Raw genomic sequence first — 115343 nt, forward strand, 5'->3', positions numbered from 1 at the left:
AAATGAGTTAATTGATATTGTCCTCCCTCACATCTACAAAGGTGCGACATTTACAATGGAAGGACACATTGATATAGGTTCCGGTGACCGGAACCGGACAAGAGTGTATGTAAATGAAATGGTGGCCAGGATTGAATCCCTTGGGATGGAACCAAAAATCAAGCCCGACTCAATCGCCGCCAGCAGCTATGCGAACCGATATACCAAATAACCTCCCTAAGGTTGTTTGGAGGAGAGGAGCATTCTATGTATCAAAAGGCTGTGACATCCCTCGTACTGGGCATCATGTCCATCTTCCTCCCTCTCGCCGGATTAATAACAGGCATCATCGGCATCGTGATGGCCAATGCCTTCTTACGCAGCGAAGAGGAGGAAAAAGAAAACGGCCGGCACTTTGCGACGGCAGGAAAAATCTGTTCCATCATTGGCATCTGCATCCAGGTCAGTGTCCTGCTGATGCTGGCAGCCGGCTTCTACCTTTTCGGATTTTTCCACTCATAAAAAAACGCCCTCCACATCCATGGAGGGCATCTTTTTGGACTTATGCGTTTACTTTTTTCAGCTCTTGGAGAACTTCAGAAGGTTCTGCACGGTCTTTATAGTCAGATTTTGTATATTCGTATACAACCGTACCATCTGTATCAATAATGTAGGTAGCGGATACTGGAAGCGTCCAGGAATCGTCTCCATTATGCTTGTCTACATTCAATCCTTTATCCTTATACACATCTACAAGATAATCCGGAAGCTCATAAACAAGGTTGAACTGCTGAGCAACTTTGTTTCCAACATCACTCAAAACGTGATACTCCAGGTCGTTTTTCTCCTGAGTAGTCATGGATTGATCCGGCGTCTGCGGGCTGATAGCAATCAGCTGAGCTCCTTCATTATGAATATCATCCATGATTTCCTGATAGGCACGCAGCTCCATGTTGCAGTAAGGGCACCAGCCGCCGCGGTAGAAAGTTACGATAGCAGGACCCTGCTTCAGCTGTTCGGAAAGCTGAACCTGACCACCTTTGGCATCTGGAAGGATGAAGTCCGGGGCTTTTTCTCCTTTGGAAAGACCGTTCCCCTCTTCAGAGGCTTCCAATTCATTAATGGCGTCGTTCATTTTGTCCTGAACTTCCTGGGAGGCATTCTGTTTGAATTTCTCGATGTATTGGTCAAATTGTCTGCGCATATCTGTCGTCATTTGAAAAACTCCTTTATGATCAATTTCAATCTTCATTATACGAAGAATCTTCTTCTTCATAAAATGAAACGTCTTGTCTCGTTAGAATCAGGGCTAAACTCACAGCAAGAATACCTGCACTTAATTTGCCCACGATCACCGGAAGTATCATGTCCGGCTGGACGCCGGCCACAAATGCGAAGTGGCTTCCGAATACGAATGCTCCGCTGACTGCAAAGGCCGCATTGATGGTCTTCCCTCTATCGTCCATGTCCTTCATGACGGCAAGCATCGGCAAATGATGAGCAAGCGATGCGATGAATCCTGTCATCGATACCGCGTTCATCCCGAGACGTCTTCCCGCACGGGTGAGCACTTTTTCGCCGTGCCTGCTGATAAACGCCACCAGCGGATAAGCCCCTGCAAGTGTGACAGTGATTTTACCCACGATGAGCATCCCTTCTGATAACGGAGCCATACCGGGGAGAACCGTTATACCTGTTAACGTTTCAATAATGATGAGAGCAAGCCCTGAAATAATAATGATTTCGACCGCTTTGCCGAAATAGGAAAACAGACGAATGGTCAAGGCTGTGAAGAGCCAGAGACCGGCGGCGATGAAAAGGGATAGAATCATGGCCGGAAGCAGATTTCTAAGCATCCACCCCGGTTCATAGCCGGCTGTCCACCCGCCGATGAAACAACCGATTGGAATCGTCACCATTCCTGCAAGAATTCCCTTTGCGAAAAAAGGATGATCTTTTTTTGCTACAACGGTCAAGGCAACTGGAATGGTAAACACAAGCGTAGGGCCCATCATCGTCCCAAGCAGAGCCCACGAAAAAACAGCCGCTTCTTTGTCTGCCGCGAGCGATTCCGCCAGAGGATAAGCCCCCATATCAATGGCAAGCAGCATAGAAGCAAACATCGAAGGATCAGCTCCTGCAGCCTGGAACAATGGAGTGACGACCGGCGCGAGCCATCTGGACAGCACCGGGGCCAGAGAGATGATCCCCACCATGGACAAGGCCAGAGGACCCATCATCATAAAGGCTTCATAAAAACGCCATCCTAAGGCAAGGCGGTGATTCAATATGTAGTAATCAAGAGCTCCAAGAACCATAAAGGCGCACATGACCATAAGGATGATATCATTCAACACAGCCTCTCCCTCCTCTCTTCATCTCCTCCATTCTAGTGAACTTTCCCCCATAAAAAAAGCCCCCTCACTGAGGGGCTCTGGCTGTAGAAAAATCCTGTGTTAACCAGTTAAAGTTGTCCATTAGTCGTGGGAAGGGCCACTTTCCGCTTATCGGTAGATGCATGCCGCGGGCGTCACCACCGAACGCTCCTCGTGCCGACGTTAAAATATAGAGGAGAGAGTTTGTGCCCTACGCAGGTTCTCAGATTCAAAAGAACGGCACGGGCTGCGCTGTTGCGCACTTGCGTGGAAAGGGAAGGGGCTTTCGCTCCTGGCGGGAAGAAAGAAAAAAGCTTGTAAAGAAACAGGGGTTTCTCTACAAGCTGAGCCCCTCAGTGAGGGGCTTTTCATCAGCCGATGGAACAGGCAGCGGAGCCATGTTTTTGAATGTACTTCTGGTGATGCTCTTCTGCTTCAAAGAAAGAGGAAGCCTCTTCCACCTGTGTAGCGATTGAACGCTTGAAGATGCCTTTGGCACTCCATTCTTTGATTTTCTCTTCTGCAATGTACTTCTGGCTTGCATCTGTATAGAAGATCACTGAACGGTATTGATGTCCTACATCAATGCCCTGACGATTTACCTGTGTCGGGTCGTGAGCTTCAAAAAAGATATTGACCAGTTTGGCATACGTAATGACAGCAGGATTATATTCGATACGGACAGCTTCCGCATGACCGGTATTTCCCTGTTTCACTTCTTCATAGGAAGGGTTTTCGAGATGTCCCCCGATGTAACCGACGGTTGTTGCCGTTACCCCTTCGAATTTCTCAAAAAATGCTTCTACTCCCCAAAAACATCCTGCGCCGAAAATTGCTGTTGCCATATCTACATCTTCCCTTTCCTTTAACGCAACTTCTATCGAGAGCCATGACGGGTATGCTGATATGCAAAAAACCCCTTTTCTTATCCACATAAGAAAAGGGGTTCGTATCAATCCGTACGATCCTCTCATCTTTTAGGATGGTGTTCATCCTACAGGAATTGGCACCGTTCTCGTCAATCCGTGGATTGATTCGATGGTTGCCGGGCATCAAAGGGCCAGTCCCTCCGCCTCTCTGGATAAGAAGTTTCCGTTATTTATTTAATGTTGATTATCAATATACTACGTTTCAGTAACGAAGTAAAGGATAAATGATGATTCTTTTTGTATCATCATTGTATTCACACTTTAGCATGACTATGCCAGTCCACGCAAAAGAAAAGTCTTACTGACTGCCTGTTGTTTCAATTTCTTCATACGGCTGGACGATGACAAAACCTTCTCCTTCGAACTGCATTTGAATAGATTCCCCGCTTCCCCGTCCGATAAACGTTTTAAAGCTTACATCCGTCTTGAAATTCGGCTCCAAATGCCCGGACCAGGCTACGGTCGCATGAGGATCCGTAATAACCGGTTCTCCCGGGCGTACGAGCAATGTCAGTGGTTCGTAATGGGAGGTGACAGCCACACGTCCGCTGCCATTCAAGGTCACGTTAAACAGACCGCCGGAAACCATCCCGGCCACTTTTTTCATCAGCTTGATATCCCAGTCGATGCTCGGCTCAAAGGCGAGAAGATCGTTACCGTTGACTGTAATGGTTTCATTATCCAAGTCAAAAATCGTAATCTTTTTCCCCTGATCAGCGAGATACAAACGTCCGCGCCCTGTCGCTTTCATCAGCGAACTGCCTTCTCCCGTCAACGCCTTCTTGAACATTTTTCCTACACCGTGCTCCAGAATCCCTTCTCTCTCAAACTTGATATTCCCATTATAGGAAATCATGGCCCCGGATTTCGCCCAGACCTGATCCATCAGGTTCACCTCGAGAATACGCGGGGTTTCCAGCTCAAAATAATCATTTTCTGAATCATCCTGTTTCGTCGCCCTGATAAACTCCTCAATCGAATAGTCTGCCATGACAGATTCCTCCTTTTATGTAGGTTATAGTTCTATACCACACCCCGGGGTGGGTTAGACCATTTATGAAACCTTTGTCTATCGTTTTACGTTTACAATGGAGGAAAGGTTTCATCACCACCTGGCAGGGGAATGATGATTCTATTTGATCTATTCAAACAACCTAAGGACGAGGAGGACCTGTTTATGTATGGTCTTGATGAGAAAAGAAAACAGCTGTTGGAGTATGCTCATTCCGTCTCTGACGAAATGGCAGCACGGAAGCCCGGGGAAGGAAAATGGTCGGTCCTTGAAATTCTGGAGCACCTGTACCTGATGGAACAACTTGTCGTCTACCAGATCAAGCAGGCAGTAAAGCAGGGAGATATCCAGCAGACTTCCGAAAAACCGATCCACCGGACGACGGAAAGGGACTACAAGGTGGAAGCCCCTGAGTCCGTCCGGCCTGAAGGTACGTTCCAAACGATTGCAGAAGCCGAGGGTGGATTGAAAAAAACAAGGGAAGCTACGTTATTCCTCATTCATAACAAAGATGAAGAAACATTGAAGAACCGTGTGTTTCCCCACCCCGCTTTCGGAGACATGGACTTGGTGCAGTGGATTGAATTCATCGGCTGGCACGAACTCCGCCACCTTGATCAAATGAAAGAAACTGTGGAAGCTTTATAAACCCGTAGAAAAACACGCAGAGGTAAATCTCTGGCTTGAAATTCCCCGCTTTTTATCGGGCCTTCAGGAACTGAGACCACTCCCTTTCTGCGGAGGAACTTGGCTGGGTGGTCTTCCTATACAAGTGAACCGAGGCCGTGCCCGCGGTAAGTATCCGCCGATAAGTGGAACGTGACCAGGCACACCACCTACAGATCTACTGGATGGCAAGTCAAGTCTCTTGTCTACAGTTGAAAAGCGCAGAGACGAATCTCTGCGCTTTTTCTATCTTTGACGATCCTGTTTACTTTTCAGGCTTCACTTCTTCGCCGTTCTTCCCGGTGTAACGGAGCCCCCATCCTGTCCATGCTGCGATCAGCATAACAAGCAGAAGGAGCCATCCTTGGAACACATACGGGAATACTTCACCAGGCGAAACGACGGGGAGGAAGTCATACTTGTCTGCCGCTCCCTGAACCGTGGCCCAGGCAAGCAGGACACCACCACTCCAAGGGAAAATATACCCCAGGGAAGAGGTCACTGTATCCAGGAAGTTGGCCCGCCGGTATGGATGAATATTCAATTCCTTCCCGATTTTCCTCACAAACGGAGCCGCTGCAATTTCCGCCGCTGTGTTGATTGTGATGAAGGCATTCAAGAAAGCTACAATACCAAAGATGGCGAGTTCAGCTCTGCGGACTACACCATTGATGATGCGGAGGAAGAAGTTCTTAATCACTTCCATCGTCCCTCCTACTTCAAGCATGTAAGCCGCCGCAAGAATGAACAGGATCAAAACAGCCATATTGAAATATCCGCTGATTCCATCAATTAGGGCCCCTTCAATCACAGGGTCCCCTGCTTCATTAAAATGAATATACAGCACTTCCTTTAAGGATATGCCACTCAAATATATGAAAGCCACGGATGCAAGAATCCCCCATGATAAGGACGTCAGAAGATGCTGGCCTCTCAGCGCCAGTATAAGAACGAGTACAAATGGCACCAGCATCAACAGACCGTTGGGTGACACCTGGCTCTGCAGGTCATTGATCACCTGCTGGCTTCCTTGTTCCCCACCGCCGCCGAAAACAATGAAAAGAATCATTGCCGGAACAGCAGCCGCCATGGAGTATTTAAAACGGGAACGGACAACTCCAGGGACATCCGCTTCCTGTGTCGTTGCAGAGACGATCGTTGTGTCAGAAACAGGCGCCAGGTTATCCCCGAATACAGCTCCACTTAAAATCGCTGCAACAAGCAGCACCGGATCCGCTCCTAATATGACACCAGCTGGATACATAAGCACACCGAACGTGGCTACCGTACCGTATCCAGTTCCTACGGCTGTGGAAAATAAGCCGGCGAGCAGAAACGTAATACCGACGAAAGCTCCACCTTCCAGCCCTGTTTGGAAGCCGAACCAGATCAGACCATCCACCAGTCCTCCGGCAGACAGCATATTTGCAAACATGCCGGCCCAGAACCAGGCAATGATCGAAACGATCCCTACCGGCTGAGCCATCCCTGTAATCAGACTCTGCGCATAATCTGACCATTTCGATTTAGTAAAGAACAGACCGAGGCCGATTCCAATCACAATTCCTAAGACAAGCCCCTGCTCTGTAACAAGACCTGCCACACTTAAGACAATGGCCCAAATGATAAAGAAAACCAAAGGAATCGTTGCAGCAAATACCCCGCCATGGAACTCCAGGCGTTTGATTTCTTTTTCTCCTAAGGCTTCATCGATGACTTCTTCATTTCTTCCCTCTTGATCAGCCATCTGATTCCCTCCTCAACAATTACTTAACCTTGTATAGTTTACCACCTGATATGATGGAATATAAACAGCTGAATTGTTACCACTTTAAAGCAGATCAGGATATCATCTGGAAAGCACAGAAACCTCTGATCAGTAATAGTATCTGAACAGACCATTGGTTATAAAGGAGTTATATTATGAAATTAAGGCCGGCAAGGATGGAAGATTTTGAAACGATCAGTCAATGGATCAGGTCAAAGGACGAGCTGAAACAATGGAGCGGCTCCGGTTTTGAGCACCCCCTCTCCTTGAGCCAGTGGGAAAAATACTTGAATGAGGAGGACCGTCAATCGTTCACAGCTCTGTTGGAAGACAGCCCGGCCGGACACATTTCCATCGGCCGGATCGAACCTCTTAAGACAGGAAGAATCGGTCGTGTGATAACGAATCCCGAACACAGAGGAAAAAAGGTTGCTGCACGGATGCTGCGTGAAATCACAACCTACGCCTTCGACCGACTTCATCTGGAGAGCGTCACCTTAGGCGTTTTCGCCTTCAACACCCCGGCTCTCCGGGTATATGAAAAAGCGGGGTTCTCATTCAAAGAACAAGATAAAAATAAGGAAATGACGGAGACCCAGCCTTGGCACACACTGGAAATGTTCCTCACCAAAAATGAATGGAAAAATCAGCGGATGTTTCCATATCATTGATATCTTTGTTTTCTGCTTCAAAAAAAATTAAAATAGAAAAGAAGGTTCTTTACTCAGAGTAGAAGGTAGCGCTTACATGTCTATGGCCAGCACACTTTACGGAAGCATTCCTTCCCCCTTGCTGCTTCCATATAAAAGCACAGGGTACTGCTGAACATTTGACTATACAAATAATTCTGATAATATTATGAAGCACAATACTATCCATTTTACAGATCTGACAGGAAGGTGAAATTGTGACAACGCTTAACAGTACAAACGACCACACGACTCCCCTGAGGAGAGATATCCGTTCCCTTGGACAAATGCTTGGAAACATTCTTGTCCATCACGGCGGTGAAAAGTTATTAAATAAAGTAGAAACCATCCGCCAGCTGACCAAAGACTTACGCCAAAACCCTGAACAGCATACTTATAAACAGCTGAAACAAGAAATCCAGAGCCTCGAGCCTCCTATGCGCTCGCAGGTCATCCGCGCATTCTCCATCTATTTCCATCTTGTGAATATCGCTGAGCAGAACCACAGAATCCGCAGAAGAAGAGAATATCAACTCCGTGAAGATCATGGGGCACAGCCTTTTTCATTGGAAAGTGCCGTGGTTAATTTGAAAAACAACAACTTTTCCAAAGAGTTGATTCAAGATGTGCTCCACGACCTTTCCCTTGAATTGATCATTACCGCACACCCGACGGAAGCAACCAAGAGAACTGTGCTCGAAATCCAGAAACGGATTGCTGCAATCCTTCAAAAGCTGGATCACCCGCAGCTCACAAAAGGAGAACGCCAAAATCTTCAGGACAGCCTCCAGAACGAAGTGACAGTTCTATGGCAGACGGATGAACTCCGTGAGCGCAAACCGACCGTCATGGATGAAGTACGGAATGGATTGTACTACTTCGACCAGACGTTGTTTGATGTTCTTCCTGATATTCATCAGGAGCTTGAAAATCGTCTGGAAGATCATTTCCCAGGAGAAGACTGGGACGTACCGAATTTCCTTAAATTCGGATCCTGGATTGGTGGAGACCGTGACGGAAACCCGAACGTGACTCCGGAAATCACTTGGGAAACGCTTGAGAAGCAGCGCCGTCTTGCTTTGAAAAAATATGACCAGGTCCTTGTGGAGCTGATGAAACGATTCAGTCACTCTTCGACACAAGTGACCGTGACCGACGCTCTGAAACGATCGATCGAGGAGCAGGAACCTCTTCTTTCTGAAGAAAAGAGATGGCGGGATGACCGGGAAATCTACCGCAGGAAGTTTGCCATCATCCTTGAACGCCTGCGTCAAGTAGGCCGGTCTGAGATTGGTTATAAAGATGCAGACGAACTGCATGAAGACCTTCTCCTTATACAGGAAAGCGCCCAGACCCACCAGCCGAACCGAGGCGAACTCAAAAAATTGAGAAAGTTGATCCGACAGGTGGAAATGTTCGGCTTCCATCTCGCTACTCTGGACATCCGTAATCACAGCGGGGAGCATGAAGCTGCGGTTACCGAACTGCTCCGTAAGGTTGGAATTGAAGAGGACTATTCAGCTCTCTCTGAAGAGCGGAAGCTGGCCGTCCTTCAGGATGTATTGAAAGACCCGCGTCCGATTTCCCTGCTGAACGAGGATTATTCAGAGTCCACCCAGCAGATGCTGACCGTTTTCCAAATGATCCGTAAAGCTCACCTGGAGTTCGGTAAACGCTCCATTGAAGTTTACTTGATCAGTCATACAGAAGCCGCAAGTGATCTTCTGGAAGTTCTTGTCCTTGCTAAAGAGGCGGGTATTTACAGACTTCACGCCGATGGCACAGTGGAAAGCAACATCAATGTTGCCCCGCTGCTGGAAACCGTGGACGATCTCGTTGCCGGACCTGAGATTCTTAAAACTGTGTTTGATATGGACATATACAGCCGTCACTTGAAAAAGCGCGGCAGTTCACAGGAAATTATGCTTGGATATTCCGACGGCAGTAAAGATGGTGGAACACTCACGGCCAACTGGCGTTTGTACAAGGCTCAGCAGGAAATCCGTGAAATGGCCGAGGATTATGGTATCGGTCTCAAGTTCTTCCATGGCCGCGGAGGCTCATTAGGCCGCGGGGGCGGACCATTGAACCGCAGCCTGCTGTCACAACCTGCTGAAACCCTGGGTGAAGGAGTGAAGATCACCGAACAAGGAGAAGTGCTTTCTTCCCGTTATCTGCTACGTGACATTGCTTACCGAAGCCTGGAACAGGCAGCCTCCACCCTTGTGGAAGGCGCAGCCAATGTCTCGAAGGAATCGGAGCAGGGCCACCACCGTGAAGACACATGGGAACAGGCCATCGAAGAAATTTCCGAAGTGTCTCTTAAAAAATACCAGGACCTTGTCTTCGGCGACCCTGAATTTCTTACGTACTTCAATGAAGCCACGCCGCTTCAGGAAATCAGCGGCCTGAATATAGGGTCACGGCCAATGAAGCGTAAGGACAGCTCCAAGTTTGAAAATCTGCGCGCCATTCCATGGGTCTTTGCCTGGACACAGAACCGCCAGCTCCTCCCTGCCTGGTACGCCGCAGGAACGGGTCTCGCTTATTATGCCGATCAAGGCAGCGAGCAACTTGACCAATTGCAGCAGATGTATGAAAACTGGCCGTTCTTCCGTTCTACCATCAATAACCTGCAGATGGCCCTGACGAAAGCCGACATTCAAACGGCCCGTGAGTATACCGAGCTTGTCCAGGATGAAAAGATCGGAAAGCGGATCTTCAATGAAGTGGTTGAAGAATATGAGCGTACGAAAGAAATCCTCCTCCGGATTACAGGAGATGATGAACTGTTGAATCATCAGCCGACGATCAAGGAATCCGTCCGTCTGAGGAACCCTTACGTCGACCCATTGAACTTCCTGCAGGTGGAGTTGATTAAAGAGCTCCGCAAGGAAGAAGATCCAAACGATGAAATTCTAACAGAAGTACTGCTGACGATCAGCGGAATCGCTGCAGGACTTCGTAATACAGGTTGATCAACAAAACTGCCGGCCAAGCGCCGGCAGTTTTTTTATGTGGTTCATCAAATCCGCTGAATTGGACATAGTAAAACAGACATCAACCACATAAAGTGAGGGAATCATCATGATTAGTATCCTTTTAGGACTTGTTTTACTCATGCTTCTCGCCTACCTGGGCTGGTCCATCATCTGGATTGCTCCGCTCGTATCAGGCTTTGTCGCAATTCTAAGCGGAATGGACATCCTTCCTGCCTATACGGACACGTACATGCAGGGATTCGTAGATTTTGCAAAAGACTACTTCCCCATCTTCCTATTCGGTGCGATTTTCGGAAAGCTGATGGAGGATACAGGAGCTGCCCAGTCCGTCGCTCACAAAATCTCCAGTGTCATTGGGAAAAAACGGGCCATCCTTGGTATGCTGCTGTCGGCTGCTATTCTAACCTACGGCGGTGTCAGTCTGTTCGTCGTCGTTTTCGCTGTTTATCCTCTCGCTGTAGCGATGTTCAGAGAAGCGAATGTTTCAAGAAAACTGATCCCGTCCACCTTTGTTCTCGGCGCTTTCACATTTACGATGACCGCTGTTCCGGGTACACCACAGATTCAGAACATCATTCCGATCAATACATTCGAGACCAATACGATGGCGGCACCGATCCTGGGCATCGCCGCCGCTTTAATCATGGCTGTCGGCGGATACTTTTATTTGAAATTCCGCGAAGGCCGGCTGACTAAAAATGATGAGACCTTTACAGAGCCTGAAGGGGATAACCAGGTGAAAAGTGTCAACGAGGAAGAACTTCCAAACTGGATTTTATCCACCATCCCCCTCATTGCAGTAGTAGCGACGTTGAATATATTTGACTTGAATATCCTGACCGCCCTGCTCATCGGAATTCTGCTGATTATGGCATTTAACTGGAAAGATTATAAAGACTTTATCAAAGCCATAAACGGCGGTGCCTCCGGATCGGTTATGGCGACCATTAATACAAGTGCGGCTGTTGGTTTCGGGACAGTGGTTACCGCTTCCCCCGGATTTGATACAGTGAAAGAGCTTATTTTCAGTATTCCACTCAGCCCTTATTTTTCAGAAGCTTTCGCTGTCCAGCTGTTAGCGATGATCACCGGCTCTGCTTCTGGTGGTATGGGAATCGCTTTGGAAGCGCTCGGTCAGGAGTATTATGATATAGCAGTGAATCAAGGACTCAGTCTGGAAGCCTTCCACAGAATTACCTCTGTAGCTTCAGGTGCTTCCATCCTTCCTCATAACGGGGCACTGCTGACTTTATTCACGGTTACCGGCCTGACCCATAAGGATTCCTACAAGGACGTATTCGTAGTGGGCTTGGTCATTCCAATGATTGCAACCATAGCCATCATCCTGCTGGCTATGATGGGAATCAATTAACCCGGCTGCCTCAGACGTCTCCAAATGATCATATAGAAAAAAGGGAGGAACTTCTCATGATGAGAAGTTCCTCCCTTTTTTGTCTAAGTCATAAAAAAACCCTGCACCAAGGACAGGGTTTTCCTTTATTTATGGTTTTATTGAACGGTATACCCACCGTCAATGACTGCAGCTTGACCGGTGATGCTTTTCGCTTTATCACTGACAAGAAAAATGGCGTAGTCAGCGACCTCCTGGACCTGAAGGAGACGTTTCTGAGGGACAAGTGGATAGATGACTTCTTCCAAGGCTTTTTCTTTCTTAATGTTCCGCGTGTTCGCCAGGTCCTCCAGCTGATTCTGAACAAGCGGCGTATCCACATAGCCTGGGCAGATCGCATTAACGGTAATGCCATCATCAGCTCCCTCCAGAGCCGTCACTTTCGTCAGCCCGATAACCCCGTGCTTGGCACTGTTGTACCCTGCTTTACCGGCAAACCCAATTAAACCGTTGATGGAAGCCATATTCAAGACACGTCCATACCCCTGCTTTTTCATATGGGGAAAGGCGTGCTTGATTCCGAAAAATGGGCCTTTGAGCATAATATCAAGAATCAATGCAAACTTCTCAGATGGAAATTCCTCCACCGGAGCCACGTGCTGAATCCCGGCATTATTGACGAGAATATCGATACGGCCGAATTTACTGACTGTTTCTTCAATCGCATGCTTCACATCTTCTTCTTTCGCTACGTTGGCGACAACACCTTCGACCGTAAAGCCTTGAGATCGAAGCTCCTCGACCGATTTGTCCAATGTTTCCTGGTTGATGTCATTTAACATAACTTTGGCACCGGCTTTTGCAAATTCCGTAGCAATTTCCAAACCGATGCCTTGGCCTGATCCTGTAATTAAGGCAGATTTTCCTTCTAACACGATAATTCCTCCTTCTAGGTTCATCACTCCTTACCTTTCCCACTTTTCCGGAAAAATGCACAAAAAACTCAGCCTTTGAAAGGCTGAGTTTTTTCAGCTTGTAGAGAAACCTTTTTTCCAGTGACTCAAAGGAGCGGTCACCAATATAGGATTTTCTCAAAGCGGCAGTAACGCAGCTTGTCCTGTGCTTTTGAAACAGCGAAGAAGCGATGCTCAACGTTCTTTTTTATCATAGGATAAAGCAGTCTTCCCACAGGCATCGGCACGAGAAGCGTTCGGTGGTGACGTCTCCGGGAACAGTGCGAGCGGAAGATCCACTTGGTCCAATGGTTTTCTTGACCAAGTCAGCGGAGGACGTGCCCGCGGCAGGCATCCACCGATAAGCGGAACGTGCCCTCTCAACATGACATACGGACAACTCTAACTGGGTAGGACGAACTTTTTCTTTAGTATAGTTTTCCCTGGCGGTACATAATGTTGGACAATTTCATAACGGAGTGGATATAGCAGTTTTGACGGAGCGGGAACGGATCTCCGAAAAACTGCGGAAGAATCGTATCCATCGTATGTTTCATTTTATCGAACAGCCGTTCAAATACTTCGTCTTCGTTCATGAAACGCGCCTCTCTTCCCTGCACCCATTCATAGAAGGAAACGATCACACCACCGGCATTGGCAAGGATATCCGGAATGATCAACACACCTTTATCCGCCAGATGCTTATCTGCTTCCTCTGTAATAGGTCCGTTAGCGCCTTCAACAATAATTTCTGCCTGGATATCCTTCATGTTGCCTTCGTGAATCTGATCTTCCAGCGCTGCAAGGAACAGGACGTCGACATCCATGGTAAGCAGTTCATCCCGGTCTCTGATTTCTGCTTGGAGTTCGTGCTCTTCCAGCTGCTGATCTTCGGTGGGAAGGTCTCCATCATTCTGTTTCGTGAATTCCACAAGTGCTTCAATATCCAGCCCATCACGGTTGTACAACATGACGTTTGCATCGCTGACAGCGACCACTTTGTTGTTCAAGTAATCACATTTTCTGGATTCAAGCGCGGCTACTGATCCAAGGTTACCAAAGCCCTGAACAGCCATTTTCAATTCTTTATCGGCATGATTCAGCGCCGTTTTGGCAAATATATTATCGGTTCCTTCCAGCCAGTCTTTATTATTCTTCAAGAAGTCATGCAGCATATAGCGGAACGTAAAGTAGACACCTTTCCCTGTTGATTCGCGGCGTCCAAGTGACCCACCGTTCACAATGCTTTTGCCTGTAAAACTGTTGCGGTAGGGTTCTCCCGGATGGAGCGCCTTGTACTCACCCATCATCCAGTCCATTTCCCGTTCTCCCGTTCCTACGTCAGGAGCTGGTATGTCTTTATCAGGCCCCAGAATATCGTTAAAATACTGGACATATTTTTTGCAGATCAGATTTAGTTCCTTCACACTGTAATCTTTCGGATTGATTCCGACGCCGCCTTTTCCTCCGCCGAACGGCAGCTCATGAAGGGCATTTTTCAACGTCATCAGCTTAGCGAGGTTGGCCACTTCGTCTTCATGGACCGATTCATGGAAGCGGATCCCGCCTTTATATGGGCCTACCGTATCACTGTGTTGAATACGAAAGGCTGGAATACGAACGATCTGACCGTCCTCCATGGGAACTCTTAAGTATGATTTGTGCACGTGATTCGGTGTGGATAGAAGGGCCACCAGTGATTTATACGCCTGCTCTCTGGACTGGTACTTCAGATCCGGTAGAAAATCTTCATCTTCCATAACTGCTTTCAGTGACTCTTCGATGATTGATTGTTGTCTCTGCATACATAAAGCCTCCGATCTAATGATAAGGTCCTGTGCTGATTTTCACTCACTAAATTACCCATACCCTAATTTTTCCACGTGAAACGTTTCCTAACCATTAAAAAAGCTCCCTGAATAAGGGAGCTTTTGGCTGTAGAAAAAGTCTGTGTTAACCAGTTAGAGTTGTCCATTTGTCGTGCCAAGGGTCACATTCCGCTTTTTGGTGGATGAATGCCGCGGGCATCACCACCGAACGCTCCTCGTGTATGCAGATTCAAAAGAACGGCATGGGCTGCATTATGGCCGCTTGCGTGGAAAAGAAAAAGGGAAAGAACAGGCGCTGATCACGGCTGCCTGCCGGAATATGAACAAGACTCTCCTCCATCCAGCAAGGATGAGCTGGGTGGAGGAGAGTCATTTTCGATGTTAAAGAACTCCCAAGGAGCGGTGCCCCTTCCACTCCTGCGGAAGAACGAGTGGGCCGAGATCGCCGAGCGTGGGTTTTGCGAGGAAGCTCGGGCGCTCGTCCGCGGAAAGGGAAGGGGCTTTCGCTCCTGGCGGCAAGAAAGAAAAAAGCTTGTAAAGAAACAGAGGTTTCTCTACAAGCTGAAGCTCCCTGAATAAGGGAGCTTTTTGTTCAACCTAAAATATTATATCCAGAATCCACATACACGATTTCGCCGGTTACCCCCCGGGATAGGTGACTCATCATAGCCAGCGTCATATCGCCGACCTCTTCCTGTGTCACATTTTTTCTAAGCGGAGACGTTTCTTCGATCTTGCTGAGAATTTCATTGAAGCTTGGTACACCCTTTGCAGCGAGCGTACGGACAGCTCCCGCAGAAATCGCATTCACACGGACCTGCTGCTGTCCCATATCTTCAGCGAGGTAACGGACAGCCGCTTCAAGGGAGGCTTTTGCTACCCCCATGACGTTGTACCCTTTCACCAAGCGCTCCGCACCGAGATAGCTCATAGCCATCAATGAACCACCTTCTGTCATATACGGCCGCGCCGCTTTGGCTACCGCTATGAGGGAGTAAGCACTCGTATCATGAGCGAAGGCAAAGCCGTCCCGGGACGTTTCAATAAAGTCGCCTTTCAAGTCTTCCGCATGGGCAAAGGCAATGGAGTGACAGACCCCGTGGATCACACCTGCCTGCTCTCCGATTGTCGTAAAGGCCTCCTGGATGCTTTCGTCATTGTTTACATCACACTGAACAACAGCTCCCGCCTCGACGCCTTCTTCTTCAAGAAGCTTCTGCAGTTTCGTATAGCTGCGGTCTTTTCTATATGTAAAAATGACATTCGCTCCTGCCTTGTAGAGGGACCTCGCTACGCCCCAGGCAAGGCTCCGCTTATTGGCTACACCCATCACGACGATGTTCTTATCTTTCAACTGTAAAATGTCTTCCATAATTACCTCCAGTGAATCTTTTCTCGACTACTTATCTTACCATACTTATTTGCCGGGCTCCTCTAATTCTACATGAGCAAATCTTCCACCTAAAGAGGTAAAACGAAGTCCAGAGGTGACGGGCAGCGGGTGGATGAAACAGGGGCCATCATAGACAAAGGTATGGAATTCCCCATGTTCCCCGCACAGATCCACCCCTTCAGGAAGAGCATTCAGAAAATCCATGTTGAACGTCCTTCCTGCATACTCTTCAGGCAGCACGTCGGTATCCACGGTCGTGACGATGCTTTTAAAGCCAAGCTGGATCAACGTCTCTGCTGTTTCTTTTGCCGGCTGTTTCCACAAAGGAAATATTCCTTCCATCCCTATCCTATCCAAGAGCTGCAGGCGGTAATCTTTGATATCCTCAAGAAAAAGATCGGCGTAGACGACAGCGGAGACATCTTCCTTCCTCAGCTGCTCCGCTTGTCGTCCCAACGCCTGCTCGTACTGCTCATTGGAGGCCTCTTCCGGAAGTTCCACCTCGTATAAGGGCAGCTGCAGAGCCTCAGCCTGGCTCCTTATCCATTCCGTTTTCACTTCGTGGACCGGAAGCCTCTTCCTTTCTGCAGACACGGTTGAGATCAACCCTTTTACAGTATAGGCAGGATCATTCAGCATCAGGTATAAAGCAAAAGCAGAATCTTTCCCGCCACTCCACGATACAACCACACGTTCCGTCATTGCGCTCCCCCTATCTCCGTTTTCTTCCATTCCAGTAAGCCCCGTCTTCCATGTGGACAAAAGGCAGTTCTGTGTCCACTTCTCCATAAATCATCGTCCGTGCTTCATCCTTCCCTGCAAGCCACTGATGAAAGTCCAATTCCACCGGCTCCTGATCTCCACCTAAAGCAAACCATGCCTTTCTTTCCTTCGGGAGGTAGCCGGCTGTATGAATCGTACCAGCCCATTGGTCATAGAGATCCGAAAATACACCGCCGTCTGTATCATTCATCAGACGGAAAGCTTCGTAAGCCCCGGAAAGCTGTTCACGTCCGGCCTGAACAGCCTCCATCCGCCGTTTGGAATCCACCAGATGGTTCCGGTTTTCCTCTACCATGATTTCAAAATGGTTGGTACACACATCCGCTTCCCTTACAGCCGTTCCACGCGGAGAAGCTTCCACAACATACGTACGTCCGCTCGGATCAAATACCGTGTAGCTGAACGAATGACGATGGGGGATTTCTTTCAGCATCGCCACGGCTTCCTCTACATCCGCACAGGATTCGAGGATGATTCTTCCAATCATACAGCAGATAAACCCATCTCCCGGCCTCTTCCGATGCATAAAGTTATAGCCGAGAACGAGTCCCTTTTCATTCATCCCATCCATACGACCGGTTATTCTCTGCGTCGGTCCGATTGTGCTGTATCCCTGATCTTCCGGTTGAAACAAGGCGTAACGCCCTTCATACGTTTTCGGCATATAATCATAATTACGGATAAAATACCCGTTACCCGTCATGATGGAGCAGCCGCTTCGTTTATAGTCGACCCGGTAGCCGCCGAATTCCATCATCACCCGTTCCATCGGCCACCCCAGGGCATCCCTGAGGCCCAGCAGTTCATCCCAAATGCCCGGAGCAAAGCGGGTAATCGCCTCCTTCACTTCTGATTCTTCTACTGTAAAACGCGGGATACGTACCTTCCACTGTTTTTCCCGGTTTTTTATCGTCATCGAATTTCTCAGCTGTTTCCCCTGAAAATATCCATAATCGTAATGGGAGCCTCGAAATTGTACCACCCTGCTGTATACCTGCTTCATCATCTGACCCTCTCTTTTTCTGAATTAGCTTCATTCTACTATGTCTTCCTTCATCAGAAAAGACATCCATATTCTGCCACACCCAGGAATAAATGCGCCATTCATATAGTTTTTCGACGATTTTTTTGATACGCTAATGATTGTAACAAATGATAGAAAACGTTTACGAGAAGGGAACGCAGGGGACTTGAATTTGTGAAGGTGGTGGAACAAAAGTGAAAAAAGTTGTCATTTTAGGTGGGGGATACGGCGGCATGAACGCTCTTCACGGGCTGCTTGACGGCGTAAGGGATGATGTACACATCACCGTGATCGACCGGAACCCATACCATTCATTGAAGACAGAATTTTATACCATTGCTGCAGGCACGGAATCCGACCGTCATGCCCGTGTAGACTTTCCTGAGCATGAGCAGGTGGATTACGTTTTTGATGAAATTGAAAACATTGATGTTGAATCCGGGCACGTCCGGGTGAAAGGCGGACTTGAGCCTGTTCCTTATGATTATCTCCTTATCGGACTGGGTTGTGAGGATAACTATCACGGCATCGAAGGGGCGCAGCAATTTACAGAGAGTGTCCAGACGTTCTCCAAAGCCCGTAGTGCCGGCTATTCCATCAATAACCTCGGAGCATACGGCAAAATTACCGTTGTAGGTGCCGGGCTGAGTGGCATTGAAGTCGCTTCTGAGGTACGTGAAAGCCGGCCGGATTTGAACATCCGCCTGCTTGACCGGGGCTCTTCTGTATTGAAAGCTTTTGATTCAAAGATTCAGGAATATGTAGAAAAGTGGTTCAATGACAATGGTGTCGAGGTTATCCACCATGCCAATGTGGAGTACGTCGAGAAGGATGGGGTCTGCAACAACGGCCTTTGTTATATCAATGATGTCACAGTATGGACCGCTGGTGTACGTCCGAATTTCCTCGTACGAGAGCTTCCTTTTGAAAAAGATGATCAGGAAAAAGTCATCATTAATGATTTCTACCAGGTACCCTCTCATCAAAATGTCTATGTTGTAGGAGACTGTGCGTCTTCCGAGTACTCTCCAAGTGCACAGCTGGCCGGCCAGCAAGGCGAAAAAGTTGCAGATGTCCTTCGTGCCGTTCTCCAGGACCGCGTACCGGAACGTCCCGGCGACGTCAAACTGAAGGGATCCCTCGGCTCGCTTGGAAAAAACGACGGATTCGGCAATATGCTCCAAAAGCCTATGACCGGTGTCCTCCCTCGTCTTGCCAAGTCAGGAGTCTTGTGGCTGAGCAAACGACATTAAAAAGAGATCGATCACAAGGTGTGATCGATCTCTTTGTTTATACATACGATTTCTCAAGCAGGCCGCCAAGATAACGGGCAAGCTCAAGCATGCCGTAAATGCCGGCCGCAGCCTCGGCATCCGAGTTGTAATTCGTGTTTGTGTTAACGTCGTAAGTGAAAAGATTCCCTTCCGCATCCTGGATCGCTTCGATTCCTGCAACCTGAACGTTGTTCTCCTTTAAAAATGCCTCATAATGATCGACAATTTCCGGACGATAATTTTCCAGAATTTCAAACTTTGCTTTCGGTGCTTCCGCTTGTTGATCTGTCGGGCAGTAAAGGTCTTCGATTGTGCAGGCATCAGCCGGACATAACTCAAATCCTTCTGATGTATCCACTTTCACCCCGTAGACAAACTTCCCACCGACAAATTCATGGCGGACGATGTAAGGTTCGGGAGCCTCGATATACTGTTGAATCAGCGTTATTCCATCGACCGGTTCCTCAAAGGACGGGCCGTCGATATATTCTCTCAGAGCTTCAGTCGAATGAAACAATTGAACCCCCTGACCTTTTCCGGCACGGTTATGCTTTGTGATGAAAGAGGATTGATCAAGCTTGCGGGCCGCTTCAAGAATGTTGTATCTGCCCACGGCTGTGATGGTTTTCGGTGTTTGAATACCTGCCTGATTCAAGGCCATGTACTGATTCACTTTACTTACCTCAAGACGAAGCGCGCGGCTGCCATTGATCACCGTCCGGCCGTGGCGCTCCAGCCAAGCAAGGACAGCCTCTGTATATTCCGGTGCAAAACGGTGATTTCTCGTATGAGACGATGCGCTGATCCTGTTATAAAAAATGCCTTCCGGAGGCTCGCTTGTCAGATCAAGCGTCCCTTGATCCAGATGCCATAACTCGTAGGGAAGATCCAATTCTTCCAGCCGTTCCGTCAAGTGGCCGGTCCATTCGTCGTTTTCATGAAGTACATAGATTTTACTCATGCCAGGACTCCTTTCATTTCGATACTTTCTTTATTTTATCATAAAATCCCGATAAAGTTACTAGGATATAATCCATCCACCGCCCTTTTTATCGACCCTTCAAAAGGCACAGCACCCCTGGACGAAAAAACACCCTCCACGATGGAGGGTGTTGAGGTCAGCTTGCTTTCGTTGTAAGGACACGCTGCTGTTTCTGCACTTTGTGTTTGATCACCTGCCACACGAACCATGTGAAGACGGCTGTCCAGATGATGGCGCCTAATATCATGGATGTGGAGTAAGCAAGGCCGAATCCTTCCGGCGCATAAAAGATGTAGGTACTGACCACCGCAGTCATAAACAGCGCGGGCACACTGCAGATCCAGTGGAACTTCGCCTGCTTCATCAAATACATGGCTCCCGTCCAAAGCATGACGGTGGCCACTACCTGGTTCGACCAGCCGACATAACGCCAAAGGAAACTGTAGTCCATCTGTGTGAGCATGAAGGTTGGGATAGCGACAGGTACAGCAAGGAGAATCGTCGCCCATTTCCCATTCCATTCTTTATTCGTAAACCCTTTGAGCAGATCCACCAGCATCATTCGGGACGACCGAAGCGCTGTATCCCCTGTCGTAATGGGGAGGATGATGACACCGAGAACAGCAAGAATACCCCCGAGAGTCCCGAGCGTAGATGTACTGATTTCGTTGACCACGCCGGCCGGACCGCCTGCGTCAAGCGCCGTTTGAAGCTCTCCTGTGCCCCCGAAGAAGGCCATTCCAGCTGCGGCCCAGATCAAGGCAATGATACCCTCGGCAATCATTGCGCCATAAAATACTTTTCTTCCTTCGCTTTCTTTTTTCAACGTCCGGGCAAGGATCGGGCTTTGAGTACTATGAAACCCTGAAATGGCACCACAGGAAACGGTAACCATCAGCAGCGGCCAGATGGGAAGTTCCTGAGGATGGAGGTTCTCCACAGTCAGGTTTGGAACCGGGTGATCAAAGAAGAACAATCCAATTCCGATACTGACGGCCATAAAGATAAGAATCGCCCCGAAAACCGGGTACACTTTTCCGATAATTTTATTGATAGGAAGAACAGTCGCCACCAGAAAGTAAGCAAAAATAAGCAGGATACATGTAAAGAAACCAAGCGGTGTAACCTCTGCCATCAGCTGAGCCGGCCCTGCAGTAAATGCAGCGGCAACCAGCACCATCAAACCAATCGATAGAATATTAATGACGACACGGGCTGGGTTTCCAAGATATTTCCCTACAAGGCCGGGGAACTGCTCGCCTTTATGCCGAAGAGACATCATTCCAGAGAAGTAATCGTGGACCGCTCCTCCGAAAATTGATCCAATGACAATCCATATAAATGCAACGGGCCCGTAAAGAGCACCCATAACAGCACCAAAAATCGGTCCAAGCCCAGCGATATTGAGAAGCTGGATCAAACTCGCTTTCCACCAGCTCATAGGCATGTAGTCAAATCCGTCATTTTGTTCATAGGCCGGTGTCGTCTTTTCGTCATTGATGACAAAAATGCGTTCGACCACCTTTCCATAAACCAAATAACCGAGAATAAGTAAAACAACAGATGCGATAAATGTGACCATCGCTGAGCCTCCTTCCAAATGAGAATATAAAAAGTATTCTAGCCGCTTCTTTGTCGAATAACAACCCATTATCTGAATATTTATTTTTTTATTCTTTTTTTTCTTGAAGTAAAGCGTTTGCACCTTAAAAGTACATAAAAAAGAGCCTTCTGCTCGATGCAGAAGGCTCTTTTTTATGTATGAAACCTGCCACCCTGTAGGAATGGTTAAGTTTCCCGCAGTCGTAATGATCGCAGGGCGGCATTACTGATAATTTAACACAACACGCCGAAAGCATCAAACCATGCATCCCTTCCTCTGTAAAAAAGGTTCACTGGTTTGAGCAGTGATAGCTGTCCTCATTTCCGAAACGATTCAAAAGGTCGTCCAGATCCTGGGAAATGCGCAGCAGCTCCGGATCCTCCGGGTTCTTATTATATATGTCATACATGTGTTTTCTTAATTCCTCAATCTGCTTTTCAAGTCTTTCTTTATAAGGCATGCCCTCAACTCCTTCCTCAATCATTTTCCCCGTTTCCTGAAGCCTAAACCGAAAAAAAACGGGAGACGTTCCTTTTAAAGAACGAAGGCCGCGGGTTAACCGCCGGCGGATAACGCTATGTCCAAAGAAAAAAACGTGGTAAACTTTAGCCACATACATAAAAGGAGGCAGAACCATGTTCCAAACGATTTCCACCACCCAGGCACCCGGTGCCATCGGACCTTACTCCCAGGCGGTTGACCTTGGCAGCCTTGTTTTTCTTTCCGGCCAGATCCCTCTGGATCCTGCTACGATGGAATTTGTATCCGATGACGTCACTGAACAGACCCATCAGGTTATGAAAAACTTGAAAGCTGTTCTGAAGGAAGCCGGTCTCGACTTTTCCCATGTAGCTAAAATGAATATCTACCTTGCTTCCATGGATGACTTTGCCGCTGTGAACGACGTATATGCCGGCTATTTGAAAGAACCTTATCCAGCACGCGCCGCCGTTGAGGTCAGCAGACTGCCTAAAGGAGCCAGAGTAGAAATCGAAGCCGTAGCTGTTCGAAAATAGCCAAAAACAGAGCCCTTACCGGCTCTGTTTTTTTAGTCTTCATCCTTAATATCAGGATCTTCCGGAATCGGGCTGTTCAAATACTCCTGAATCAATTCCCTGTAGTGTTCCATCTGCTCCAAATGCTTGGAGAATTGATGTTTATTGATCAGCCACTGCTCCCCATCATGGACCGTTTTAATTTTATTATGATGAATCAGATACTCGATATAGTCATCAGGAAGCTCCAGGTATGCAGCAGTTTCCTTTACAGTCATATACATAAGGACGCCCCCCTTTCTCTCCCCTATTTTAACATGATTTCCACCACGAGCCGGTTTCTTTTTGTCTCACATCGGGAAATACTTCTTTAAGCAATCATAAGTTAAAGAAGGAGTGAACAAAGAGAGATGGCTTCTACATTTACATCCTCAAGCAATTCAGATGCTCAACAAACCAAGGAGGATATAAAACCATGGGTCCGCCGGCTGGCCCGGTTCGGTTTTATGGCCAAGGGAACGGTATACATGCTGATCGGCCTCCTCACTTTCATGGCAGTGATCGGTGTCGGGGGCGGAAAAACGACCGGAACATCCGGTATGTTCCGTACCGTGGCTCAAGTAGCTTTTGGTGAAATCCTGTTATGGGGTGTGGCCATCGGCCTGCTCGGCTACATTATCTGGCGGCTGATCGAAGCCGTTCTTGACCCGGCAAATAAAGGCAGTGACGCAAAAGGGATCATTACCCGGATTGGGTATGTCGTCGCTGCTGTCATTTATGGTGGTATTGCCTACAATGCAGTGAAAATTGCTATGAATGCAGGCTCAAGCGGCGGAAGTACGGAAAAAACCATGTCCGCGCAATTGTTATCCCAGCCTTTCGGTCAATGGCTCGTCGGAGCTGTCGGGCTCATTACGATCGGGTATGCCGTCTATGAATTTTACCAAGGATCCACAGGACGGTTTATGAAATCTTTCAATCATGGTGATATGGATAAACATCACCGAAAAGTAGCTGAAACGAGTGGACGCTTCGGTTTATCTGCCCGTGGCGTTGTGCTTGGTTTAATTGGGTTCTTCTTCATCAGGACCGCTTTGACGTCCAACCCTGATCAGGCTAAAGGCATGGACGGTGCTCTTTCTGAAATATCTCAGCAGCCCTTTGGGCAGGTCCTTCTCGGTATTGCTGGATTGGGATTGATGCTGTACGGCATTTATCAAATCGTCCGCGGGCGTTACACACGCATGAACTTCGGCGCAAAATGATTGCTGCAGACTTGATGTATGACGTTCGTGGTTGTGCTATACTAAGCCTACGAATGACATCAGGAGGACGTTATGCTTACATTTGAAGAAAAAGTTGCAATTATTGAAGAGTTTTCGGAATTAGACCGGAAAGATGTCTCGCTTGGACGAGTGAATTTCCACTATGAGGATAGCCTTTATGATAAGAAAATCATCGTATACCGCCTTCATCCAAATGGCAACGGCTTTGTCTATGCCGGTGAAATCGAAGGCGCAGACACGGATGAGCGCGGCATGATCAATATTAAAGACTACAGCGCCGATGCTTTGAGACATTTAATCAAAGAGGCGGTTGACTCGCTTTCCTTATCCCCGGCTGAAAAAAATCCGGTTATGGAAGAATGGCTGAACGATCGCGATCAGGCTTTGATTTTATTAAGAGAAGAAGACGGCTACAACGTCTATGCTGATGAAACATTGGAAGGCGCGTTCAACTCCTATCAGGAGGCAGCGTCTTTCCTTGAGCAGGAAGGATTCAGCCGTCTTTAAAAAAGAGCCCCTCGGGCTCTTTTTTTTTGGTTCCACCGACCCACCCAGCCTGCATAAGCTGTAATAAAGGAGGTCTGCGTCATGCAGCATTACTTCAGGCGGCAGGCAGAAACGGCAGTTGTTACAGCTTTTGCTCACGGAGACGTCAACGGAGACTCCATCACCGACTTTGTGTACTTGACCGGGTACCAGTCTTCCGACAGTCCGTACGTAACCGGCATTACGCTCATTATCCAGGACGGGCGTACCCAGCAGTTTTACAGTATTCCCCTCATTACAAACACTGGATATCAACCACGGCTGTTCTTAGGTGATTTCACGGGGGATGGCACCGATAATATTTTAATCAGTATGGACTCAGGCGGAAGCGGCGGTTTTGGTTATTACTATGTCTATGCATTCTTAAACAATCAGCCTTCTCTTCTATTTAATTATGAGACCTTCGATTCTTTATTTACGTATTCCGTCACTTACCAGAATGATTATAAAGTGGACGTGACGAATGAGACACTCGCCCTGTCTTTTATCATTGACCTGAGTAACCGCGGTGAGGACTATCTTTCTGAAATCTATGCTGATGACGGGACACTGCTCATCCCGATCGAAGGATCAGTATCCGGACTCAATCAGTTATATCCCATCGACTTCAACGGTGATGGTGTATATGAATTATTCGCATTCCAACGCGTCATCGGACGGTATAATGCCGATGGCCTCGGCCTCATCCAAACGCCCCTTTCCTGGAACGGGCAGCAGTTCATCCCTTTTTCCAATCAACAGTACCTCGCCGTTTCCGGACAATCATCCGAGTAAATAAATAAGTGTAGAATCAAATGCTCCGACTGGGAAATTTTAAGTTATAGAACGGTGAAATAGGGTATAGGTACAATAATGCTTATCGGAAGGAGACCAAAGATGGACAGTTTAAACCAAAGACTCGCGCAATACTTTGAAGATAACCAGACGAAACTTGTCAGTGAACTGCTTCCCGCAACATTGGACCAATTAGAAATCGACTATACCGATCAGGAATTGACTTATCACTTCGATATGCTGTCCCTGCTTCTTGATCGTGTGGCGAGAAGTCTTCTGCAGCATCCAGAGGAAACCAACGCCGCCGAAATCGGTTATGATACGAATAATTACCTCTACTCCCGTGGGGTGCTTCTCAAACAGACCGTAGATGTCCTCTGCGTTTTCCGCCTCTCCTTGATGAAGCACATGAGAAAATCAGACATGATCAAGGAAGCGAAGGTGGAAGAGGGCTTTCTCGTTACGGAAGAAGTGGTGACTGCCTTTGATGCAGCGATTCGTGCAACCACAGATAACTATAATAAATTGAAAGAACAAGAACATGAGAAAATCGAGAAGGACTTAAATGAAGTATCAACCCCAGTGGTGCTCATTGATGAATTTCAGGCTGTGCTGCCCCTGGTAGGAGAATTCTCACCGGACCGTTTTGAAGTCGTTAAAGATCATACCCTTCATAAAGTGAAAGAATACGGCCTGCGTCTGTTGTTCATTGATTTCTCCGGCATTGCCACGTTTGATGATGTATTCATTCATGACTTATTCAATCTAACGAAAACCATCAAACTGCTCGGTACGAGGACCGTCCTGACCGGCATCCGGACAGAAATGGCTATGGCTGCCATCGATTCAGAAATCAGCTTCAAAGAGCTGGAAACCTACAATGATTTGAAACAGGCACTGCTGTCCGTCAATCAAGACGGCTAACAAACTTCATTTGAACAGGAGAATGCATTGACCTATCCCCACTTTTCTACATAACCAATGGTCAATCCCAATAAAAAAAGCATCAAGCCAGGGCTTGATGCTTTTTCAAATGCTTTACTTTTGATTTGCATGAGAACGTGGAAACCTGAACAGAATCGCAAGAATTCCTGATAACGCCAGGAGAATGGGATAAAAGGCAAACGGTACAATGCTGACGGGTGATATACTCGCTACACTGGCGGCAGATAAGATCTGCGCCCCATACGGAATCAGCCCCTGCACCGAGCTTGAGAAGATATCAAGCACACTCGCCGATCGTTTAGGGTCAATCCCGAATCGTGAAGAGATTTGTTTAGCAAGCGGACCTGCCGTAATAATAGAAATGGTATTGTTCGCTGTTGACACGTTCACCGCGGCAACAAGGCCGGCGATGCTGAATTCACCGCCACGGCTGGAGCGGGCACGACTGCTGATTTTTTCTAATAGGAAATCGATTCCACCATTTCTGCGGATCAGCTCCACCAGACCTCCAAGAAGGATAACAAGCAGAGAAAGCTCCTGCATCCCGGCAAAACCATCTCCAATGAGAGTGATGAGTTCCATTCCTGAGAAATCCCCCATCAGAAGTCCAATCAGCCCGGCAGAGATCACGCCTCCCATTAAGACGAAGATGACATTAATCCCCATCACAGCAAACACGAGCACTCCAAGATAAGGAAGAACTTTGATGATTTCAAAACTTTGATCTCCCTGCGCGCTCCCCGATGCACCAGCGGTCAATACGCTATATATAACAGCTGTTACAATGGCTGCCGGAAGGACGATGAGAAAGTTGGCGCGGAATTTGTCCTTCATCTTCGTTCCCTGGGTACGGACAGCCGCAATGGTCGTATCAGAGATAATCGATAAGTTATCCCCAAACATCGCCCCACTAATGAGCGCTCCCAGAGTTAATGGAAGGGCCGATCCTGTCTGATCTGCAATACCGACTCCGATCGGCGCCAGCGCGACAATCGTTCCTACAGATGTCCCCATGGAAATGGAGATAAAACACGCAATAAGAAACAGGCCGACAATAAGCAGCTGTCCCGGCAGAACGGCCAGCCCGAGGTTAACTGTCGAATCTACCGCTCCCATCCCTTCAGCGACAGTGGAAAAGGCTCCGGCAAGCAGAAAAATGACGACCATCAGAATGATATTGGAATGCCCGCCTCCCTCCGTAAACTGCTGCAGCTTTGTCTGGAAATCCGTTTTTCTATTCATAAACAGGGCTGTTAAAATCGCTGCAAATATAGCGACCAGCACCGGCATTTGGTAGAAATCTCCGGTCCATATCCCAGAACCGATAAAAAGGACAATAAAGACGAGAAAAGGAATTAAGGCCAAGCCATTTCCCTTGATATTATTTTCTTTTTCCATACATGCTCCTTCTTTCTTCAAGATTAGAATCCTTTCATACTCTACCCTAATTCCCGCGTGGATATCAAGCATGAGAAACATTCCATTCATCACAGCGCCGACTTTTTTTAACGTTGAAGGATAAAAGTCGTAAAGGCCCCCTGAAAATGACAAAAAGAGCCGAAACCTATGAATGTAATGACCTCCCCTATTGAAATAAAATGAAAGGCGCCGCTGAATATCAGCGGCGCCTCTTTTTTATGAACAGCGTGTTTAGAAGAAGAAGAGATGAGCGATCAACGCGGCCACAGGCAGCGTGATTACGGTCCGCTGCAGGAAAATGATGAACAGTTCAAAGAAGTTGATCGGAATTTTAGATTTGATTAACAGAATGCCTATTTCCGACATGTAAATCAACTGCGTAAGAGACATGACTCCGATTATGAAACGGGTCAGCTCTGATTCAATCCCGCTCCCCACAACAGCCGGAAGAAACATGTCAGCAAACCCGACGATCATCGCAGGAGCTGCGGCTGATGCTTCCGGAATCTGGAGCAGCTGCAGCAGAGGCAGAAATGGGTACGATAAATACGTGAAGACGGGCGTGAATTCTGCAGCTACCAGCGCAACCGTTCCAAGAGCCATAACCAACGGAATCAATCCAAGCCAGATATCCAGTACATTATAAACCCCTTTTTTCACAACCGTTCCAGCACTTTTCACTTGATCGGCTTTTTCCACCGCTTTTTCCAATCCCCATCTGAATGAAGAGACTCCCTCCGGAACGACTTCATCAATCTGTTTGCCGACCGGTCCGTAATACGTTTCTTTTTTTCTCGACAGTGGAGGAATACGCGGGCAAATGACCGCAGCTACAATCCCGCAGACGACGACTGTAAAGTAGAAGGCAACGAACCGGTGATCGATATTCAGGAACTTGGCGATCACTAAACTGAAGGCAATGGAAGCAATGGAAAAGTTCGTAGCCACCACGGATGCTTCACGTTTAGAATAATAGCCTCCCTCATACTGCTGGGTCGTCAATAAAACCCCGACCGTCCCGCTCCCCATCCAGGAAGCCATTGCATCGACCGAAGACCGCCCCGGAAGCTTGAACAGGGGATGCATGACCTTCCGCACCACGGTACCGATAAAGTCCATCAGTCCGAATTCCAAAAGCAGCGGCATAAACAAGCTGGCGAACAAAAACCAGACCATCAATACAGGGATCAGATCGTTCAATACGACACCGCCGGTCAAATCCGACTGAATCACCGCCGGGCCCGTCTGGGTGAGAGTCAGAACCGCAAAAACAGCCCCAAAGAAACGGAAAGCCATCCAAAGCGGCCCTACATCAAATAATTGAAACAGGAAGGCCTCCGGTTTTCTCTTTTCCACGGGAACGAATTTCACGATGAACGTTCCGAGTGTCGAGAAGACGATGACCCCTGTCATAAAAGCTGGAATATAAGCAGCCATGGCCCCTTGAAGTCCATCCGCTAGAATTCCGAGCCCGATCGTTACTCTGCCATTGATAGAAATAGGTACGAGAAATAGTAGAATTCCGATGATAGAAGGAAGGATGAATTTCATCCACTGCTTCGTTGTATAAGCAGATGCTCCTGCTGTCTCTTTCATTTTTTCCTGTTGTAGTTCCATTCTTCTTCCTCCTCCGACATTTTTATAAGTATGAGTGCATAAATAAACATTTCTGATATTAAGTAACTATACAATCTATCGAATAAAAATTCAACAGGCTGTTCCGGTAATCCCTGAAACTTCCTTCTTTTTTTCAGAGAACAGCATAAAGAAAGGCCCGGAAGTCATTCTTCCGGGCCTTTCTCTTTATTTAGAATAATAGATTTGATAGGTTTGATAACTGTGTTTCAAAATGACTTTCAGCACTGTATACGTGGGTACAGCTATGATCATACCCACCACTCCGTACAAAGGAGCAGCGACGACAAGCAGCAGAATGACGGTGAGGGGATGAATATTCAGCTTCTCTCCAAAAACATAAGGTGCCACCAGATTCCCCTCCAGCTGCTGCACGACAACAAATATAATGACGACGTAAAACGCCATGGACGGCTCCTGCATGAGAGCCACACCGATCGCAGGCACAGCACCGATGACAGGACCTACAAAGGGAACGATGCAGGCAAACGCTGTAAAGAGTCCGAGAATAAGTGCAAAATCAAGACCGATGATCACGTATCCGATATAGGTAAGCACCCCATCGATTGCTGCCACGGTCACCTGTCCGACAATATAGGACGAAACGGTTTTATCTACATCCCGCAGCAGCTTTTCTCCCCGCGGTTTCAACTTCCCGGGAAGTCCCTTTTTTAAGAAAGGAAGAAGGCGGTCCCCATCCTTCAGTAAAAAGAATAAGACGAAAGGGACAATCACCAGAACCGAAGCGGCTCCGGCAACGGTTGTGAAGATATCGGACATATGGCTGCCGATCTGCTGGGTCAGTCCACCAAAATACTCCGTCACCCTTTGCTGGATATTCGCTGTGGAGACCATGCCCATATCATTCTTTTCCAAAGTGTCCGAGGCTTCTTCCGCAGTCTTTTTCACCTTGTCAGGAAGCTGGGATATATTGTTGATCTGTTTTTGAATGGTTGCATACAAAGCCCAGCCGGCCGCCGTTAACGCACCGCCAATCACAGCAAATACAAGGAGAATCGCCGCCGGTTTAGGAAGATAACGCGTCCTGCTTAAAACCTCCACAACAGGCCGGAGTATGTAAAAAAGAAAACCGGCGATTAAAATCGGATAAAAAAGCGTACCGAAAATGGTCTTTACTGGATAGAGAAATTCCAGCTTTTCAAGAAAATAAATGAGAATCAGGAAAAGTACAGCTCCTGTCACATATTTAAAATATGGATGCTTGATCCACATAAGTATCACATTCCTTTTTTTCTTGTCCTATTCACCTTTTCCCCCTGTGATAAACAGGGATTATTATACTCTTATAAAAAAAAGCAAGACATACCGGTGCCTGCAGCATTTCATGAATCCAGCAGTTACGACAGACATCTTCCCCGCCGACTTTATCCATTTTAACGGAAGAAGCAGATAAAAGATTCATGAAGGCGACACGGATAATGGAACATCTTCTCACACTCCGAAAAAATATGTTAGATTTTCTAACATAAAGAGTGACAATTAAGACAATTCCCATTAGACTGATTATAACTTAAACAAAAAATGGAATCCGAACGGGAGTGATGTATAATGTCCAACCACTTGCGAGCGGCCGTTGACCAAATGAAAGAATACTATATTCAAAAGTTGATTGAAGCCGGCATCTATCAGGCTGCTGATGAAATACTCTACACCCTCACCTTGACTGAACTGGAAACGCTTGTATCACGATTGAACCGTCCTTAGCCGCCAAGGAGGAGAATGTATGTCGTATAAACATAAAAAGGTTATTTCCATCGGGACAGTCAATGAACTGACCGGGCTTTCCCTGAGACAAATCCGTTATTATGAAGAACGAGGACTTATTTATCCGGAGCGTACCAAACGCGGAACGCGCAAATATTCATTTTCCGATGTAGAAATACTTCTACAGATTGCAGATAAACGCGAGGAAGGTGTGCAGACCTATGAAATCAGGAAGGATCTGCAGAAAACGAAAAAGGGCAAAGTGATGGAACGAATGCTGCGCGGTCAATTAAATGCGCACTTCAAGATGAACAAATAACACGGCAGGCAGTCCCGGCCCCCCCAGGTCCCGGGGCTTTTTTTCTGCACAAAAAAACCGCCCTCCTTTTATGGGCGGCTTTCCATATCAAAATATAATGGATAATGAAGGCTGCAGCGTTCATTGAACCTGTGGCTGCAGGAAGGACAGCTGGATGTATTCATATATGCTTGAATGGTCATCTCATATCCGCAGTTTCCACAGAGAACCGCCCGCTTATTCCATTGTTCCCGGGGCCACCGGGACGGCTTGTGACCGGCATGTTCTTCATGGCAGGACCAGCAGGCATAGTACGTTCCACAGCAGTGGAATTTTAAAGCAATGATATCGATATCGCTGTGGTAATGGACGCAGCGTGTCTGAGCGTCCACTTGAGTTCCTTTAACATCATGCATCGTATCCTCTCCCTCCCTTTATTTTATCACATGAAGAAATCAGATCAGGCCTCTTTATAAAAAGGATAAAGCACGAACAGAACAAGGAGAAGAAAGCCTACACTCAACACCCCATACCATTGAAAATTCTCCCATAAAGTACCCACGGCCGTACTTCCGATGGCCACTCCGAGATAGTAGCTGATCAAATAAAACCCTGACGCTCCGCTCCGGTGGTGGGTCGCTGTTTTGCTGACAAGCGCGGAAGCCATGGAGTGAGCCACAAAAAACCCCATACACAAAAGCGACAGTCCGATCAGGATGCTCCAACCTTCTCTTACAGCAGTAAGAACTGTCCCTATCAGGAAAATCACGACACCGCAGAACATAACCTTCTTCAACCCGGCCTGATCCGAGATCCTGCCTGCAGCTGGAGGGGCCAGCACACCGAAAAGATAGGCGAAGTACGTGAAGGCAATCCACTTCAAAGGCCAGTGGAACGGGTCGCCCTCAAGATAAAAGGGCAGATACGTCCAAACCGCCGTAAAAACAATCTGCATCAAGATGCCAAGAAGAAACAACACAAGCAGCGGGACACTTTTTAAATGGATCAGCATGCCCTTTAAATCCACTACAAGATTTTGTTCGGCTTTTTCAAAGAAACGCTCCTTAGGAAAAAGCCAGAGAAACAAGACGGCAGCCAGTACTCCAAAGGCCGAAAACGACCAGAGGGTCATCTGCCAGTCAAATAAGTCGGTCAAGTAACCTCCGATGACACGTCCTCCCATGCCTCCAAGAGCATTACTGGAAATATACAAGGTCATCGCAAGACCGATATGCCTGTACGACACTTCCTCGCCCAGATACCCCATGGCAGCCGCTGGGATACCAGCCAGGAAGAACCCTTGGATAAAACGGAGCGTCACCATCCATTCAAATTCCGGCATGATCGGGATGAGGATTAAACTGAGAGCTGTGAAAAGGAGAGATCCCCGCATCACAAGCGCCCGTCCGTATCGATCCGCAGCAAAACCAAGAACGAACAGACCGAAAACCATAGCCGTAACACAGGCCGACATCAGCAAACTGGATTGTGTGGCTGTAATATCCAGTTCCGATGTAAAAACCGGAAGCAGCGGCTGAAAGACATAAAGGGTTGAAAATATAGACAAGGAAGCGAGCATCAGCGCGATGGTCACGCGCCAGAAACCCGCTTCTGATGGTGTATAGGGTTGATGCTGTGCAGCAGTCGCTTCCATGACATCCACTTCTTTCTATGAGTTAAAACGTTCCGGAAAAGAGGCCAGGTCCAGATCCCATACCATTGGGAGATAGAAATAGATAGCCAGAGTAATGAGGACAACCGCCACGACATTCAGCAGAAATCCTGCTTTTGCCATATCTGGAATACGAAGATATCCTGAACCAAAAACAACGGCGTTGGGCGGTGTAGCAACGGGCAGCATAAACGCACAGCTCGCAGCCATGCCTGCAGCAATCATTAAACTGTACGGATGAACAGAAATCGCACCGGCCAGAGAAGCCATAATCGGAAACATCATCGTTGCCGTTGCTGTGTTGGACGTAATCTCTGTCAAGAAAATCACCATGGCTGTGACAATGACGATAATCACCAGTAGATTGACCCCGTCAAGCACGGTCAGCTGGGTCCCGATCCACTCCGCCAGACCAGTTTCCTGAAATCCGGACGCAATGGCAAGGCCCGCCCCGAACAAAAGGAGAATTCCCCATGGCAGCCCTTTTGCTGTATCCCAGTCAAGCAGATAGTCCCCTTTTCTATTCGACGAAGGAATGAGGAACAACAGCACAGCCGCTGTCATGGCAATCATCGTATCATTGATATTTTCGTTGATTTGAGCGAGAAAAAAGGAACGGGATATCCAAGCAGCCGCTGTAAGCGTAAAAACAGCCATGACGATTTTCTCCTCGGATGACATCGCCCCCAGCTCTTTCCTTTCCTTGTTGATCACCTTGCGTCCGCCCGGCAGCTCTTTGATTTTCATCGGGTAAGCGATCTTTACTAAGTAAAACCACGCCAAAGCGATAAAGATAACCGAAACAGGGACACCAAAGGCCATCCAGCCGGCAAAACTGATCTCAATATTGTACGTCTGCTCCACGATTCCTTTGAAAATCGTATTCGGGGGCGTTCCGATCAGCGTTGCCAGCCCACCGATGGAAGCACTATAAGCGACACCAAGCATGACGGCTTTCCCGAAGTTGAAATTACTGTGATCCACGGTTTCTCCCTGTTTTTTCAGTTGTTCAGAAGCCTGATAGATAACAGCCATACCGATCGGCACCATCATCATCGCTGTGGCAGTGTTGGAAATCCAGGCGGACAACAGACCGGTCGCAACCATAAACCCGAGTACAATCTGTTCTGTACTGGTCCCGACCGCATTAATAATGAACAAAGCTATCCGTTTATGAAGGTTCCATTTCTGCATGGATAATGCAATAAGGAAACCGCCCATAAAAAGAAAAATCGTATTATCGCCATAAGAGGAAGCTGTCGTTCCCCCATCAAGCCCTCCTGTAATCGGGAAAAGGACGAGGGGAAGCAGCGATGTCGCCGGAATGGGTACAGCCTCGGTAATCCACCATGTCGCAATCCAAAGGGTGCTGGCAAGGACTGCCACCGCACTGGCGGACAATCCATCCGCCTCCAGAAATAACAGCGTGAGCACAAACAAAAGCAGCCCGAGTACAAGTCCGATTCTCTGTCTCCTATCAAAAGCTGGTCCAGGTTCTTCCTCGCTCGAGGCCGACGGTGCACCTGCACTTCCTGTGGAACCTGATCCCCCTGAGGCAAATGTCAGCAGCTCCTTCGCTTCTCGATGAAGCACCCACATCCGATTCCATACGTTTTTAAGTAAAGCCGTTTGACTCATGACCTTCCCCTCTCTCCCGCACATTTTTTGTCAAATATGTATGAATATTTACAAATTTTATCACAAGGTACCCTTGAATGTAAAAATAACGCTTACAAAGAAAAGAACTCCTGCCCCCATTAACTACTTCTGAGGCAGGAGCTTCCATTATTTATAAAGGAGGTAATCTTCTCTCAAATCATTGAAGTCTTCCAGGTCTTCTTCCCACTCTTCCTGGATATCTTCCACCGATCTGCCGTTTTCGACCGCTTCACGCACCCAGCCATTTCCAATCAAATAATCAAAGAAGGAAATACCTGAACTGTTCTCTGCACGGAAAGCGAAATCATCCGGATACAGATCATGAATGGTCTTTACGAGGGTCAGACCTGTTTCCACTGCTTTGTATTCATCCCGGTCGGTCACATGAATCTGCACGCCATGAGATAATTCTCCTGCATGCTTGGAAAAGGACGGGGTAAAGGAAGCGGCACGGAACATTACCCCCGGCAGATGATTGGCGTTCATGGCCTCAGCCAGCTCCGTACTGTTTATGAATGGCGCACCGATCAGCTCGAACGGCCGGGTCGTTCCCCGCCCTTCCGATACATTCGTTCCTTCGATCAACGCCGCTCCCGGATACACGTAGGCGGTGTCCACCGTCGGCATATTCGGTGATGGAGCGACAAAGGAAAGGCCTGTATCGTCATAGTCCATCTTGCGCTTCCACCCTTTCATTTCAATCACTTCCAAGTCAGCACCGATGTCATATTCTTCGTTGAAAAGCATCGCCAGCTCCCCGACTGTCATGCCGTGACGAAGCGGGATAGGGTAATTCCCTACAAACGATTGATAATCCATATCCAGCACCGGCCCCTCGACCGTGTCTCCGCTGATCGGGTTGGGACGATCCAGGACAATGAAAGGAATGTCATTTTCCTGTGCCGCTTCCATTGCATAGGCCATCGTATAAATGTACGTATAGAAGCGTGTACCTGCATCCTGGATATCAAACATCAGTACGTCAATATCTTCAAGCATCTCAGGAGTCGGCTTCCGCGTCTCCCCATATAAGCTGTACACCGGGAGACCGGTCTGTTCATCGGTATAGAATTCCACATATTCCCCGGCCTGAGCACTCCCTCTGACTCCATGCTCCGGGCCATAGAGAGCCGTCAAGTCGATATCCTCGTCCTTATGGAGCCGGTCGACAATGCTGTTCAAGTCCTTATCCACACCTGTCGGATTCGTAATCAGGCCGACTTTTTTCCCTTCAATCAGCTCTTTCTTATCATCAAGCAGGACTTCCACCCCAAGCTTCAAGGCTTTTCCATTTTTATAATGTCCTTTATGCTTCCCATTGCTTCCATTGTGATCCGCCGTTACAACAGAAAATGTCGTCCAAGTCATGATCAGCACAAGTGCCGTAGCCAGCCATTTTTTCAAATCAACCTCTCCCCTTTGTTTAAAATTCAGTAACTCATTCCTGTTCCATAGTCATACAGCACACCGTTTTCCCCTGGAATGGTCACCGGAAGTGTTCCTGAAGGATGATTATCCCCGAAAATAGTCGACGCAGTGGCTGAGAAACTCGCATCCCTGAACCCGTACTGAGCGATATAAGCGTCCACTTCCGGATAAGCCATCACATCATAAGGATTTCTGATCCCGACGCCGATGACCGGTCCTTCGGCGATCTCCAGAATTTCCTGCATCCGCTGCATCTGCGGGTGATTCTGTGATCTCGTCCAGACATTATACGTATAGGTGCCCGCAATGACATAATCCGCTTCTTGAAGAGCCGTCCGCTCTTCGGACGTAAAGGCCTCAGAATTGTGATCAATCAACGTGGTCCGGTCATGGATCTTCTTCACAGCCTCTGCTAAGGAGGAGCTGAATGAATCACCGACAACGACGATGTTATCGTCTGTCTCTGCCTGAAGCGGCAGGACTTCCTCGTTCTTCACAAGAGTGATGGATTTCTCTGCGGCTTCCTTTTCCACCTGCCTATGTTCTTCTGAACCGACGACTTCTTCGGCATGCGCTACTTGTTCCTCAAGCGCAGGCGGCTGTTCAGATTTGATGATGCCCCGTTTGATTTTCAGAGTGAGAATCCGCTCTACAGAATCCTCAATGGTTTTCATTTCGATCTCCCCTGTGTCAACAGCCTCATAAATTCCACCCGCCACTTCTTCGAGTCCTACCGGCATAAGGACGATGTCTGTTCCGGCATTAATGGCGCGGATCACCGCATCCACAGGCCCAAAATGTTCCTGAATCGCATTCATATTCAACGCATCTGTAATCACAAGGCCTTCATAGCCCATCTCCTTACGCATCAGACCCGTCAGCACTTTTTCTGACAAAGTGGCCGGCAGAGCGATTTCTTCGCCGTCCTTTTTGGAAACGACTTTCGTATCATCGATTTCCGGGAATGTGACATGAGCCGTCATGACAGCATCAATCCCGGCATCCATCACCTGTTGGAAGGGATACAATTCCACTTCCTTCAACCGTTCCTTGTCATACGGTATTTCCGGGAGACCGATATGGGAATCGACAGCCGTGTCCCCGTGCCCCGGAAAGTGCTTCGCTGTGGCGGCAACACCTGTTTCCTGAAGGCCTGACATATAAGCCTGTCCCATATCTGCCACAAGCTCGGGATTTCCGCCGAAGGACCTTACCCCGATGACCGGGTTATCCGGGTTGTTATTGACATCCATATCAGGTGCCAGGTTCATATTGATACCAAGAGCAGACAGCTCTTCCCCGATCGCCCGGCCTACATCCTGACTGATGTTTTCCGAACGTGTGGCTCCTAAAGCCATATTCCCCGGGAAATCCGTCCCGGACTGCAGACGGGTCACAATTCCGCCTTCCTGATCAATTGTGACAAGCAGTCCATATTTCTCAGCCGCCGCCTGATAGTCCGCCACAAGCTCTGTCGTCTGAGCGGTTGTTACGACATTCTCCCTGAATAAGATGACTCCGCCAAGATGATACTCCTTTACGAGATCTTCAATTTCAGGAAGCATTTTGGTAACATTCTCCCCGTTCCAATTCCGGAAGTCAGGCATCAGCATCTGACCGACTTTTTCTTTCATCGACATGTTCTCCATCGCATGGTGAACCAGGTCGTATTTCTGCCCTCTATTTTTTTGAATTTGGATTTCCGACTGTTTTTTATCACCTTTAACGTAGACGAAAATCCAATCTTTATCCCGTCCATTCGATACAGCAACCCAGGATCTACCAGGCTTCCCTGTGAAGGTCAGCTGCCCCTTGTCATCCACCTGGACCACCTTCTTATTCGAAGCTGCCCATGACAGCCCCTCTTCAACCTTTTTAAACGATCCATCCCCGTACACATGTAAGGCCGTTAAGTCGAACTGTCCATCTTTCACAGTCACATCCGCCTGTGGAACATTTTCGAGGAGCATGAGTTCCGGTCTCTCCGTTTCCTCTTCTGCCTTTACAGCCCCTTGTCCCGGGGGAAGTGCAAGACCGAGCACCAGCACAAACAAGGCACTCCACTTTCCAATTGTCTTCATCTGCCATTCCTCCTTATCCTTATTTATTTGTAAAAGGGCCACGGGTATCCGGAGCCGCTTCTGCAAAACGTTGAGATCGGAAAAAGACGGTCTATGTACAAACTTTTTGAAAGCGTTTGCAAATTGTAATAAAAGCGTAACGAATTATGATATAGTCGTCTATACCACTTTAGGCCCTGATCAGTCGCAAACTCCTGTTTTTCCCATCCCTTCCTAATGCGTCCAATGAATCATTTTGAAATGTTATGTCAAAAATGATGAAATATTTTGTAAATAAAGTACAAAGGGCACCCCTGGTGTCAGGAATGCCTTTTTCTTTACCGGCCGTACATACCGATTTCCTCTAATGCGCGATCCGTCAGCGATGTATCAACAGCTTGATCAAAATCCACATCACCACTTATGGCACCGTTCTCCTTGTACATCGCAAACTGCTTTTGAATATCTTCAACAAACATCCGGCCGTCGGGATCAAGACCCGTGACACCGACCTTCTTCCATATGGCCGGGTATTTGAGAGCCGTATGTTTCGTCATCATTCCAATCACTTCATCCAATCCCTCCCCGTATAGGAAGGCGTCGTTATAATCACGGATCCCTTTTAAATACGCTGCCATGAACCGGACAGAAACTTCTTCTTCTTTTTCAACGAAGTCCGGTGACCCGAGAACCATAGCAATTTGAGCGTCGGGGGCATAATCGGTCGCATCTTTAAAGCGGACGTGAAGACCCTGCGCCTCGCCCTGGGTGATTAAAGGTTCGATCTGCAAGGCTGCATCGATCGACTTGCTGCCCATTGCTGCCAGCATATTCCCAAAATCGGACATCAGGACGAGCTCGACATCATCCTCTGTCAGACCGGCATGCTCAAGCATTCTTTGAAAAATGTAATCATCGACAGCATTCCTTGAAGAGACCGCAATCCGCTTCCCTTTCAAATCGGCATACTCCTGAATCTCCTTCTGCAGATCTTCGCGGATAACGAAGCTGAAATAAGAATTCCCTTCAAAGTAATGCCCTTTGTCGGCAATGATCTTTACATCAATGCCCTGGGCGATCGCGTTAAAGAAGGACGCTGTCGAGACACCACCGGCGATATCCACTTCTCCGGCGGCAAGAGCCGGAAGCATATCATCACTATTGGCAAAACTTGTAAACCGGATATCAATATTGTAATCTTCAAAATATCCTTTTTCCTTCGCAATGTAAAAGCCGGCCCCGGAAGCCGCACCATCCTCTGCAATGACGACCGTCGTTTTCTTCTCAAGCGGCTCCATATCTCCTGAAGGCGGGGGGCCTTCCCTCTGTTTCTCTTCCTCTACGGCGCCACAGCCGAACAGAAGAAAAAGGAATAATAAAAACGAAAGCAGGTGACAGACTTTTTTCACCATCATATTCCGACTCCTTTCAAATAGGGGAACGCGACTGCTGCACTTCGTTCTGCAGATGGTTCCAGACGCTGACAAAATGAGCGGCCATTTCCGGGTCAGAGCGGATCTGCTCCATCGTCCGTGGTCTTGGTGACTGGATATGGATTTCCTTAATGATCCTTCCCGGCTGCGCACTCATTAAAAGGATCCGGTCACTGAGAAGGAGGGCTTCATCAATGCTGTGGGTAATAAACAAGACCGTCTTTTTGGTTTCAGCCCAGATTGACAGCAGCTCTTCCTGCAGAATGAATTTGTTCTGCTCATCCAAGGCAGCAAAGGGTTCATCCATCAGAAGGATTTCCGGGTCATTGGCAAATGCTCTTGCAATGCTGACTCTCTGCTTCATCCCACCCGACAGTTCACGGGGATACAACTCGGAAAACTTTTCCAATCCCGTCTTTTTGAGGTAATACGCTGTGCGCTCCTTTGTCACTTCATCAGGCGTGCGTCTCATCTTCAGACCGAAGCTCACATTCCCTTCCACTGTCAGCCATGGAATAACCCCCCGTTCCTGAAAAACCATGGACTGAAGTGGGCGCCCGTCTTTCTCCCTTGTGATGGCAAACGAGCCGGCACTCGGCTTTTCCAGCTCTGCCAATATTCGGAGAAGGGTCGTTTTTCCACAGCCGCTCGGACCGAGCAGGCAGATGAATTCACCGTCCTCGATGTTCATCGATATGTTTTCCAGCGCTGTTACTTTCGCATCTTTTTTATAAAATACTTTCGTTAAATCGTTCATGACGATTTTCGTACTCATTGGATCACCTCCATGGAAGAAGCTTCACCTGCAGGCCGCGCAGCAGAACTGAGAATAGGTAACCGAAGAACGAAATCACGATCAGCCCGACATACATCTCCTTCAACAGAAATGCTTTATAGGACGTCCAAATAAGATAACCGATTCCTGAATTTGCTCCCATCATTTCAGCAGCCACAATCGTCAACAGGGCAATCGCCTGCCCCATCTGGATACCTTCGAGCATGACAGGCAGAGACCCCGGGAGGGCGATTTTGAAGAAAAACTGTCTGGACCCCGCCCCGTAATTCTTTGCTACATCCAGATAAATCCGGTCGATGTTCGTCACCCCGGCCACGGTGTTGATGACAACTGGAAAAAAGACACTGCCGGCAATCGTTACAATCTTCGAAACTTCGCCGACCCCAAACATAATAATGATGATCGGCAGCAGCGCAAGCGTAGGGATGGGCATAACAGCCATAATCAACGGAGAGAGAAAATGGCGTGCCGGTGAATACAACCCCATAAATAAACCGATCGCCACCGCCGGGATAACCCCGAGTAAAAATCCTGAAGCAATCCGAAACAGGGAAATTCCAATATGATGAAACAGCTCACCGCTCTGCCCCAGCTCCCAAAATGTGAAGAGAATGGCACTCGGGGGTGGGAAGAAACGGGCATCCATCCATCCCATCCGCGAAAAACATTCCCAGAGCAGAAGCAGGAAAACCGGTGATGACACCGTCAGAGCCTGCTTCAAGCGCTGCTGACGCTGTCTCTGCTTCCATTCCTGCTGTTCCATTTGAACCGGATCATCGCGGATCTCCTTAGCGCGATGTATCATCTTTCACCACCTCAATGGATACTGTATGTGCGAAGGCCCAGATGTGTGAGTTTTCCATTTATCCCCTTGTTAAACGAGGTGCCTCGTTATACAATGGTTTTAGAATAATTTGGAAAAGGTGTGAATCTATGGACCGGGAAATCATGAAAGGCAGCATCGATATTCTCATGTTGAACTTAGTCAACCGCAGAGACATGTATGGCTATGAGATTGTCAAACACCTGAAGGAGCAGAGTGACCAGCTTTACAATATGAGCGAAGGCACCCTCTATCCCGCTCTGAAACGACTGGAACGCAAAGAATGGCTGACGTCTTATTGGTCCGAAACAACCGGAGGACGGAGGAAATACTACCGCATCACCGATGAAGGCCGCACCATCCTGCAGCAGAAGCTTCAGGAATGGAAAAGTGTCAGCGACCTTATTTCTAAGACGTCGGAGGACCTGGCATGAAAAGAATTGAAAAGCATGTCGATCACATATTGAAGGAAATGCAGAGCACGAAAGAAGAACGGGAGGAAATCCGTGAAGAATTGACCACTCACCTTACGAGCGCCAAACAAAAGTATATCGATGAGGGTGAAAATGAAAAAAGAGCGGAGAAACTGGCCATCAAGGATTTTGGGGATGCCGGCATGATCGGGGGCGGTATCCAGGAAAGTCTGTACCCTTTCCAACGGGGACTGCTTTACTTGATCGGGTCCGGTACCATCCTGCTTGGTATCTTCATTCACCTTACAGCGACGTTCTCGTTCGGGGACCCCTGGCCTGGATGGCTTGCCATCCAGCTGTCACTCGGAATGCTCGTCGTTTTGACTGCCATCAACATAGCCTGGACCGGCCGGCATTATTGGTCCGTCAATGTGATTGTGTTCCTGACAATGTTGTGGAATGCGTTCAACTATATGGTCGTACCCCCGTTTTATCAGCTGCAGGTCATCTTCATGAGCTTTTTCATAACCCTTCTTGTCCTCTTCTGCCTTGTTTTTATCGTACAGAATTCGTATAACGCTACTACGAGTCCTTCTGCTGATAAAAAAGAGCGGACAGTGACAACAATCAGCCACACCGTCAACCTTATCTATGGAGTGATGATCTCCGGGGCCGGTTTGTTCACCACATGGGGAGCGCTTGTTTTCGGCGGCATGAATGCCAGGGTCTTCCTCCCTTTGACAGCTGTAGCAGCCTGGCTGGCTTTCTACAAATATCAAATGAACATGATTGGAAGAAAGCCTGTCACAGCCATTTTTACCGGTCTATTGTTCTGCGCTCTGCTTGCAGGCCTGCCACTTACAATATTGAGTTGGATATAAAGGAGGATCTTTATGATTGATCTGCTTATTACGCTGGCCTGGTCGGTCTTTTTCTTATTCCTTATCATTGCAGGGTCGTTGGTGTGGATGAAAAAAAGAAAGGCTCTGCTTCTAACCACACAAGCCTTGACCGGGTACGGAGCTTTCATCCTTCTGGTTGGTTTACTGTTTCATTTAATCATAGGCATTTACGGAGTGATCTTCCTTCTATCCGGAGCCGTTTCGCACGTTTTATCGAAAGACTATGCTAAAGGAAGGTGAAGCTGTTGTCGCTGGTAAAGAAGAACATCCTGTTCATTAGCAGTATGGCCGTGTTGTTCGGCTTGTTGTACTGGACCGGGACATTCGCTGATTCTTCCGGCGGTCCGACCGGTCTTGGAGAAGCCCCTGATCTTTCCCATGATGATGAATCCATCGTCTTCACCTACCATCAGGACGGACACGGGAGTCTGTATACCGTTTCTTCCAGCGGTGGTGAAGCCGAGCGGTTGACGGAACCGGAGAAGGGAAAAGACGATACGCGTCCCGTTTTCGCTTCAGACGGGAAAGTCGCCTTTATCCGTCAATGGGAAGGCGATGTCCACCACCATCAACAGTTGATGCTGTGGGAGGAAGGGAAAACCACTCCTCTGCTTGATGAGGAAACGTACGTATCAGATATGAGTTTCTCTCCGGACGGCACCCGGTTATACCTTTTGAAAAATGAAGAATATAAGGACGTCTATGATGATGGCCGCACCCAGCCGACGGAATTCGATGTCTATAAACTGGCCATCGAATCCGGAGAAATGGAAGAGGTCACCGACTTGAATTCGGTCTCCATCAATTCTCTGCAGGTCATCAGCGAAGAGGAGCTGCTTTATAAACTGGATTATGAAAAACATGCCATCGAGCGCCTTCAATTCGCATCGGGAGAAACGACGACGATGTGGCCGGAATCCCTGTCCTATTCGAAAGCCCAGGAACCCGTCGTCAGCGGTCCGCGCTTATCCCCTGATGGGAACACGGTCGCCTTTTCCGATGTGGCCTCCACAAATGAAAAAGGCACCTTCGAATATGAAATCTTCACGATGACTCCCAATGGGGAAAACATCAAGCAGATTACAAAAAGCTCCGTTCAGGCAGGGCATCCCCTGTTTTTCCGTTCGTCTGACCAGATTCTCTACACGATCGACCGGAACTTCGCAGGACGCGAACCCCAACGGGAATACTGGACCGTCGACACAGATGGAACAGACCGAAGACAGCTGAACATCACCATTCCATCTTCCGAGCAATAAAAAAAGCCCCGGAACCGGGGATCTATTAATCAGAAATGCCGATTACCAGGTGAAACCAACTCTATTCAAAATAGATGTACACCAAGCAGCCTACGAATGTCACGAGGAGCGTTCGGTTGTGGCGCCTGCGGGAACAGCGCGAGCCGAAGATCCACTTGGGCAGGTAGTTTTCCTGTCCAAGTCAGCTGAGGCCGTGCCCGCGGCAAGCATCCACCGATAAGTGGAACGTGACATCACTAAATGACGAGACAAAAAGAAGTCCAGCCTTCTATTTTACAGAACGCCGGACTTCTTTATACTACGAAACAAAGACTTGGATTTCACAGTCGAAATACAGTCAAAGAGGATATCAGCCAAAAACAGGGATCCTTCAAACTTGAAAGTTCAAGGTTGAGGGCTTTATTTATCTTTATGCTGCTCGCTGGCTTCGATTTCTGAAGTAAGTTCTTCTATCTTCGTTTCCAACACTTTCATGAAAGTACTTTTATTGCCGGCCATATGTTTAGGGCGGATGGCTTCACCAAAAAAGGAAGCCATCTGGTCCTCCATTTGGTGAAGAAGCTTTTCCTCTTCCTTCTTCCGTTGATCGGCAGCCGTCTGCCATTTTTGGAGTTCTCCTTTTAACTGACGGACCTGCTCCCGCTCGACTTCGTACTGCTTTTGCATCTCTTCCAGTTCCTTTTTCCGCAGGGAGGCATCTTTTTGGAGAGAAGCTTTCTCCTGCTTTTCTTTTTGAAGCAGGCGCCGGCTTTCCAAGTAATTGTTCATTAAGAAGGCTTGGTCCTGCAGCATACGGCGGGTCCGTCTTCCTTCTTCCACAAACAACTTTTCTAATTCTTCCGCTTTCTTATGCCATTCCCTTTGTTTATCCTGCTCTCTTTGAATCTCGACTTTCAGTTCCGCATAACTTCTCTGCAGCATGGACGTATCCCGCTGAGACTGAAAAAAGCGCTGCTGATATTCCCCAAGCTCGGCCTCGAGCTGTTTCCTTCTAGCTTCTCCCTGTTTTTCAGATTCTTTCAGATCAACGACATGGGCCTGCCACTTCTTGATTTCTGCTTTATAGTGCTCTTCCTCCGTCCGGGCTTTTTCCAGCTGGAGTTCGTACGTCTGGTTTCTTTTAGCCAGTTCACCTTTCAGCACCGCTTCTTCTTCCGACCAGCGCCCGCTTTCCTGCTTCAATTGTTCATTTTCTTTTTTTAAACTTTCCAGCATGGAGTAGTGATAGTTTTCCTGATAATCCTGTACCTTTTTCTTATATTTATCCAGCTCTGAGCGGTAATAAATCACTTTCTGCTGCAGTTGTACAGCGTCTTTATTCATCACTTCCGCCTCCTCCATCCATACGTTTCACCCCATAGGCAAACGTTGTCCATCTATCCTTCTTTTCTATCCTATGAACCTTCAAGTCTGAATATCACCACCGCGCACAGGTGTGAGCTGACCTGTTTAGGCCAAAACGCCGTTTCGCTTTCATCATAGATGCTTATGATAGTAAAGAAGGGAGGGGAAAGGATGAGTCACAACGATCAACCTAAAAAATCGGACGCCGCGCCTTTACAGAGACCTCCTCGCCGAAAGCCGCGTAAAGGCGGCTGCTGCGGGAAACGCCGCTGAATAAAAAACGTCTAGGAGTCTGACACCTAGACGTTTTGCATGTTCTTTATGCAGCCGGATCAATAAGGGTATAATTTCCGTTAATCTCCGTCCCTGCAGGAACCTGAATATAGACAGCCTCCTCGCCCCAATCGATATGAGTTCCTCTTCCCCGGTCCCCGCGTTCCCCGGAAAACTGGGTGAAAGGAAATTCAGAGGTGAACATTTGGTAATGAATATCTACCGGTTTTTCCACGCTCACCGTCAAGGTTTGCTGATTCATGGCCAAAGTCGGTTTGAATTCTTCCTGGACTTTTAAACCATCCACGTAGATCGGCGAGCGGTAATAAGAGGCTTGAACCCTCCCGGTTAGATCAGAAGTTTTTTCTATGAAAATACTCGGCCCACCTTCGTTTTCCACATAGGCTTCAAGTGTCAATGAGTGATCCTGAAGCTCAAAAGACCACTCTTTGACAAGGGTATCCTTGTTCACCTCATCCACTTTTCCCTCGGCAATCAACATAGGGATGGATATTTCTGATCGATTTTTTGAATGTGTGCTTTCCTCATTCATTGAAGCTGTTGTTTCAAAAGAAAGGAAAGCAGAGACAATCATCGATACCAGCAGAAGGACGAAATACCCTCCAAGCATCCATAACCCTGTTTTCCCCTGACCCAGGCGCATTTTCATCGTTCCTATAGAAGAAAACGCAGTGACGGCGACGACCAGAGCAAGAATAAGTATAGGCAGCAGAACCATCATCTTTTCACTTCCAATCGGTTTGAGATGAGAAAGGCGGTAACATAAGCAGCTGTACTGATGGCCAGACTCTTCATGATAAACAGCCAGAAATTCTGTTCAGAAAAAAGGAATTGGAAAAAGAAGCGATCCATGGAGTACCCTGCGCTTTCCAAAGAAATCAAGAGGCCGATAAATAAGACGGGAAGCAGGATAACGAACATTTTGTTCCACTGGACTATCATCCCCGCAGCATAACCGAAGCCTGCAAACATAAAGATGGTCAGGATGAGCGATACAAGGCCCATGACATAGATTCCTGCTCCTTCTGCCCCGTTATTGCTCAAAAGCTCCTGTGAGGTAAAAAGAAAGACAACCACTTTTAAGAGATATCCAGAGAGCGAAGCTGCGAACCCTGCAATCGAGCAGATGATCCACAAATAGATAATTGTAGACAACGTACCGCTCGTGCGGTTCGTAACAAACGCAAAATCATCTTCTCTGTAGGCTTTGGTCGTCAGAAGCAGCGCCGTTATAAATCCCCAGAAAATCGTAAAAATCATAATCATATCTGCATTGTAATACTCAACCCGAATATTGTAGTTCATTCCGCCAGAACTGCTCATTCCTGTACCATTCAACGAGAAAAGAACGGCCAGAAGCTGAATGACCACTAACGACGTAAACACGCTGATATAGGCACGCCATTTATAGCTGATTTGTTTTTTGACCACTTCCGCTGTTGATATGTCCGCTAAATACATCATCCAAGCCTCCTTTCCCATTTGCTTCTCCTGTCATATAAATGAAGGCATCGCTCGCTGAAACGGCTGACAGCTGGACACCATTCCGCTTCAACTCTTCTTTTTCCACCGTTGTGAGATCATTCTCAAGGATGATGGTCTTTTCGTGAGGTCCCTGCTTTTCCTCATATAAGAAAACCTTATGCTTCATCCACTCCGGCATGGATTCTTTCCGTCCGGATACCGCGACCGCATAGGACTTCATGTCTTCCATAGAGGTATGCAGCAGAAGATTTCCTTTATCCAGAAGGATGATCTCCTCCAGCATATCCTCCACCTCTTCCAGATGATGTGTGGATAGTAAGATCGTCCGCGGGTATGCCAGATAGTCTTTTAATAAGGCTCTGTAGAAATCCTTCCGAACTGCGGCATCCATCCCTGTAGTGGGTTCGTCAAAAATCGTAAGCGCTGAACGGGAAGCCAGGCCGATAATCATATTGAAGGTGCTCTCTTTTCCTTTGGACAGCTGGTTGTGACGACCTTTTGGGTGAAAACCGAAATAGTCAAACAAGTTCATCGCAAGTGTATGATCCCAATTATGATAAAAGCGGCGTCCCTCCTCTAAAATTTCCTTTAGCGTTAAGGACGTTGGAAAATTCATCTGATCATCAATGTAGATGCTGTTGGCTGATACCAAAAGATTGTTGAACGGCCGTTTCCCATAGACCTCAGCTTCTCCATCACTTTCTTTCAAAAGGCCTGCGAGAATCTTTAACAAGGTCGTTTTCCCTGCTCCGTTCCGACCGGCAAGACCTATGATTTTATTCTCCTCCACGGAGAAGGATACCCCATGGAGTGCTGTTCTTCTGCCGTACTTTTTCGTTACTTCTTCGCATTGAACGGCTTTCATTCTGATCCCCCCTTCCATGAGTTCCGGATAAGTTCAATAATCTCATTCTCTGACAGTTGAAGATAGCCGGCTTCTGTCACCACATCGTCAATCAACTGCTTTAATGTCTGGTTCTTCCGTTTCTCGATAATCATCTGCCTTGCCCCTTCGGCCACAAATTTACCGATTCCCCGCTTATCATAAAGAATCCCTTCCTCTGCCAATTTTGTAAGCCCTTTGGCCGCTGTTGCGGGATTGATATTGTATATGTCCGCCAGCTTATACTGCGAATAAACCTTCTCATCCACGTTCAAACCGCCATTCATGATTTCACTTTCGATCCATTCTGCGATTTGTATATAAATCGGTTTCATGCCATCTGTATCCAGGATCACTTTGATCACCTTCTCTCCGAATGGGTGCATTAGTGTTGTAATGTAGTATATTACACACCGGTTCTTTTGACAATAATATCCACACAAAAAAAGCTGATCTTATGAAAGATCAGCTTCCCGGCGCCGGATAATTTGAAAATCAGCTTCGTTTTTGCAGGTCCACACAGAGCTTTTGGTACGCTTTAGACTCCTCCATCATCTGTTTATCCTGGTAGACTTTAGCAAGCCATTGGAGGGGCTCAGGGCGATCAGGCTGAAGCTCCATCTCCATTTGGAAACATTCCAGAGCCTGGTCCAGCTGGTGGAAACTATAGTACCCTTCCCCAAGTTCAAGGAGGTGATCGAGATCACCCGAAATCTCTTTCATCCGCACGATTTTCTCAAACGACGGGGATTGTTCAGACAAAGGTCGTATTCTTTCAATGATTTCTTCCATCTCCATCTTCTCAAACAAGGCTTCAATATATTTCTCTACCAGGTGTCCCGTCGATTCCGGTAGAACTGGAAGGATTTTCTCCAAAAGGATATGCACCGCATCAAGGGACTGCCGCATATCGATTTCATCAAGCATAGCCGCGGCCGATGCCATTTGGTCTGAGTGCGGCTGGATATCAAAGCGTTGAACGATGCCGGCCGATGGTTCTACTAAACGTTGGTCAAGATAGCGGTCAAGCAGGAAATCCGTGACTTGATCATAGGCAGGACGGCTGGATATGAGTGGTTCCAACAGAGACATTTGGTCCCGGGGCTCAAAGGTGTCCCTTACCAAATGAAGGAACGCTGCTGATTCTTCAGCAGATAAGGATGGGGGCAGGGAGTTGATTCTGTGGACAAGGTGTTCCACTTCCCTGCTTTCGTTAAGCAGGAGGCGTGACTTCTCTTCCATCGATGCATGGTCTTCGGCGTACAAACGATCGCGTTTGAATAAGGAAGCGTCCTGCGTTTCGTAAGCTTCTGATGCGGAAGCAAAAGCGAGGTCATGGCTGATTTCCTGTACGAACCGGCTCTCAGGCGCCAGACGCACCATTTCCCGTACGATTGTGTAGGATTCAAACATTTTACCTTCCCGTCTACACGTATAAAAGACAGCTTTCATATCAGCAAGCAGTTGTTTTTTAGGAATAAAAGATTCAAAGAGAGTGAGGATCCGGCTTTGTTCCTGCCTTGTAAAATGCCGGGCGGCTTTCTTTTTCAACTGGGGATAGTTGATTTTCTGAAGGGGTTTTTCTGCGTCTAACAATCTCGTAAGGAGGGGATGCGGCTGGTCATAAACCAAGCCTTCTTTCCATACACGGGAAGCGTAGGAGGTCCGCTTCATCTTTTTCGTCTTAACAGCCGTCAGGAAGGTCTGCTTGAAAAAGAACAGCAGCCAGCAGTTTTCATTATCATATCCTTCTATCAGCTGTGTCTGTTCATAAAAGGCAGCCCGCTCCGCTTTTATCCGTAAAGGCTGTTTCTGCTTCGGAATCGACAGGTCTATCATCGTCATACAATCAACCTCCTTTATTTCTACCTTCACTATACCATAACTTTTTCCAATCCCTCCAACTAAAAAATATAAGCCGATGTCGTGTACCAGGCCCATCCCGTCTCTTGCAGCACGGGTTCATAGAAGATTTACCTTGTAACACTGATGTTACATATGTAACAAATCTCCTCTCTTACAAAAGCTGTCAAGGCGCACTTTTATGAAATTTATAATCGAAATGGATAACTCTTCCTATGCTTCCTTCCGCCCTCTATTAAATTATGAGACTATTCTGTTCACGCCGCCGTTGGGTTCAGTCGTTCTTCCACAGGGGATGCTCCCATATGCTCTATCTCTCAGAATGGCAGTTTCCAGATTCAACCTCCTATATTACACGATCTTGATGGTACGATAGAGTTGTTCCAAACAACACAACTCATCAAGGAGGAATTTTAGATTATGAAAAAGCCACTTATTCTGACAGGCGCACTTGCGCTGTCTCTACTAGCATCACCAGCCACATCCCTTGCTTCTACAGGTGAGGTTCAGAAAGACTATCAGGTTCAAACGAAAACCATTCAAATAGATTCCAGTCAGGTGAACGACTGGGTAAAACAAAATGAAGAGGCATTGAACAATGGTCAGTATGATCAATTGGATGTACAGTCTCTGCTTAAACAATTCAATTGGAATGCCCAGCCTTCTGAGCAGGCACCCGTAGAAGAGCAGCCGGCTCAGCAAGAGGAGCCTGCGCAACCGGCAGAAGAAGAAGCTGCACCACAGCCGGCACCTGAAGAAACAACAGCATCAGAAGAAGAAGCTCAAGCGCAGGATTCCGCCCAGGAAGAGAATGTTTCTTCTGACGTATCCGCTTTTGAAAAAGAAGTGGTGGAACTTACGAACCAGGAACGTGAAAAACAGGGTCTTGAACCACTGGAACTGGATACAGAGCTCAGCGGAGTAGCGGAGGACAAGTCTCTCGATATGCAGAACAATGACTATTTCTCCCATAACAGCCCGACGTACGGTTCTCCATTTGATATGATGGATCAATATGGTATTGACTACCGCACAGCCGGTGAAAACATCGCTATGGGACAGACATCTCCAGAGCAGGTTGTTGAAGGCTGGATGAACAGCCAGGGGCACCGAGAAAACATTATGAACCCTGACTTCACCCACATCGGTGTAGGTCACGCCGAAGAAGGCAACTACTGGACACAAATGTTCATTGGTAAATAACAGACGATAGAAAAAAGCCACCGGATTTCCGGTGGCTTTTTAGCTTGTAGAGAAACCTTTTTTCTAGTGACTCCAAAAGAGTGGTCATCCATACTTGGTCATGGATAGGATTGTTCCCACGCAGGCGGCCGTAACGCAGCTTGTCCTGTTCTTTTGAAACAGCGGAGGAGCTGTACTCAACGTTCTCTTTTATCATAGGGTAAAGCTGTCTTCCCACAGGCATCGGCACGAGGAGCGTTCGGTGGTGACGCCTGCGGGAACCATCCACCCAAAAAGCGGAACGTGTCCCCCTCACCACGACATGCGGACAACTCTAACTGGATAACACAGATTTTTCTATCTCTATCGGGTAGGTCTTTCGTCCAAAATGACTTTTTTTCTTTTTTATGGGAAGAAAAAGTATTGCCTTTTGTCAGAATATTTCATAAAATCAATCATACTTTAACTATATCAAATACGAAGGAAGTGGTCGGTTTGAATAAACATACGGTGAGTCACCTCTATCATGTCTGCCCCTTATGTCAAGGAACAGGAGCCTATAAAGAATATGATGACAGCAAGGCTAATATGATTATGGACCATTACAGCCGCGTCAATCATGCCAGTGAGAAAGCGGCTTGGAAACTGGCCGTCGAGGAAACCAGTTATGAAACCAAGTGCAGCCGCTGCCACGGAAGCGGTCACGTATTAAATGATGAGGGAGAGGAAGTGTACAAGGCACTAAAGCAGTTCGCTTGAATCCTCCAAGGAAGACGGGCATGAAGCCCGTCTTTTTTTATACGTTCTCCTCCAGCAGGTGAACAGCTCGGTCTGTTGTTTCTTTCATGGTATCGGCGATTTTTCCATTATCATCCGTCAATGACTCTACTGTGGCACTCATCTGCTCCATTCCGGCGCTCGATTCCTCGATGACGGCTGCCAGATCTCCGCTCCAGCGATCAATTTCCGTACTGCTTTCTACAACCCGGCCCGCCGCTTCATTCGTTTGATCAAAGCTTTGATTGATGTCTATAAGCACGCGGCTCAGCTCCTGGAAGGTGCCGTGTATATCTGCAGAAGAAGATTGTATCGAAGACATCTTCTCTACACTTACCTCCATCTTGGACAAGGTTTCTGCATTATTCTGACTGACCTCAAAAAGATTCTCCGTGATTTGATCAGCCGCCCGCTTGGTTACTTCGGCAAGCTTGCGGATTTCCTCAGCGACAACAGAAAAACCTCTGCCGGCCTCCCCTGCTCTCGCAGCCTCAATGGACGCATTCAAAGCGAGAAGATTCGTCTGCTCTGAAATTTTCTTAATATCTTTAGAGAAGCTGTCGGTTTCCTTCACTTTTTCACTAAGTGTATAGAAGGTTTCTTTCAAATCATGGATAAACGCGTGAACCTCCTCCACACCCTTGGTAAACCTATGTACCTTTGTTTTTCCTTCTCCGGTCAATTCCCCTGCCCGGCCGGTCTCTTCCTTCAGTGTATCCATAAGACCGCTCAACTCTTCCATTTCGGTACGCGAAGAACTGGACTGGTCGGAAATGGCAGTAATCTGTCCGCTCTGGTGATGGCTGCCAGCCGCTACTTCCTGAATGGCATGCCTCATTTCTGCCTGCGATACCCGATTCCGCTGTACATGCTCGTTCACCTTGGACAAATCATCAATGATCACACTTACATGCTCTTCCAATGTGCGGCGTTTTTCCTGTTCCACCTTGGAGCGTTGTTCGGCTTCCAGAAGGAGCTTTCTGATAAATGTATCCTGCCGGTTGCCAAGGTAGATCAAGACTCCGAGAAGCAGGCCCATGAGAATGTAGACCAACAGGATTGTCGGTGCCTCCTCAAGAATGGCGTCCTTATTGACCGTACTTAAAAAAGTGCCTGTCAGAATCGTGACCAATCCGAGTCCATACCCAAGCGCAAAGACAGCCGCCTTGTAATGAACGACGGAAAAGATGGCCAGGAAATAACTCACTAATATAATGGTCCATCCCCCGCCCGTCACCCATATCCCGGCCATTGTAAATACTTGGACGAGAACAACACTGATGTAAGGGAACCAGCTGTCTTTTCTCATAACAAATGTAAGGACCGTATACAAAAGCGTATATAAAAGCATTTCTGTGCCGAACATCGCCACAGCCGCCATGTCTTGTTCGACGAAAGACTTCAAAAAAGCAGCTGCAAGAGAGATCCCGAAACCAGCAAATAAAAGGCCGTTTTTCTTCTTCATGTCCTTCTGCTTCATTGCTTCTACGTTATTCATACTCATCTCTCCTTATGGCCGGATGTCGGACTTGAACACAGTGAACCCATCATCCGCCATGACCGTTGTTCCATTGATGGAACGGGACACATCGGAAGCTAAAAAGGCCACCACACCAGCGACTTCCTCCGGCTCAATCAGCTTTCTCGTCAACTGCTGATGCTCCATATATTCCAGAAGGCCGGCTTTCCTGTAACCGTCTACAATTTTCGTATTCACACCACCCGGTCCGATTGCGACAACACGTATGCCGTGTGGAGCAAGCTCTAAAGCTCCATGCTTTGTAAGCGTGACGACCGCTCCTTTTGCTGCCTGGTAGCCGGTAATACCAAGCGTTCCTGTAAATCCGAAAACAGAAGCATTGTTGATAATCACCCCCTGCACATCAAGCTCTTTCATTTTCTTGGCTGCAGCCAGCATTCCATAATAGACCCCGTGCTGGTTCACATCGACAACCGCGTGATAGTCTTCCGGGGTATGCTCAAGGAAGGGCTTATTGACGCCGATCCCTGCATTGTTGAACATAATATCGATCGTACCAAAGGCATCGACAGCGGTTTCCACCAACGCTTCCACCTCATTATAGGCAGTCACGTCCGTTTTACAGAAAACAGCTTCTCCGCCTTGCTTTCTTAATGCTTCAACGACTTGCTCTCCTTGGTGCTCATTGATATCCGCCAGCACCACCCGTGCTCCCTGGCGGATCATCTCCTCTGCAGCAGCTTTCCCGATTCCATCGGAACCACCGGTAATAACAGCCACTCTACCTTCTAAATTCATATGCTCATCTCCTAAAAAGTTCTATCTTCTCCTATATCGGCAGGATGGAAGATTATTGAAGGATGACTGTCTCTAATGAAAAAAGACGCAGGGGTATGCTAGCTTATAGCTGGCTGAGCATTTACTTTGAATTTGAGACAAAAAGAACGTACCCTGAAAGAGCTTACGATAAGGAAAGGTGGCAGAAGACATGCTTTTTGATTCATTCCATTTAGACAGCAGAACACTCCAAAACCGTTATGTTGTGGCACCAATGACCAGGATCAGCGCAGAGGCTGATGGCCGTGCCAACGATACAATGAAAGAATATTACCGCCGTTTCGCTAAAGGCGGCTTTGCAGCCATTATCAGCGAAGGCATCTACACAGATCAGAGCTTCAGCCAGGGCTACAACAATCAACCAGGCCTTGCGACAGATATTCAGGCAGATGCATGGAAACCCGTGATAGAAGCGGTTCACGATGAAGGCTCCATCATGATTGCCCAGCTGATGCACGCGGGAGGCCAAAGTCAGGGGAATGCTTATACAGATGAAACCATCGCTCCATCTGCTATCGCCCCTAAAGGCGAACAGCTTGGCTTCTACGGGGGATCAGGTCCGTTCCAGACGCCTAGAGCGATGGATGAACCAGACCTGACGGAGACGAAAATGAGTTTTGTCGACAGTGCCAAGCGCGCAAAAGCTGCTGGTTTTGACGGCGTGGAAATCCACGGTGCCAACGGCTATCTGCTGGATCAGTTCCTGACCGATTACTTAAACCACAGAGAAGACGCCTATGGGGGGTCTGTAGAAAACCGGCTGCGTTACGTCCTTGAAGTGGTAGAAGAAGTCCTTGCAGCCGTAGGAGAAGACTTTATCGTCGGTATCCGGATTTCGCAAGGGAAAGTAGCCGATCAAGCCCATAAATGGGCCGGTGGTGAAAAAGAAGCGGAAGAAATCTTCGGAGTTCTCGGTAAAACCGGTCTCGACTATATCCACGTCACAGACGGTGATGCTGCTGCCGCTTCCTTCGGTGAGGGAACAAGAACACTGGCAGAAGCAGCAAAAGCGTTCAGCAAAATTACAGTGATCGCCAATGGTCAGCTCCAGGATCCGGAAAAAGCCGAAGCCCTTCTGACTTCCGGGCAAGCCCATCTCGTTTCCATTGGGACCGGTGCTCTTGCAAATCCGGATCTTCCGAACAAAGTGAAAGACAGCAAAGAGTTGAATGCCTTTGATTTCGAGAAAATCCTCCTGCCTCAGGCAGAAGTGAAAGAAGTAGAATTGAAACATGAGATATACACGAAAGAATAACAAGAAAGGCAGCGGATTTCCCGCTGCCTTCAGCTTGTAGAGAAACCTCAGTTTCTTTACAAGCTTTTTTTCTTTCTTACCGCCAGGAGTGGAAGGGGCACCGCTCCTTGGAACTTCTTTAACATCGAAAAAGACTCTCCTTGACCCAGCTCACCCTTGCTGGATGGAGGACAATCTTTTTCATATCCCGGCAGGAAGCCGTCATCAGCGCCTGTTTCTTCCCATTTTCTTTTCCACGCAAGCGGGAATAGCGCAGCCCATGCCGTTCTTTTGCATGTGCGAACCTGCGTAGGGCACAATTTCTCTCCTATATTCTAACGTCCGCACGAGGAGCGTTCGGTGGTGATGCCTGCGGGAACAGCACGGGCCGAAGATCCACTTGGTCAAATGGTTTTCTTGACCAAGTTAGCTGAGGCCGTGCCCGCGGCAAGCATCCACCGGTAAGCGGAATGTGATCCTTCCCACGACAAATGGACAACTCTAACTGGTTAACACAGGCTTTTTCTACAGCCAAAAGGCAGCCGATTTCCCGCTTCCTTTTTACTTCCCTTTATTCAGCTGCTCATCAAGGAGTTCAATCTCTTCTCGCGTTTCACGGCTTAACCAAAGCTCCTCTTCCCCTTTTTGAACACGAAGAAACGGTCCTTCTCTCTGGTCATGGATGAAAAGACGTGCAGGTCCATAAGGTTCCTCCAGGCGGAACTGCCCCTTCAATTGTCCTGCTGCTGCAAAACCATTGGACTTTAAGATAACTTCTGGAAGTTCTTCTTCAATCGCAACCTCATCAATATCCTCAAGCTGCCATTCCAACCCGTACATCCCGGAAATCTCCAGGTGTGTATCCGTCACTGTGACTTCGTTTTCCATCACGCTGAAATACGTTAAAACACCGATGCCTGAAATGACCAGAATGCCCAGGATCGATGTGATCCAAAGACTCTTTTTTCTTTTTTCAGGGACTTCATACATCTGTACGCGGACCGCGCCTCCCAGCACAACGAGGAGGAAGACAGCCAGACTGATCTCCAAACCATATGGAACCGGAAGCAATCCGATTATAAAGACACCTGCAAACAGAAGGAATATAAGGAGTAGCAGCCGTTCGACCGCTTTCACATACCCATTTTCCATCAGGATACGCTTTTCCTCCTCAGGACGACTGGAAAACCCAGATATAAGACCGTACTCTTTCCGCTTCACTACAAGGAAAGTCAGGCCTCCCGTAATGATGAGCGCAGCCCCCATGGCTATGCTGAAAACTATTGTCCCTGCATCCATTGGTACACCTCCTTCTTATGTCTTTTCTTTTATACGAAGCCGCTGCTCCGAACGTTCCCATCCATTTTTTGAAACCCTTCTCTTTTCTTGTCCGTAACCATAAGAGAAAGCAGGTGACGAATGATGAAAAAGCTGATGGGATGGATGCTTGCTCTGGTTGTTTTTTTCATTCCGCTTCAAGCATCCGCAGTAGAGTTAACCATCGAGGATACGAAGATTAACGCAGACCTTAAGAAAAACGGGGATGTTCATGTAACCGAAGTCCATACCTACACCTTTGAAGGGGATTTCAACGGCATTACCCGGACACTGCTGCCTAAGGAGGGCACATCGATTACGAATGTCCAGGCAGAGGAAAAAGGACAGGAACTTCGTATCGAGCAGGAGGACCATACCTACAAAGTGTTCAGAGACGGTGAAGATGAAACCATCACGATTGATTTATCCTACACCATTCAGAATGGTGTCGAGGTCTTTACGGATGCAGCTCAGTTCTACTATGCATTTTTTGATAAGAGCAATGAAAGTGATTATGAGCAGATGTCCATTACCGTTACACCCCCGGAAAAAGCAGAAGTAAGCACAGCCTATGGAGAAGATTCCGCTTATCAAACCGAGACCATTCAAGAAGACGGGCGTGTCCTATTTGATATGGGCTATGTAAACAGTGGAACGAATGGAAATATCCGTGTCGCATACCCGGCAGACGTGTTTCCGGAAGCCGAGGCTTCTGACACTGCTATACTGAGCAGCATCCAGAACCAAAAACAAGAGTTGGATGAAACGATGGCGGCTCGTCAGGAAGCCGTCAACAATTGGAAAACGGCTGCCCCTTTCCTCCTGACTCTAACGGCTGCGGCTGCCATTCTTCTATTAGGAACAGGATTTGTCAATCGTTCTGCCGTAAGCCAGGAAGCTCAGCGGCAGAGAGTCGGAAACGGCTTTTTTCCGACAGAGGAAATGAGCCTGCCCGCGTTGATTTATTTCACCAATCATGGGCAGATCACCCATTCAGCCGTTACAGCATCCCTGCTGCATATGATTGACAAAGGCAGCATCAGACAGCATTCCGAAAAAGAATTTGAACTCGTCAGCCGGAAAACAGACAAAGACCACGAGAAGCAGCTGATCACCTGGCTGTTTGATGATATAGCAGAAGGAAATCTGCTTCACATCGACGATCTGGAAGCTTATGCAGAAGAGGAGAAGAACCAGGAACGTTACCGGCTGGCCTTTCAGAAATGGAAGGAAATCGTACGCTGGGAATACCAAAGTCTCAAACTTCGGAAAGAAAACACTTGGCAGCGGTGGACAGCGTTAGGGATGTCGTGTGTCAGTTTGGCTCTCATCTTTATCTTTGGCTACTACACACTGATGCCATCTATGTCAGCAATGATTGGTTTTTCACTCTTTTTCATCATTTTCACGGTCGTGTACAGACCTTTAACCGCAAGAGGGCATCGTGTCCGCGAACAAGCAGAACCCTACAAGACTGGGCACCTGCAGAAAAATGGAGAAGACGAAGCCGGGATCCCTGCTCTGCTCTACCAGATCGGCTTTGGAAAACAGAAGTGGCAGCAGGCAGAGCATCCTTCTTCCTCTTCAACCAATCAGGCTGCTCTATTTCTTATACTGGCAGCAACTTTGGACGCCGGTTTTGACAGAGCAGACACCCACACCGCTGTGTCCGCTGCCTCCTCATCAGGAACAAGCGGAGGGGGAGCTGGTGTCGGAGGCGGCGGTGGAGGATCCGGGGGTTTTTAAATCCCCCCCTCCTCCCTGTCTTCCTGAAGAAATTCTCTGGATATATCGATGAAATCCTTTAATGGCGGAGAAAGCCATTTATCTTTATGCCACGCCAGCTGCGTAAATAAAGGAGGCTGGGGGCTTTTCCACCCCAAATCAACGATCCTCCCTTCAGAAAGTTCACGTTCAACGACCATTTGAGGAAGCGCAGCAATTCCAAGGCCGGCGATGACACACTGCTTAATCGCTTCGATACTCCCGAATTCCAGCTTATTAAGAGGGGAAATTTCCGAAGCGGCACATACTTGTTCCAAAAGGCTTCGATACGAGCAGCCTTCTTCTGTAAGAAGCAGGGGCTGCCGTTCAATATCACTCAGTTGAAAGGCTTCATTGTCCTTCAACCAGTAATCCGCACCTGCGACAAGCTTAATATCCTCCTGCAGCAAAGGCTCTATCGTCAAAGACTCTTCCGGCCTGGACGTATCCATGATAAAGGCCGCATCCAGTCGTCCATCCATCAGATCCCTGCGGGCGTGAGCATCGGAATGGGCAGGCTTAAAGATTAACTCCACGTGAGGATGACGGCTTTTGAAAGCCTTCAATACAGGCGGGAGCCGGTACGTACACTGACTTTCCTGGGCACCGATCGTAAGCCTCTCCCTCATCCCGTCTTCTCCGTTAAGTGCCAAACGAGCATCCGAGCTGAGTTTCACCATCTTCTCAGCATACCCTTTAAACTGGTGGCCGGCCTCTGTCAGCACCAGCTTCTTTCCGAGACGTTCAAATAATGGGCGTCCAAGCTGAGCTTCCAGCGATTTAATCTGAGCGGTGACACTGGATTGGGCAAAATTGAGCATAGAAGCAGTTTTCGTGAAATTCAAGGTTTCTGCTGCCGTTAAAAATGTGACAAGCTGCTTTTCATCCATTATTAATTCTCCCATCGTTTTTTTCGATGATAACCATTCAAATCATCCGTTTTTATGATTAATAGTTTTAGTATAAGCTAAACGAAGAAGAGAAACAAAAGGAGGTAAAAGAATGACAATTGCTGTACTGAATGGCGGAAGCCGGCAAGGCGGAAACACAAACATACTTACGGAAAGGTTGGTAAAAGGGCTGGAAGTAACCACTTTTCATCTCGAAGCCTATACCATTAAACCCATTATGGACGGCCGGCATGACGAAGGCGGGTTTCAGCCGGTGGACGATGACTACGAATCCCTGATGGAACAAGTGATGAGTCATGATCTTCTTATTTTTGCTACACCTGTTTACTGGTATTCCATGTCTGCGGCAATGAAACTGTTTATCGACCGGTGGTCCCAGACAATGCGGGAGCCTGAATACGGAGATTTCCGTGAACGGATGTCCAAAAAGCAGGCTGTCGTCCTTGCAGTGGGTGGAGATTCTCCTTATATGAAAGCTCTCCCGCTTCTACAGCAGTTCCAGCATATTTTCCAGTTTGTACACCTGCCTTTTTCAGGTTACGTGCTTGGACAGGCGAACAAACCCGGGGAAATATGGAAGGATCAGCAAGCCTTATTCGCAGCAGATGAGATGAACAAAAAACTCCATACCTTGATAAAGGCATAATAAAAACCTGGAGCACCAATGCTCCAGGTTTTAGATTGTAAAGAAGCCCCTGTTTCTGTCCACTATCCCAGAAGCTGTCAGAAGCGGTTGTTCACGACCATGACCTTCCCAAGAAAACGACACGATAACTGTTCTATGGAGTCTGGAAAACTGTGCTCAACGTTCTCTTTGATAGATGGAAGAACTATTTCCGCTCTATCTATATGAACGCTGGCACGAGGAGTGTTCGGTGGTGACGCCAGCGGGAACAGCACGGGCCGAAGATCCACTTGGACAGGTGATCTTCCTGCCCAAGTCAGCTGAGGGCGTGCCCGCGGCAAGCATCCACCGATAAGCGGATCGTGCCCCTCAACACGACCTACGGACAACCCCGACTGGGTAACACGGAGTTTTTCTAAAGCCTGAATCCTGGAGCACCAATGCTCCAGGACTTTTCATTTTTATAGGAAGACGAAATACATGATAAACAATCCGCCCAGTGTATACATAATCGGGTGAACCTGCTTCCATTCTCTGCGGGCAATCATCGCAAATGGATAAAGAATGAACCCAAGAGCGATTCCTGTGGCAACACTATACGTGAGCGGCATCATAATAATCGTAACAAACGCGGGTATTGTCACTTCCAGCCGGCTCCAGTCGATTTCTTTGACTTCTACGGCCATCAACGCCCCGACAATAATCAACGCCGGCGCTGTAACTTCAGGAGTAACGACACCGAGAAGCGGTGAAAAGAACAAAGCGATGAAGAAGCAGGCGGAAATGATGACACTGGTAAAACCTGTTCTTCCCCCGACAGCTACACCCGCGGATGACTCTACGAAAGATGCTGTCGTCGATGTTCCAAAGATGGCTCCAAGAACACCGGAAGATGAATCGGCGAGTAAAGCACGACCGGCATTCGGAATTTTATTATCCTTCATCATTCCGGCCTGGCTGGCTACCGCAATCAACGCCCCGGCTGTATCAAAGAAGGCTACGAATAGGAATGTGAAAATTACAGCGATGACTTCCGGCTGAAAAATATCCCCAAGGTGCTGGAAGACGACACCGAATGTCGGAGCCATGCTCGGCACCTCTCCGACAATAGAACCCGGCACATCCACAAGACCGAAAATCATACCGATGATACTTGTTACCACGATACCGTAGAAAATCCCACCGCGGATCCCACGGACAAGCATCATTAGCGTAAGGATAAAACCGAAACCTGCAAGAGCCGTCGTCGGTGATGTCAGGTTACCAATGGTAACGAACGTTTCCTCATTGGAGACGACCAGTCCGGCATTTTTCAACCCTACAAAGGCAATGAAAAAACCGATTCCCCCCGCAATAGCATGCTTCAAATCTTTAGGAATGACATTGATAATCTTCTCCCGGATCTTAAACAAACTTAAAATCATAAAGATAATGCCGGCTATAAATACCCCGGTCAAGGCCACCTGCCATTCAATTCCCATACCAATGACGACAGAAAAGGTGAAAAATGAATTCAATCCCATACTTGGCGCGATACCTACTGGGAAGTTCGCCATGAGACCAATCAGCAGGGAACCAAAGATAGCAGATAAAGCCGTTGCTGTGAACAATGCTCCCTGATCCATCCCCGCCTGACTGAGGATGATTGGATTCACAACCAGAATATAAGCCATAGACAAAAACGTGGTCACACCGGCCATCGTTTCTTTTTTTATCGTTGTCCCTCTTTCCTCAAACTGAAAGAAGTTTTTCATGATGTTCCCTCCTAAAACAAAAAAACACCGGCAGCTGCCGATGCGTATACTAAGGGAAAGGTCCATCTATTTTCCCTTGTAGACGAGCTATTTCCGGTAGCTGGTAGAGACGCTCAGGCCGTATTCCTGAACTTATACAAGGTGTTTCGTCAATTAAATTATAGAGAGAATCATAACAACGGAAAAGTAACGGGTCAATCCTTTTGTATGATGTTCTATTATTCTCATTTTTCTTATAAATCCAGAGTTTCTAAGGTTATGAGCAGATGTAAACCTCTCGTTTCCCATTTGCAACCGTTCGTTGACAATCTTCCACTCTAACAGTATAGAAAATTCTTCCATTGTTTTCTATACTGGATGTAACAAAGATGAAGGGGGCTTTCCATGAACTTTGGAGAAAAGCTGTTTCAATTAAGAAAGGAAAAGGGATTGTCGCAGGAAGCACTCGCTGAGCAGCTGCAGACCTCCCGTCAGGCCGTTAGTAAATGGGAGAAAGGTCAGGGATATCCAGAAACAGAGAAGCTGCTGACCATTGGCAGCATTTTCAATGTGTCGATGGACTACCTATTAAAAAAAGAGTCAGAACGAGAACCTGAGGAGGAACAGGGGTATTACGTCAGTCGTGAAATGGCCGAAGCTCATTTCACCTACGTAAACTCCATGGGACGTTCTCTGGCCGTAAGCCTCAGTCTGTTCCTGCTTGGTTTAGTACCCTACTTCCTTTTTAAAGGATCACCCGAATTTCTTGCAGTCATGATTGCAGGCCTCGCTGCTGCAGGGGTGATCTTCTTTATTAAAGCCATGACGACCAAAGGTGCAGAAAACTATGAAATCATAAGCAGCAGGGAATTGATCTTTGACCCCGGGTTCAAAACCGAAATCACGGACCGTTTTGAATCCGTCCGAACTCGACTCGTCTCTTTTCTCATGCTCGGGGTAGTCCTTGCCGGAACTGGATTTATCACCCTGCTTCTTGAAGAAAATGGAGTGACCAACGGGGCTCTGTCTGCGTACTACCCTGTGATTACCATAATATCAGCAGCCGGAGTGTATATCCTTGCCCGTGTCATTGCTGCGTTCACAGCATACGACCTGTTGATCAATCATGAAAAACATAGTCAGAAAAGAAAGGAAAAATCTGAAAAGAAACTGCGTAAGAAATGGAAAGAATGGATCTAACACACAAAAAAGCTGCCCCTGACGGACAGCTTTTTTTCTTATAAGTTTACGGTAACTTCGCCTTCTTCACGAAGCTTGTCTACAAGCTTTTGTGTTTCTTCGGACTGCTTCTGGGTTTGAAGGTTTTGTTTGATTGTATCTTTCACATCTTCATAAGCAGGAATTTCCTGTTCTGTTTCCGCACTTTCCTGCTGCTCGACAGCTTTGTCGTACTCCGCTTTTACTTCATCATCCGTCGGAGCATCTACACTGACTTCTTCTTCAAGAAGCTGATCGACTTTCAGCTGGGAACGGACCTCGGAAAGGACTTCATCTTCCTTCATCCCCTGGTTGGCAAGTTCTTCAAGGAATTTATCCTTGGATTCCATCTGGTTCTGCTCGGCAAGGTCTGTCAGCATTTGATCGACTTCTTCATCGGATACCTCGTAATCACGGCTCTCTGCTTCCTGAACAAGCAGTTCCTGGCCGACAAGGTTGTTGGCGACATCTTTCTTCAACTGATCCTGATCAAGCTCTGTACCTGTCATTTGAGACTGCATAGCCATCTGTTGGAATTGGCCTTGATACGTCGTTTCGAAATCCTCTTTCGTAATCTTTTCTCCATTGACTTCTGCGACTACATCCGGAATGTTTTCAAGATCCGGCTCAGGAGCTTCGGGCTGCTCGCCTTCCGTCTGCTCTTCCTGTGTCGTCTCAGTCTCTTCTTTATTATCATCAGAGGCTCCTTCATCTTCCCCGCACGCAGCAAGTAAAGCAACAAAGGCAGCCAGCATTAATCCCAATAACCATTTTTTATTCAATGTCATTTCTCCTTTTTCATCTGGTTGTGTAAGCCATTGTAACACGCAACCGGCTTCTGTAAATAGAACGCAGCTGCTCGACTATCCAGATTTCAGTTTGTTTGCACATCTGAAAACCGGGGTTGCAGCTTTTACAGGCAGAAGCGTGTGGATGGATAAACAAATGTGGAAAGTTTGTAAAAAAACGATGACAATATGTCACAGAACCCCTCATTCAGCAAGGGGAAGCCATTCGTTCTTCCATAGTTTAACAGGGATTCACATCTCTTAAAAGTACTCTCTCATAAATAGGTCCTTTTTCACGTTTGATTTTTTCGAATAGTTGAAATTATCGACGTCCTCTTATAGTATAATGTCTATAAATGGTTTTCTAGTTTTTTGATTTCCGTAGAGGAGTGAGCACATGTTAAAGGAATCTGACTTCCCGACTCAAGAACTGAAAGAGCAGTGGATCAAAGTACGAAATAAAAAACTGGAGGAAATGGCTCAATACATCCAGCGGTACTTCCACCTTACGAAGGTGAGGGAAAATCCAAGCAGTTATGAGGTTCAAGGCTACTTTTATCAGCCTGGATTCGGAGAAGTGAGAATGGCGTTTGAGTTCAGTTACGAGAACGTCGCCAAATTCACGGATCTATTCGACGAACCGATTGAAAAATAGCAGACAGTAAAAAAAGGACCTTCAAAGAAAGGTCCTTTTTTAATGCTTCCCTTTCACGGTGCGGCCCGCATAAACCGTCGGGGCCGTTTCTGACGGTACTAGGAGGACCGGCCACCAAAACGGAGACCCACGCCACCCCTGTTCTTTTTTTCCTTCCTGTCTCAGCATAATCAGCGCTGGGAAGTTACGGGCGAGACGGCGTGCTTCCGCAAGTTCTCCCTCCCCACGCCCGGGAGTATCCGGGGAATTCTCATAACTGCCATCCTTCTTCAGGCGCTGGATGTTCCTGTTTTTCCTCGCAAGGACCCAGACAAGCGCCTCTTTCCCTGATTCTGCGGTCAAATAGTCCAGAACCCCTTCATATTCATCCATGGAAAAGTCATGCCCCTCTTCCATTTCCAACGTCTCATGAACAAGACTGAGCAGACGTTTCGCTTCTCCGACAGGAACGAGATACGCTCCATCCCGTTCTTTTAAGGCGGCCCTTTTCAATTGAGCCACCCGATCATCCAGCTCCCGAATCTGCTTTTGTATATGGGTCTTATAACCAGTCTGGAACCCGACAGGCAGCATCCGTTTGTGCGGCTTCATGGTGAGCACATTGGAAAGGAGGATTTTGTTCGGACTGCAGGGGATGATTTCTTCGGTACCATCCCTTTGGATAAAGACCACTCCCTGATCATGCCCTCCTCTTTCAAACGCCTGTCTGAGCGCTGAGTCAAACTCATGAATCCTCTTCATCACGGTATATATCCGTGCCGTCGTATAAAAACGGGTAACTGCTAGATCAGCTGCAGGACGGGCCCCGTACATCCGGGAATGCTGCAGTACCGTGTCCTGCTGGAACGACTTCGGGTTTCTTCCATAGAAAAATCCGATCAGATTATGGATGGTCACCCCACGGTCCAGAATCTGTCCTCCGATAAATATATTCATAGGAGCACGCAGCTTCAACTCTCCTTTATAATCCAGCAGATCCTGTACATCTTTTTCAGAATTGACGACACTGCTTACCACGTATTCTTCATTCAAAGAACGACGGACTTCCTCATAAACCTGACTGAAATCCGGTGTCGGCGATTTCTTCAATTTACTCACGGACCGGACCAAATCGTCATAAGCTGCACGGATCAACGTTTGAAATGTGACAGTTTCCTTGTCCGCTCCTTCCGTAAGCAGTTTTTCAAAGCCTTCGATCAGCTCAGCCTGCCAGGCGTGGGCACTCTTCCCACGCTCTGTATGAATGATAAAGGAATACTTCTCTTCGCGTTTTCCCTTCAACCGCTGCTGACAGCGCCGGATGGACGCACCAACGATAAAGTTCACAACGGCCATTCGAATGTTGGATATATTCTTCTGCTCCAGAAGCTGATCCATTTTCACCCGGCGGCCGTCCATCTTCTTCATTACTTCCAGTTCTTTTTCGTTCACTTCATGAAAAAGATAGGAAGCCAGATGATCTTCCTTTTCACTCATTTCAAAGTAGACATCCCCGCCGATATACCGGTTATGAACGGGTACCAGTTCCGTAAAGGACGGACGGATCGGTTCAAACACCTTGCCCTTATGGATCGTCATGTCCTCCGGTTGGAGATACAGCGAATATGGAGTGGCGGTTACCTGTAGAAACGCCGTGTCTTTGATTTTCTTACGGAGCTCATTGATCTTTGTCGCAATCACGCGCATCTGCTTCAGGTTTTGATCCCGCTTATATTCATAAGCGACACTGGCAAAATCCGCTTCATCATCAATGAAGAGAACTCGCTTCTCCTTTAATTGTGGATACTTTTCTTCAAGAGCACCCCGCAGGCGTTCCAAGTTATGTGTCTCTTTCTTCACAATCAGAGCGAGCTTTTGATTCCACTCATATTTTCTGAGATTGTCAGGCATGGACATAATGTCATAGACTCTCATCGCATCCTGGTCTACAGCATCTGAAAATTCTTCGTGAAGGCGGGCATACGTCTGGCGAACGAGAGCGTTCGTTCCTTTCGTTAAAAGGATGACAACATCAAACCCGTTATCATACATCAATCCCATAATCCCTATAAAGGTCCGGGTTTTTCCGGACTGCACTTTTCCAAGAAGCATCCCCGGACGCTGTTCGGAAGTCGCTGATGACGTAAGCTTGGCGGCGGTACGGACCATCGTCTCGCGTACCTGCTGCTTATATTCATTTTTTTTATTCAAATATTTAAAAAAGGCCCCATCTGTTTTGAGGTCCTGCAGGCTTTCAGTCATTATGAAATCTCCTTTTCGCAAAAACAACATTATTATACAGGAGACTTCCACATAAAAAAAGCGGGGATGCCTTAAACACCGGCTTCCCCATTTTCTTCGGGATCCTTCAGTTCATCCTTCGACACATCACGTCCGAAAATTGTACTGACTTTTTCTCCTGCCTGCTCTTTCACATCCTCATCGATATGGGAGAGGACCTGGTAGACCGCATACAAAATGACGGCACTGTCATCTGTAAAACCAACCGCTGGAAGAACATCAGGGATGGCATCCACCGGAAGAATCAAGTAACCAAGCGCACCGGCAATGGTCAACTTTGCCTTCTTCGGTGTATTCGGACTTTGAAAGGCATAGTATAACAACAGGCTGTAATAGACGAGCTGAGTCCCCAGACGGCTGCTGTAACCTTTTAATTTCTTCATCGTTTCGCTTTCTGAAAAATACCCGCGGCTTCGTGCAATCATCTGCTTCGGACGTAAATTCCTCCAAGAACGTGACTCCGACATGCGTTCTCCTCCTTTTTATTTAACATTCACCAATTTATCCTCTCTCAATCATTTCCCAGGAAATAGATCAATCTCCGACAGGAAATACGAGATTTGTAAAACCTTCACTAGTTTTGTCGAACCTCTATCTAACGCTTACAGTTTTCCCTCTACTTTGATACGTTTAACTTACGAATGTCAAAGTTTCCTAAATTTAGATTTTCAATGACAAAGGAGAGGGATCGAATGGAATTGGATCAACTGGAAATGAACACATCAATCGAAGAGGATGAAAAGACGAAGCCTTATTATACTGCACTGGTTGGATGGAGTGTCCAAGCCATTGAAGCGGCCGCACGGATGAACCGCCCGTTCATCGTCGTAGGTCCCGCGGAATTTCAACCGTATGCCGAGAAGCACGATATTCCTTTTGTAGGCTGGGACTTCAATAAACTGAATGAAGGATCGGATCAATTGTATAAGCAGCTCCGGGATATGGGAGCCGAGGTGGCTGTTCCATTATATGAAGAGTGTGTCGAATGGGCCGGGGCGCTGAACGCCAGATTCAGAGAGGATCCGAAAGTCTTCAACCGTTCCCTTCTGCTCCGTGATAAAGGGATGATGAAGCGGAAAGCACAGATTTCCGGTATTAAAGTCGGCGTGTTTGAGGAGGCAAGAGATAAAGAAGATGTGGAACGTTTCTTGAAAAGAGTGAATGAAGCGTTATTGAAGCTTGAAGGCGACCACTATGACCCGATTCACGTGAAACCTCTGGACAAAGCGGGATCTGTCGGTCACTTGGCGGTGTATACAAAAGAAGACATCAACCAGATTCAGGATACAGATTTTCCTCTTTTGATGGAAAGTCATCTGGATGGACAGGAATTCTCCTGTGAAGCGTTCATTCATAAAGGAAAAGTCCAGTTCCTGAATATTACGGAATATGTGCGCCTCGGGTATTCCAATTTCGTTCCTGCCTCTCCTTCTTTGGAAGAAAAACGTCCATTGATCGAAAAGGCTGTGCAGCAGCTTGTGGATGCCTTTGAAATCGAGTACGGCGTGATCCACCCGGAATATTTCATTACGCAGGATGGCACGCTCCACTTCGGTGAAGTGGCGGCGCGTGTACCGGGCGGCCATATTTTCGAACTGATTGAGCGGGCGTACGGTTTCAGTGCGTATGAAGCACAGATCTTATGCAGTGACCCAAGCACGACGGAGGAAGAACTTAAAGAATTTTTCCCTGATCCGTATGATTATCAAAACTATGCGGGGTGCCTGATGGTTCATCCGGGCATCGAATATGTCGAGGATTTAAAGATTCCGGAAGAGCTTGAGGATCATCCCTATTTTGTAAAGCATGATATGTTCACACCGCCACAAGGGAAAGTTGCGGAACGTGTCGGGTTTGGGAACCATTATGGAACTATCTTTTTCTTCGGACGTGACAGTGAAGAAATGCGTGACCTTCTGGAAACGTACGAAACGTATAATTTCTACATTTAAGTTCTCTCAAAAAGAGAAAGGAGTAGTCACATGCCTCAAACCACAGGTGCTCTTGCTGAACGATTCATTTACGCCCTGGACCAGCTGGCCCAGGCTCCTTCCTTTGTAAAATCAAAATATCAGACCGATGTCTATCAGGAAGCCAACCGTTTGATTGACGCAGACGATGGATTTGAAAACCTTTATCAGCATGCCGCACGTTTTGAAGAGGCCGGCGTTTTTCAGGACGGTCCATGGGAATCCGCTGAGAAACTTCAGCCTCCCCTCGTAGGCGGATCTTTGAAAGCCAAAGGGCTGCCTATGATTATCGAAGTGCTGAGCGAGCTGCGGATGCTGGCTATAGCCGAAGGAAAAGCTTCCAATTCGAGTGTGACCCGTACAATGGCTGAAGAGTTCCTCAATGAAGTCATGGTATTGAACCTGAACCTTCTTTTTCCAGATGCCAGCGAAAGTGCGCGGATTGAAAAGCATGAGAATGACGAGAAAGCTGAAAAACTGTTTACGTTTCTTTCCACTCATTTATCGTCGACCGCCCTCATTCAGACCCTTATTCATGAGATTAAACGGCTGACTGCCCAACGCCCTATCATGATCAAGCGGATCGTATCGATGATCAGGATGGCCAAAGAAATGGTCAGCCAGGATACAGAGCAGAATGATACAACAGAATTGAAACAGTTCATAGCTGCGATTGAAGGCCCCTCACCACTGAGCGGGCAGTTCAAGGATGTCCATGCGTACCGCAGCCAGCTGAAGACGATCCCGAGGGCTGACTTGATTTCAGAAAGTGTCGCGCTTGCCACATCGATGCGGGACACCGGTTTAGTCGCTCCCCATCATGCGACACTGCTGAGATTTCTAAGCAAGCAGAATCCTGGTCTGTTAACGTATGCCCTGAGCCTTAACAGTAAGGGCAGTGCCAACCTTGAAGAAAACCGGGAGTTAGTGATCCAGTTGATCCGCTCGTCCATTTTCCCAGGCACGAGACAAGCCATTTACGGACTTGCGATGATGCTTGAACGCGGGGTCCTCTCCCACTCACCCGTAGCCCCGGGACTGCGCAGGCTCATAGAGCTTGATATCCGGCCGGATGTCAGGAATGCACTCTATTCCACAACCAATACCGGGGAAGGTGTTACAGCCAACAGTATTCTCGTCGCCGGCACCATCCAGGTCCTCGGTCAGCCGATGGGGGTCGGGCAAGGATTTAATCCGACCTGTCAGGCCGCGAGAGGAATCAGCTTATGGGCCCAGCATGCCCCTGGATTCCTGCTCGAGATCATTCCGAGAGCAGCCAGAGATGGGGACTTGGATTTCACATTTGAAGGTGCTCAGATCCATTCCAAAGACTTAAAAGGCGGGCTCGCCCCCGATCTTCATAAAGAGCTTGACCCTGTATCCCTCGTACTCGTCCCGCACTTAGATAAAATTTACAGCGAGATGATGACACGTGTTGCCCTCCGCGGAGAAGACGGCCACCGCTGGGTAAACCCGGCTTTTTACGGCAACTGGGTGCAGAAAGGGTTCAGTTCGGTCTTCGATCCCATCACAGGGTATGTTCTGGATTACAACGGATTTATCAAGCTCTTCTATGCGACCCATCATCCAGACTACAATGACGACTATGAATTGATTTATCCGAATCCTGTCGGCATATTCATTACAAATGTCCATGGAAAGCTGCTCGGTCTGCATGCCGTTTCCATTACAAGGATTGCAAAAGACCCGCAGGGCATTTACCGTATCTACTTCTACAACCCGAATAACGACGGCTCCCAGAACTGGGGACAGAATATTGAACCAAGCGTAAACGGGAGTGGAGAACAGGAAGGGGAAAGCTCACTTCCCTTTGATGCATTCACATCAAGGCTGTACGCTTTCCATTACAACCCTTATGAACAGGGAGATGCCTACGCTGTTGAAAACACGATCGTACAGAATATACGTACGCTTGCTCAGGAAAGCTGGGGCAGAGATTATACGTGGGTATAACAAAAACCCGGACTCATTTGATATGAGTCCGGGTTTTTAAAGTTTCACTCCTTATACCCCTCCGTCCCTGAGAAATATTCTTCAAGTAATTCTCCTAAGGTTATCCCCCAGCGATCCATGATCCTCCGCTCAAATCGGGCAATGGAAAATTTCCGCTTCAAATCCAGCGCATGTTCCGACATCCCCATGAAATCAGCCAGAGCTAATAATTCTTTGTAGGCAAGCTTTTCCGTCATCATCGTTCCACAAGCCTTACCATAGGCTTCATACTTCACCCGGGCTGCTTCCAGCACATGAATCAAGGGGCGTGTTTTGAAGTAATGAACAGCTTCTGCCCGTCTGCTCTTTTTATTCACTCCCTCCACTCCGTTCCATCATTTTCCTTAATGTACTATATGTATGCAGAAGGCTCACCGTTCAACATTCCCCTTGCCGTCAGAATTAGAAGAATGTCCAGCATTGCGGTTTTTCGGGTTGGTTGAAAAGATCGACCGGCTTGGATACAGTGGCTCTGCCTGATTTTTCAAGTGCGTTTAATGACACACACCCCATCATTAAGGAGGAAAACGAGCCGATATCAAGTTCTATATGAACCTCCGCCTCCTCTTTGGCCGGGGATGGTCTCCCTGCCGCAAACTGCCAGACAGCTTCATAGGTTTCCCCAAGCAGACTGTCTTTCACTGTCCATCCCACCCGGATTGTATCTCTGCCGAAGGAATGATGGGTAACAGCATCCAGGAAAGCCGGGATATTTATAATGCGGTACATCAGTCCGCGTCCCTGCTCAGCGGTTTTATGGTATATAGAATGAATTAAATGATTCTCTTCGTGGACAGGATTATGTAATGTGAAACTGAAATCTTCATCAAACGTCGGAAATCTGACCGATTGGACCTGGTCTTTCTGATTATGCAGCTGGGTTAAAAGAGATTGATAAGCTTCCTTCGTCGTATAGAAAAAGTTTTTGATGTGCAGGTCGTTTTCAAGGAAGTGCCCTCCTGCCTTGAATTCGAACGTCATATACCCTTCCAGTCTTCCATTATTCCGAACCCCGATCGTATGTTGCTCCGGCTTCTCTAAAAAAGCAAAACCATAAGGAGGGATATCCGTGGCGCCATGGGTCCGGCCGGCCCAGGTCTGGTAGCAGGTATGAACCTCCTCTACGTGATCAGCGGTGAGCATCTGAACGTCCAGGCTCGGTTGAAAACCCGGGAGTTGAGCAGGATGAAACTGATAGACAGACAACGCCGGGCCGATCCCAAAGCCCATTTTTTGATAGAAGGACGGCTGAAAAGGATAAAGGTGCGTCACTATACGTCCATCTTTTCTGGCATCCAGTAAAAACTTCGTAATGATCCGCTTGGCGTGTCCCTGTTTTTTGTAAGGAAGATCTACGGCTACCGTGCCTATCCCTGCGCCTTCTACTTTACGGTCATACACTTGAATCCTATGATCGTAAGCAAAATAACCTCCAATAAGGGAGGAGCCGTCGTACAATCCTACTGGATGGACATCTTCGTACCCGGAAATCTTCCTGCGGTGAGTGGTATAGCGCTCCTGGTCCTCCGCTGTCAAAAGGTTCATTCCGGGATAACACCGGCGGGAGAGGTCTGTAAATGCTTCAAAGTCCTTTAATTGTTTAAACTCCATGAAATGCCTCCTTTATTATTCCACTCTACCATTTTCTCTCATTACGATTTGGAAATCTATTGTTTCGGCTGTTCAGAGATGGGGAAACATAAATCAACGAAAGAATGGAGGTTTGTCCCGTGAAAGATACGGCTGCTAGAACAGCATTCAACTGTTCCACTGAATACGGTCAACTGCTGAACGTACTCGTCTCGGAGCCCCGTCATATGAGAATTGAAACTAAAATCAATGAAACACAGAAACATTATGAGGAAATACAGACGAATGCAGCGTTACAGCAGCACAGGGATTTTGTCCACCTTCTAAAAGCGGAGGGGATTACCGTCCACCTGCTCCCCTCTAAATCCAGCCTGCATGAACAAGTTTTCACAAGAGATATCGGCTTCGTCATCGGTTCTCATTTCTACACCAGTTCTATGAAAGAAGATGTCCGTAAAGGTGAAACGAGTGAATTAACGGCCTGGATGAACAGCCGTGACACGAATGACATCCGTACTTTTCACCATCCGATAGAAGGCGGCGACGTCCTCGTCGATGGAAACACAATCTGGATTGGTCACAGCGGGCGTACTTCGATGGAAGCTGTTCAAGAACTCAAACAGCAGGAACCGGATAGAGATGTGAACGTTCTTTCACTTGCGGATGGAATCCTTCATCTGGACTGTGTATTGAATATCCTGGATGCTCACACAGCCATCGCTTATCCAGAAGCGTTTACAGATGAGGGTTGGCAGATGATCCGGGATCGGTTCGAGGTCATCCCTGTCACAAAGGACGAAACGTTCCATATGGGTCCCAATGTGCTTTCGATTGGCAGAAACAAAGTGATCAGCCTCTCCCTTCACACCCGGTTGAATGAGATCTTGGAAGAGAAAGGGTTCGAAGTGCTCCCCATTGATTTTTCAGAAATTATTAAATCCGGCGGGGCTTTCCGCTGCTGCACCCTCCCTTTGTATCGGGAAGATCCAAGAGATGCATCTGTTCAATGATTATATAAAGAAAGGTGGTTGGTTTCATGGATACGCAACAATATTTCAGTAAAACATATCAAGAATCGCGCGATCGTTTTCGGAAGCTGCTTCCTCAGGTAAAAAAACAGTGGCCACAGGCTTCCCTTCATACCGAATACATCGGAAATGAAGAAGATTTAACCATCGACTTCATTTATGCCGATGCCACTGTAAACAATGATCAGGTCATGTTCATGACGACAGGTGAACACGGAATCGAAGGATACGCGGGAGCGGCCGTTATAAAAATGTTTGTCGAAAAGCACCTATCCGGCATGGATGCGGATCATACAGGATTATGCCTCGTCCACAGCATTAACCCTTGGGGGATGAAGCATTTCCGCAGGGTCACAGAAAATAATGTGGACTTAAACCGGAATTATATTTATAAGACTGAACATGTGCCTGAGGATTTGAACACAAACTATCGTGATGCAAGCCGTCTGTTCCAGCCGAATGGCAGCTTAAAGGAAATTCCAAGAGAAAAGACAGCTCTCTATGAATATTTGACCAAAGGAATGGCAGAACAGGGATACAAAGCCGTGAAGTCCGCCAAGGGCATGGGACAGTATGAATTTGAAAAGGGCGTTTATTATGGAGGAAAAGAAGAAGAATTGTCTGCTTCCATTATGAAAGCGTGGCAGAGGAAAATGCTGAATGACTACAGCCGGGTGATCCATATGGACTGGCACACAGCGCTCGGGCCGACCAATGAAGTGACGATGGTGATTTCAGAACTTGAAGAAAGAGATGTAGATACACTGAAAGAAGATTATCATATGGAGAACATCGAAAAATTCAGTCCCTCAAAAGTCAAAGGTGATTCAACCAATCACTTTTATGAACTGCAGCAAAATGAGTTTCCTGAACGCAGTCTTTTATCGGCGCTGTTCGAGTTCGGTACATTCGGGACAAGCCGCGAGGCGGAGCTTAGAGAGTTCACAACGATTATTCTGGAAAATGAACTGTACTGGGAAGGTGCCGAACACGAAGAAGACCGGCGATGGATCCTGCAGGAACTTCGGAACATGTTCTACCCTGTAGAGCAGGAATGGCGTGAGGCGGTACTCACAGAAGCAGAAAAAGTGATTATATCCGTCATGAAACGCGAAAGTATGGTAAACGATCTGTCAGCAGTAACTTCGATAACTAAAGCCTGAGAGCCAGCTGCCTCTCAGGCTTTTCTGCGTCCTTTATACAGCTGGAGGTCCGAACTTACCCTTTCGGAAATCTTCAAAAGCCTGCTCGATCTCCTCCATGGAATTCATCACGAAAGGACCATACGGGACAATTTCCTCGCGGATCGGTTTTCCAGAATAAACAAGCACTTTAGTGCGCCGTTTTTTGGAACGGATCGTCAGAGTACTATCCTCTTCTCCATTTTCACGGAAAGTAAGCAGGCCGGCTTCGTGTTTTCTCATCACCTGTTTTCCGGGCCCGGTTTCGGCTTCTCCTGCCAGCACGTAAACAAAAGCATTATGGTTTTCAGGCAGGGACATCGTATAGGAAGCCCCTTCTCCCATCGTCCATTCCGTCAACGTAATAGGAACGATGGAATCGAGAGGGCCGGTCACTCCTGCGGTATTTCCAGAGAACACTTTTACACTGCCTCCGTCAAAAGGAACGACAGGGGCATCCTCCTGATAGACGTTCTGATACAACGTATCGGATTGCTTCTGATCCTTCGGAAGATTCAACCACAGCTGGAGCGTATGGGCAATATCATCTTCCACCCCATCTTCTGCGTGACGGGCCGACCACCCGGCATTCATATACTGAACGTCACCAGGTTCAAGAATTTCACGGCCTCCTGCGTTATCTATATGCTCGAGCCTGCCATCCACAACATAAGTCACCGTTTGAAAGCCTCTATGGGGATGATCGGGAAAGGTGCCCTTTTTGAACCAGTCTTCCGCCATCAGGATGAATGGATCAAAATCACGCCATCGTTCGACAGGAAGCACCCAGCCTTTCTGTACAGCCGGAAACCCCATCTCCGTGTATTCGACTCTCCACTTCTCCTTGAGTTCTCTTTGGAATGTCATCCAACCATCCTTTCTTCCATTTAGTTGCTACGCATACTATATTGGCAAAAAAAGGGACCCTTACCTTTTTATATTGTTCAGGATTTTTGTCAGCACTTGGTCCAGATGTACCAAATCCTGCTCACTCAGTCCATCCGTCACATCCGCGTTGAATGCTTCAGAAACAGGGACGACTTCTTCTTTCAATTTCCGCCCATCCTCGGTCAGATATACCTCGAGGGAACGACGGTCGCTCGGGCAGAATTTCCGTTCAATAAAGCCTTTCCCTTCGAGATTCCCTACCATTCTGGCAATATTCGTCTTATCTTTTCCAAGTTTTTCAGACAGCTGGTTTTGAGTCAGTCCGTCTTTTTCCCACAAGAGCATCATGACTAGATTTTGTTCAGGTGCAAGGTTGTAGGGCTGAAGGCGTGATTTGATTTCACTTGTCAGCTTCAAGTCTGTCTGGTGGAGCTTGATGCTGATGTAGTCCTCGACACGTAAGTTCATGGCATCTCTTCTTTCTCTGTCTAAGCTGCAGTTCCTCCGTTCAGTATAAGGTCTGATACCTCTCGAAGTCAAAAGACCTGAACCATCATAAATGAAACGTTATTGAGTCCTCGTTCGTACACAAGTATAATGAAAGAGGATGATATGGGAAAATGTCCCTGGGTCCGCCTGCTTAAACGGCTTTGAAACACCCACGGCTTTTTCAACCGAATTTTACTACAGCTGTCAGGAGGTGAACCAATGAAGAGATGGATCAGCTACAGTTTTTTCCTTGTTTTGATCATCATGGGAGGTTGTTCCTCCGTGCAGGGAGCGGTTGACAACACGTATCCCCTGGAGGACATCGTCTATGACGACAGGGAAAACAAATCTGAAATATACCGGGCTTCCAATCAAACGGTAACTACGGTCGCCAATCAGATCATGGATACAAACGAACCGATGTACGAAGCCTCGAAAAACGACCGTCACCTTATGATTTATGATGATCTGCTTGTGCAGGTTTTTGAAGACCCGAAAGACGCCAATGATTCTCTCGTCGAAATGTCTGGAGAAGAATTTGTACGAAACAACTACTCCACTGCCTTCTTTTCTGATTACGGCATTGCCCGAGAGGCTGAAGAGGAATTTGATATGGATTTTGAATCCAGGGGTGGAGGATTCCTATATACCGGGTACATCCTCGGCGGCGGTTATGTGAAGAACAGTGGAAAGCTTCCGACCTTGAAATATTCCTCGGATTCACCGGGTGGTATTCGTGGTGGAGGACCAGGAACAGGAAAATAATGAAAGACAGGAGTGTTTGATTTATGTTTGCCTTTGAATTTTCAGAGATCCTTGATGCCACAGAACTGATGCTCACCCTTGTGTACTGGGTGCTCATGCTCCTTATTGCCGGGATCTGCATGGCCGTTTTTGAAAAATTCACCCCCTACGATGACCGTCAGGAGCTGCTGAACGGAAATGTAGCTGTCGGTACACAGTTTGCTGGTAAATTGATCGGCCTCGGCATCATCACACAAGCGTCCATTGCCCACAACTTGAGCATCTGGGGCGCAGCTATCTGGATTTTGATCGGATTTGTATTAATGATTGCCGGTTATTACCTCTTTGAACTGGTCACCCCTTTCAAAGCAGAAGACGAAATCCGTAAAAACAACGTAGCGGTTGCAATCGTTGCGGCTGCCGTGAGCATTTTCATCGGCTTTGCCGTGGCAGGCAGCATTACGTAAACCTGCGGGAGGTACTTTATGAACGCCCAGAGATACTTATATTTATCATCAGGAATTGTCTCCATCTGCGGAATCGTCTTTCAAGTTCTCTACGGGGCGGCTGGAAGCTACTTGTTCGGGGACAGTGTCCTTTACTACTGCATTACCATCGGCCTTTTTTTAATGGCGATGGGGATTGGGGCGGCTGTTAGTGAACGTTTGAAAAACCGGCTTGTGACCCGGTTCGTGCAGGCCGAGTTTTTGATTGCCATCATCGGCGGTTTTTCTGTTTTTGGTCTGTTCTTTTTCTCTTCCTTCTTCGATCAGGGAACCGCCCAGGTTTATTTGTATATCGTGATTTCCCTGACGGGTTTCCTGACCGGATTAGAACTGCCGATTTTAATCAGGCGGGTGCAGGACATACGGGCGGATATCAGCAAAAGCACGGCCCGTGTTTTATTTTTTGACTATGCAGGAAGCTTGATCGGATCCATCGGGTTCGCTCTTCTCCTGAGGCCCGCACTGGGACTGATCAAAACGGCCTTCTTAGTCGCCGCGATCAACGCGGTCATTGCCTTATTCCTTACGTTCTATTTTCGTAAAGAAATCCACCGTCCGGCTCTTCATAAGCTGAGTGGTGTACTTATTCTGCTTCTGCTCGGTTGGGGCTTTCTTTTTGGTGAAAAATATGCCGCAGCCTTTGAGCAGAGGGTGTATGCCGATCCGGTGATTTATGCTGAAGATACCCAATATCAACGGATCATCCTGACCAAGGAGCCGAACGATGTACGTCTTTATTTGAATGGACAGCTGCAGTTCTCAGAAAGTGATGAGTACCGCTACCATGAAGCCCTTGTCCATATTCCCATGGCCCTTGCCGAACAGAAAAGGAACGTCCTTATTCTTGGAGGCGGCGATGGTCTCGCTGTTCGGGAAGTGTTGAAACATGAACAGGTGGAAGACATCACACTCGTAGACCTCGATCCGGAAATGACGGATCTGGCCAACACCCATCATGAGCTGCTCCGCCTAAACGAAGGTGCCCTCAAAGATGACCGTGTTAAGGTCGTTCACGCTGATGCTTTTCAGTATCTGCAGGAAAATGAAGAGTTCTATGATGTCATCATCGGAGACCTTCCCGACCCGAACAATGAGGGATTGAATAAATTGTATACCACTCAATTTTATTCGCTCGTCCGTAACCATCTTGCCCCCGGCGGTAAAATCAGCATGCAGTCCACGAGCCCTGTTTTTGCACCTAAAGTATTCTGGACGATCCACGAAACGATGAAGGAAACTGGATTGTATACGGATAGTTACCATCTGGATGTACCAAGTTTCGGAAACTGGGGGTTCACACTGGCCTCACGGGAAGAAATCAATCTCGACAACCTGGAGGTCTCAGACAACCTGTCCTTCTTAAATGAGGAGACCGCACGTGCTTTGTTCGCGTTCGGCAATGATACAGATGCTTTGATTGAGGAAGAGAACGGAGAGACCTTTGATATCCCCGTTAATACGTTGAACCGCCCCGTCCTCATTCAGTTGTATCAAAAAGCCTGGCAGGATTATTAAATTCCAAAAAAGAAGCACACAATTGTGTGCTTCAGCTTGTAGAGAAACCTCTGTTTCTTTACAAGCTTTTTTCTTTCTTACCGCGAGGAGCGAAAGCCCCTTGGGACTTCTTTAACATCGAAAAAGACTCTCCTTCCCCCCCGCTCGCCCTTGCTGGATGGAGGACAACCTTTTTCATATTCCGGCAGGCAGCCGTCATCAGCGTCTGTTCTTTCCCTTTTTGTTTTCCACGCAAGCGGGAATAGCGCAGCCCATGCCGTTCTTTTGAATCTGCGAACCTGCTTCGTGCACAATTTCTCCTCTATATTCTAACGTCGGCACGAGAAGCGTTCGGTGGTGATGCCTGCGGGAACAGCACGGGCCGAAGATCCACTTGGGCAGGCGATCTTCCTGACCAAGTCAGCTGAGGACGTGCCCGCGGCATTCATCCACCGATAAAAGGAAAATGACCCTTCCCACGACAAATGGACAACTCGAACTGGTTAACACAGGCTTTTTCTACAGTCAAAGCACACCGTTGTGTGCTTCTTTTTTAATACATACAGTCATAAACGCGGAGCAGTCGTTCCACCAAATGATGACGAATCCGTATTTCAGAATCAGCTGGAGCTCGACGGGAGTGGGATGAGATAGGAGGTAATCTCCTTCAGCTGAGCCTTTTTTCCTGCACTTGTAAACAGATAAACATCGCAGAATCCATACTGCCGGCCGCTCTGCATGAGGATCGTTCCGTTCGCAGATCCGGTTCTTCCATGCGTGATAATCTGATCAAAATGAAGCCCGCTGACTTTGTATTCCGTCATTGATTTCAGTTCCTCAGCAAACGCCGCTTTCCCTTGGATGACATAAGTTTCCCCAATGATCCTCCATATCACATCATCAGTCACTTGATCCAGAATATAGGCGGCATCTCCTGTTGCGAAAGCCTCGTTAAAAGCTTTCAGCCATTGCTTTTTCGGCGCATTTCCACAGTCTTCCATACCCGTGACATCGACCGTATGTGTCATAGTCATCCTCCTTTTATAATCGTCACACCCACGACGACAGCCCGTATTTTTCTTCTCCTGTGCCAATCACCGATAATTTTCTACTATAATAGTAGCATAGAAATCCTAATTCCATCCGAAAAAAACGGACGGTGGATTCACCGTCCGCTTGTTCCATTTTCAATGAAAGCCCGAAGCTTCGGAAATAACCGCAGCGCATTACGGTAAAAGACATCTTCCATATGACGGGAGGGGATCAAATCCCCAATGCATGCCGCATAATCCCCGATCGGCACAAGCGGCCAATCAGACCCAAACAAAAGCTTTTCATAGTGTTCACAATAAGTGAGCGCATGACGGATGTGATCAAAATGCCTGCCCCGTCTTTTTTCTTCCACTTCCCCTCCGGCTCCGACGATCCACCCGGAAAGATCTGCGTACATATTCGGATTTTTATAGACCACTTCTGCTCCCGTCAACACCCATGGATCCCCAAGATGAGCCATCATAAACTGGACATCTCTTCTCATGACTGCCGCTTCATCAAGGGTAAGCGGATGGGAATATTTCAACAATCCACGCTCGGAATACGTATCGCCGGTATGCAGGACAACAGGAACTCGGTAAGCTGCAGCCAGATCATACACCGGTTGATAAACCGCATCACAGGCATAAAAGGGGTAGTAGCCTAAATAGATTTTCACCCCCACCGATTCAGGTTTCTGCAGTTCTTTTTCAAGGGCATCAAGCCCTGATCCATCGAGTTTCCAAGGATTAACTCCGGGGCAGACCGCCACTTGACCCGGGGGTTCTTCTAAATCCAGAAGCATCGGTGTCGATGCATGACGGGCAGGGAATTCCTCGTGCTCCGTTTCTGTCACTCCCATTCCGATACAGGCTTCAATGCGGTTGTCTTTCATCTCCTTTTCCAATCCACCTGCACAATAATGAACGTGTGAGAGCTTTTCAGCTGTTTCTTTAAAGCTTCCAATATTGGAAAAATGAATATGCGCATCAATGATTTTCACGAGGGAGAATCCTTTTTTGGAAACGCCAGTCCATAAAACAAGTGATGGGCCTGGGTATTTTCTTCACCCCCGCCGTACAGAAAAGCAGGAGAAGTCTGGAAACCCCTTCCTTCTGCAGCACTCCAGTTCTGTACAGACTCCAGGTACATCACATCCTGATTCACGTAGCTGCCCGCTTCTTTACTCGCTTGTGGATGAAGAAACGTCATCTTCTTCTCGTGTTCATCAGAACCTATCCACACAGCTGATGTATTTTCCAATTCATATTCCTCTACACCGGCGTAATACGTATGGAAAACCCCGCTTCCCGGGAATTTCAAATAACAGCCGTCCAGTTCCTTTCCGGGCTTGAGGAAAGTCTCAAGATTCACCTTCTCTTCATAAAACGTACGATGCACAGGTGGGACAATCTCAGCGAAGACCACCAGGACAGGCACACCTGGAAGGGTAAGGACATACTGACGGAGGGTCAGTCCTCTCATCCTTTCATGTTCCTGCAGGGTTGTAGATAATAACAGGCCGCTCCACGTATGGCCGAGTGAATCCGTCCGGTCTGTCCGTGATATGAGGGTATCTTCTTTCATCATGGAATAAGCACTCACTTCCGGGAGCGCAAAACGCAGCCCACCGCCCCATGGATTCCACCAGCTTTTCGGTCCCGCCTCCGGGTATTGATGGTGAAGCATTTCCTGACCCTCATACACCAACGAGTATATGCCGGGAAAATAGGAGGCGGAAGCATGGAAGGATAATCCATCATTTTCCACGGTCCACACACCGCTGCGGCTGGTGACTTCTACTGACTTTTCCCCTGTTACAAGCTGGCAGGTGTGGAGAGCAGCTGCTTGTCCTTTGGAGCGGAAGCGGCCATGGATCGAATGAATCCCTGGGGACGAATGCTCCATCATGATTTCCATTTTCGTACGCTTTTGTTCAACTGTGGTTTCCTCCCGATACGTTTCCCCATCCTGACGAATCGTTAATGAGCCGTGAAGATACGGAGTCAGCAGGGAGCGGAAGGTGTAGGGGACCCGTTCTCCTGCGCGGGATATAAAACGCTGCCCGGCTGCTTCCAGCGCGAACAGCGGGTATTCCTTCAAGTGTTTCCCGTCTTCACCTCTGACAAGGGAACGCCAGTCTTTCCAGCCGGCTGTAGCATTGAAGCCGACTTTTATCGGGCCCAGGATGCGTTTTTCCTGTTCCTCCAGTTCACCTGATTCAAACACGATGGCAAAACGCCAGTCGTCTCCTCTTCCTCTGGCTTCCTCCGGCCAAGCGAGGGCTTTCGTGTCTCCACAGGAATTTTTTGAAAACAGCCATGGTTCCGATATCTCTTCATCTCGCAGGTATTCGGTAAAAGGAATCGATGCTTCCCTATTCACAATGACTCCGTCTCTATAAGGAATGACCAGCTGCTTGTACATCGGGTAAACCGGAATCTGCAGGTGAACGCTTTCCTTCGCCGGTCCCTGGTTGATGATTTCGTGATGGACCTCCACCACACCATCGCCAAAAATTTTGATATACGTGTTGAGCAGAAGGCCTGTAAACGCTTCGGATTCAAGTGTCGTTTTCAAAACAAAAGCTTCCGGGAGTTCGATGAATTCCACCGTGGACGCTTCTTTTTTTGAAAATTCCTGACTGAAGGGTCTTCCCAGGTGAGGAGTCATCAGCTTTACAGGATCTTCGTTGGACCGAATCGATCCGACTTCGATAAACTGGTTCCGTTTCTCCATTTCTGCATAGTACGGACCGTTAAAACCAAACCACTTCGTTTCTGTTTCTCCTCCGAATTTAGCTCCATGGCCCGGAAAAGCGTAGGAAAGGCTGGCGGTGAATTCAAAGGAAGACCTGCCCTCTTCTTCGACGGCAACTGAAATCTCTTCTTTCAAAAATCCGTTTTTCCGAAGGGTGATGGGAACAGGGACGGAAACACGGGCACCGCCGTCTATATCCACCTGTATGCTGGGTGTGTGCCACTCCAGCACGTCCTGATCCGGAAGACGAACCGTCCATACTGAAGGCTTCTCCAGGTGACTTTCCATATCCAGATACAACGAACCTTCCTGTCCCGGTCTCCAGCTTGGCTGGACAGTTCGTACCGTGACGTCTCCTGCCTTGATTGGATACACGCCCATTTTCAATGGAACGGACCAGCCGTTTATGTGGACGGTTGTTTCAACTACAGGGTGGGTTTTCCAAGGACTCGGCTTCTGTTCCGGGACCGTCACCTCGACATCCCCGTTCACCGTTACTTCCTTCTCCACCGTAGTGATCATCGGGAGGCGATGGTCCACGAGTTCTGATGACACCCCTTCCAAATGGAACGTGGCTGGGGCTTCCTGTTTGTTGACGACATGAATGCAGGTAGCGTAGGTTTCATTTTCCCGTAGTTTAAAGTCAGGAAGATCCATCTGTATGGAGAAATCATCTGTTTCAATCAAATGAATGCCTCGGCCTGTCCGTTCAAACTGGATCCTGACAAAACGGCCGTCCGGTGCCTGCCATTTATATTCATAAACGGTATGCTTTCCAGCCTGTTGTCCATCCGGCTTTACTTCAATCGGGCGCTGGCTGGTGCTGTACCAGTCATGATCCTGAAAGAATGGACGGAGGACCTCCATTTGCAGCACCTGTGGAATGAAGTTCATCAAGTGAGTCGTATCATCCCGCTCCTCCCAGAAAAATCCGCATTTTTTATAGAGAGGGACCGCCTTAGTGTTGCCCGGCCATGTAAACAAGTCCAGACGCGGCCATCCATAGGCAACCGTTTGATCGATCGCTTTCCTCAATAGCTTGCGCCCGATCTTTCTTCCATGATAATCCGGATGAACGTTCAACAGCGGGATATATAAAGCTTCCTGATCTTCCCTGTACTCCGACAGTCCACAGTAACCGACGACTTTACCGCCGTCGAGCGCGAGGAACAGATTCAGGTTCGTAGAGGCGTTTTCCTTTTCCTTTACATCCTCCGCCGTTGTGACGACCAGGTCTCCTCCCCATTCTCCACGGCTTTCGTTCCACATCTCAGCTGTACTTTCCGCCAACCCATCATGATATTCAACAATGGTTAGATCACCTAAAGTCTTCAATACCGACTCCTCCAGTTCATGATTGATTCAAGACAATAGAGACGATTTACCTTCCTTGTCAAAGGGAGTGAGAATGTTCCTCATACGCATCAGCCTTTCTGTTATGTAAGAAATCACGATCTCTTTTAGTGTATGGTTTTCCACGCACGGAGTAAAGAATATTCAGAAAGGTTAACAAAAAGAAAAGCCTCTTCCCAATGGAAAGAGGCAGCGCTAAGCTTAAGGCAGTTCGTGTCTTTTTACAAACTCAGCCTGCACGATAAAACGTTCAGGAGCTGAGCCGATGAAGTCAAAAGGATAGCACGTCGTCAAAGTTAATGTGGGAGAGTCTTTTTTCACGATGACAGACGTATCTTGTTCATCCGTCACCCAGATCCGGTTAATCTGGTACTCGTATTCATAGCCTCCTTCTGTAAGGTAAAGGAAGTCCCCAGGAACAAGACCGTCGAGGCCGCGGAAGACCGTTTCTCTGTGGCCAGCAAGCGCAGTATGTCCCTTTTCAGACGGAAGAGTCGTATACGACGTATCATACAGGCCGACGCCTTCTTTCAATGTGCTGTCCCCTGTCCCGAAAAACACAGGATAACGCCTTCCGAGTTTAGGAATCGTAAGCTCTCCGATTTCCCCGCCTTCTTGATAGCTTCCGACGGTTTCTGCAGCGACGAAATCTTCGGATGGAGATGGTCCGCTCTCCGGAGAATATGAAACATCCTGCATCTCTGCATCATAAACAGCGACACGACTTTCCGACCACCATTGGAAGCCATTCCAAAATACCAGCACCAATCCCAGCAGCAATAAGGCAACGCTCAGCTTTTGAATCATCGGACCTCTCCTTTATCCCGCAGTTTGTTACACTTTCAGCTGTTTCCTTCTAAAGAAAAGAATGACACCTGCGGCCCCGGCGACAGCTGCGCCGTCCAGCAGCCCCAACGGATAGGAGGTGGCTGTATCAGCCAGAGGTGCACCTTCTTCTTCCTCTTCCGCACCATTCAGCAGTTCAAAAATGATTTTAGCATTGTCCGTATTGTCAATAAATCCAGAGAAGCGATCCGAGGCCGGACCATAGGCATATACCGGAACATCCACACCTGTATGTCCGTCGGTTGTCCATCCTGTACCGGACCGCTTGTTGAAGATGTCCTCAATCGCATTATCCACATCTACCATTTTTTCCTCATCGTCTCCATTATTTACAGCATCCTGAACGGACATGATCTCTTCTTCTGTTAATTCGAAATCGATAGACTCCGTCAAGGTTTCCTCTACGTCAGCCCCCTCTTCCACAATCTGTCCGGCCATATAATCAGGCGTATGGGAAGCGGCATGGATGACATCGGGATCCCATTTATAGGGACCACCTTCTCCAAGGGAAAACCCTCCTGTAGAATGGTCCGCAGTTGTAACAACCAGTGTTTCTTCATCCTCTTCAGCAAAAGCCATCACTTTCTCGAAAGCTCCTTCGAAATCTTCCATTTCACTCATGGCAGCTACGACATCATTGTCATGTCCGGCCCAGTCAATCTGGCTTCCTTCCACCATAAGGAAGAAGCCTTCTTCATTGTTTTTCAACTTATCAAGAGCAGTTTCTGTCATATCAGCGAGAGAAGGCTGCTCTTCCGGACGGTCGATAGCCTTATCCAATCCAACAGGAGCAAAAAGGCCAAGCACTTGCTCTGCTTCAGAATCCGCCATCTCCTCGGCCGTCGTCACATAATCATAGCCGTCTTCCTGAAATTCCTTAGTCAGGTCACGGTCATCACGAATAAAATAATCCGTTCCACCACCGAGAAGGACATCAACCTTATGAGCTCCGTCAATCTGATCGTCGAAGTAATCATCAGCAATGTCATTATAATTCTGGCGGGACTCATCGTGTGTTCCGTAAGCAGCAGGTGTGGCATGATTGATTTGGGAGGTAGCAACAAGACCTGTGGACATCCCCTTTTCCTTGGCCGCCTCCAGCACTGTCTTCGTATCATCCTTCTCCAGATCTTTGGCAATGGCTCCGTTGTACGTTTTCACCCCGGAAGACATGGAGGTAGCCGTCGCTGCGGAATCCGGAATATTCTCCTTTTCATCCTCTTCGCCGCCATCGTGATAAGGATCATGGGAATAGACCGACTGCATCCCAACAAGATAGGGATCAAAAGCCGTCGGCTCCATGTCCTTGGTGTCCGGATCATCTTTAAAGTAACGGTACCCGGTCGTATAGGCAGGCCCCATCCCGTCACCAACCATGAATATGACGTTCTTCACTTCTTCGTTGTGATCTTCAGCACTTATGTATGATGGGGAATCAGCCGTTCCAAAAAACAGGCAGGACAAGGCGGTCACAGACAATACTTTCTTTGCAAGCTGTTTGTTCAAAATAATTTCCCTCCGTTCATGTGATTACATGGTTCATACTAGTAGCCTTATGTTAATGACAGAATAAGTAATGGTAAGAATGAGTTAATTCCACGTAATAATTATGTAAATCCTTATATAGTGTACCCGGAATCCATCCCCTACTTCCGCATAAAAAAAGTACGTTCCCATAAGGGGAAACGTACCTTTTAATGGTCTTCATGACTGGAATCTGCTGGTTTCACCGTTAAAGCGGTTGCAATGATAAAAAGACATGTATTGATCCAGAGCATCACACCGTTCCAGTTGTTTTCAAAAAGGGTGACATTCACAAGGGCCATCCCCTGCATCATGAAAATAATCAGCAGTAAAAAATACGAGAGCTTCATGTTATCCCCCCTGTTTATTTCAATTATTACAAAAGGGGAATCGAACCTCAAGCTTTCTCGCGACAAACCTTTATTCTTCAGCCTCCGCAGCCAACGCATCCGCTTTTGTCTTATGGACCGTGCCGAATGGATGCTCTGGAGGAGCGTAGATGGAATACAGCTTCATAGGAACGTCCCCGGTATTTGTTACGTTATGCCACATTCCTGCTGGAATCATAATTGCATAGTCATCCGAAACTTCCCGTTCAAATGTAAGCTGGTCTTTTTCAGGTCCGATTTGTACTTTCCCACGTCCCTGCTCCAGACGGAGAAACTGATCAACATCCGGATGAATCTCAAGGCCGATATCATCTCCGACACCGATGCTCATTAAAGTGACCTGAAGATCGTCTCCCGTCCAGATGGCTGTGCGGAACGTATCGTTTTGAACGGTCGCTTTTTCGATATCCAGCACATAAGGCTGGCCGCCGAAGTCCACAGTCGTTCCTGTTTCTTCCTGACGGGTCAACAATCTGTACCACCGGCCTGCTTCGTCGGCATTACTTTGACAGGCACGCTGAAGACACGGTTCACATGGGGTGCCCTGCAGTGCCCTGAACGCCTGCTGATCATAATTATAGTGATTGAGCTTCATTTCATATGCTTTCTGCAGTCCATCCTGATACGTATTGAAAGCTGGCGGTACGGCCTTGAGAGAAGGCTGCCTTCCTGTCATCTGTCTATAAAGGACGGTCTGCTCATTCAAAACAGCTGATTCTTTTTCAAAAGCCTGCCTGATGACGGATTGGTCAGCAGCAGGAGCATACGAAAAAAGGCGCTGATAAAAATGGGCGGCGGCCGCTTTGGAAGCGATGCTGTTCTGCAGAATATCTCCAGCCGTCTCCTGCCTGTTCATAGGTGGGTATGGATACACATGGATCTTCCCTTCCTTACAATCTCGCCTTATCTTATGCAGAGAGGGGCAGGAACGTACATCCATTAAAAAACCGGTCTCAAAGAAGAGACCGGTTTTCTTTATGTGCCGCAATACGTGCGGTACGGCTGATCCGACGGCTCTGGAGGCTGGGCGTACTCCTCCTGCGCATCGGAATAGGCGTAAGGGTTTTTCAGTTGTTCCATCAGCTGATGCATCACCGAATAGTCATCCTCTTGAATGACTGCTTCCAACGCCTCTTCTACTCTATGGTTCCTGGGAATGATGGCAGGATTGGCCTTCTTCATTGTTTCAAAAGCGAGGTGCAGCGGCTGCTCCTGTCGTTCGAGACGTTTTTTCCATTGATCATACCAGCTTGAAAAAGCGACGGAATGATACATCGGCAGCTCTTCCGGTCGATCAAGCGTCAACGCTCTGAAGGTGTTCGTATAGTCCGATTCCTGCTTTTTCATGATATCCAGAAGATCATCCATCAAGGCTCGATCCTGGCTTTCCTCACTTAAGAATCCGAGCTTATCCCTCATCCCGTTGACCCAGTGTGTTTGGAAATAGGAGCCATAGCGGCTGAGGATTTCCTGAGCCGTTTCGACAGCGGCTTCTTCTTCGTCATCAAGAATCGGTATCAAGGCTTCAGCCAGACGGGCAAGGTTCCACTGAGCGATAGGCGGCTGGTTTTGATAGGCATACCGTCCCTGAGTATCGATGGAACTGAATACTGTTTCCGGGTGATACACGTCCATAAAGGCACAAGGTCCGTAATCAAATGTCTCCCCGCTGATCGCCATGTTATCGGTATTCATCACCCCGTGGATGAAGCCTGTCAGCTGCCATTGGGCAATCAGCGCCGCCTGTTTTTCCACGACCTTCTCATAAAAAGCGGCATACCTGTTTTCTTCTCCTGCCACTTCAGGATAGTGGCGCTGGATGGCGTAATCGGCCAACAGTCGAAGGGCGTCCACATCACCAAGGCCGGCGGCATATTGGAACGTGCCCACGCGTAGGTGGCTGCTGGAGACGCGGGTTAAAACCGCTCCTGGAATTTCAATTTCCCTTTGGATATGTTCTCCGGTTGTCGTAACAGCCAGAGTCCGATTCGTCGGAATACCGAGTCCATACATGGATTCACTGATCATGTATTCCCGCAGCATCGGGGCGAGTCCTGCACGACCATCGCCACGTCTTGAAAACGGGGTGCGTCCGGCTCCCTTCAATTGGATATCCAATCGTCTTCCCTTATTCGTGACCTGTTCACCAAGAAGGACGGCCCGGCCGTCCCCAAGCATCGTAAATTGACCGAATTGGTGACCGGCATAGGCCTGGGCAATCGGGTCAGCTCCGTCTGGAAGCTCATTTCCACTCCATAGTTCCGGGTGTTGTTTGGAATCATCCGGGAGGCCGAGTTCTGCGGCCAGATCATCGTTAAAAACGACGCAGGCCGGATTTTTGACTGGTGTCGGTTCCACTTTGGCATAAAAATGTTCCGGAAGCAGTTGATAGCTGTGCTTTAAGTTCCATCCTGTCTGTGTCATGGAATCTCCTTCATTCATAGTAGTGTTATCGTTAACCCTAACATAATTTTCCCCTCGATGCTTAAGATCCTGCATGTGGACGGTCACACTCCTCTGGTGCTGTGGCAGGGGAACGGACCTATCCTTTGACTTGGCCAAATGAGGATTGATCAGAGCATGCTGCACATCCATTTTACAGCATCAAAAAAAAAGACTGCCGAGAATCTTCTCGACAGTCCGCGTCTCTTCTGAAGAAGCCGGGTTCCTGTTTATTGCCCGATCCGCTGAAGAAACTGCTGGGTCCTGGGTTCCTTGGTAGAATGGAACACCTCATCCGGGGTCCCCTCTTCCACAATGGTTCCTTGATCCATGAAAATAACGCGGTCCGCTACTTCTTCGGCGAACTTCATTTCGTGGGTGACGACGACCATCGTCATCCCTTCTTCCGCCAGTTCCTTCATGACGTCAAGAACGTCCGCCACAAGTTCAGGGTCAAGAGCAGATGTCGGCTCATCAAACAAGATGACCTCTACACCTGTCGCCAGAGCGCGGGCGATGCCGACACGCTGCTGCTGCCCTCCGGAAAGCTGGTGGGGATACACATCCAGTTTGTCCCCCAATCCCACCTTGTTCAAAATATCAGCCGCTTTTTTCTTCGCTTCTGTTTTAGGCGTCTTCTGAACCGTTACAGGGCCTTCCATCACATTCTGGACAGCGGTTAAATGAGGGAAAAGATTATGGTTTTGGAACACCATTCCGGTCTGCTTCCTGAATTCCACCAGCTGCTTTTTCTTCTGGGGACGGCTGAAATCAAGGGAGCGTTCCCCAATGGTGATTTCACCGGATTCCGGGGTCTCCAATATGTTCAATGAACGAAGCAGCGTCGTCTTCCCTGACCCTGAAGGTCCGATAACAACGATCACTTCCCCGCGGTTCACGTTCATATCAATGTCTTTCAGCACATGAAGGTCACCGAAATATTTATTCAGTTGATTTACTTTTATCATTGTATCAGCCTCCTACTTTGCGACATATCTTTCCATTCGATTTTCAACCCGGTCCTGAACAAACGAAAGAGCCACACAGATCATCCAGTAGATGAGGGCTGCTTCGGAATAAACGAGTAGAAATTCGTAATTTTGAGCAGCAATTTCCTGAGATTTCCGGAACATTTCCGTGTACGTAATGGTTGAAGCGAGCGACGTATCCTTGATCAGACTGATAAACGAGTTGGAAAGCGGTGGGATGGACACCCTTGTCGCCTGAGGCAGAATGACACGCTTCAACGCCTGTGCGGTTGTCATCCCGATAGACTCGGAGGCTTCCCACTGTCCTTTCGGGATGGATAGAATAGCTGCTCTAATAATTTCAGAGTTATACGCCCCCATGTTCAGGGAGAAACCGATAATCGCTGAATAAAAAGGACTGATGGTCACGCCAAGAGATGGTAGACCGAAAAAGATTATGAATAACTGCACGAGAAGCGGGGTGCCGCGAATGATGGAAACATAAGCGCGGGCCACGCCCCGGAAAAACTTCACGTTCGACAAACGCATCAATGCTGTGATGACAGCGAGCACGATCCCAATAGCGAATGTGATCAGCGTCAAAGGAATTGTATAATATAAAGCCCCTTTCACCAAAGGGAGAAAAGAGCTTGTAAAAATGTCCAGGTATTTTTCCTGCATGTCAGGGTTGGTGAATAGATTACTTAGATACATCTTCACCAAACCACTTCTCGGAAATTTCGAGGTATGTGCCGTCTTCCTTCATTTCTTTTAAGGCTTCATTGACAGCTTCCACAAGTTCCTCATTTCCTTTTCTGAACAACAGACCGCTTTCAGAAGCTTCATCCGCACGAGCGGCAATTTTCACCGGAGCCTCCGGGCGCTGCTGCATATAGTCCAGAACAGACAGACGGTCATTGACTGTTGCTTCAATGCGGTTGCTCGCAATCATCTGCATGGATTCGTTAAAGCCTTCCACCCCTGTAATTTCTGCGTTGTTGGCTTCTGCGATATCACGGTAGTTACTCGTCAGAGACTGAGCTGTATTGACGCCTTCCAAATCTTCAAAGGATTGAATGGAGTCATTGGCTTCGTTGGTCACCACGACCGCTGATGTCTGGATGTAAGGATTGGAGAAATCATACTTCTCCTGACGATCTTCCCTGATTCCGACTTGGTTGGCTACCATATCAAAACGTCCCGCATTCAGGCCAGCAAACATGGAATCCCATTTCGTCTCATTGAATACCGCTTCTACTCCGAGACGGTCTGCGACTTCCCTGGCGATTTCTACATCAAAACCGGTCAATTCATCATTATCATCATGGAACGTATACGGACGATAGGTTCCTTCTGTTCCAATGACGAGTTCCCCATTATCCTGGATTTCTTTCAGAAGGTTTTCCTCTCCGTTCCCTTCTGTTTCAGAGGATTCTCCCCCTTCCGATGTATTTTGGCTTTCCTCCCCACTTGTTCCGCAGGCAGCCAGAACAAGGGCAAGAAAACCGATCGATAATAACCATGTTAATTTTTTCATTTTATTTTCCCTCCGTAATACCAAGTAAATTTATAAGTTTTAATGACTTAGGTATCATAATTCAGATGATATGTCGATGTCAATCGATTGAACTCTTTCTTTTATCCTTTTCCAAATGCCGTAAATTAACCAGCATACAGTCTTGTTCCTAAAGCATAAACAGAGCGGGATCCTCATGGGACCCCGCTCTGTTTATGCTTTCAATAGTTTTTTTGAAATCGGTGCAACACCTGCGCTCTGAAGGATAAGCGAGATGATCACAACAGCGAAGGCAAGCGCTGTAAAGGCACCTCCTCCGCCCACTTCGGCTTCAAATGATAAAATGAGAAAAATGGACATCGTTCCCTTTAAACCAGCCCATGTCAAAAGCGCAGACTCGCGCCAGCTGATTTTCCTCCGCCAGTTGGGGAACAGCTGCGTAGAACCGGCAATGACGATGAACCGAACGACTATGGACAGAAGAAAAACGACAGCGGCCAGTCCCCAAAGCGTCGAAACGAGATACCCTGCGGCTTCAATCCCAATCAACAGAAACAATAAAGAAAGGGCCGACGTTTCTACAACTCCCCAGAAACCGTCAAGGGTTTCTTTAAAGTGCTCTTCCTTAATCGTTCTTCCGTATTCAAAAGACAGCATCAGACCAGCGGATACGACTGCAAGCACACCGGAAACTTCGAGATATTCAGCCAGGTTAAAAATCCCGTAGGCCAGGACGATGCTCAGCATAACCTGGTATTCACGGTTGTGCGTGTAATGGACCCCTTTACTGATCAACCAGCCAAAGGCCACTCCGAGAGCGATCCCCCCGAAGGAAACGAGTACGAACTCACCAAAAAAGGACAGCAGGGAGACATCGGACTTCCCTGTATACATCCCCATCAGAACAGAAAAAATGACAATGCTGGTTCCGTCATTTAAAAGGGACTCTCCTTCCACAACATCCGCCATCTTGTCATCACTCGTCGAGTTCTTCAAGATCGACACGACAGAAACCGGGTCTGTCGGAGTCAGAACAGCCGCCATCAACATCGCCCCTGTCAGGGACAGGGAAAGGAATGGACCGGTCACCGCATAAATCGCAGCCCCCAGAATACCCACAGTTCCTATGATGCCGATGGAAGCCAGAAAGATAATCAACGGGCTGTTTCTTTTGAATCCCTCCGGAGGGAAGCGGTACGCAGATACAAATAACAGAGCGGGAAGAAATACATGATAAATCAGATGCTCTGTTACCTCAATGGTTGAAAAGTAGGGAAGAAACGACAAACCGACCCCAATAAACACCAGGATCATGGGAACAGGAAGGTTTTCCTGCTTTTTGTCCAGGGTGAAGATAAGATAACCGATCAATAACAGCAGAATCGTTTGATTGATGGACATAGGATCCCCCCTTTTTTTCATCTCTCCATTTTCCGATGTTCCTAAACATGAAAAACCCGGCTATATGCCGGGTCTTCCCATTATTTATGACTTCTGTTTTTTTGCCAGCTGTGCTTTGACCTGGTTGTACGAAAAGCCGGACAACACATTCAAGCGCTTCACTTCATCCACGTTCGTCCTTGAACGCCGACCTGCTGTTTTTCCCATAAGCTCCACCTCCTTACATGAGGGTGACGCTTATCCTTCCACGCGTGCGGAAGCATAACCGAGCGCAATACCTAAAAGGGCTCCTCCCAGGACTTCAACAGGCTGATGTCCAAGCAGTTCTTTCAATTCTTTTTCACGCTCTACAAATTCAAGGCTGGGAAAATCACCGGATATTTGAGCGACGTTATCTTCAAGGTCGTTGACCAGCTGGGCGATTTCTCCCGTATGTCTGCGGATGCCCTGTGCATCATACATCACGATGACACCAAAAATAACAGCCAGGGCGGTTTCTGTATGACGAGACCCTTTATTCGCTGCAATATAGGAGGCAAGCGCGGCTACACCTGCAGAATGGGAGCTTGGCATTCCGCCGGTGGTCGCCACCTGTTTCACGTCCCACACCCCATGCACTCGTTTATGGGTGACAATTTTCAATGCCTGTGCGATTCCGATCGCTGACAGTGCTGTAACTATTCCTCGGTTCATTTTGTTCATGGTTTACACCCTCCCATTCAGACTACCATGTACCTTCCCGTTAAAAAGTCTCTTTATTCAATCAGGAAGATGATTAATGTTTTTCTGTCTGGGGAGGCTCTTCCATCCATCCGTGTTTAATCATCAATTTTGCCCCTTTATGGGCATATTCAAAAATATCCTTCATAAATAAGGAAAGTTTCGCCGGCAGGTCATTCCGGAGACTGAAAGCTGTTCCCAGCGAATTCCCTCCTAATGAGAAGCTGCAGAACAGACTGACACAATACAGCATCATTTTATCTGAAAATGGAGAGAGATGGGACTGGGTGACATTGCCGCCGGAGGTCATCGGAGCAGGCGTGTCATTTTCAAACATGATTGTGGTCAGCTGCTTTACAATCCCTTTAGCCAGATTTCCGCCTTCATGGAAATATTTTCTCGTTTCAGGTTCTTTGGCCACCTGTGAAAAACCGTAAATCATCTGCATACCGATGATATTGGACTCAATTGCGTGATGGATATGGGTCATTTCCACTGTATTCAACGCTCGTCTCCCTTGGATCGGCTTGAACAATTTCAGGTAGTCCTTATCGTGTACATGCTCCACCGGCTTTTGGATGGAGACATAAGGAGCATGTGGAAGAAGTCCTTTTTTAAGCAGATACTGGGTGCACTTTTCATAATATTTTTGTGTAAGGTAGGTTAATTCACGATACATTTCAATAATATCCTTCTGATAAGACATCGTCAGGTTCAGCGTATGCATCCCCATACTGATTTCTTTCACAAGCCGGACGAACATGATATCAAAACCATTATCGTAGAGTTTTGGAACCTCTTTTGTCACATCGTCCTTCGTAAATCCAACCGGCACTTCAAGGCCATGCTTTTCAAATATTTTTTCTATCTTCTCCGCATAGGGTTCAATGTCCTTCTGCAGATGGACCATAATCTTTTCCGCTTCCCGGTCATCCGCTTTTTCTATAAAATAGTCCAGCATCCTGAGAATCATGGTCTTTTGCTGGTAGGTCATCCATAACGTCCCGATTTCGGCAGAAGAAAGTTGAGAATTGTCCGCCATACTGACTCCTCCAATTTGGATTGCACTAAAAACTTCTGTATCCACGTGCTTTTGTTTTAGTCTGAGCTAAATCCCGTTTTTCATCCTGCAACCTGCTGAAAAGACGAAACCCACCTCTATCCACTGTTGTCAGAAGAAAAGCATCAATATTTTTCACTGATCCAAAATCCCCATACCAGAGGAATATGAAATCGGTATCATGAAAAATCAGGAAGGAGTTGTTGTTTTTAACAAAGGATTTCGTGGTAGAACCCATTTAGCAGATTAAAAAAAGGTGGTCATGTTATGAATCGTTCAATAAGCAAAGGGTGGATTTTCTTTTTCGGTGCCCTTGGCGGATTATTATATGGGTATGATACCGGTGTCATTTCCGGAGCCCTCTTATTCATCAGTGATGATATCCCACTGACAGACTTCCTGGAAGGGCTTGTCGTCAGTTCTCTCCTCGTCGGGGCTATTGTTGGTGCAGGTTTGAGCGGCTACGTTTCCGACCGGTTCGGACGAAGAAAAGTGGTGTTTACGATCGCTTTGATCTACATAGCCGGGTCTTTTGTCCTTGCATTTGCACCGAACGTTCCCATGCTCGTCACAGGTCGGGTCATCCTGGGACTGGCAGTCGGCGGGTCAACGGCCATTGTACCGGTTTATCTATCGGAAATGGCGCCGACGGATTCTCGTGGTGCGCTGGGGTCATTGAACCAGTTAATGATTACCATCGGGATTGTCCTTGCCTATCTTGTGAACTATGCCTTCGCACCTGTTGAAGGCTGGCGCTGGATGCTCGGTCTTGCTGCGGTTCCTGCCGTCGTTCTTGCTGTAGGCGTCATGTTTATGCCGGAAAGTCCGAAATGGCTCCTTAAACAGAATCGGGAGAAAGAAGCGCGCAAAGTGATGGGATTGACAAGAGACGAGAAAGAAATTGAGAAAGAAATGGAACAGATGAAGAAAATCGAAGCGGAAAAAGAAGGCACCTGGGATGTCCTGAAAGCTAAATGGGTCCGTCCCATGCTTCTTGTCGGAAGCGGAATTGCTATATTCCAGCAGCTGATCGGGATAAATGCGGTCATCTATTATGCTCCTACCATCTTTACAGAAGCAGGACTGGCCGATTCTGCTTCCATTCTTGGAACCGTTGGGATTGGAGTACTGAACGTACTGATGACACTCGTGGCTATTGCAACGATCGATAAACTCGGAAGGAAAAAGCTGCTGCTGATCGGGAACGCCGGGATGGTCACAAGTCTTGCCGTTCTGGCTGCCATCTTATTTACAGCCGAACTTACCACAGCTGTTGCCTGGCTGACAGTCGTTTTTCTTGGCTTGTTCATCATCTTCTTCTCCGCTACATGGGGACCTGTCGTCTGGGTCATGCTGCCGGAGTTGTTTCCGACTAAAGCGAGAGGGGCTGCCACAGGCTTTACGACACTGCTGCTGTCCGCCGCCAACCTGGTCGTCTCCCTCTTCTTCCCGATTCTACTCGGCGCTATCGGAACCGCGTGGGTATTCGTTCTATTCGCAGTCATCGGTATACTCGCGTTCCTATTCGTTTATACGTATGTACCGGAAACGAAAGGACGAAGCCTTGAAGAAATCGAAAATGATCTACGGGGAAGCACCAGCTGAATCTTCTAAAACTCCCTGCCTTGAGGCAGGGAGTTTTAATATTACGAATATTTCTTCTTTTTTAGAACTTCTGGATTTTATGTTCGGCGTCGTATATAATTCTGTTTATGCACTTTTTATAAAGTTTTTTCTGAACGAACTATACGAACGAGATAAACATTTCAGGAGGAATAACGTGAATAAACTTTCACCCATGTATTGGATTGCTTTAGCAATAGGAATTGTGTTTGTAAGCTGGGGAGCGATTTTCCCTGATCACCTATTAAATACGATGATGACGATTCGGAATGGAATCCTTGACCGTTTTGGCTGGTTCTATCAATTCGCCGTCACCTTCATGCTCATTATTGCCTTCATCATTGCCTTCAGTAAATACGGGAAAATCAAACTTGGTAAAAAAGATGATAAACCCGAGTATACTACTCCGACCTGGTTTGCGATGCTGTTCAGTGCAGGTATGGGAATTACCCTGCTGTTCTACGGATTGACAGAACCGGTCACCCACTATGCCAACCCGCCCGTGGGAGATGCACAGACGATCGAATCAGCTAAACTCGGTCTTGAAATCAGCTATCTGCATTACGGCCTGCACGCCTGGGTCATTTATGCGATTGTATCCCTCGTGCTTGCCTACTTTAAATTTAAAAAAGATAAGCCGGGTCTGATGAGTGCTACCCTTACGCCACTCTTCGGTAACCGCATGAACGGTGTCGCCGGTTATATCGTCGATATCATCGCTGTTTTCGCTACCATCTTTGGTGTCGCCATCTCACTTGGCGTAGGTGCCCAGCAGATCAACAGCGGCCTTGCGTATCTATGGGGCGTGCCGAACAACTACGGCGTCCAGCTTATCATTATGGGAATAACAGCCGTGCTGTTTATCTACTCAGCAGCTTCCGGCCTTTCTAAAGGCATCAAATACATCAGTAACATCAACTTGATTCTGACTGTCGTATTATTTGCAGCTTTCCTGCTGCTCGGACCTACGGGATTTGTATTGGAAACGTATTCCACAACCCTTGGAAACTACATGCAGAACTTCGTTCAGATGGGGATGCGCTTCAGCCCGTTTGATGCAGAAAACAACCAGTGGGTAAAAGACTGGACGATTTTCTACTGGGCCTGGTGGATTTCCTGGACGCCATTTGTGAGTTCCTTCATTGCCCGTGTATCCAAAGGACGTACTGTACGTGAATTTATTGTGGCGGTTGTTATTGCCCCTGCTCTTGTCTGTACCCTTTGGTTCGGCGTGTTCGGTGGAGCCGGCATCTACTTCGACTTTGTGGAAGGCGTCAACGTAGCCGGTCAGTCCATGGAATCTTCCTTGTTCTATGTCTTTGACCAGCTTCCATTCAGCGGTCTGCTTTCCTTTGTAGCCGTTATCCTGATTATGACGTTCTTCATCACATCCGGGGACTCCGCCACATTCGTCCTTGCAATGCAGACGTCCCGCGGAAGCTTGAACCCTCCATTCTTTATGAAATTGAGCTGGGGTATTATCCTGACAGCGATCGCCATGATCTTAATGGGGGCTGGAGGACTTGATGGTCTACAGGCCGCAGCGATCATCAGCGGGTTCCCGTTAACCATTATACTGCTGTTGATGATCGTCAGTCTGCTCAAGTCGTTCAGAGAAGAGTTTAATGAAGCGGCTGGATCGGACTCCGAAGAAGAACAAGATCAAAAGTCTGCTTAACGAAAAGAAGCTGCCATTAGGCAGCTTCTTTATTTGTATCGACGTTTACCAATCTCATGCCTCTCTTTTCTATATCCAGTCCAAACCTACTGTCTCTTCTATAATAAAAACCCGCCTCTCCTGCAAATGCAGATGAGGCGGGTCTTTTATTTAGCCCCCGGCAATCATCCGGGCGAGCTGGCCGCATAGGAGAGCGGCGTACATGCCGACGACGTTTCCGAGAATCCCCATGAGAAGGCCGACTGGCGCAAGAGCCGGCTGGAATACGGACGCTACAATCGGCGCAGAACTTGTCCCGCCAATATTCCCCTGTGATCCGACAGCGACGAAGAACAATGGAGCACGAAGCAGACGGGCAGCAGTGAAAATAAAGAGTATGTGAATAGAAAGCCACACCATTCCCATTAAGAGAAATTCAGGAGCTTGAACAATATCTGCAAGATTCGCTTGAGCCCCTATTCCGGTAAGGAACAGATAAATTCCCATATACCCAATTTTGCTGGCACCATAGTATTCAAGCTTCCTCACCTTCGTAAAGGAAAGCAGGATACCAACAGCGGTAACAAGCAGGAATGTCCAAGTCGATGTGCTCATCACATCAGATTTCGGGATGAATGACAAATCAGCAAACAAACGGATCAAGTATGAACCGGCAAAACCGACCGCCAGAATCGCAAACAACTGTGGCAGCTCCAGCGGTTTAGCGTTGCGTGCCACGTCGGTAGCAATATCTTCGTTGATTTTTTTAATTGTAGAGTTATCTGCCTTGTTCCACTTATTGAATCGATCCTGGAAGTTGGCCAGGGAGATCATGACACCCATCCAGCCGATTCCAACGAGTGTATCGGTCAGAATAATCGGACTTAAAATATCATCCGGGGTCTTGAAGGCTTCTATCATGGCACCCATGTTTCCGGTACCACCGATCCAGCTTCCGGCAAGCGCTCCGACTCCGCGCCAGGCTTCATCAGGAAGCACACCTTGGAACAGGGCGAAAGCAACCGGGCCGCCGACGACGACTCCGAGAGTTCCTGCCAGGAAAACGAGGACCGCTTTTCCGCCGAGTTTCAAAGTGGCCGGAACGTTCGTACTGATCATTAGAAGCAGCAGACCTGCCGGAAGCATATAAGTACTTAAAAAGCTGTAAAGGTCAGAACTCTGCGGGATGATGCCGAATGTCGTCGACAACATCGGAAGAAAATACATCCAGATCAACGGCGGCAGATAGCCGAAGAATTTTTTCAGTGGTGCATAGTCAACTGTCGCTAACATGAAAACAATGCCGACGATAGCTATTAAATAGGCGAAGACCGCCATAGGCTCTTGGATAAGGGCTTGTGTGAAAATCATGATGATACTCCTTTTCTACATAATCCTTTGAATTATCAAACAATTTATGGTTTATAAAAGCCACATTGAGGGAGTATAGCACAGGAAAACCGCTTGAGAAATAAAAAAGTACTGCCATTATTTTTCCAATCCAACCCATAAAAAAGAGGCTCCCTACGGGGGCGCGCATGTAAACGCTCCCCTGTAAAAAGCCACTGTTGAAAAATTTATTTCAATTGTATTAATCGTCCCAGATGTTCGATGATTTCGTCTGTAAAAACCTGCAGACGTGTCAAGTCTTCTTCCTTATCGGGATGCATATCTACTTTCCATCCTTCCGACATCCGCTCTCCACCGACAGCCGTTAACCTGTCTTCAAAAAGGTTCACTGCTTCACAGAACTGCGGGTAGGAGGTATCCCCTGATCCGAATACTGCAATACCTTTACCCGTCAGATCGATGTCTTCCAGGTCTTCGTAGAAATCTTCCACTTCATAAGGCAGATCTCCATCATTCCACGTATAGGATCCTAAAAGGACCGCATCGAAACCGGCGAGAAAATCGGGCTCGATTTCTTCTATTTCTTCCAAGTGGATGTCATGATCTCCTTCGAGACGCTCCTTGATCAAGTCCGCCATTTCCTCCGTATTCCCGGACATGCTGGCAAAGCCAATGAAAATGCGTGCCATAGGTTACACACCCTTTACGAGGCTGTCTTCAAGGTAACCGGAAAGCCGGGCGTGGAGACGTGCATGTGTCCGGAAACTCTCCTCATCTTTCCATTCCAACGCCTGATTGATTTTATACGTGTGATAGTTGAGAGCAAGCTGGATATCCATTTTCGTAGAAACTGCACGGCGGTCATAAAGGTCCTGGACAAACTGGGCGGACATTGGAAAAGCGCCCTCCTCATTTTTCCGCACGAGCACATACCAGCCACGGTTGGCCACAGCGTATGGATTTTGAACAATATGTAAACGATCTCCCTTATCAAACCGGATTGTTTGATGACACGAGCATTGACGACTTCCTTTTTCGTACGTAAAGGATTTGACAACAAATAAGCATTCCTGCATTGTCTTCTCTCCCTTCCTGATTCACACCTATATCATAATTGATAACGATTATCATTGTCAATAAAAAATAAAACGCACAGTCCCCCTGTACGTTTATTCCGTATGAAAGTGTCCGTCCTGGAGCTGTTTTTTAAAGAATGACGCTTTTTTACTGAGCGCCTGCTTTTTCTCTTCCGTCTGCTTATTATAGCCGCCCGCGGATGAGCTTCTGCTATTTAAATATCATTCTCCTTGTCTACATCCGCAGCGATCGCCCGTTTATGACACAGCTGATTGCCGAGAATCCACCTTGTTTTCCTCCCATCCCCTCTGTCATTCAGCTTTCCGGAACGCGATCCCCCCATTAACCCGGACGGGCCGCTTGACTCTTTCCAACATCTTCAAAATAGACTACACTGTCATAAAAAAGGAGGGATCTCTGTGAAACCAACAGCATGGATGCTCCTTGAACTTCTCCGTATTCTCCTGCTGCTTCCATTCATTGGAGCAGTACTCTGGTCTACCGTGCTTGGACCGCTTTACGAAGCTGTCGACGTTCATGATCCATACAGAGTGGTTGGAGCAGCCGGCGTATGGGTCTTTTTATTTATTATATATAGGAATTACCTTCAATTCAGTGGATGGTACAAAGGAAGAGAAAGACGGAAGCTTCCACGCGGTGCCTTGATCACCCTTACGGTTGTATCCCTGCTCATGACTATCGGTCCACTTTTCTTAGGATTGAATGGATTGTGAAGAAATTTCAAAAAAGAGGATACCCTTTGACGGGTATCCTCTTCAGACCGCTGGGATCATCCCCGGCAGTTTTTGAATAATTATTATGCAGGCAAGAGGAGATCGGCCTTCTGGATCTCCGGAACCGCCGGTCTCTACGCTTTTTTCAACAATCCGTTTTCCAGACAGAACGCCAGCAGCAGCTCCTTATATCCATGCTCCTCAAACTGGATTCCGATCTGATCCCCGCCATATTCGGAAATGATGCCCGCTCCGAATTTCCGGTGGGACACCTTCAACCCAAGCTCCATCTCCCCTTCCTTTAGCAGCGATTCATCTGATAAGTCGACAGCCGGACGGACCGGAGCCTTTTTCTTCTTCTCCCCTTCCGGCTGGATAATGCGGCGGACATTCATAAGAAAAATGGACTCTGTAACCCGCTCACTGCCTTTATAGTTATAGGAAAGGAGTTCAAGATGAGAGCGTGCCCGCGTCATGCCGACATAAAACAACCGGACCGCTTCCTCCATCGGCGCGCGGTCTTCACTTCGATACCGCTCCATGTCATCCTTGGAGGGCACCACCCCGTTAATAAGGTCGATCATATAGACATTGTCGTATTCCAGCCCTTTAGCACTGTGGAAGGTCGTCAGAGTCAGGGGAGCTTTATTTTTGTTGTACTTCGACGTCTGAATCAGCTGTTCAAGGTGTTTCAATCTGTCTGCAAAGCCCTTTAATGAACCGAGACCGTGGGCAATTTCCTCAAGGGTGTCCAGAATGCCGAATAGATGCTCCGCATTGAAGCCGAAGTTCTCACACATTTTCGTGACCGCCTTGTCATAACCGAGCTTATCCCGGATCATACGAATGGCCTTGCCGGGCTCCATGGTGTTCATTTCATGGAACCTCTTTTTCGCCTGAGCGAGATTTTTGTCTTGATACGAAGGGATATCCTCTTCTCTCAACACATCAAAAATAGAGGTTGAGAGGTGTGTTCTCTTCAAAAAAGCGATCTGCTTTTTCGTGATATAGCCGTTGAATTTCGTATGAATCCGCTCCAGGATATCCACCCGCTGATCATTATAGCTGAAGCGCATGAAGTTCAATATATCTTCAACGATCCAGTGCTTGAAAAACTTGGCATCAATATCCTTCATATAAAAATCGATACCGGCCTTATCAAGCTTGTCTGCCAGTGGAACCGCTGATGAATTGTTCCGGTATAAAACAGCCGTTTCCTCCCCCGGTGAGGCTGCTTTCACAGCTTCCGCGACATAGGTCAGCTGCTGATCATAATTGCTGAACGTCTGCATCTGGATGGGGGCGTTGGACGGATTTTCCGTAAACATCTGCTTCGGATAGCGGTTTTTGTTCCGTTTAATAAACTGATTGGACGCTTCCACAATTTCCTTCGATGACCGGTAGTTCTGCGACATCGTCATCACGGCAGCATCCTCATAAACCTTCTCGAATTGAAGCAGCTTCGTTACGTCGGATCCCCGCCACATGAAAATCGACTGATCATCATCCGCCACGACACATAAGTTGTTGTGCGGACGCGCCAGAAGCTCCACGATTTCATGCTGGACCACACTGTTATCCTGACTTTCATCGGTCAGCACATATTCAAAGCGGCTCTGATAACGGCCCAGCAGTTCTGCATCTTCTAAAAGAAACTGATGGGCGTACGTAAGCATATCGTCAAAATCGAGCAGAAGCCGATCAGAAACCTGCTGTTTTTTAAACCGCTCGTACTCTTTATACATATCAGCCGCCCGCTTCACCTGACACGAAACCTTCTCCAGCTCTTTCCCTGCCAGCATCCGGTTTTTCACGAAGCTGATGTAAGTCATGAGTTCATCCATTTCATCCTCTGACATCTGCTTCTGATGAATGTCCTCATAGATCTTTTTCAAAATAAACTTTTTGTGGAGCGGTACGTCCGGGCCATGAAAACCCTTTTTGAGTTCTTCATCACTGACACTCCCCTCGACCAGCTGGAAGGCCTCCCCTCTTTTCTGGAGAGTTTCCCGAACGACTTGAAAGGCGAAGCTGTGAATCGTTGAGAAGTGCACCTTTTCATTCGTGAGGGAAGAAAAAAACCGGTCAAAACGATCGGACATGTCCCGGGCCGATGCTTTACTGAAAGTAATCGCCATGATCCGCTCCGGCTTCACCTTTTTCTCAAGAAGCAGGTAGCCGATTTTCATATTCAGTGTCGTCGTCTTCCCGGATCCCGGTGATGCCAGCAGGAGCAGCGGGCCGTCTGTGTGAAGAACCGCCTGCTTCTGGACATCGTTCAGTTTTACTCCCGTGTGTTGTTCCATGTTTGTGAAGAAATCCATATGTTTGTCCCTTTCTGTTCAGGAAAGAAAAAATAGATGGAAAAAGGCCCGCGCCCCTTTTCCATCTACATTTTCCATCATCATTGTTGTTCCATTATACCTCCTTCACCCAATCGATTCCAGATGATTTTCTTCCCTCTTTTTACATGAGATGACCGAAGAAGAAACATACTATCAGGGACAAGGAGGTGGAGAACGATGGCGAAGAAAACAAAGAAAAACCAAGCAGAGCAGAAGAACCAAAAAGGGTTTGCTCCAAAACAGGCCGATGTAGAGTTTTCTGAGGAGTTCGGCAGTGCTGCTGCGAATGAAGCTCATCAGAAAGAAGCGAAAAAAGCCCGCAAATCCAAAAAAGCAAAACAAGATAACTAAATGAATGTAGAGGATTTCCCTTTTTCAGGGGAATCCTCTTTCTATAGTTGGAGGTTATTATGAAACGTACAGGTCTACTTACCATCATTATTTTTTTCTCCCTCTCCACAGCACCTGTCTCTGCAAGCGTCCTCTACACAGTGAAGCCCGGGGACAGCTTATCGAAAATCGCTGCACAGTATGAAACAACGCCAGACCGTTTGAAAACGATAAACGGCATAACGGACAGTTCGCAGATCATGCCCGGGCAGTCCGTGATCATACCTGGGAATGCGTACAACGTAACGACAGGGGATACACTTTGGAAGATTGCCCGGATTCATCAGACGTCCATCCATGCTTTAAAAAAACGAAACAGCATCAGCGGAAGCGTCATCACGCCCGGGCAGAAAATCCATATCCCGCAAAGTCGGAAACAGCCGATTACCGCTGGAGCATTTTTCATTCCGGGCAGCCCAGTAAAAAATCAACAGTCCATCGACTATTATGGGGATTATTTATCTGCCCTCGGCATGTTCGAATACCGGCCGGACGAGAGTGGAGAACTCAGCCGACTGAACGGTGAAGACTCCATATCGCGCACATGGAAAAAAGGCCTGATCCCTCATGCCACCATCACTAATTTAACTAAAGAAGGCTTCGATCCGGATTTGGCCCACCGTCTGCTGTCTAATGAGAAGAAACGAAAAGCGTTGATTGAAAATATCGCCGGCCTCGTGGACGAAAAGCAGTACAAAGGGGTCGTGATCGACTTTGAAAGTCTGCACGAAAAGGACAGGGCTTCTTTCAATACATTCATCCAGCAGCTTTCCACCCGGATTCATAGAATAGGAGGAGAAGTCGGAGCCGCCCTGCCGCCGATGACCGGCGCCTACACCCCTGCCCACCACAAAGCCTATGATTACAACACCATCGGCGGGGCCGTCGACTTCGTTTTTCTTATGACGTACAACTGGCACTGGATGGGTGGGTCGCCCGGCGCCATTGCACCGATCAAGAAGGTGGATGCTGTTATGAACTATGCAGTAACAGCCATGCCGAAAGAGAAAATTTTCTTAGGAATCGCCATGTACGCCTATGACTGGAATACAGAAGATCCTGAAGATGTCCAAGCCTATTCCCAGCAGCGAGCTGTCGATACAGCGATGGAGCACCAACGTCCGATCCATTATGATTTTGAAAAACAAAGTCCGTGGTTTTCCTACACCGATCCTCAGGGCGACATTCATGAAGTGTGGTTCGAGGACGCCCGGTCCATACTGGCCAAATACAGACTCGTGAAAAAATATGATATCCAGGGTGTCGGCGGCTGGAAAACCGGTCTCGATTTCCCTCAAGCCGGCTTCCTGCTTAAAGAAGAATTCACCATAAAAAAACGGTGAAACGCCGCACTTCCAAGCTATGATAAAATGAAAGAATCATAGAGGTAGGAGTGGGATTGATGGATAAAAAAGACATAGCCGGGATCCGGAAACAATTGAAGGTCGACAATGATCTGATGAAGATATCGAATATATTCAACGTCTATATTATGAAGGAATCAACAGACATCTATCATCATCAAAGCCAGCCGTTTGAAATGCTGGACCGCGACCAGCAGGAGCTTTTTATGACCAACTTCAAAAAAGTGCTCACAGGCCAGCTCGATGAAAAGCTGTTCGAACTGAAGTTCAACCAGGAGGCAGAGAATTCCAGCCAGTTCATTCTGCACCGCGGACTCTTGAGCCGGAACGTAGAAGACTGGAAACAGGAAATGCTCGCCATGACGGAAAAAATGATCAAGGACCATCCGTATGAAAAAGATGTCGTCATCACTTTCATACGGGCCGAATACTTAAAACCGACGAGACGACGCAGTGAAGAATCAGAAGAGAGTGACCGCGATGCCGTGTACTCCAACCCGTTTATTCTCTGCAGCGTCAACCAGACGGAAGAGCCGAAAAAGGAAATCCAGTTCGACTATGTTGAAAAAGAATTCAAGTACAATATCCAGGTCGATCCGGTTATTGACTTGAAGCACCCGCTGACGGGATTCATGTTCCCGAGCATTACCGAAGGAACCTCTGATGTCAACCACGTGCTGTACGCCGCCGGCAAAGCCAACGAACCGGACTACTGGTTTATCGAGGATGTCTTAAACGGCGAAGAGATTATGACAGCAAAAGAAGACAAAGCCGTATTTGAGGAAGTCATCCGCGGTGTCGTCGGGGATCAACTGAGTCCATCCACCCTCGCCAATGTATATGGGGAAATCAATAAAGTGGTCGAGGAAAATGAGGATGATACCCCGCCAAAGCTTGATTACCGGGACGTGGAACGGGTATTGAACCAAAGCGGCGAGCAGGTCGAAGGCGAAAAAGTGAAACACGCCTTTCAAATGATCACAGACAACGAAGGATACGAGCTGAAAGCCAGCAGTATCGTTCCTAAATACAAGACGAAATCCATCAAAATCAACACGAAAGTGGCCAACATCTCCATCAGTCCCCAGGATCTGGAGTTTGTCAGACAGGTCAACTACAAAGGGAAACGATGCATTATGATTGAAATTGAAGAAGATGCAGAAATTGACGGATTTAAAATGCTGCCGGAGGCCTTCGGAAACGAACCCTCCTGAAAAAAAGGAGTGGACACGCGTGTCCACTCCTTTTTTTCTTTTTTACCGCCAGGAGCGAAAGCCCCTTCCCTTTCCGCAGGAGTGGAAGGGGCGCCACTCCTTGGGGATTCTTTAACATCGAAAAAGACTCTTCACCCAGCACAGCTGGATGCAGGACAATCTTTTTCATATTCCGGCAGGCAGTCGTCATCAGCGCCTGTGCTTTCCCTTTTTGTTTTCCACGCAGGCGGCAACAGCGCAGCCCATGCCGTGCTTTTAAATCTGCGAACCTGCTTCGTGCACAATCTCTCTCCTCTATATTCCAACGTCGGCACGAGGAGCGTTCGGTGGTGATGCCTGCGGGAACAGCACGGGCCGAAGATCCACTTGGGCAGGCGGTCTTCCTGACCAAGTCAGTGGAGGGCGTGCCCGCGGCATTCATCCACCGATAAGCGGAATGTGACCTTTTACACGACAAATGGATAACTCGAACTGGTTAACACAGGCTTTTTCTACAGCCAAAGGGAGTGGACGGTGACGTCCACTCCCTTTTTTATTCTTGTCCGACAAGCTCCCGCTTGGAGGCATTCTTCTCTCCCGTATAGCCTTCTGGATTCTGCTTCCGCCAGTTCCAGGAGTCCACACACATATCATCAATCGTCTTCTCTGCCTGCCAGCCCAGCTTCAAATGAGCTTTGGCCGGGTCTGCGAAGCACTCCGAAATATCTCCGGAGCGGCGCCCCTCTATGGCATAGGGAACTTTACGGCCGGAAGCTTTTTCGAAAGCCTTCACGAGCTGAAGAACACTGTATCCTTCACCTGTTCCAAGATTATACGTTTCGATTCCAGTTTCGCCTGCTGTCTTTTCCAACGCATGCACGTGTCCTCTCGCAAGGTCCACGACGTGAATGTAATCTCTTACTCCTGTCCCGTCAACCGTCGGGTAATCGTCACCAAACACCTTCAATTCAGGGAAATGACCGACAGCCACCTTTGTAATATAAGGCATCAGGTTGTTCGGAATCCCTGAAGGATCCTCACCTATGCGGCCACTCGGGTGCGACCCGATCGGATTAAAGTAGCGGAGAACAGATATACTCCACGATTCATCAGAGACATATAAATCCTGAAGAATTTCCTCAAGCATCAGCTTCGTACGGCCATAAGGATTTGTGGCCCCAACCGATGCACTCTCCGTAAGAGGAAGAGAGTCAGGGGTGCCATACACGGTGGCGGATGACGAAAAGATCAGCTGTTTAACATCAAATTCCTTCATCACTTCACACAGCATCAACGTCCCCGTAATGTTGTTATGATAGTACGTCAGCGGCATAGAAACCGATTCACCGACCGCCTTCAGTCCTGCCAGATGAATGACAGCTGTAATATCGAAGTCCTTGAAAACCTCTCGTAAAAGGTCCTGATCCCGCAGATCCCCTTCTACAAACGTCAACGTCTTCCCTGTCAGTTCCTGCACACGCAGCAGGGATTCGGGGTGGCTGTTCGATAAGTTGTCCAGAACGATAACCTCATGGTCCCTCTCCAATAATTCAAGACAGATGTGGCTGCCTATGTATCCGGCCCCGCCTGTAACTAAGATCATTGCCTCTCCTCCTCTATCAATCTCTTACCTTGGAATGTACAGGAAAATTAAGGATATGTCTACTATAAAAGGAAAGGAGCCCTCCTTTAGGCTCCCTTATAAAAGTCCTCGATCTGTTCATTTTTCGACATTTTTACGCCATTCAGCCCATTTTTCAAGAAAATTTTTGTATAATAATTACCAAGCATTATAATGGCTGGATTCATGATAATGGATGAACCCGTGACTTTCTGCCAGCCTCTGACTTTTCGACTTCTGAGAGAAGGAGACGGTCAGTATTTCCAAACCTGTTTCCTGACGAAGCTGCTTCAAATCCTGCATGCGGTCCAGGGACCATTGATCTTTCGCAACCGAGGAGTAATTGTAATTCTCCCACATAATGCCGTCTACATAAGGATACGTTGTGGTCGACAACGTGCCGAACCCCCAGTTTTGAATAAGGGACAAGGAAGGGTACTGACGCCGGATTTCCTGCAGGAAGACGGCCATGCCCGCACGCTGGTCATCCAGTACATCGGATCCGCAGTGTTCGTTATCGATATTGCCGACAGTATCTAAAAAGACACCGTCCAAACCCTTATCAGCCACCTGCTTCTCAATCTCAGCCAGCAGCACCTGCTGATAATGATCAGAGGTGATATCGGTCAGATAAGAATCCCATTCCGGATAATAGACACGCTCACCGTCCCGGTGGAAAAAGTCGGACTCTTCAAGCTGACTGATCAACGCCGTATTCCAGTTATCAGCTTCCATGGTGTTGATATACCCATACACCAATGTCCCGGACTGCTGAATCGTTTCAATCTGGCTTTTAGTATAGAACACCGGTTCAATCATGACAGCATCATACGCCTGCATCTTATTCAAGACTGCTTCGGTCGGAGAATCATAATAAATTTTATAGGACTGCACATTGGAAAGTGGATGAGAAGATTGTGCAGAAGTAGATAGAGGGGAAAGTACAAGACCAGCGGCTAAAACAACAAGAAAACTCCGTTTCATTTTTGTGAGTATACCCATAATACGCCTCCTGATTATTCAGAGAGCGGCTGTGGCATTGCAGACTGGCAGTCGGCTCCTGTGAGGAACTACGACCCATGTCTTTGCGCCCTTATCTTTCGATAAGTTTGCCTTTCTCTATTCAATTTTATCCACATTATACCACAGGTTTAACATGTTAAAGTATTTTAAATCCACATGGAGGTGATTGGATGTTCTACCAACAATCCAGTTTTATCCGGAAGTTTATTGAACTGATCCTCGTATTTTTTGTATTGGGATTCCTTGATCAGACGTTGGAATGGAACATGCTGGAATGGACGCTTAACCCTGTCTTCTTTGCTGTCCTATTGTTTTCCCTCAGATACGGTCTGAATTTTGCTCTTTTGAGCTTTTTTGCTGCACTATTCTATCATGTGTATGACATGTATCAGCGGGACGGGGACTTGTTTCTCTTATTCTATGATCCCGCCAATTATTTATCTCTCCTCTTCCTACTCCTGACCGGCGTCATTACAGGGCTGTACAGCACGTCCTTCCGGGAGAGATATGAGAGTCAGCAGTATGTGCTGAAGGAAACGAAGGATGAAAATGAGGAACTAAAAACATCCTTAACCGCTCTGGAACGGTCTCAACGGGTCATGCAGGCAAAAGTCCTTGATTCCGAGTACACGCTTTCCAGGATTTACGAAGTCGGAAAGACGCTTGATCAGCCTTCTCCAGAACTTGTCCGAAACGAGGCCGTTACGATTATCGGAGACCTGTTTGAGGCGGAAGACTTAGCTGTCTATCATGTCGACTCTTCTAAGAAATCACTGCGCCTCCGCGTTCGAAAAGGAAATACCGAACGACTTCCGCAGACGATTTTCATTGATGATGCGGCCTCGATTTTCTCACGGGGACTGAAGAACAAAACCATTACTTTAAAGACGGTTGATGATGAAGCCGATGCTCCAGTGCTGATCGGACCGATCGTCTACAATCAGGACGTACGGGAAATCCTCGTGATTGATCAACTTGATTTTGCCAAACTGACAAAATATGAAGTTCAAATCCTCTCTCTCGTGCTCGACTGGATGGCCAACCGGATCGAAAGAGCTGGAGAGTATCTTCGTAAAGAAGAAGAGCAGAAGATGTATCCAGGCACAAGTATTTATGATAAGGAAGCTTTTGACGAACTTGTTCAGCTTCAGGAAAAACGAGCGGAGAAATACGGGGTGCCTTATAGTGTCGTTTCCATCGATGTCAGCCCTTACAGGGAAATGTCGGTCGTGGAAGCAGAAATCATCCTGCGTGCCTACTTGAGAGAATTGGACATTATGGGCTACGACCAGACGGAGCAGCATTTCCACTTCCTGCTTCCAGGTACGAGCTCCGAGAATGCATCCATCGTCGAAGAGCGGATTTACAAAGCACTCGATACAAAAGGCGGGATTTACATTGGTTAATTTCCAGGAACCCTACTGGCTGATCTTTTTCTATGTTATTCACGGCCTCGCTATTCTGATCGTTTCCCTGCTGCTTCGAAAAAGGATGCATGATGACAAAAAAGGAACCGTCACATGGCTCGCCATTACGAGCGTATTCCTCCCGATCATCGGAGAGCTTCTCGGACTGGCCGCCTGGCTGGCTGCGAAAGCGTCCGGCAGCAATCACATGATTGATGATTACGATGATTATGTCACATTCACGCCGTTGAATCTTGAATACCTGCGTTATGAAGCATCATCAAGCATGGATTTATCGCCCATCAGCGATGCCCTTTTGAGGAACGATGGCGTCAACCAGAAGGAATTGATTGTCAGTCTGATCAATTCCGATATCGCCAATAAAGGACGGCACTTGAACCTCGGCCTGACCCACAACAATTCAGAAACCGTCCACTATGCAGCTACAACCATGAACGTGCTGTCCAGCCGGTTTGAAAAAGAACTGGAACATGCCAGAAAAGAATTGGCCCCGGAAGCACCCATGTCTTTCGAGCGTTTATGCAGCGTGTACGAACGTTATCTGGGAAGTGGTATTCTTGATGAGAACGGACAGGCGCGGCTCGAGAAACAATATGAACAACTGCTGGAAGAAATGGTTCCGAAACTTGAAAAAGAACCATGGATGTACCGCAGTCTCGGCGATATTTACATACGTCGTGGAAAAGAGGAAAAAGCGGTGGAAGCTTTCCGTGAGATGGTCAGCCGCTTCCCGGCCCATCCAGGAGGCTACTTGAAATTGATTGAAATATACTATGCAGGACGCGACTGGACAAACATCAAGCCTGTGCTCAACGACCTTTTCCAACATGTGCAGGCAGAGGACATCCCTGAAAGCCAACGCTTCATTATCCAACAGATGGGAGGGAAAACACTGTGAAAAAACAAATCACTATTTATGCTTCGGTTCTTTTCCTTCTATTCACAGCTGCCATTATCATTCTGCAATTTATGCGGCTCGATATGTTTCATCAGTGGTTTCCTGCCGAAACGGCACAAGAAACATCGGTGGAAACGATGAGCACGGAGGAGAGTCCCACAGAAGGAGAAGAACTTCAGGTTTATGTGCATAAAAATGACACCCCATTGTCCAAGGACGCATTGGAAAACCTGGAATACGCCATGGACTACGCTAAGGTTTCCTATAAGGAGATAACGAAAAAGGAAATGGAAGAGCTGACGCCTTCCCCTTATACCGTACTCGTTCTCGGAGGTGAGCACTCCGAAGAATGGCCGTATGAAGAAATCCGCTCCTTCGTGGAAAAGGGAGGAAACCTGTATATTGCCTCACGCTTCATCAATCCCAACTGGAATGAACTGATCGGCTTGGAAGATGTGGAAGATTTCCTCGACGATATATACGGGCTGACGTTTGAGAAGGAAGTTTTCCCTGGATATATGGATTTAGGTGAGGATTCCCAGTTGTTTTCCCACAGCATTGCTGATGTTGAACTCGCTGAAACCGCCGATGTTTACATTTCAGCAGAAGATCACCCGATTTTATGGGCGAACAATTACGGAGAAGGGAAGGTCATGTTCTGGAACACCTCTTCTGTTACAGAAAAAACCTCACGTGGACTAATGCTGCAGGCCCTTTCCTTCCTGCCTCCCACATTCGTTTCCTCACAGGCGGGTATTAAGGTGATGCACATTGATGACTTCCCTTCTCCTGTTCCAAGCGGTACGACAGATGTGATCCAGCGGGATTACGATTTGACTGTGGAAGATTTTTATTCTGAAGTCTGGTGGGAGGATATGAAACGGATCGGCGAAGAAGAAGATGTGATTTATACCGGATACTTAATTGGAACCTATCAGGATACGATGGATATGACAGCAGAAGACCTGATTGAAACCAGACGTTTCCCAATGCTTTATTTCGGCCGCAAGGTTTTGAAGGAGGACGGGGAAATTGGACTCCATGGATATAATCACCAGTCTCTTGTAACAGCAGATGAACCGATCGATCCTGAATACGGCTACCGTCCTTGGCAGAATCAAGGCGAGATGGAAGAGTCTCTAAACCGAGTGAACGAACTGTTCAACTACTACTTCAAGGAAAAGGATGTTCATTCCTATGTCCCCCCTTCCAATGTGTTAAACGAAACCGGGGTGCGCGCTCTGCATGAAGTATTTCCGGAACTTGAAGCTGTATCCGGCTTGTATACAGGTGACAAGGAGACGGGAGCCTTCTTACAGGAATATGAACCAAACAGTGAGTTTCCATCCATCTACCATTTCCCAAGGATTTCAAGTGGGTATGGGGAGACCGATGAAGAGCGTTTCGTCCAGATTGATGCGATTGCGAACTTCGGGGTATTCGCCCACTTCATCCACCCGGATGATGTGCTCGATCCATACCGGGCCGGAGACAGTGGATGGCCGGAAATGAGGCAGTCTTATGAAGATATGCTCCATTATATTCACGATCACTACACACACCTGAAGGGGATGCGGCAAACGGACGCCACAAAGAAAATGAAACAGTACCAGGCTTCTGTCATTGACGTAACCTATCAGGACGAGCAGATCGTTATCAAGGGCGAAAATCTCCTCTCCCCTTCCACAGTTCTTGTCAGATTGAATGAAGGAAGGATCGAGACCGGTTCCTTTGATTATGGAGATGTCGAATCTCTCGGTGAATCCGGCACACTTTATCAAGTGACCCTTAAACAGCCGTATGCTGAAATTACGATAAAGGATGAAGCCTTGTGAAAATAGGAATGGTCGTTGAAGGAAGCTATCCCTACGTAAGCGGCGGCGTGGCCAGCTGGGTACAGATGCTTGCTGCACAGATGCCTCAGCATGAATTCGTCATTATTGCCATTACACCGGAGGAAATGACCGCTGACGATTACCGCTACGAGCTTCCTTCCAATATCACGGAAGTCATTAACCTTCCATTGAATCTAAAACCAGCCGCAAAAAAGCGGCGCGTCAAACTGACTGAAGAAGAACAGCATATGTTGACCGATTGGATGATGTTCCGCAGTCTTCCGCCGGATGTACTGGACATCTTCAAGAAAAAAATCGGTTCGACCGAAGCACTGTTTTCAAGTGAACTGTTCTGGAACATGGTCCAGGAAAGCTACCGGATTGAAGAACAGTCGGGTTCCTTCATCGATTACTTCTGGATGTGGCGCGGCATGTTCACGCCTGTCCTCGAGCTGCTGCAGGCGGACTTCCCGGACCTTGATCTGATCCATTCTGCGTCCACGGGTTATGCCGGACTGATTGCTGCTGCCATCAAGCAGCGTCAGGGAATTCCTTATCTCTTAACGGAACACGGCATCTATTCACGAGAGCGTGAGGAGGAAATCCTGCAGGCTGGATGGATTCCTGAGTACTATAAAAAACGCTGGGTCCAGTTTTTCCACCATTTATCCAAGCAGGCCTACACGGAAGCGGATGATGTGATTACGCTTTTCGACCGCAACAGCCGGCTCCAACATGAACTTGGTGCTGATGAAGACAAGCTGGCTGTCATTCCAAATGGCATCCATTATGACCGGCTTTCAGGAATTGTCAAAGTTCCCAAAACAGATGTTCTGAAAATCGGGGCGATTGTCCGCGTTGTTCCAATCAAGGATATTAAAACGATGATCAATGCCGCCAAAATCCTCGATGACAAAGGGGTCCCTTTTGAGCTGACGATTATGGGACCACTGGATGAAGAGGAAGAGTATGCCGAGGAATGCCGGCTGATGATTGAACAGCTGAGTCTAAATCACTGCGTCATGCTTGCGGGTAAGGTCAATATCATAGACTACCTTCCTCACTTTGATGTCTGCCTCTTGACAAGTATTTCAGAAGGGCAGCCGCTGGCCGTCCTTGAAGGTATGGCAGCAGGGATTCCTTATGTCGTCACAGATGTGGGGTCATGTTCTGAGCTGATGTATGGACGTGAAGATGATCCCTTCGGACCGGCAGGCTTTGTCGTCCCGCCCGTGAATCCGAAAGCCATTGCTGAACACTGCCAATGGTATTATGAGCACCCTCAGGAAGCTGAGAAATTCGGAATAAATGGACAGAAGCGGGCAGAAACGTATTATCAAGTGCACCAATTCATTGATCAGTATACAGAGTTGTACACAGAAAGGGGGATGGCTTATGGCCGGCATCGGGTTTAAGCTGCAGAAATTGTTTCAGGAGGACTACTTCTCCTCGCGGATTAAAGCCTACGCATTTGCAGGACTGGTCACCTCCGGTCCGTGGCTGGTCGTTATTGCGACCATTGCTGTGATCCAGTGGATGACCTCTTTCTTCTCCCTGCTTGATCTGCAGGAGAGGGAGCTGTTCAACCTTTCTGTAGCCTACTGCTTCATCTTTTCCCAGGTCCTCTTCGGTGTGCAGCAGTTAGTTGTCACCCGGTACACCGCCGACCTGTTTTATGAACGACGAACAGAGGCCATTTTCCCAACGTTTATCGGGATGACAAAGGTGACGCTCGGACTTGCTTTCATCAGCTGGTTGATTTTCTTTTTGATTTCGCCTCTTCCCTACTACTTCAAATGGCTGATGTTGATTCTTTATGTGACCGTTAATCTCATCTGGGTGCTGTTCCTGTTCCTCAGCGCAGCGAAATTTTATCAGGCCGTGGCCTACAGCTTCCTGGCCGGAGGCGGAGCCGCTCTGCTTCTCGTCTTCCTGTTTGGAAAAAACGCTTCCTGGTTTCCGGTGTTCGAGCACTCCAACAGCTTCTTTCTGCTTGCCGGATTTACGTCAGGCATGCTCGTGACGTTGTTCGGGTTATTCATGTCGATGCTCATGACGTTTCCAACCAGGTCGAAGGAGAACCAATTCAGCTATCTGGACTATTTTGACCGTTTCCCTTCCTTATTCTGGACGGGATTCTTGTACAATGTCGGCATCTGGGTCTGTAACTGGGTGATCTGGTTCGGTGAAGGAAACGGCTTCCTTTTAGAATCTTTCTTGTACCACCGCATCTATGATACGGCGATATTCTGGTCGTACTTAACGATCATCCCAACGCTGATCATTTTCGTCGTTTCCGTTGAAACGCGTTTTTATGAGCGGTACCGTGTCTTTTACGGTTATATCAATGAAGGGGGGACGCTTTCCCAGATCAAGACTGCGAAAACAGCGATGCAGCGCGTTCTGAAGCAGGAAATGGAGCGTCTGATCCGCAGCCAGGGGCTCTTTTCCCTGCTGATCCTTCTGACGATTGGAAGTATTGCATCCTTCCTTTCCCTAGAACCTGATATTGCCTCCATTTTCCGCTTTACGACCATCGGTG

109 protein-coding genes, 2 pseudogenes and 3 riboswitches (2 of these 114 only partly in view) are annotated in these 115343 nt (G+C 47.7%); of the genes and pseudogenes, 44 read left to right on the plus strand and 67 right to left on the minus strand.

Annotated features, from left to right (window positions below):
• Together ACXAJH_RS13395 and ACXAJH_RS13400 are read left to right on the plus strand one after the other, a co-directional pair.
• Positions 1–211 carry the 3' portion of a ribonuclease H-like YkuK family protein gene (locus ACXAJH_RS13395; RefSeq protein WP_474970351.1) on the plus strand. The gene continues 272 nt to the left of window position 1, outside the view, so 211 of the gene's 483 nt are visible here — the last part of the coding sequence; its start codon lies off the left edge, out of view; the stop codon is at positions 209–211.
• 35 nt (positions 212–246) lie between these two features.
• Positions 247–501 (plus strand): DUF4190 domain-containing protein, encoded by a 255-nt coding sequence (locus ACXAJH_RS13400; protein ID WP_474967534.1) that lies wholly within the window; start codon positions 247–249, stop codon positions 499–501.
• A gap of 40 nt (positions 502–541) precedes the next feature.
• On the opposite strand, the gene ACXAJH_RS13405 is transcribed toward ACXAJH_RS13400, so the two are convergent.
• The 4 genes from ACXAJH_RS13405 to ACXAJH_RS13420 form a co-directional block, all read right to left on the minus strand.
• A complete protein-coding gene (locus ACXAJH_RS13405) occupies positions 542–1195 on the minus strand; it encodes a peroxiredoxin-like family protein (RefSeq protein WP_474994218.1) in 654 nt (217 codons plus the stop codon).
• Positions 1196–1220: 25 nt separating this feature from the next.
• Positions 1221–2336, minus strand: a complete 1116-nt coding sequence (gene eutH, locus ACXAJH_RS13410; RefSeq protein WP_474991204.1) for an ethanolamine utilization protein EutH — start codon at positions 2334–2336, stop codon at positions 1221–1223.
• A 389-nt stretch (positions 2337–2725) separates the two neighbouring features.
• Positions 2726–3199: a peptide-methionine (S)-S-oxide reductase MsrA gene (gene msrA / locus ACXAJH_RS13415; RefSeq protein WP_474967531.1), complete on the minus strand. Its 474-nt coding sequence runs from the start codon at positions 3197–3199 to the stop codon at positions 2726–2728.
• 122 nt (positions 3200–3321) lie between these two features.
• Positions 3322–3442, minus strand: a riboswitch (SAM riboswitch).
• 139 nt (positions 3443–3581) lie between these two features.
• Positions 3582–4274, minus strand: coding sequence for an AIM24 family protein (locus tag ACXAJH_RS13420; RefSeq protein ID WP_474967530.1), 693 nt, complete (start codon positions 4272–4274; stop codon positions 3582–3584).
• A 132-nt stretch (positions 4275–4406) separates the two neighbouring features.
• On the opposite strand from ACXAJH_RS13420, the gene ACXAJH_RS13425 reads away from it, so the two are divergent.
• A complete protein-coding gene (locus tag ACXAJH_RS13425; protein ID WP_474994220.1) occupies positions 4407–4943 on the plus strand; it encodes a DinB family protein in 537 nt (178 codons plus the stop codon).
• A gap of 283 nt (positions 4944–5226) precedes the next feature.
• Here ACXAJH_RS13425 and ACXAJH_RS13430 read toward each other — a convergent pair whose 3' ends face one another.
• Positions 5227–6708 (minus strand): Na+/H+ antiporter NhaC family protein, encoded by a 1482-nt coding sequence (locus ACXAJH_RS13430; RefSeq protein WP_474967528.1) that lies wholly within the window; start codon positions 6706–6708, stop codon positions 5227–5229.
• A gap of 176 nt (positions 6709–6884) precedes the next feature.
• Here ACXAJH_RS13430 and ACXAJH_RS13435 point away from each other — a divergent pair, with 176 nt between their 5' ends.
• The 3 genes from ACXAJH_RS13435 (at position 6885) to ACXAJH_RS13445 (ending at position 11792) form a co-directional block, all read left to right on the plus strand.
• Complete coding sequence (locus tag ACXAJH_RS13435) at positions 6885–7400, plus strand: GNAT family N-acetyltransferase (protein ID WP_474991203.1); 516 nt, start codon at positions 6885–6887, stop codon at positions 7398–7400.
• Positions 7401–7636: 236 nt separating this feature from the next.
• Positions 7637–10396 (plus strand): phosphoenolpyruvate carboxylase, encoded by a 2760-nt coding sequence (gene ppc, locus ACXAJH_RS13440; protein WP_474994222.1) that lies wholly within the window; start codon positions 7637–7639, stop codon positions 10394–10396.
• Between the two features lie 109 nt (positions 10397–10505).
• Complete coding sequence (locus tag ACXAJH_RS13445; RefSeq protein ID WP_474991202.1) at positions 10506–11792, plus strand: GntP family permease; 1287 nt, start codon at positions 10506–10508, stop codon at positions 11790–11792.
• Positions 11793–11929: 137 nt separating this feature from the next.
• On the opposite strand, the gene ACXAJH_RS13450 is transcribed toward ACXAJH_RS13445, so the two are convergent.
• The 3 genes from ACXAJH_RS13450 to ACXAJH_RS13460 form a co-directional block, all read right to left on the minus strand.
• Positions 11930–12706: a 3-hydroxybutyrate dehydrogenase gene (locus ACXAJH_RS13450; protein ID WP_474994224.1), complete on the minus strand. Its 777-nt coding sequence runs from the start codon at positions 12704–12706 to the stop codon at positions 11930–11932.
• A 213-nt stretch (positions 12707–12919) separates the two neighbouring features.
• Positions 12920–13111 (minus strand): hypothetical protein, encoded by a 192-nt coding sequence (locus tag ACXAJH_RS13455; RefSeq protein ID WP_474967524.1) that lies wholly within the window; start codon positions 13109–13111, stop codon positions 12920–12922.
• 41 nt (positions 13112–13152) lie between these two features.
• On the minus strand, positions 13153–14529 hold the full coding sequence (locus ACXAJH_RS13460) for a Glu/Leu/Phe/Val family dehydrogenase (protein WP_474967523.1): 1377 nt from the start codon (positions 14527–14529) through the stop codon (positions 13153–13155).
• Between the two features lie 402 nt (positions 14530–14931).
• Between ACXAJH_RS13460 and ACXAJH_RS13465 the strand changes: the two genes are divergently transcribed.
• Positions 14932–15132 carry a hypothetical protein gene (locus ACXAJH_RS13465; RefSeq protein WP_474994226.1) on the plus strand — a complete coding sequence of 67 codons (201 nt, stop codon included), beginning with the start codon at positions 14932–14934 and terminating at the stop codon, positions 15130–15132.
• A 13-nt stretch (positions 15133–15145) separates the two neighbouring features.
• Here ACXAJH_RS13465 and fabI read toward each other — a convergent pair whose 3' ends face one another.
• Genes fabI through ACXAJH_RS13480 form a run of 3 tightly spaced genes read right to left on the minus strand, consistent with a single transcriptional unit; the run spans position 15146 to position 17732 of the window.
• Positions 15146–15925, minus strand: a complete 780-nt coding sequence (gene fabI / locus ACXAJH_RS13470; protein ID WP_474967521.1) for an enoyl-ACP reductase FabI — start codon at positions 15923–15925, stop codon at positions 15146–15148.
• A gap of 45 nt (positions 15926–15970) precedes the next feature.
• Positions 15971–16648, minus strand: a complete 678-nt coding sequence (locus tag ACXAJH_RS13475; RefSeq protein ID WP_474994228.1) for a Dph6-related ATP pyrophosphatase — start codon at positions 16646–16648, stop codon at positions 15971–15973.
• 10 nt (positions 16649–16658) lie between these two features.
• Entirely contained in the window at positions 16659–17732 is a 1074-nt protein-coding gene (locus tag ACXAJH_RS13480) for a C45 family autoproteolytic acyltransferase/hydolase (RefSeq protein WP_474994467.1), read from the minus strand.
• A gap of 215 nt (positions 17733–17947) precedes the next feature.
• Between ACXAJH_RS13480 and ACXAJH_RS13485 the strand changes: the two genes are divergently transcribed.
• Positions 17948–19006 (plus strand): NAD(P)/FAD-dependent oxidoreductase, encoded by a 1059-nt coding sequence (locus ACXAJH_RS13485; RefSeq protein WP_474967519.1) that lies wholly within the window; start codon positions 17948–17950, stop codon positions 19004–19006.
• 37 nt (positions 19007–19043) lie between these two features.
• Here the strand turns inward: ACXAJH_RS13485 and ACXAJH_RS13490 are convergent, their stop codons facing one another.
• The 3 genes from ACXAJH_RS13490 to ACXAJH_RS13500 form a co-directional block, all read right to left on the minus strand.
• On the minus strand, positions 19044–19988 hold the full coding sequence (locus ACXAJH_RS13490) for an ATP-grasp domain-containing protein (RefSeq protein ID WP_474994230.1): 945 nt from the start codon (positions 19986–19988) through the stop codon (positions 19044–19046).
• Positions 19989–20145: 157 nt separating this feature from the next.
• On the minus strand, positions 20146–21591 hold the full coding sequence (locus ACXAJH_RS13495) for a carbon starvation CstA family protein (RefSeq protein ID WP_474994232.1): 1446 nt from the start codon (positions 21589–21591) through the stop codon (positions 20146–20148).
• 310 nt (positions 21592–21901) lie between these two features.
• Positions 21902–22072 (minus strand): Spo0E family sporulation regulatory protein-aspartic acid phosphatase, encoded by a 171-nt coding sequence (locus tag ACXAJH_RS13500; protein ID WP_474967516.1) that lies wholly within the window; start codon positions 22070–22072, stop codon positions 21902–21904.
• 175 nt (positions 22073–22247) lie between these two features.
• Between ACXAJH_RS13500 and ACXAJH_RS13505 the strand changes: the two genes are divergently transcribed.
• The gene (locus tag ACXAJH_RS13505; RefSeq protein WP_474967515.1) at positions 22248–22628 is read left to right on the plus strand and encodes a RidA family protein; all 381 of its coding nucleotides are present in this window, start codon (positions 22248–22250) and stop codon (positions 22626–22628) included.
• 32 nt (positions 22629–22660) lie between these two features.
• On the opposite strand, the gene ACXAJH_RS13510 is transcribed toward ACXAJH_RS13505, so the two are convergent.
• On the minus strand, positions 22661–22891 hold the full coding sequence (locus ACXAJH_RS13510; RefSeq protein ID WP_474967514.1) for an excisionase family DNA-binding protein: 231 nt from the start codon (positions 22889–22891) through the stop codon (positions 22661–22663).
• A 126-nt stretch (positions 22892–23017) separates the two neighbouring features.
• Between ACXAJH_RS13510 and ACXAJH_RS13515 the strand changes: the two genes are divergently transcribed.
• From ACXAJH_RS13515 to ACXAJH_RS13530, 4 genes are all read left to right on the plus strand, one after another.
• A complete protein-coding gene (locus tag ACXAJH_RS13515; protein ID WP_474971987.1) occupies positions 23018–23872 on the plus strand; it encodes a DUF1206 domain-containing protein in 855 nt (284 codons plus the stop codon).
• Positions 23873–23944: 72 nt separating this feature from the next.
• Positions 23945–24400 (plus strand): hypothetical protein, encoded by a 456-nt coding sequence (locus ACXAJH_RS13520; protein ID WP_474967512.1) that lies wholly within the window; start codon positions 23945–23947, stop codon positions 24398–24400.
• Positions 24401–24481: 81 nt separating this feature from the next.
• The gene (locus tag ACXAJH_RS13525; protein ID WP_474967511.1) at positions 24482–25213 is read left to right on the plus strand and encodes a VCBS repeat-containing protein; all 732 of its coding nucleotides are present in this window, start codon (positions 24482–24484) and stop codon (positions 25211–25213) included.
• Between the two features lie 102 nt (positions 25214–25315).
• On the plus strand, positions 25316–26137 hold the full coding sequence (locus ACXAJH_RS13530) for an STAS domain-containing protein (RefSeq protein ID WP_474967510.1): 822 nt from the start codon (positions 25316–25318) through the stop codon (positions 26135–26137).
• 114 nt (positions 26138–26251) lie between these two features.
• Here ACXAJH_RS13530 and ACXAJH_RS13535 read toward each other — a convergent pair whose 3' ends face one another.
• The 3 genes from ACXAJH_RS13535 to ACXAJH_RS13545 all read right to left on the minus strand — a co-directional run bounded on the left by ACXAJH_RS13535 (position 26252) and on the right by ACXAJH_RS13545 (position 30445).
• Positions 26252–27556, minus strand: a complete 1305-nt coding sequence (locus ACXAJH_RS13535) for a Na+/H+ antiporter NhaC family protein (RefSeq protein ID WP_474994234.1) — start codon at positions 27554–27556, stop codon at positions 26252–26254.
• Between the two features lie 252 nt (positions 27557–27808).
• Positions 27809–29194, minus strand: a complete 1386-nt coding sequence (locus ACXAJH_RS13540; protein WP_474967508.1) for a YjiH family protein — start codon at positions 29192–29194, stop codon at positions 27809–27811.
• A gap of 186 nt (positions 29195–29380) precedes the next feature.
• On the minus strand, positions 29381–30445 hold the full coding sequence (locus ACXAJH_RS13545; RefSeq protein ID WP_474991195.1) for an AI-2E family transporter: 1065 nt from the start codon (positions 30443–30445) through the stop codon (positions 29381–29383).
• Positions 30446–30781: 336 nt separating this feature from the next.
• On the opposite strand from ACXAJH_RS13545, the gene fbpA reads away from it, so the two are divergent.
• Together fbpA and ACXAJH_RS13555 are read left to right on the plus strand one after the other, a co-directional pair.
• Entirely contained in the window at positions 30782–30937 is a 156-nt protein-coding gene (gene fbpA, locus ACXAJH_RS13550; RefSeq protein WP_474967506.1) for a Fur-regulated basic protein FbpA, read from the plus strand.
• A 19-nt stretch (positions 30938–30956) separates the two neighbouring features.
• Positions 30957–31256: a MerR family transcriptional regulator gene (locus ACXAJH_RS13555; protein ID WP_027956249.1), complete on the plus strand. Its 300-nt coding sequence runs from the start codon at positions 30957–30959 to the stop codon at positions 31254–31256.
• 68 nt (positions 31257–31324) lie between these two features.
• On the opposite strand, the gene ACXAJH_RS13560 is transcribed toward ACXAJH_RS13555, so the two are convergent.
• The 8 genes from ACXAJH_RS13560 to ACXAJH_RS13595 all read right to left on the minus strand — a co-directional run bounded on the left by ACXAJH_RS13560 (position 31325) and on the right by ACXAJH_RS13595 (position 41088).
• A complete protein-coding gene (locus ACXAJH_RS13560; protein ID WP_474967505.1) occupies positions 31325–31651 on the minus strand; it encodes a CHY zinc finger protein in 327 nt (108 codons plus the stop codon).
• 44 nt (positions 31652–31695) lie between these two features.
• Positions 31696–32889: an MFS transporter gene (locus tag ACXAJH_RS13565; RefSeq protein ID WP_474967504.1), complete on the minus strand. Its 1194-nt coding sequence runs from the start codon at positions 32887–32889 to the stop codon at positions 31696–31698.
• Positions 32890–32904: 15 nt separating this feature from the next.
• Positions 32905–34545: an SLC13 family permease gene (locus ACXAJH_RS13570; RefSeq protein WP_474994236.1), complete on the minus strand. Its 1641-nt coding sequence runs from the start codon at positions 34543–34545 to the stop codon at positions 32905–32907.
• Positions 34546–34692: 147 nt separating this feature from the next.
• A complete protein-coding gene (locus ACXAJH_RS13575; protein WP_474994238.1) occupies positions 34693–35970 on the minus strand; it encodes an exo-beta-N-acetylmuramidase NamZ family protein in 1278 nt (425 codons plus the stop codon).
• Positions 35971–35996: 26 nt separating this feature from the next.
• Positions 35997–38075, minus strand: a complete 2079-nt coding sequence (locus ACXAJH_RS13580) for a glycoside hydrolase family 3 protein (RefSeq protein WP_474994240.1) — start codon at positions 38073–38075, stop codon at positions 35997–35999.
• Between the two features lie 317 nt (positions 38076–38392).
• Positions 38393–39466: an ABC transporter substrate-binding protein gene (locus ACXAJH_RS13585; protein WP_474994469.1), complete on the minus strand. Its 1074-nt coding sequence runs from the start codon at positions 39464–39466 to the stop codon at positions 38393–38395.
• A gap of 16 nt (positions 39467–39482) precedes the next feature.
• Positions 39483–40262, minus strand: a complete 780-nt coding sequence (locus tag ACXAJH_RS13590; RefSeq protein WP_474967500.1) for an ABC transporter ATP-binding protein — start codon at positions 40260–40262, stop codon at positions 39483–39485.
• A 4-nt stretch (positions 40263–40266) separates the two neighbouring features.
• Positions 40267–41088, minus strand: a complete 822-nt coding sequence (locus ACXAJH_RS13595) for an ABC transporter permease (RefSeq protein ID WP_474971992.1) — start codon at positions 41086–41088, stop codon at positions 40267–40269.
• Between the two features lie 128 nt (positions 41089–41216).
• On the opposite strand from ACXAJH_RS13595, the gene ACXAJH_RS13600 reads away from it, so the two are divergent.
• Genes ACXAJH_RS13600 through ACXAJH_RS13615 form a run of 4 tightly spaced genes read left to right on the plus strand, consistent with a single transcriptional unit; the run spans position 41217 to position 43680 of the window.
• On the plus strand, positions 41217–41540 hold the full coding sequence (locus ACXAJH_RS13600; protein ID WP_474967498.1) for a PadR family transcriptional regulator: 324 nt from the start codon (positions 41217–41219) through the stop codon (positions 41538–41540).
• On the plus strand, positions 41537–42400 hold the full coding sequence (locus ACXAJH_RS13605; RefSeq protein ID WP_474994242.1) for a permease prefix domain 1-containing protein: 864 nt from the start codon (positions 41537–41539) through the stop codon (positions 42398–42400). The genes ACXAJH_RS13600 and ACXAJH_RS13605 overlap by 4 nt, the downstream gene beginning before the upstream one ends.
• 12 nt (positions 42401–42412) lie before the next feature.
• On the plus strand, positions 42413–42661 hold the full coding sequence (locus ACXAJH_RS13610) for a hypothetical protein (RefSeq protein WP_474967496.1): 249 nt from the start codon (positions 42413–42415) through the stop codon (positions 42659–42661).
• Positions 42662–42666: 5 nt separating this feature from the next.
• Positions 42667–43680 (plus strand): hypothetical protein, encoded by a 1014-nt coding sequence (locus tag ACXAJH_RS13615; RefSeq protein WP_474971995.1) that lies wholly within the window; start codon positions 42667–42669, stop codon positions 43678–43680.
• A gap of 399 nt (positions 43681–44079) precedes the next feature.
• On the opposite strand, the gene ACXAJH_RS13620 is transcribed toward ACXAJH_RS13615, so the two are convergent.
• From ACXAJH_RS13620 to ACXAJH_RS13645, 6 genes are all read right to left on the minus strand, one after another.
• On the minus strand, positions 44080–45003 hold the full coding sequence (locus tag ACXAJH_RS13620) for a hypothetical protein (protein WP_474994244.1): 924 nt from the start codon (positions 45001–45003) through the stop codon (positions 44080–44082).
• A gap of 340 nt (positions 45004–45343) precedes the next feature.
• The gene (locus ACXAJH_RS13625) at positions 45344–46039 is read right to left on the minus strand and encodes a hypothetical protein (protein WP_474971997.1); all 696 of its coding nucleotides are present in this window, start codon (positions 46037–46039) and stop codon (positions 45344–45346) included.
• On the minus strand, positions 46036–46782 hold the full coding sequence (locus tag ACXAJH_RS13630; protein ID WP_474994246.1) for a hypothetical protein: 747 nt from the start codon (positions 46780–46782) through the stop codon (positions 46036–46038). Before ACXAJH_RS13630 ends, ACXAJH_RS13625 begins: the two co-directional genes overlap by 4 nt.
• Entirely contained in the window at positions 46724–47668 is a 945-nt protein-coding gene (locus tag ACXAJH_RS13635; RefSeq protein WP_474994248.1) for an ATP-binding cassette domain-containing protein, read from the minus strand. The genes ACXAJH_RS13630 and ACXAJH_RS13635 overlap by 59 nt, the downstream gene beginning before the upstream one ends.
• Positions 47665–48051 carry a GntR family transcriptional regulator gene (locus tag ACXAJH_RS13640; protein WP_474972000.1) on the minus strand — a complete coding sequence of 129 codons (387 nt, stop codon included), beginning with the start codon at positions 48049–48051 and terminating at the stop codon, positions 47665–47667. Before ACXAJH_RS13640 ends, ACXAJH_RS13635 begins: the two co-directional genes overlap by 4 nt.
• 130 nt (positions 48052–48181) lie before the next feature.
• A complete protein-coding gene (locus tag ACXAJH_RS13645) occupies positions 48182–49531 on the minus strand; it encodes a hypothetical protein (protein ID WP_474994250.1) in 1350 nt (449 codons plus the stop codon).
• 438 nt (positions 49532–49969) lie between these two features.
• On the opposite strand from ACXAJH_RS13645, the gene ACXAJH_RS13650 reads away from it, so the two are divergent.
• Together ACXAJH_RS13650 and ACXAJH_RS13655 are read left to right on the plus strand one after the other, a co-directional pair.
• On the plus strand, positions 49970–50752 hold the full coding sequence (locus ACXAJH_RS13650) for a CAP domain-containing protein (protein ID WP_474967488.1): 783 nt from the start codon (positions 49970–49972) through the stop codon (positions 50750–50752).
• A 465-nt stretch (positions 50753–51217) separates the two neighbouring features.
• A complete protein-coding gene (locus tag ACXAJH_RS13655) occupies positions 51218–51490 on the plus strand; it encodes a hypothetical protein (RefSeq protein ID WP_474972327.1) in 273 nt (90 codons plus the stop codon).
• A gap of 37 nt (positions 51491–51527) precedes the next feature.
• On the opposite strand, the gene ACXAJH_RS13660 is transcribed toward ACXAJH_RS13655, so the two are convergent.
• Positions 51528–53006, minus strand: a complete 1479-nt coding sequence (locus tag ACXAJH_RS13660; protein ID WP_474991188.1) for a methyl-accepting chemotaxis protein — start codon at positions 53004–53006, stop codon at positions 51528–51530.
• A gap of 12 nt (positions 53007–53018) precedes the next feature.
• Positions 53019–53786, minus strand: a complete 768-nt coding sequence (locus tag ACXAJH_RS13665; RefSeq protein WP_474967485.1) for an SDR family NAD(P)-dependent oxidoreductase — start codon at positions 53784–53786, stop codon at positions 53019–53021.
• 190 nt (positions 53787–53976) lie between these two features.
• On the opposite strand from ACXAJH_RS13665, the gene ACXAJH_RS13670 reads away from it, so the two are divergent.
• The gene (locus tag ACXAJH_RS13670; protein WP_474994251.1) at positions 53977–55080 is read left to right on the plus strand and encodes an oxidoreductase; all 1104 of its coding nucleotides are present in this window, start codon (positions 53977–53979) and stop codon (positions 55078–55080) included.
• Positions 55081–55198: 118 nt separating this feature from the next.
• Here the strand turns inward: ACXAJH_RS13670 and ACXAJH_RS13675 are convergent.
• A pseudogene (locus ACXAJH_RS13675) lies at positions 55199–55369 on the minus strand (IS5/IS1182 family transposase); the annotation flags it as partial.
• A 251-nt stretch (positions 55370–55620) separates the two neighbouring features.
• Positions 55621–56358 (minus strand): DUF3784 domain-containing protein, encoded by a 738-nt coding sequence (locus ACXAJH_RS13680; protein ID WP_474994252.1) that lies wholly within the window; start codon positions 56356–56358, stop codon positions 55621–55623.
• Positions 56359–56478: 120 nt separating this feature from the next.
• Here ACXAJH_RS13680 and ACXAJH_RS13685 point away from each other — a divergent pair, with 120 nt between their 5' ends.
• The gene (locus ACXAJH_RS13685) at positions 56479–58122 is read left to right on the plus strand and encodes a DUF2207 domain-containing protein (RefSeq protein WP_474994254.1); all 1644 of its coding nucleotides are present in this window, start codon (positions 56479–56481) and stop codon (positions 58120–58122) included.
• Here the strand turns inward: ACXAJH_RS13685 and ACXAJH_RS13690 are convergent.
• Positions 58119–59030, minus strand: a complete 912-nt coding sequence (locus tag ACXAJH_RS13690; protein WP_474994255.1) for a LysR family transcriptional regulator — start codon at positions 59028–59030, stop codon at positions 58119–58121. The two genes, ACXAJH_RS13685 and ACXAJH_RS13690, sit on opposite strands and share 4 nt — an antisense overlap.
• 112 nt (positions 59031–59142) lie before the next feature.
• On the opposite strand from ACXAJH_RS13690, the gene ACXAJH_RS13695 reads away from it, so the two are divergent.
• Complete coding sequence (locus tag ACXAJH_RS13695) at positions 59143–59697, plus strand: flavodoxin family protein (protein WP_474994256.1); 555 nt, start codon at positions 59143–59145, stop codon at positions 59695–59697.
• A 440-nt stretch (positions 59698–60137) separates the two neighbouring features.
• Here ACXAJH_RS13695 and ACXAJH_RS13700 read toward each other — a convergent pair whose 3' ends face one another.
• Complete coding sequence (locus tag ACXAJH_RS13700; RefSeq protein ID WP_474967479.1) at positions 60138–61430, minus strand: NCS2 family permease; 1293 nt, start codon at positions 61428–61430, stop codon at positions 60138–60140.
• A 59-nt stretch (positions 61431–61489) separates the two neighbouring features.
• A riboswitch (purine riboswitch) is annotated at positions 61490–61590 on the minus strand.
• 224 nt (positions 61591–61814) lie between these two features.
• Between ACXAJH_RS13700 and ACXAJH_RS13705 the strand changes: the two genes are divergently transcribed.
• On the plus strand, positions 61815–62609 hold the full coding sequence (locus tag ACXAJH_RS13705) for a helix-turn-helix domain-containing protein (protein WP_474994257.1): 795 nt from the start codon (positions 61815–61817) through the stop codon (positions 62607–62609).
• Between the two features lie 38 nt (positions 62610–62647).
• Here ACXAJH_RS13705 and ACXAJH_RS13710 read toward each other — a convergent pair whose 3' ends face one another.
• The gene (locus tag ACXAJH_RS13710; RefSeq protein WP_474994471.1) at positions 62648–63415 is read right to left on the minus strand and encodes a SurA N-terminal domain-containing protein; all 768 of its coding nucleotides are present in this window, start codon (positions 63413–63415) and stop codon (positions 62648–62650) included.
• Between the two features lie 397 nt (positions 63416–63812).
• Between ACXAJH_RS13710 and ACXAJH_RS13715 the strand changes: the two genes are divergently transcribed.
• A complete protein-coding gene (locus tag ACXAJH_RS13715) occupies positions 63813–64070 on the plus strand; it encodes a hypothetical protein (protein ID WP_027955811.1) in 258 nt (85 codons plus the stop codon).
• A gap of 39 nt (positions 64071–64109) precedes the next feature.
• On the opposite strand, the gene ACXAJH_RS13720 is transcribed toward ACXAJH_RS13715, so the two are convergent.
• Both ACXAJH_RS13720 and ACXAJH_RS13725 read right to left on the minus strand, forming a co-directional pair.
• Positions 64110–66311: a Z1 domain-containing protein gene (locus ACXAJH_RS13720; protein WP_474994259.1), complete on the minus strand. Its 2202-nt coding sequence runs from the start codon at positions 66309–66311 to the stop codon at positions 64110–64112.
• 71 nt (positions 66312–66382) lie between these two features.
• Positions 66383–66817, minus strand: a complete 435-nt coding sequence (locus ACXAJH_RS13725; RefSeq protein WP_474967476.1) for a YkvA family protein — start codon at positions 66815–66817, stop codon at positions 66383–66385.
• A 225-nt stretch (positions 66818–67042) separates the two neighbouring features.
• On the opposite strand from ACXAJH_RS13725, the gene ACXAJH_RS13730 reads away from it, so the two are divergent.
• Entirely contained in the window at positions 67043–68302 is a 1260-nt protein-coding gene (locus ACXAJH_RS13730) for an ATP-grasp domain-containing protein (protein ID WP_474994261.1), read from the plus strand.
• A 30-nt stretch (positions 68303–68332) separates the two neighbouring features.
• Positions 68333–70294, plus strand: coding sequence for a hypothetical protein (locus tag ACXAJH_RS13735; protein WP_474994263.1), 1962 nt, complete (start codon positions 68333–68335; stop codon positions 70292–70294).
• A 44-nt stretch (positions 70295–70338) separates the two neighbouring features.
• On the opposite strand, the gene ACXAJH_RS13740 is transcribed toward ACXAJH_RS13735, so the two are convergent.
• Entirely contained in the window at positions 70339–70650 is a 312-nt protein-coding gene (locus tag ACXAJH_RS13740; protein ID WP_474967473.1) for a hypothetical protein, read from the minus strand.
• 85 nt (positions 70651–70735) lie between these two features.
• On the minus strand, positions 70736–71944 hold the full coding sequence (locus ACXAJH_RS13745) for a GNAT family N-acetyltransferase (RefSeq protein WP_474994265.1): 1209 nt from the start codon (positions 71942–71944) through the stop codon (positions 70736–70738).
• A 119-nt stretch (positions 71945–72063) separates the two neighbouring features.
• Between ACXAJH_RS13745 and ACXAJH_RS13750 the strand changes: the two genes are divergently transcribed.
• Both ACXAJH_RS13750 and ACXAJH_RS13755 read left to right on the plus strand, forming a co-directional pair.
• Positions 72064–72933 carry a dimethylarginine dimethylaminohydrolase family protein gene (locus ACXAJH_RS13750; RefSeq protein WP_474994267.1) on the plus strand — a complete coding sequence of 290 codons (870 nt, stop codon included), beginning with the start codon at positions 72064–72066 and terminating at the stop codon, positions 72931–72933.
• A gap of 26 nt (positions 72934–72959) precedes the next feature.
• Entirely contained in the window at positions 72960–74114 is a 1155-nt protein-coding gene (locus ACXAJH_RS13755) for a M14 family metallopeptidase (RefSeq protein WP_474994268.1), read from the plus strand.
• Between the two features lie 33 nt (positions 74115–74147).
• On the opposite strand, the gene ACXAJH_RS13760 is transcribed toward ACXAJH_RS13755, so the two are convergent.
• Together ACXAJH_RS13760 and ACXAJH_RS13765 are read right to left on the minus strand one after the other, a co-directional pair.
• Positions 74148–74999, minus strand: a complete 852-nt coding sequence (locus ACXAJH_RS13760; protein ID WP_474994270.1) for a pirin family protein — start codon at positions 74997–74999, stop codon at positions 74148–74150.
• 60 nt (positions 75000–75059) lie between these two features.
• Positions 75060–75488: a MarR family winged helix-turn-helix transcriptional regulator gene (locus tag ACXAJH_RS13765; RefSeq protein WP_474994271.1), complete on the minus strand. Its 429-nt coding sequence runs from the start codon at positions 75486–75488 to the stop codon at positions 75060–75062.
• Between the two features lie 240 nt (positions 75489–75728).
• Between ACXAJH_RS13765 and ACXAJH_RS13770 the strand changes: the two genes are divergently transcribed.
• The 3 genes from ACXAJH_RS13770 to ACXAJH_RS13780 are packed head-to-tail and all read left to right on the plus strand — an operon-like array spanning position 75729 to position 78274.
• Entirely contained in the window at positions 75729–76274 is a 546-nt protein-coding gene (locus tag ACXAJH_RS13770) for a DUF4247 domain-containing protein (protein WP_474991176.1), read from the plus strand.
• Positions 76275–76297: 23 nt separating this feature from the next.
• A complete protein-coding gene (locus ACXAJH_RS13775; protein WP_474967466.1) occupies positions 76298–76720 on the plus strand; it encodes a DUF350 domain-containing protein in 423 nt (140 codons plus the stop codon).
• Between the two features lie 18 nt (positions 76721–76738).
• Positions 76739–78274 carry a polyamine aminopropyltransferase gene (locus ACXAJH_RS13780; protein ID WP_474967465.1) on the plus strand — a complete coding sequence of 512 codons (1536 nt, stop codon included), beginning with the start codon at positions 76739–76741 and terminating at the stop codon, positions 78272–78274.
• A 157-nt stretch (positions 78275–78431) separates the two neighbouring features.
• Here the strand turns inward: ACXAJH_RS13780 and ACXAJH_RS13785 are convergent.
• From ACXAJH_RS13785 to ACXAJH_RS13860, 16 genes and pseudogenes are all read right to left on the minus strand, one after another.
• Positions 78432–78554, minus strand: a pseudogene (locus ACXAJH_RS13785) (transposase); the annotation flags it as partial.
• Between the two features lie 319 nt (positions 78555–78873).
• The gene (locus ACXAJH_RS13790; RefSeq protein WP_474994273.1) at positions 78874–79281 is read right to left on the minus strand and encodes a nuclear transport factor 2 family protein; all 408 of its coding nucleotides are present in this window, start codon (positions 79279–79281) and stop codon (positions 78874–78876) included.
• Between the two features lie 137 nt (positions 79282–79418).
• Positions 79419–80288, minus strand: coding sequence for an amidohydrolase family protein (locus ACXAJH_RS13795; RefSeq protein ID WP_474994275.1), 870 nt, complete (start codon positions 80286–80288; stop codon positions 79419–79421).
• On the minus strand, positions 80285–83380 hold the full coding sequence (locus ACXAJH_RS13800) for an N-acetyltransferase family protein (RefSeq protein ID WP_474994277.1): 3096 nt from the start codon (positions 83378–83380) through the stop codon (positions 80285–80287). Before ACXAJH_RS13800 ends, ACXAJH_RS13795 begins: the two co-directional genes overlap by 4 nt.
• A gap of 219 nt (positions 83381–83599) precedes the next feature.
• The gene (locus ACXAJH_RS13805; RefSeq protein ID WP_474967462.1) at positions 83600–84205 is read right to left on the minus strand and encodes a sortase; all 606 of its coding nucleotides are present in this window, start codon (positions 84203–84205) and stop codon (positions 83600–83602) included.
• A 27-nt stretch (positions 84206–84232) separates the two neighbouring features.
• Positions 84233–85753 carry an alkaline phosphatase gene (locus ACXAJH_RS13810; protein WP_474994473.1) on the minus strand — a complete coding sequence of 507 codons (1521 nt, stop codon included), beginning with the start codon at positions 85751–85753 and terminating at the stop codon, positions 84233–84235.
• A gap of 185 nt (positions 85754–85938) precedes the next feature.
• Complete coding sequence (locus tag ACXAJH_RS13815; RefSeq protein ID WP_474967461.1) at positions 85939–86118, minus strand: hypothetical protein; 180 nt, start codon at positions 86116–86118, stop codon at positions 85939–85941.
• A gap of 70 nt (positions 86119–86188) precedes the next feature.
• On the minus strand, positions 86189–87031 hold the full coding sequence (locus tag ACXAJH_RS13820) for a cupin domain-containing protein (RefSeq protein WP_474972015.1): 843 nt from the start codon (positions 87029–87031) through the stop codon (positions 86189–86191).
• A 101-nt stretch (positions 87032–87132) separates the two neighbouring features.
• Positions 87133–88581, minus strand: a complete 1449-nt coding sequence (locus ACXAJH_RS13825) for a protein adenylyltransferase SelO (protein WP_474994278.1) — start codon at positions 88579–88581, stop codon at positions 87133–87135.
• A 248-nt stretch (positions 88582–88829) separates the two neighbouring features.
• Positions 88830–89567 carry an amino acid ABC transporter ATP-binding protein gene (locus ACXAJH_RS13830; protein ID WP_474972017.1) on the minus strand — a complete coding sequence of 246 codons (738 nt, stop codon included), beginning with the start codon at positions 89565–89567 and terminating at the stop codon, positions 88830–88832.
• A gap of 12 nt (positions 89568–89579) precedes the next feature.
• The gene (locus ACXAJH_RS13835) at positions 89580–90281 is read right to left on the minus strand and encodes an amino acid ABC transporter permease (protein ID WP_027955788.1); all 702 of its coding nucleotides are present in this window, start codon (positions 90279–90281) and stop codon (positions 89580–89582) included.
• On the minus strand, positions 90268–91104 hold the full coding sequence (locus tag ACXAJH_RS13840) for an amino acid ABC transporter substrate-binding protein (protein WP_474967458.1): 837 nt from the start codon (positions 91102–91104) through the stop codon (positions 90268–90270). The genes ACXAJH_RS13835 and ACXAJH_RS13840 overlap by 14 nt, the downstream gene beginning before the upstream one ends.
• Before the next feature lie 192 nt (positions 91105–91296).
• Positions 91297–92484, minus strand: coding sequence for a cation:proton antiporter (locus ACXAJH_RS13845; protein ID WP_474991160.1), 1188 nt, complete (start codon positions 92482–92484; stop codon positions 91297–91299).
• Positions 92485–92568: 84 nt separating this feature from the next.
• Positions 92569–92691, minus strand: a complete 123-nt coding sequence (locus tag ACXAJH_RS13850; RefSeq protein WP_474994279.1) for a hypothetical protein — start codon at positions 92689–92691, stop codon at positions 92569–92571.
• A gap of 30 nt (positions 92692–92721) precedes the next feature.
• A complete protein-coding gene (locus tag ACXAJH_RS13855; RefSeq protein WP_027955785.1) occupies positions 92722–93186 on the minus strand; it encodes a divergent PAP2 family protein in 465 nt (154 codons plus the stop codon).
• 73 nt (positions 93187–93259) lie between these two features.
• Positions 93260–94246 (minus strand): DUF3231 family protein, encoded by a 987-nt coding sequence (locus ACXAJH_RS13860; RefSeq protein ID WP_474994281.1) that lies wholly within the window; start codon positions 94244–94246, stop codon positions 93260–93262.
• A 285-nt stretch (positions 94247–94531) separates the two neighbouring features.
• Between ACXAJH_RS13860 and ACXAJH_RS13865 the strand changes: the two genes are divergently transcribed.
• The gene (locus tag ACXAJH_RS13865; protein WP_474967454.1) at positions 94532–95869 is read left to right on the plus strand and encodes a sugar porter family MFS transporter; all 1338 of its coding nucleotides are present in this window, start codon (positions 94532–94534) and stop codon (positions 95867–95869) included.
• A gap of 175 nt (positions 95870–96044) precedes the next feature.
• Entirely contained in the window at positions 96045–97565 is a 1521-nt protein-coding gene (locus ACXAJH_RS13870; protein ID WP_474967453.1) for a BCCT family transporter, read from the plus strand.
• 150 nt (positions 97566–97715) lie between these two features.
• Here ACXAJH_RS13870 and ACXAJH_RS13875 read toward each other — a convergent pair whose 3' ends face one another.
• The 3 genes from ACXAJH_RS13875 to ACXAJH_RS13885 all read right to left on the minus strand — a co-directional run bounded on the left by ACXAJH_RS13875 (position 97716) and on the right by ACXAJH_RS13885 (position 99970).
• Positions 97716–98915 (minus strand): DUF819 family protein, encoded by a 1200-nt coding sequence (locus tag ACXAJH_RS13875; protein WP_474967452.1) that lies wholly within the window; start codon positions 98913–98915, stop codon positions 97716–97718.
• A 206-nt stretch (positions 98916–99121) separates the two neighbouring features.
• Positions 99122–99583 (minus strand): flavodoxin, encoded by a 462-nt coding sequence (locus ACXAJH_RS13880; protein WP_474967451.1) that lies wholly within the window; start codon positions 99581–99583, stop codon positions 99122–99124.
• Positions 99584–99586: 3 nt separating this feature from the next.
• Positions 99587–99970 carry a hypothetical protein gene (locus tag ACXAJH_RS13885; protein WP_474967450.1) on the minus strand — a complete coding sequence of 128 codons (384 nt, stop codon included), beginning with the start codon at positions 99968–99970 and terminating at the stop codon, positions 99587–99589.
• 420 nt (positions 99971–100390) lie between these two features.
• Here ACXAJH_RS13885 and ACXAJH_RS13890 point away from each other — a divergent pair, with 420 nt between their 5' ends.
• The gene (locus ACXAJH_RS13890) at positions 100391–100705 is read left to right on the plus strand and encodes a hypothetical protein (protein WP_474994283.1); all 315 of its coding nucleotides are present in this window, start codon (positions 100391–100393) and stop codon (positions 100703–100705) included.
• A 134-nt stretch (positions 100706–100839) separates the two neighbouring features.
• Here the strand turns inward: ACXAJH_RS13890 and ACXAJH_RS13895 are convergent, their stop codons facing one another.
• Positions 100840–103029, minus strand: coding sequence for an ATP-dependent helicase (locus ACXAJH_RS13895; RefSeq protein WP_474994285.1), 2190 nt, complete (start codon positions 103027–103029; stop codon positions 100840–100842).
• 198 nt (positions 103030–103227) lie between these two features.
• Here ACXAJH_RS13895 and ACXAJH_RS13900 point away from each other — a divergent pair, with 198 nt between their 5' ends.
• Genes ACXAJH_RS13900 through ACXAJH_RS13910 form a run of 3 tightly spaced genes read left to right on the plus strand, consistent with a single transcriptional unit; the run spans position 103228 to position 106018 of the window.
• The gene (locus ACXAJH_RS13900) at positions 103228–103401 is read left to right on the plus strand and encodes a hypothetical protein (protein WP_202409778.1); all 174 of its coding nucleotides are present in this window, start codon (positions 103228–103230) and stop codon (positions 103399–103401) included.
• Between the two features lie 59 nt (positions 103402–103460).
• Complete coding sequence (locus ACXAJH_RS13905; RefSeq protein ID WP_474994286.1) at positions 103461–104783, plus strand: glycoside hydrolase family 18 protein; 1323 nt, start codon at positions 103461–103463, stop codon at positions 104781–104783.
• A gap of 59 nt (positions 104784–104842) precedes the next feature.
• Positions 104843–106018 carry a DUF4317 domain-containing protein gene (locus tag ACXAJH_RS13910; RefSeq protein ID WP_474972021.1) on the plus strand — a complete coding sequence of 392 codons (1176 nt, stop codon included), beginning with the start codon at positions 104843–104845 and terminating at the stop codon, positions 106016–106018.
• A gap of 532 nt (positions 106019–106550) precedes the next feature.
• Here the strand turns inward: ACXAJH_RS13910 and galE are convergent.
• Positions 106551–107600 carry a UDP-glucose 4-epimerase GalE gene (gene galE / locus ACXAJH_RS13915; protein ID WP_474972022.1) on the minus strand — a complete coding sequence of 350 codons (1050 nt, stop codon included), beginning with the start codon at positions 107598–107600 and terminating at the stop codon, positions 106551–106553.
• A gap of 177 nt (positions 107601–107777) precedes the next feature.
• Positions 107778–108620 (minus strand): glycoside hydrolase family 191 protein, encoded by an 843-nt coding sequence (locus ACXAJH_RS13920; protein WP_474994287.1) that lies wholly within the window; start codon positions 108618–108620, stop codon positions 107778–107780.
• Positions 108621–108655: 35 nt separating this feature from the next.
• Positions 108656–108742: riboswitch (cyclic di-GMP riboswitch) on the minus strand.
• 69 nt (positions 108743–108811) lie between these two features.
• Between ACXAJH_RS13920 and ACXAJH_RS13925 the strand changes: the two genes are divergently transcribed.
• The 5 genes in view from ACXAJH_RS13925 to pelG are tightly spaced (each overlapping or abutting the next) and all read left to right on the plus strand, a layout consistent with a single transcriptional unit that may run on beyond the window.
• Positions 108812–110047 carry a GAF domain-containing protein gene (locus ACXAJH_RS13925; protein WP_474967443.1) on the plus strand — a complete coding sequence of 412 codons (1236 nt, stop codon included), beginning with the start codon at positions 108812–108814 and terminating at the stop codon, positions 110045–110047.
• The gene (locus ACXAJH_RS13930) at positions 110040–110966 is read left to right on the plus strand and encodes a tetratricopeptide repeat protein (RefSeq protein WP_474994288.1); all 927 of its coding nucleotides are present in this window, start codon (positions 110040–110042) and stop codon (positions 110964–110966) included. Before ACXAJH_RS13925 ends, ACXAJH_RS13930 begins: the two co-directional genes overlap by 8 nt.
• The gene (locus ACXAJH_RS13935) at positions 110963–112801 is read left to right on the plus strand and encodes a DUF2194 domain-containing protein (protein ID WP_474994289.1); all 1839 of its coding nucleotides are present in this window, start codon (positions 110963–110965) and stop codon (positions 112799–112801) included. Before ACXAJH_RS13930 ends, ACXAJH_RS13935 begins: the two co-directional genes overlap by 4 nt.
• Positions 112798–114216, plus strand: a complete 1419-nt coding sequence (gene pelF / locus ACXAJH_RS13940; RefSeq protein ID WP_474967440.1) for a GT4 family glycosyltransferase PelF — start codon at positions 112798–112800, stop codon at positions 114214–114216. The genes ACXAJH_RS13935 and pelF overlap by 4 nt, the downstream gene beginning before the upstream one ends.
• Positions 114197–115343, plus strand: partial view of an exopolysaccharide Pel transporter PelG gene (gene pelG / locus ACXAJH_RS13945; RefSeq protein WP_474972027.1) — the 5' portion only. Its footprint extends 326 nt past the window's final position; only the first 1147 of its 1473 coding nucleotides appear in the window; its start codon is at positions 114197–114199; the stop codon falls past the right edge of the window. The genes pelF and pelG overlap by 20 nt, the downstream gene beginning before the upstream one ends.

Source organism: Halobacillus sp. ABD4_316, assembly GCF_056161385.1.

Coding starts and splice junctions, on each gene's coding strand:
- ACXAJH_RS13600 (WP_474967498.1), top strand. CDS start 41,217: ATGGACCGGGAAATCATGAAAGGCAGCATCGATATTCTCATGTTGAAC.
- ACXAJH_RS13725 (WP_474967476.1), bottom strand. CDS start 66,817: ATGTCGGAGTCACGTTCTTGGAGGAATTTACGTCCGAAGCAGATGATT.
- ACXAJH_RS13455 (WP_474967524.1), bottom strand. CDS start 13,111: ATGTTGAGAGGGCACGTTCCGCTTATCGGTGGATGCCTGCCGCGGGCA.
- ACXAJH_RS13435 (WP_474991203.1), top strand. CDS start 6,885: ATGAAATTAAGGCCGGCAAGGATGGAAGATTTTGAAACGATCAGTCAA.
- ACXAJH_RS13475 (WP_474994228.1), bottom strand. CDS start 16,648: ATGACGGAACGTGTGGTTGTATCGTGGAGTGGCGGGAAAGATTCTGCT.
- ACXAJH_RS13730 (WP_474994261.1), top strand. CDS start 67,043: ATGGAATTGGATCAACTGGAAATGAACACATCAATCGAAGAGGATGAA.
- ACXAJH_RS13425 (WP_474994220.1), top strand. CDS start 4,407: ATGATGATTCTATTTGATCTATTCAAACAACCTAAGGACGAGGAGGAC.
- ACXAJH_RS13840 (WP_474967458.1), bottom strand. CDS start 91,104: ATGAAAAAATTAACATGGTTATTATCGATCGGTTTTCTTGCCCTTGTT.
- ACXAJH_RS13465 (WP_474994226.1), top strand. CDS start 14,932: ATGTTAAAGAACTCCCAAGGAGCGGTGCCCCTTCCACTCCTGCGGAAG.
- ACXAJH_RS13665 (WP_474967485.1), bottom strand. CDS start 53,786: ATGAATTTAGAAGGTAGAGTGGCTGTTATTACCGGTGGTTCCGATGGA.
- ACXAJH_RS13605 (WP_474994242.1), top strand. CDS start 41,537: ATGAAAAGAATTGAAAAGCATGTCGATCACATATTGAAGGAAATGCAG.
- ACXAJH_RS13705 (WP_474994257.1), top strand. CDS start 61,815: ATGAACTTTGGAGAAAAGCTGTTTCAATTAAGAAAGGAAAAGGGATTG.
- ACXAJH_RS13815 (WP_474967461.1), bottom strand. CDS start 86,118: ATGAAGCTCTCGTATTTTTTACTGCTGATTATTTTCATGATGCAGGGG.
- ACXAJH_RS13645 (WP_474994250.1), bottom strand. CDS start 49,531: ATGACGATGATAGACCTGTCGATTCCGAAGCAGAAACAGCCTTTACGG.
- ACXAJH_RS13845 (WP_474991160.1), bottom strand. CDS start 92,484: ATGTCCATCAATCAAACGATTCTGCTGTTATTGATCGGTTATCTTATC.
- ACXAJH_RS13480 (WP_474994467.1), bottom strand. CDS start 17,732: ATGAAGCAGGTATACAGCAGGGTGGTACAATTTCGAGGCTCCCATTAC.
- ACXAJH_RS13555 (WP_027956249.1), top strand. CDS start 30,957: ATGTCGTATAAACATAAAAAGGTTATTTCCATCGGGACAGTCAATGAA.
- ACXAJH_RS13780 (WP_474967465.1), top strand. CDS start 76,739: ATGAACGCCCAGAGATACTTATATTTATCATCAGGAATTGTCTCCATC.
- ACXAJH_RS13825 (WP_474994278.1), bottom strand. CDS start 88,581: ATGACACAGACAGGATGGAACTTAAAGCACAGCTATCAACTGCTTCCG.
- ACXAJH_RS13520 (WP_474967512.1), top strand. CDS start 23,945: ATGCTTACATTTGAAGAAAAAGTTGCAATTATTGAAGAGTTTTCGGAA.
- msrA (WP_474967531.1), bottom strand. CDS start 3,199: ATGGCAACAGCAATTTTCGGCGCAGGATGTTTTTGGGGAGTAGAAGCA.
- ACXAJH_RS13905 (WP_474994286.1), top strand. CDS start 103,461: ATGAAACGTACAGGTCTACTTACCATCATTATTTTTTTCTCCCTCTCC.
- ACXAJH_RS13505 (WP_474967515.1), top strand. CDS start 22,248: ATGTTCCAAACGATTTCCACCACCCAGGCACCCGGTGCCATCGGACCT.
- ACXAJH_RS13910 (WP_474972021.1), top strand. CDS start 104,843: ATGGATAAAAAAGACATAGCCGGGATCCGGAAACAATTGAAGGTCGAC.
- ACXAJH_RS13405 (WP_474994218.1), bottom strand. CDS start 1,195: ATGACGACAGATATGCGCAGACAATTTGACCAATACATCGAGAAATTC.
- ACXAJH_RS13620 (WP_474994244.1), bottom strand. CDS start 45,003: ATGAATAAAGACGCTGTACAACTGCAGCAGAAAGTGATTTATTACCGC.
- ACXAJH_RS13570 (WP_474994236.1), bottom strand. CDS start 34,545: ATGAGTCAAACGGCTTTACTTAAAAACGTATGGAATCGGATGTGGGTG.
- ACXAJH_RS13515 (WP_474971987.1), top strand. CDS start 23,018: ATGGCTTCTACATTTACATCCTCAAGCAATTCAGATGCTCAACAAACC.
- ACXAJH_RS13625 (WP_474971997.1), bottom strand. CDS start 46,039: ATGATGGTTCTGCTGCCTATACTTATTCTTGCTCTGGTCGTCGCCGTC.
- ACXAJH_RS13875 (WP_474967452.1), bottom strand. CDS start 98,915: ATGATTTTCACACAAGCCCTTATCCAAGAGCCTATGGCGGTCTTCGCC.
- ACXAJH_RS13900 (WP_202409778.1), top strand. CDS start 103,228: ATGGCGAAGAAAACAAAGAAAAACCAAGCAGAGCAGAAGAACCAAAAA.
- fbpA (WP_474967506.1), top strand. CDS start 30,782: ATGTCCAACCACTTGCGAGCGGCCGTTGACCAAATGAAAGAATACTAT.
- ACXAJH_RS13835 (WP_027955788.1), bottom strand. CDS start 90,281: ATGTATCTAAGTAATCTATTCACCAACCCTGACATGCAGGAAAAATAC.
- ACXAJH_RS13695 (WP_474994256.1), top strand. CDS start 59,143: ATGACAATTGCTGTACTGAATGGCGGAAGCCGGCAAGGCGGAAACACA.
- ACXAJH_RS13530 (WP_474967510.1), top strand. CDS start 25,316: ATGGACAGTTTAAACCAAAGACTCGCGCAATACTTTGAAGATAACCAG.
- ACXAJH_RS13805 (WP_474967462.1), bottom strand. CDS start 84,205: ATGATTCAAAAGCTGAGCGTTGCCTTATTGCTGCTGGGATTGGTGCTG.
- ACXAJH_RS13585 (WP_474994469.1), bottom strand. CDS start 39,466: ATGGTGAAAAAAGTCTGTCACCTGCTTTCGTTTTTATTATTCCTTTTT.
- fabI (WP_474967521.1), bottom strand. CDS start 15,925: ATGGAAGACATTTTACAGTTGAAAGATAAGAACATCGTCGTGATGGGT.
- ACXAJH_RS13595 (WP_474971992.1), bottom strand. CDS start 41,088: ATGATACATCGCGCTAAGGAGATCCGCGATGATCCGGTTCAAATGGAA.
- ACXAJH_RS13925 (WP_474967443.1), top strand. CDS start 108,812: ATGTTCTACCAACAATCCAGTTTTATCCGGAAGTTTATTGAACTGATC.
- ACXAJH_RS13540 (WP_474967508.1), bottom strand. CDS start 29,194: ATGGAACTACAACAGGAAAAAATGAAAGAGACAGCAGGAGCATCTGCT.
- ACXAJH_RS13635 (WP_474994248.1), bottom strand. CDS start 47,668: ATGAAAGCCGTTCAATGCGAAGAAGTAACGAAAAAGTACGGCAGAAGA.
- ACXAJH_RS13855 (WP_027955785.1), bottom strand. CDS start 93,186: ATGAACAAAATGAACCGAGGAATAGTTACAGCACTGTCAGCGATCGGA.
- ACXAJH_RS13400 (WP_474967534.1), top strand. CDS start 247: ATGTATCAAAAGGCTGTGACATCCCTCGTACTGGGCATCATGTCCATC.
- ACXAJH_RS13770 (WP_474991176.1), top strand. CDS start 75,729: ATGAAGAGATGGATCAGCTACAGTTTTTTCCTTGTTTTGATCATCATG.
- ACXAJH_RS13680 (WP_474994252.1), bottom strand. CDS start 56,358: ATGGATGCAGGGACAATAGTTTTCAGCATAGCCATGGGGGCTGCGCTC.
- ACXAJH_RS13760 (WP_474994270.1), bottom strand. CDS start 74,999: ATGACATTCCAAAGAGAACTCAAGGAGAAGTGGAGAGTCGAATACACG.
- ACXAJH_RS13565 (WP_474967504.1), bottom strand. CDS start 32,889: ATGGAAGCGACTGCTGCACAGCATCAACCCTATACACCATCAGAAGCG.
- ACXAJH_RS13545 (WP_474991195.1), bottom strand. CDS start 30,445: ATGTGGATCAAGCATCCATATTTTAAATATGTGACAGGAGCTGTACTT.
- ACXAJH_RS13460 (WP_474967523.1), bottom strand. CDS start 14,529: ATGCAGAGACAACAATCAATCATCGAAGAGTCACTGAAAGCAGTTATG.
- ACXAJH_RS13865 (WP_474967454.1), top strand. CDS start 94,532: ATGAATCGTTCAATAAGCAAAGGGTGGATTTTCTTTTTCGGTGCCCTT.
- ACXAJH_RS13790 (WP_474994273.1), bottom strand. CDS start 79,281: ATGACACATACGGTCGATGTCACGGGTATGGAAGACTGTGGAAATGCG.
- ACXAJH_RS13685 (WP_474994254.1), top strand. CDS start 56,479: ATGATGAAAAAGCTGATGGGATGGATGCTTGCTCTGGTTGTTTTTTTC.
- ACXAJH_RS13850 (WP_474994279.1), bottom strand. CDS start 92,691: ATGGGAAAAACAGCAGGTCGGCGTTCAAGGACGAACGTGGATGAAGTG.
- ACXAJH_RS13445 (WP_474991202.1), top strand. CDS start 10,506: ATGATTAGTATCCTTTTAGGACTTGTTTTACTCATGCTTCTCGCCTAC.
- ACXAJH_RS13700 (WP_474967479.1), bottom strand. CDS start 61,430: ATGAAAAACTTCTTTCAGTTTGAGGAAAGAGGGACAACGATAAAAAAA.
- ACXAJH_RS13510 (WP_474967514.1), bottom strand. CDS start 22,891: ATGTATATGACTGTAAAGGAAACTGCTGCATACCTGGAGCTTCCTGAT.
- ACXAJH_RS13710 (WP_474994471.1), bottom strand. CDS start 63,415: ATGACATTGAATAAAAAATGGTTATTGGGATTAATGCTGGCTGCCTTT.
- ACXAJH_RS13775 (WP_474967466.1), top strand. CDS start 76,298: ATGTTTGCCTTTGAATTTTCAGAGATCCTTGATGCCACAGAACTGATG.
- ACXAJH_RS13830 (WP_474972017.1), bottom strand. CDS start 89,567: ATGATAAAAGTAAATCAACTGAATAAATATTTCGGTGACCTTCATGTG.
- ACXAJH_RS13920 (WP_474994287.1), bottom strand. CDS start 108,620: ATGGGTATACTCACAAAAATGAAACGGAGTTTTCTTGTTGTTTTAGCC.
- ACXAJH_RS13885 (WP_474967450.1), bottom strand. CDS start 99,970: ATGCAGGAATGCTTATTTGTTGTCAAATCCTTTACGTACGAAAAAGGA.
- ACXAJH_RS13420 (WP_474967530.1), bottom strand. CDS start 4,274: ATGGCAGACTATTCGATTGAGGAGTTTATCAGGGCGACGAAACAGGAT.
- ACXAJH_RS13765 (WP_474994271.1), bottom strand. CDS start 75,488: ATGAACTTACGTGTCGAGGACTACATCAGCATCAAGCTCCACCAGACA.
- ACXAJH_RS13735 (WP_474994263.1), top strand. CDS start 68,333: ATGCCTCAAACCACAGGTGCTCTTGCTGAACGATTCATTTACGCCCTG.
- ACXAJH_RS13660 (WP_474991188.1), bottom strand. CDS start 53,006: ATGAATAACGTAGAAGCAATGAAGCAGAAGGACATGAAGAAGAAAAAC.
- ACXAJH_RS13610 (WP_474967496.1), top strand. CDS start 42,413: ATGATTGATCTGCTTATTACGCTGGCCTGGTCGGTCTTTTTCTTATTC.
- ACXAJH_RS13880 (WP_474967451.1), bottom strand. CDS start 99,583: ATGGCACGCATTTTCATTGGCTTTGCCAGCATGTCCGGGAATACGGAG.
- ACXAJH_RS13720 (WP_474994259.1), bottom strand. CDS start 66,311: ATGACTGAAAGCCTGCAGGACCTCAAAACAGATGGGGCCTTTTTTAAA.
- ACXAJH_RS13580 (WP_474994240.1), bottom strand. CDS start 38,075: ATGAAGACAATTGGAAAGTGGAGTGCCTTGTTTGTGCTGGTGCTCGGT.
- ACXAJH_RS13895 (WP_474994285.1), bottom strand. CDS start 103,029: ATGGATTTCTTCACAAACATGGAACAACACACGGGAGTAAAACTGAAC.
- ACXAJH_RS13500 (WP_474967516.1), bottom strand. CDS start 22,072: ATGCCTTATAAAGAAAGACTTGAAAAGCAGATTGAGGAATTAAGAAAA.
- ACXAJH_RS13490 (WP_474994230.1), bottom strand. CDS start 19,988: ATGAGTAAAATCTATGTACTTCATGAAAACGACGAATGGACCGGCCAC.
- ACXAJH_RS13535 (WP_474994234.1), bottom strand. CDS start 27,556: ATGGAAAAAGAAAATAATATCAAGGGAAATGGCTTGGCCTTAATTCCT.
- ACXAJH_RS13560 (WP_474967505.1), bottom strand. CDS start 31,651: ATGCATGATGTTAAAGGAACTCAAGTGGACGCTCAGACACGCTGCGTC.
- ACXAJH_RS13715 (WP_027955811.1), top strand. CDS start 63,813: ATGTTAAAGGAATCTGACTTCCCGACTCAAGAACTGAAAGAGCAGTGG.
- ACXAJH_RS13650 (WP_474967488.1), top strand. CDS start 49,970: ATGAAAAAGCCACTTATTCTGACAGGCGCACTTGCGCTGTCTCTACTA.
- ACXAJH_RS13860 (WP_474994281.1), bottom strand. CDS start 94,246: ATGGCGGACAATTCTCAACTTTCTTCTGCCGAAATCGGGACGTTATGG.
- ACXAJH_RS13690 (WP_474994255.1), bottom strand. CDS start 59,030: ATGGATGAAAAGCAGCTTGTCACATTTTTAACGGCAGCAGAAACCTTG.
- ACXAJH_RS13755 (WP_474994268.1), top strand. CDS start 72,960: ATGGATACGCAACAATATTTCAGTAAAACATATCAAGAATCGCGCGAT.
- ACXAJH_RS13745 (WP_474994265.1), bottom strand. CDS start 71,944: ATGGAGTTTAAACAATTAAAGGACTTTGAAGCATTTACAGACCTCTCC.
- ACXAJH_RS13495 (WP_474994232.1), bottom strand. CDS start 21,591: ATGGTCACATTTATCGCATCTGTTGTTTTACTTATTCTCGGTTATTTG.
- ACXAJH_RS13630 (WP_474994246.1), bottom strand. CDS start 46,782: ATGATGTATTTAGCGGACATATCAACAGCGGAAGTGGTCAAAAAACAA.
- galE (WP_474972022.1), bottom strand. CDS start 107,600: ATGATCTTAGTTACAGGCGGGGCCGGATACATAGGCAGCCACATCTGT.
- ACXAJH_RS13670 (WP_474994251.1), top strand. CDS start 53,977: ATGCTTTTTGATTCATTCCATTTAGACAGCAGAACACTCCAAAACCGT.
- ACXAJH_RS13590 (WP_474967500.1), bottom strand. CDS start 40,262: ATGAGTACGAAAATCGTCATGAACGATTTAACGAAAGTATTTTATAAA.
- ACXAJH_RS13525 (WP_474967511.1), top strand. CDS start 24,482: ATGCAGCATTACTTCAGGCGGCAGGCAGAAACGGCAGTTGTTACAGCT.
- ACXAJH_RS13430 (WP_474967528.1), bottom strand. CDS start 6,708: ATGGCTGATCAAGAGGGAAGAAATGAAGAAGTCATCGATGAAGCCTTA.